The sequence below is a fragment of the Paenibacillus daejeonensis DSM 15491 genome, from assembly GCF_000378385.1.
Lineage (GTDB): Bacteria > Bacillota > Bacilli > Paenibacillales > Paenibacillaceae > Paenibacillus_D > Paenibacillus_D daejeonensis.
Genome location: NZ_KB899661.1, coordinates 162,816 through 278,158, shown reverse-complemented (window position 1 = coordinate 278,158; position 115,343 = coordinate 162,816). Strand labels below are relative to the sequence as shown.

At 55.2% G+C, this 115,343-nt stretch carries 93 protein-coding genes and 1 tRNA gene (1 of these 94 only partly in view); 62 read left to right on the top strand and 32 right to left on the bottom strand.

What is annotated here, in order from left to right; all coding sequences use genetic code 11:
* A protein-coding gene (locus tag F556_RS0112360; RefSeq protein ID WP_020617273.1) for a helix-turn-helix domain-containing protein crosses the window boundary here: on the bottom strand, nucleotides 1–1,217 show its 5' portion. Its footprint begins 415 nt before the window's first position; only the first 1,217 of its 1,632 coding nucleotides appear in the window; it begins with the start codon at nucleotides 1,215–1,217; the stop codon falls past the left edge of the window.
* Nucleotides 1,218–1,418: 201 nt separating this feature from the next.
* Between F556_RS0112360 and F556_RS0112355 the strand changes: the two genes are divergently transcribed.
* The 4 genes from F556_RS0112355 (at nucleotide 1,419) to F556_RS0112340 (ending at nucleotide 3,869) form a co-directional block, all read left to right on the top strand.
* Nucleotides 1,419–1,495: transfer RNA gene (locus tag F556_RS0112355), tRNA-Asp, on the top strand.
* A gap of 96 nt (nucleotides 1,496–1,591) precedes the next feature.
* Nucleotides 1,592–2,560, top strand: a complete 969-nt coding sequence (gene gluQRS, locus F556_RS0112350) for a tRNA glutamyl-Q(34) synthetase GluQRS (protein ID WP_020617272.1) — start codon at nucleotides 1,592–1,594, stop codon at nucleotides 2,558–2,560.
* An 82-nt stretch (nucleotides 2,561–2,642) separates the two neighbouring features.
* Entirely contained in the window at nucleotides 2,643–3,089 is a 447-nt protein-coding gene (locus F556_RS0112345) for an RrF2 family transcriptional regulator (protein ID WP_020617271.1), read from the top strand.
* 132 nt (nucleotides 3,090–3,221) lie between these two features.
* Nucleotides 3,222–3,869 carry a nitroreductase family protein gene (locus F556_RS0112340; protein WP_020617270.1) on the top strand — a complete coding sequence of 216 codons (648 nt, stop codon included), beginning with the start codon at nucleotides 3,222–3,224 and terminating at the stop codon, nucleotides 3,867–3,869.
* 70 nt (nucleotides 3,870–3,939) lie between these two features.
* Here the strand turns inward: F556_RS0112340 and F556_RS0112335 are convergent, their stop codons facing one another.
* Complete coding sequence (locus F556_RS0112335; RefSeq protein WP_020617269.1) at nucleotides 3,940–4,857, bottom strand: sigma-70 family RNA polymerase sigma factor; 918 nt, start codon at nucleotides 4,855–4,857, stop codon at nucleotides 3,940–3,942.
* A gap of 122 nt (nucleotides 4,858–4,979) precedes the next feature.
* Nucleotides 4,980–5,429 carry a carboxymuconolactone decarboxylase family protein gene (locus F556_RS0112330; protein ID WP_020617268.1) on the bottom strand — a complete coding sequence of 150 codons (450 nt, stop codon included), beginning with the start codon at nucleotides 5,427–5,429 and terminating at the stop codon, nucleotides 4,980–4,982.
* Nucleotides 5,430–5,590: 161 nt separating this feature from the next.
* On the opposite strand from F556_RS0112330, the gene F556_RS0112325 reads away from it, so the two are divergent.
* From F556_RS0112325 to F556_RS0112305, 5 genes are all read left to right on the top strand, one after another.
* Nucleotides 5,591–6,046, top strand: a complete 456-nt coding sequence (locus tag F556_RS0112325) for a VOC family protein (RefSeq protein ID WP_020617267.1) — start codon at nucleotides 5,591–5,593, stop codon at nucleotides 6,044–6,046.
* Nucleotides 6,047–6,072: 26 nt separating this feature from the next.
* Nucleotides 6,073–6,771, top strand: coding sequence for an SDR family oxidoreductase (locus F556_RS0112320; RefSeq protein WP_020617266.1), 699 nt, complete (start codon nucleotides 6,073–6,075; stop codon nucleotides 6,769–6,771).
* Nucleotides 6,772–6,925: 154 nt separating this feature from the next.
* A complete protein-coding gene (locus tag F556_RS0112315) occupies nucleotides 6,926–8,449 on the top strand; it encodes an ankyrin repeat domain-containing protein (RefSeq protein WP_020617265.1) in 1,524 nt (507 codons plus the stop codon).
* A 533-nt stretch (nucleotides 8,450–8,982) separates the two neighbouring features.
* Nucleotides 8,983–10,455, top strand: a complete 1,473-nt coding sequence (locus F556_RS0112310) for a protein adenylyltransferase SelO (protein ID WP_020617264.1) — start codon at nucleotides 8,983–8,985, stop codon at nucleotides 10,453–10,455.
* Nucleotides 10,456–10,481: 26 nt separating this feature from the next.
* Nucleotides 10,482–11,480: an EAL domain-containing protein gene (locus F556_RS0112305; RefSeq protein WP_020617263.1), complete on the top strand. Its 999-nt coding sequence runs from the start codon at nucleotides 10,482–10,484 to the stop codon at nucleotides 11,478–11,480.
* Between the two features lie 203 nt (nucleotides 11,481–11,683).
* On the opposite strand, the gene F556_RS36220 is transcribed toward F556_RS0112305, so the two are convergent.
* Complete coding sequence (locus F556_RS36220) at nucleotides 11,684–12,460, bottom strand: copper amine oxidase N-terminal domain-containing protein (RefSeq protein WP_020617262.1); 777 nt, start codon at nucleotides 12,458–12,460, stop codon at nucleotides 11,684–11,686.
* A gap of 161 nt (nucleotides 12,461–12,621) precedes the next feature.
* Between F556_RS36220 and F556_RS0112295 the strand changes: the two genes are divergently transcribed.
* The 5 genes from F556_RS0112295 (at nucleotide 12,622) to F556_RS0112275 (ending at nucleotide 16,865) form a co-directional block, all read left to right on the top strand.
* The gene (locus F556_RS0112295; RefSeq protein WP_020617261.1) at nucleotides 12,622–13,341 is read left to right on the top strand and encodes a polyphosphate polymerase domain-containing protein; all 720 of its coding nucleotides are present in this window, start codon (nucleotides 12,622–12,624) and stop codon (nucleotides 13,339–13,341) included.
* Nucleotides 13,342–13,355: 14 nt separating this feature from the next.
* A complete protein-coding gene (locus tag F556_RS0112290) occupies nucleotides 13,356–14,039 on the top strand; it encodes a DUF4956 domain-containing protein (RefSeq protein WP_020617260.1) in 684 nt (227 codons plus the stop codon).
* Nucleotides 14,040–14,079: 40 nt separating this feature from the next.
* Entirely contained in the window at nucleotides 14,080–16,137 is a 2,058-nt protein-coding gene (locus tag F556_RS0112285) for a carbohydrate-binding domain-containing protein (protein ID WP_020617259.1), read from the top strand.
* 221 nt (nucleotides 16,138–16,358) lie between these two features.
* Nucleotides 16,359–16,607: a hypothetical protein gene (locus F556_RS0112280; RefSeq protein WP_020617258.1), complete on the top strand. Its 249-nt coding sequence runs from the start codon at nucleotides 16,359–16,361 to the stop codon at nucleotides 16,605–16,607.
* A 21-nt stretch (nucleotides 16,608–16,628) separates the two neighbouring features.
* Nucleotides 16,629–16,865 carry a hypothetical protein gene (locus F556_RS0112275; protein ID WP_020617257.1) on the top strand — a complete coding sequence of 79 codons (237 nt, stop codon included), beginning with the start codon at nucleotides 16,629–16,631 and terminating at the stop codon, nucleotides 16,863–16,865.
* Between the two features lie 116 nt (nucleotides 16,866–16,981).
* Here F556_RS0112275 and F556_RS0112270 read toward each other — a convergent pair whose 3' ends face one another.
* The 9 genes from F556_RS0112270 to F556_RS0112225 form a co-directional block, all read right to left on the bottom strand.
* A complete protein-coding gene (locus tag F556_RS0112270; protein WP_020617256.1) occupies nucleotides 16,982–17,899 on the bottom strand; it encodes an aldo/keto reductase in 918 nt (305 codons plus the stop codon).
* Nucleotides 17,900–18,038: 139 nt separating this feature from the next.
* Nucleotides 18,039–20,093 (bottom strand): glucosidase family protein, encoded by a 2,055-nt coding sequence (locus F556_RS0112265; protein WP_157272724.1) that lies wholly within the window; start codon nucleotides 20,091–20,093, stop codon nucleotides 18,039–18,041.
* A gap of 139 nt (nucleotides 20,094–20,232) precedes the next feature.
* Nucleotides 20,233–21,243: an ROK family protein gene (locus F556_RS0112260; protein WP_020617254.1), complete on the bottom strand. Its 1,011-nt coding sequence runs from the start codon at nucleotides 21,241–21,243 to the stop codon at nucleotides 20,233–20,235.
* A gap of 48 nt (nucleotides 21,244–21,291) precedes the next feature.
* Nucleotides 21,292–22,464, bottom strand: coding sequence for an ROK family transcriptional regulator (locus tag F556_RS0112255; RefSeq protein WP_020617253.1), 1,173 nt, complete (start codon nucleotides 22,462–22,464; stop codon nucleotides 21,292–21,294).
* Nucleotides 22,465–22,842: 378 nt separating this feature from the next.
* Complete coding sequence (locus F556_RS0112250; protein WP_157272723.1) at nucleotides 22,843–28,368, bottom strand: PKD domain-containing protein; 5,526 nt, start codon at nucleotides 28,366–28,368, stop codon at nucleotides 22,843–22,845.
* A 1,031-nt stretch (nucleotides 28,369–29,399) separates the two neighbouring features.
* Nucleotides 29,400–30,308 (bottom strand): copper amine oxidase N-terminal domain-containing protein, encoded by a 909-nt coding sequence (locus F556_RS36215; protein WP_020617250.1) that lies wholly within the window; start codon nucleotides 30,306–30,308, stop codon nucleotides 29,400–29,402.
* Between the two features lie 495 nt (nucleotides 30,309–30,803).
* Nucleotides 30,804–30,947, bottom strand: coding sequence for a hypothetical protein (locus tag F556_RS37730; protein ID WP_020617249.1), 144 nt, complete (start codon nucleotides 30,945–30,947; stop codon nucleotides 30,804–30,806).
* A 43-nt stretch (nucleotides 30,948–30,990) separates the two neighbouring features.
* Nucleotides 30,991–31,767: a class I SAM-dependent methyltransferase gene (locus tag F556_RS0112230; protein WP_020617248.1), complete on the bottom strand. Its 777-nt coding sequence runs from the start codon at nucleotides 31,765–31,767 to the stop codon at nucleotides 30,991–30,993.
* A 171-nt stretch (nucleotides 31,768–31,938) separates the two neighbouring features.
* Entirely contained in the window at nucleotides 31,939–32,391 is a 453-nt protein-coding gene (locus tag F556_RS0112225) for a DUF4385 domain-containing protein (protein WP_020617247.1), read from the bottom strand.
* 104 nt (nucleotides 32,392–32,495) lie between these two features.
* Here F556_RS0112225 and F556_RS0112220 point away from each other — a divergent pair, with 104 nt between their 5' ends.
* The 3 genes from F556_RS0112220 to F556_RS0112210 all read left to right on the top strand — a co-directional run bounded on the left by F556_RS0112220 (nucleotide 32,496) and on the right by F556_RS0112210 (nucleotide 35,443).
* A complete protein-coding gene (locus F556_RS0112220; RefSeq protein ID WP_020617246.1) occupies nucleotides 32,496–32,981 on the top strand; it encodes a GyrI-like domain-containing protein in 486 nt (161 codons plus the stop codon).
* Nucleotides 32,982–33,023: 42 nt separating this feature from the next.
* On the top strand, nucleotides 33,024–34,040 hold the full coding sequence (locus tag F556_RS0112215) for an SDR family oxidoreductase (RefSeq protein ID WP_020617245.1): 1,017 nt from the start codon (nucleotides 33,024–33,026) through the stop codon (nucleotides 34,038–34,040).
* A 212-nt stretch (nucleotides 34,041–34,252) separates the two neighbouring features.
* Complete coding sequence (locus F556_RS0112210; protein ID WP_020617244.1) at nucleotides 34,253–35,443, top strand: MFS transporter; 1,191 nt, start codon at nucleotides 34,253–34,255, stop codon at nucleotides 35,441–35,443.
* 243 nt (nucleotides 35,444–35,686) lie between these two features.
* On the opposite strand, the gene F556_RS0112205 is transcribed toward F556_RS0112210, so the two are convergent.
* The 7 genes from F556_RS0112205 to F556_RS0112175 form a co-directional block, all read right to left on the bottom strand.
* Complete coding sequence (locus tag F556_RS0112205; protein ID WP_020617243.1) at nucleotides 35,687–36,109, bottom strand: GNAT family N-acetyltransferase; 423 nt, start codon at nucleotides 36,107–36,109, stop codon at nucleotides 35,687–35,689.
* A 383-nt stretch (nucleotides 36,110–36,492) separates the two neighbouring features.
* A complete protein-coding gene (locus F556_RS33835; RefSeq protein WP_020617242.1) occupies nucleotides 36,493–38,646 on the bottom strand; it encodes a hypothetical protein in 2,154 nt (717 codons plus the stop codon).
* Nucleotides 38,636–39,850 carry an MFS transporter gene (locus F556_RS0112195; RefSeq protein WP_020617241.1) on the bottom strand — a complete coding sequence of 405 codons (1,215 nt, stop codon included), beginning with the start codon at nucleotides 39,848–39,850 and terminating at the stop codon, nucleotides 38,636–38,638. The genes F556_RS33835 and F556_RS0112195 overlap by 11 nt, the downstream gene beginning before the upstream one ends.
* Nucleotides 39,851–39,855: 5 nt before the next feature.
* Complete coding sequence (locus F556_RS0112190; RefSeq protein ID WP_020617240.1) at nucleotides 39,856–40,728, bottom strand: carbohydrate ABC transporter permease; 873 nt, start codon at nucleotides 40,726–40,728, stop codon at nucleotides 39,856–39,858.
* A 28-nt stretch (nucleotides 40,729–40,756) separates the two neighbouring features.
* Nucleotides 40,757–41,659 (bottom strand): ABC transporter permease, encoded by a 903-nt coding sequence (locus tag F556_RS0112185; RefSeq protein WP_020617239.1) that lies wholly within the window; start codon nucleotides 41,657–41,659, stop codon nucleotides 40,757–40,759.
* Between the two features lie 82 nt (nucleotides 41,660–41,741).
* On the bottom strand, nucleotides 41,742–43,364 hold the full coding sequence (locus F556_RS0112180) for an extracellular solute-binding protein (RefSeq protein WP_020617238.1): 1,623 nt from the start codon (nucleotides 43,362–43,364) through the stop codon (nucleotides 41,742–41,744).
* A 262-nt stretch (nucleotides 43,365–43,626) separates the two neighbouring features.
* Complete coding sequence (locus tag F556_RS0112175) at nucleotides 43,627–45,843, bottom strand: helix-turn-helix domain-containing protein (protein ID WP_020617237.1); 2,217 nt, start codon at nucleotides 45,841–45,843, stop codon at nucleotides 43,627–43,629.
* Between the two features lie 316 nt (nucleotides 45,844–46,159).
* On the opposite strand from F556_RS0112175, the gene F556_RS0112170 reads away from it, so the two are divergent.
* The 4 genes from F556_RS0112170 to F556_RS0112155 all read left to right on the top strand — a co-directional run bounded on the left by F556_RS0112170 (nucleotide 46,160) and on the right by F556_RS0112155 (nucleotide 50,710).
* A complete protein-coding gene (locus tag F556_RS0112170; protein ID WP_020617236.1) occupies nucleotides 46,160–46,867 on the top strand; it encodes a response regulator transcription factor in 708 nt (235 codons plus the stop codon).
* Nucleotides 46,864–47,862: a sensor histidine kinase gene (locus tag F556_RS0112165; protein ID WP_020617235.1), complete on the top strand. Its 999-nt coding sequence runs from the start codon at nucleotides 46,864–46,866 to the stop codon at nucleotides 47,860–47,862. The genes F556_RS0112170 and F556_RS0112165 overlap by 4 nt, the downstream gene beginning before the upstream one ends.
* A gap of 186 nt (nucleotides 47,863–48,048) precedes the next feature.
* The gene (locus F556_RS0112160) at nucleotides 48,049–48,819 is read left to right on the top strand and encodes an ABC transporter ATP-binding protein (RefSeq protein ID WP_020617234.1); all 771 of its coding nucleotides are present in this window, start codon (nucleotides 48,049–48,051) and stop codon (nucleotides 48,817–48,819) included.
* Nucleotides 48,794–50,710 carry an FtsX-like permease family protein gene (locus F556_RS0112155; RefSeq protein WP_020617233.1) on the top strand — a complete coding sequence of 639 codons (1,917 nt, stop codon included), beginning with the start codon at nucleotides 48,794–48,796 and terminating at the stop codon, nucleotides 50,708–50,710. Before F556_RS0112160 ends, F556_RS0112155 begins: the two co-directional genes overlap by 26 nt.
* Before the next feature lie 241 nt (nucleotides 50,711–50,951).
* Here F556_RS0112155 and F556_RS0112150 read toward each other — a convergent pair whose 3' ends face one another.
* Nucleotides 50,952–51,923 carry an aldo/keto reductase gene (locus tag F556_RS0112150; RefSeq protein ID WP_020617232.1) on the bottom strand — a complete coding sequence of 324 codons (972 nt, stop codon included), beginning with the start codon at nucleotides 51,921–51,923 and terminating at the stop codon, nucleotides 50,952–50,954.
* 152 nt (nucleotides 51,924–52,075) lie between these two features.
* Nucleotides 52,076–52,966, bottom strand: a complete 891-nt coding sequence (locus F556_RS33830) for a putative RNA methyltransferase (protein ID WP_020617231.1) — start codon at nucleotides 52,964–52,966, stop codon at nucleotides 52,076–52,078.
* Between the two features lie 286 nt (nucleotides 52,967–53,252).
* Here F556_RS33830 and F556_RS0112140 point away from each other — a divergent pair, with 286 nt between their 5' ends.
* The 18 genes from F556_RS0112140 to F556_RS0112055 all read left to right on the top strand — a co-directional run bounded on the left by F556_RS0112140 (nucleotide 53,253) and on the right by F556_RS0112055 (nucleotide 73,192).
* The gene (locus F556_RS0112140) at nucleotides 53,253–54,038 is read left to right on the top strand and encodes a glucose 1-dehydrogenase (RefSeq protein ID WP_020617230.1); all 786 of its coding nucleotides are present in this window, start codon (nucleotides 53,253–53,255) and stop codon (nucleotides 54,036–54,038) included.
* Nucleotides 54,039–54,324: 286 nt separating this feature from the next.
* Nucleotides 54,325–55,554, top strand: a complete 1,230-nt coding sequence (locus tag F556_RS36885; protein WP_020617229.1) for a PrsW family intramembrane metalloprotease — start codon at nucleotides 54,325–54,327, stop codon at nucleotides 55,552–55,554.
* Nucleotides 55,555–55,714: 160 nt separating this feature from the next.
* Nucleotides 55,715–56,803, top strand: coding sequence for a dual-specificity RNA methyltransferase RlmN (gene rlmN / locus F556_RS0112130; RefSeq protein ID WP_020617228.1), 1,089 nt, complete (start codon nucleotides 55,715–55,717; stop codon nucleotides 56,801–56,803).
* 1,011 nt (nucleotides 56,804–57,814) lie between these two features.
* Nucleotides 57,815–58,558, top strand: a complete 744-nt coding sequence (locus F556_RS33820) for a DeoR/GlpR family DNA-binding transcription regulator (RefSeq protein ID WP_020617227.1) — start codon at nucleotides 57,815–57,817, stop codon at nucleotides 58,556–58,558.
* Nucleotides 58,559–58,829: 271 nt separating this feature from the next.
* The gene (locus tag F556_RS0112120) at nucleotides 58,830–59,909 is read left to right on the top strand and encodes an amidohydrolase family protein (protein ID WP_020617226.1); all 1,080 of its coding nucleotides are present in this window, start codon (nucleotides 58,830–58,832) and stop codon (nucleotides 59,907–59,909) included.
* 276 nt (nucleotides 59,910–60,185) lie between these two features.
* On the top strand, nucleotides 60,186–60,542 hold the full coding sequence (locus F556_RS0112115) for a Rieske (2Fe-2S) protein (protein ID WP_020617225.1): 357 nt from the start codon (nucleotides 60,186–60,188) through the stop codon (nucleotides 60,540–60,542).
* Nucleotides 60,517–61,395 (top strand): ABC transporter ATP-binding protein, encoded by an 879-nt coding sequence (locus F556_RS0112110; protein ID WP_157272721.1) that lies wholly within the window; start codon nucleotides 60,517–60,519, stop codon nucleotides 61,393–61,395. The genes F556_RS0112115 and F556_RS0112110 overlap by 26 nt, the downstream gene beginning before the upstream one ends.
* Nucleotides 61,392–62,159: an ABC transporter permease gene (locus tag F556_RS33815; protein ID WP_020617223.1), complete on the top strand. Its 768-nt coding sequence runs from the start codon at nucleotides 61,392–61,394 to the stop codon at nucleotides 62,157–62,159. The genes F556_RS0112110 and F556_RS33815 overlap by 4 nt, the downstream gene beginning before the upstream one ends.
* A 5-nt stretch (nucleotides 62,160–62,164) precedes the next feature.
* Nucleotides 62,165–62,938, top strand: a complete 774-nt coding sequence (locus F556_RS33810; RefSeq protein ID WP_020617222.1) for an ABC transporter permease — start codon at nucleotides 62,165–62,167, stop codon at nucleotides 62,936–62,938.
* Between the two features lie 37 nt (nucleotides 62,939–62,975).
* Complete coding sequence (locus F556_RS0112095; protein ID WP_020617221.1) at nucleotides 62,976–64,019, top strand: ABC transporter substrate-binding protein; 1,044 nt, start codon at nucleotides 62,976–62,978, stop codon at nucleotides 64,017–64,019.
* Nucleotides 64,020–64,049: 30 nt separating this feature from the next.
* Nucleotides 64,050–64,997: an acetamidase/formamidase family protein gene (locus tag F556_RS0112090; RefSeq protein WP_020617220.1), complete on the top strand. Its 948-nt coding sequence runs from the start codon at nucleotides 64,050–64,052 to the stop codon at nucleotides 64,995–64,997.
* Nucleotides 64,998–65,041: 44 nt separating this feature from the next.
* A complete protein-coding gene (locus F556_RS0112085) occupies nucleotides 65,042–66,352 on the top strand; it encodes a Rieske 2Fe-2S domain-containing protein (protein WP_020617219.1) in 1,311 nt (436 codons plus the stop codon).
* 220 nt (nucleotides 66,353–66,572) lie between these two features.
* On the top strand, nucleotides 66,573–68,120 hold the full coding sequence (locus tag F556_RS33805) for an FGGY-family carbohydrate kinase (RefSeq protein WP_020617218.1): 1,548 nt from the start codon (nucleotides 66,573–66,575) through the stop codon (nucleotides 68,118–68,120).
* A complete protein-coding gene (locus tag F556_RS0112075) occupies nucleotides 68,117–68,899 on the top strand; it encodes an SDR family NAD(P)-dependent oxidoreductase (protein WP_020617217.1) in 783 nt (260 codons plus the stop codon). Before F556_RS33805 ends, F556_RS0112075 begins: the two co-directional genes overlap by 4 nt.
* A gap of 43 nt (nucleotides 68,900–68,942) precedes the next feature.
* Complete coding sequence (locus tag F556_RS0112070; protein ID WP_020617216.1) at nucleotides 68,943–70,556, top strand: gamma-glutamyltransferase family protein; 1,614 nt, start codon at nucleotides 68,943–68,945, stop codon at nucleotides 70,554–70,556.
* 107 nt (nucleotides 70,557–70,663) lie between these two features.
* Complete coding sequence (locus tag F556_RS0112065; protein WP_020617215.1) at nucleotides 70,664–71,437, top strand: HAD family hydrolase; 774 nt, start codon at nucleotides 70,664–70,666, stop codon at nucleotides 71,435–71,437.
* 17 nt (nucleotides 71,438–71,454) lie between these two features.
* Nucleotides 71,455–72,291: a BtpA/SgcQ family protein gene (locus F556_RS0112060; RefSeq protein WP_020617214.1), complete on the top strand. Its 837-nt coding sequence runs from the start codon at nucleotides 71,455–71,457 to the stop codon at nucleotides 72,289–72,291.
* Nucleotides 72,292–72,319: 28 nt separating this feature from the next.
* Nucleotides 72,320–73,192, top strand: a complete 873-nt coding sequence (locus F556_RS0112055; RefSeq protein WP_020617213.1) for a VOC family protein — start codon at nucleotides 72,320–72,322, stop codon at nucleotides 73,190–73,192.
* A gap of 338 nt (nucleotides 73,193–73,530) precedes the next feature.
* On the opposite strand, the gene F556_RS0112050 is transcribed toward F556_RS0112055, so the two are convergent.
* Together F556_RS0112050 and F556_RS0112040 are read right to left on the bottom strand one after the other, a co-directional pair.
* Nucleotides 73,531–74,298: an AAA family ATPase gene (locus F556_RS0112050; RefSeq protein WP_020617212.1), complete on the bottom strand. Its 768-nt coding sequence runs from the start codon at nucleotides 74,296–74,298 to the stop codon at nucleotides 73,531–73,533.
* 231 nt (nucleotides 74,299–74,529) lie between these two features.
* Nucleotides 74,530–75,075, bottom strand: a complete 546-nt coding sequence (locus F556_RS0112040; RefSeq protein WP_020617210.1) for a DoxX family membrane protein — start codon at nucleotides 75,073–75,075, stop codon at nucleotides 74,530–74,532.
* 512 nt (nucleotides 75,076–75,587) lie between these two features.
* On the opposite strand from F556_RS0112040, the gene F556_RS0112035 reads away from it, so the two are divergent.
* From F556_RS0112035 to F556_RS0112015, 5 genes are all read left to right on the top strand, one after another.
* Nucleotides 75,588–76,574: an ABC transporter permease gene (locus F556_RS0112035; RefSeq protein ID WP_020617209.1), complete on the top strand. Its 987-nt coding sequence runs from the start codon at nucleotides 75,588–75,590 to the stop codon at nucleotides 76,572–76,574.
* Between the two features lie 26 nt (nucleotides 76,575–76,600).
* A complete protein-coding gene (locus tag F556_RS0112030) occupies nucleotides 76,601–77,479 on the top strand; it encodes a carbohydrate ABC transporter permease (RefSeq protein WP_020617208.1) in 879 nt (292 codons plus the stop codon).
* Between the two features lie 112 nt (nucleotides 77,480–77,591).
* Nucleotides 77,592–79,172 carry an extracellular solute-binding protein gene (locus F556_RS0112025; protein ID WP_020617207.1) on the top strand — a complete coding sequence of 527 codons (1,581 nt, stop codon included), beginning with the start codon at nucleotides 77,592–77,594 and terminating at the stop codon, nucleotides 79,170–79,172.
* Nucleotides 79,173–79,390: 218 nt separating this feature from the next.
* Nucleotides 79,391–81,193, top strand: coding sequence for a cache domain-containing sensor histidine kinase (locus F556_RS0112020; RefSeq protein ID WP_020617206.1), 1,803 nt, complete (start codon nucleotides 79,391–79,393; stop codon nucleotides 81,191–81,193).
* A complete protein-coding gene (locus F556_RS0112015) occupies nucleotides 81,168–81,932 on the top strand; it encodes a response regulator transcription factor (protein ID WP_020617205.1) in 765 nt (254 codons plus the stop codon). The genes F556_RS0112020 and F556_RS0112015 overlap by 26 nt, the downstream gene beginning before the upstream one ends.
* Here F556_RS0112015 and F556_RS0112010 read toward each other — a convergent pair.
* Complete coding sequence (locus F556_RS0112010) at nucleotides 81,925–82,815, bottom strand: aldo/keto reductase (RefSeq protein ID WP_020617204.1); 891 nt, start codon at nucleotides 82,813–82,815, stop codon at nucleotides 81,925–81,927. The two genes, F556_RS0112015 and F556_RS0112010, sit on opposite strands and share 8 nt — an antisense overlap.
* A 149-nt stretch (nucleotides 82,816–82,964) precedes the next feature.
* Between F556_RS0112010 and F556_RS36210 the strand changes: the two genes are divergently transcribed.
* Nucleotides 82,965–84,404, top strand: a complete 1,440-nt coding sequence (locus tag F556_RS36210; protein WP_083937987.1) for an SEC-C metal-binding domain-containing protein — start codon at nucleotides 82,965–82,967, stop codon at nucleotides 84,402–84,404.
* A gap of 641 nt (nucleotides 84,405–85,045) precedes the next feature.
* On the opposite strand, the gene F556_RS0112000 is transcribed toward F556_RS36210, so the two are convergent.
* Both F556_RS0112000 and F556_RS0111995 read right to left on the bottom strand, forming a co-directional pair.
* Nucleotides 85,046–85,870: an ABC transporter permease gene (locus F556_RS0112000; protein ID WP_020617202.1), complete on the bottom strand. Its 825-nt coding sequence runs from the start codon at nucleotides 85,868–85,870 to the stop codon at nucleotides 85,046–85,048.
* Nucleotides 85,851–86,849: a daunorubicin resistance protein DrrA family ABC transporter ATP-binding protein gene (locus F556_RS0111995; protein WP_020617201.1), complete on the bottom strand. Its 999-nt coding sequence runs from the start codon at nucleotides 86,847–86,849 to the stop codon at nucleotides 85,851–85,853. The genes F556_RS0112000 and F556_RS0111995 overlap by 20 nt, the downstream gene beginning before the upstream one ends.
* 215 nt (nucleotides 86,850–87,064) lie before the next feature.
* Here F556_RS0111995 and F556_RS0111990 point away from each other — a divergent pair, with 215 nt between their 5' ends.
* The 5 genes from F556_RS0111990 to F556_RS0111970 all read left to right on the top strand — a co-directional run bounded on the left by F556_RS0111990 (nucleotide 87,065) and on the right by F556_RS0111970 (nucleotide 92,418).
* A complete protein-coding gene (locus F556_RS0111990) occupies nucleotides 87,065–89,113 on the top strand; it encodes a catalase (protein ID WP_020617200.1) in 2,049 nt (682 codons plus the stop codon).
* 336 nt (nucleotides 89,114–89,449) lie between these two features.
* The gene (locus F556_RS0111985) at nucleotides 89,450–89,914 is read left to right on the top strand and encodes a LytTR family DNA-binding domain-containing protein (RefSeq protein WP_020617199.1); all 465 of its coding nucleotides are present in this window, start codon (nucleotides 89,450–89,452) and stop codon (nucleotides 89,912–89,914) included.
* Complete coding sequence (locus F556_RS33795) at nucleotides 89,904–90,311, top strand: DUF3021 domain-containing protein (protein ID WP_211222572.1); 408 nt, start codon at nucleotides 89,904–89,906, stop codon at nucleotides 90,309–90,311. The genes F556_RS0111985 and F556_RS33795 overlap by 11 nt, the downstream gene beginning before the upstream one ends.
* Before the next feature lie 12 nt (nucleotides 90,312–90,323).
* A complete protein-coding gene (locus F556_RS0111975; protein ID WP_020617197.1) occupies nucleotides 90,324–91,247 on the top strand; it encodes an ABC transporter ATP-binding protein in 924 nt (307 codons plus the stop codon).
* Between the two features lie 25 nt (nucleotides 91,248–91,272).
* Nucleotides 91,273–92,418 (top strand): ABC transporter permease, encoded by a 1,146-nt coding sequence (locus tag F556_RS0111970; RefSeq protein ID WP_020617196.1) that lies wholly within the window; start codon nucleotides 91,273–91,275, stop codon nucleotides 92,416–92,418.
* Between the two features lie 1,020 nt (nucleotides 92,419–93,438).
* Here F556_RS0111970 and F556_RS0111965 read toward each other — a convergent pair.
* From F556_RS0111965 to F556_RS0111950, 4 genes are all read right to left on the bottom strand, one after another.
* Nucleotides 93,439–94,479, bottom strand: a complete 1,041-nt coding sequence (locus tag F556_RS0111965; protein WP_020617195.1) for an NADH:flavin oxidoreductase — start codon at nucleotides 94,477–94,479, stop codon at nucleotides 93,439–93,441.
* A gap of 59 nt (nucleotides 94,480–94,538) precedes the next feature.
* Nucleotides 94,539–95,117, bottom strand: coding sequence for a TetR/AcrR family transcriptional regulator (locus F556_RS0111960; RefSeq protein WP_020617194.1), 579 nt, complete (start codon nucleotides 95,115–95,117; stop codon nucleotides 94,539–94,541).
* Between the two features lie 121 nt (nucleotides 95,118–95,238).
* A complete protein-coding gene (locus F556_RS0111955) occupies nucleotides 95,239–95,802 on the bottom strand; it encodes a GNAT family N-acetyltransferase (RefSeq protein ID WP_020617193.1) in 564 nt (187 codons plus the stop codon).
* A 101-nt stretch (nucleotides 95,803–95,903) separates the two neighbouring features.
* Complete coding sequence (locus F556_RS0111950; RefSeq protein WP_020617192.1) at nucleotides 95,904–97,517, bottom strand: Na/Pi cotransporter family protein; 1,614 nt, start codon at nucleotides 97,515–97,517, stop codon at nucleotides 95,904–95,906.
* Nucleotides 97,518–97,736: 219 nt separating this feature from the next.
* Here F556_RS0111950 and F556_RS0111945 point away from each other — a divergent pair, with 219 nt between their 5' ends.
* The gene (locus F556_RS0111945) at nucleotides 97,737–98,096 is read left to right on the top strand and encodes an MGMT family protein (protein ID WP_020617191.1); all 360 of its coding nucleotides are present in this window, start codon (nucleotides 97,737–97,739) and stop codon (nucleotides 98,094–98,096) included.
* A gap of 118 nt (nucleotides 98,097–98,214) precedes the next feature.
* On the opposite strand, the gene F556_RS0111940 is transcribed toward F556_RS0111945, so the two are convergent.
* Nucleotides 98,215–99,090, bottom strand: a complete 876-nt coding sequence (locus F556_RS0111940) for an AraC family transcriptional regulator (protein ID WP_020617190.1) — start codon at nucleotides 99,088–99,090, stop codon at nucleotides 98,215–98,217.
* Between the two features lie 141 nt (nucleotides 99,091–99,231).
* Between F556_RS0111940 and F556_RS0111935 the strand changes: the two genes are divergently transcribed.
* The 11 genes from F556_RS0111935 to F556_RS38555 all read left to right on the top strand — a co-directional run.
* Complete coding sequence (locus F556_RS0111935) at nucleotides 99,232–100,287, top strand: Gfo/Idh/MocA family protein (RefSeq protein ID WP_020617189.1); 1,056 nt, start codon at nucleotides 99,232–99,234, stop codon at nucleotides 100,285–100,287.
* A complete protein-coding gene (locus F556_RS0111930; protein ID WP_020617188.1) occupies nucleotides 100,284–101,141 on the top strand; it encodes a sugar phosphate isomerase/epimerase family protein in 858 nt (285 codons plus the stop codon). The genes F556_RS0111935 and F556_RS0111930 overlap by 4 nt, the downstream gene beginning before the upstream one ends.
* Nucleotides 101,142–101,184: 43 nt before the next feature.
* Entirely contained in the window at nucleotides 101,185–102,078 is an 894-nt protein-coding gene (locus F556_RS0111925) for a sugar phosphate isomerase/epimerase family protein (RefSeq protein WP_020617187.1), read from the top strand.
* Nucleotides 102,079–103,034: 956 nt separating this feature from the next.
* Nucleotides 103,035–103,925 carry a carbohydrate ABC transporter permease gene (locus F556_RS0111915; protein ID WP_020617185.1) on the top strand — a complete coding sequence of 297 codons (891 nt, stop codon included), beginning with the start codon at nucleotides 103,035–103,037 and terminating at the stop codon, nucleotides 103,923–103,925.
* Nucleotides 103,926–103,935: 10 nt separating this feature from the next.
* Nucleotides 103,936–104,823, top strand: coding sequence for a carbohydrate ABC transporter permease (locus F556_RS0111910; RefSeq protein WP_020617184.1), 888 nt, complete (start codon nucleotides 103,936–103,938; stop codon nucleotides 104,821–104,823).
* Between the two features lie 76 nt (nucleotides 104,824–104,899).
* Complete coding sequence (locus tag F556_RS0111905) at nucleotides 104,900–107,236, top strand: FAD-dependent oxidoreductase (protein WP_020617183.1); 2,337 nt, start codon at nucleotides 104,900–104,902, stop codon at nucleotides 107,234–107,236.
* Nucleotides 107,237–107,384: 148 nt separating this feature from the next.
* Nucleotides 107,385–109,151, top strand: coding sequence for a sensor histidine kinase (locus tag F556_RS0111900; protein ID WP_020617182.1), 1,767 nt, complete (start codon nucleotides 107,385–107,387; stop codon nucleotides 109,149–109,151).
* Nucleotides 109,144–109,914, top strand: coding sequence for a response regulator transcription factor (locus F556_RS0111895; RefSeq protein WP_020617181.1), 771 nt, complete (start codon nucleotides 109,144–109,146; stop codon nucleotides 109,912–109,914). The genes F556_RS0111900 and F556_RS0111895 overlap by 8 nt, the downstream gene beginning before the upstream one ends.
* Nucleotides 109,915–110,059: 145 nt before the next feature.
* A complete protein-coding gene (locus tag F556_RS33790; RefSeq protein WP_020617180.1) occupies nucleotides 110,060–113,080 on the top strand; it encodes a polysaccharide lyase 8 family protein in 3,021 nt (1,006 codons plus the stop codon).
* Nucleotides 113,081–113,219: 139 nt separating this feature from the next.
* Nucleotides 113,220–114,563, top strand: a complete 1,344-nt coding sequence (locus tag F556_RS0111885) for an ABC transporter substrate-binding protein (protein ID WP_026297248.1) — start codon at nucleotides 113,220–113,222, stop codon at nucleotides 114,561–114,563.
* A 518-nt stretch (nucleotides 114,564–115,081) separates the two neighbouring features.
* Nucleotides 115,082–115,343 (top strand): hypothetical protein (locus tag F556_RS38555; RefSeq protein ID WP_211222570.1); only part of this gene is annotated, 262 nt, incomplete at its 3' end.

The window sequence follows — 115,343 nt, the reverse complement described above, 5'->3', positions numbered from 1 at the left end:
ATCACCTTGTCTGAACCGATCCGGCGGGCCAGCGATCGGCGAGCTTGGAGTACGAGCCGATCATAGTCGGCCAGCCACGCTACTGCAGCTGCTTCCCGCTCGACCAGACGCGCAATCTGGAGGAAATGACTTCGCCAGTCCCCTGCCATCCAGGGGATAATCTCACAAGGCGCAATCTCGGCCAGTCGTGTACCCGCAGTCCCCTGCATCATGAGGTCATCGCCTAGAATCAGGCTGGGCTGGATTGCGCGAAGCTGTTCGATATCTGCCTCCAGCAGTTCATCCTCCCGGAACATGGTCCGCCGCAGGTGGACGGCTATGGCTGCATGCACTTGAGACCTGTGTGCTTCGCGTGTGGGATCGGCCATCGCAGCAAGCGGGATCATGCCAAGAGTCAGCAGGTGTGAGGTATAGGTATAGGAAAGAGAGGCAATCCGGGCCCATTTATCCTTGTGATACGCGGCTGGGGTAATCCCGACCACCTGCTTGAATTTTTTGCGAAAATAAGCCTCATCGCCATAACCGCTGCGCTCGGCTGCTTCCCGGACGCTGCAGCGGTGCAGGATTAATAGCTCCTTGGCATGGTTAATCCGTACCTGATGCAAGTACTCCATCGGAGCAATACCCTTCCATTTCTTGAAGAGATGCGAGAAGTACCACGGACTAAGTCCAGCCACCTCGGCAATCTGATTGCGCGTCAGCGTTCGATCATAATTCATCCGGATATAATCGGCTGCCCGCTCAAGCGCATGCTGGGAGGTGTCCGCATCAGGTTCAGCCAGCTCCATCAGATGATAGATTAATTGCTGGAACAACAGCTCCGCAAGGTTGCGCCGCCGCTCTGGTCGCTCTTGAACAGCTGCTTCGATGCGGGTCACCAGATCGAGGATGATGGGCATCAGGGAAGTGGGCAGGGGGCCATACCAGGGAAGTGTCCCGCTTCGCTTGTAATAATGGCGTTCTTGATCGGTCTGGGAGATCTCCAGCAGATCATCAAAGCAAATCCAGATGATATCCATTCCTCCGCGGGGTTGCAGCTCGTAATCTTCGCCATGATCAATGAGAATGCCGTCGCCCTCAGAGATGGAGTAGTGATGACCTGCAACTGACATCCGACCGGAGCCTCTGACCGTGACACCGAGCAAATGAGAGGTCGCTTGCTGTCGGTAAGGCTCTGGAGTGTAGCTCTGACGGTAGTAATTCTGCATGATAAACATGATGATATCGGCCCTCCATCCGCTCATTATTAATGTCAAATTGCGTTCCGAGTTGATTTGGAATCAGTATAGCATAAGCCTGTCTGAGAGCGCAGAATTTGAAGGTTGCAAAAAAATGGCGGCGACTGCTTTTTACCTTGTCAAACGCTGTCATTCCGTGGTAAGATACTACTTGTGTTCCTGGAACACCTTGTCTAGTGTGGAGCTGTGGTGTAGAGGCCTAACATGCCTGCCTGTCACGCAGGAGACCGCGGGTTCGAATCCCGTCAGCTCCGCCATTTACCTTTTGAATACATAACCTCACTAAGAAGGGCGGCTAATGCTGCTCTTTTTTAAATTTTTCTCGTCATCCGTTACGTGGAGGGTGGTGCAGGATGTCTATCGTGAGAAGAGGCCGGTTCGCGCCAACACCGTCAGGCCAGTTTCATCTGGGCAACGCGTTTGCAGCGCTTGTCGCCTGGCTGCAGATCCGGCAAGCGGGCGGAACATTCATTATGCGGGTGGAGGACATCGATAAGCCGCGCTCCAGAGTCGCGTATCGAGAGCAGCAGCTGAACGATCTGCGGTGGCTGGGTCTGGATTGGGACGAAGGTCCGGACCAGGGCGGCCCCCATGCGCCTTACCTGCAGAGTCTTCGCGATTCGCTCTATGAGGAGGCAATAACGAGGCTGGAGACGGCCGGTCTGCTGTACCCGTGCTATTGCAGCCGTGCCGAGCTCGCTCAGATTGCCAGCGCACCGCATGGCTTGTCCTCCGAGGGGCCAGCCTATCCCGGCTGGTGCCGACATCTAAGCGAGCAGGAGCGCGCAGAACGGGCAAGGGTCAAGACGCCATCGCTCCGATTTAGAATGCCCGATGCACCAGTCGACTTTAGAGACGGAATTTATGGCGACATGCATTACGAAGGAGAGGCGCTAGGCGACTTTGTTGTGAAGCGCGCGGACGGCATGTACAGCTATCAGCTGGCTGTCACCGTAGATGATGCCGCCATGGGCATCACGGACGTGGTCCGGGGAGCCGATCTTCTGGATTCGACCCCGCGTCAACTGGCACTGTACAAGACGCTAGATCTGCAGACTCCGCGCTTCGCTCACGTGCCGCTGCTAGGGGACGCTGGGGGCGAGCGATTCTCCAAGCGCGACAAATCGCTTGCGCTGCAAGGGCTTCGCGAGCGCAGGGTCAGGGCTGAACGGCTGGTTGGGCTGCTCGCGCATCTGGCTGGCTGGCTGGATCGCCCCGAGCCTGTTACTGCATCCGAGCTCGTGAGGCATGCGGACCTGGCCACACTGCCCCGAACGCTAATACCAGTCCCAGATGCTTACTTGTCTTGGCTGAGTCAATGACGCTCAGAAGAAGGTGCTTGAAGCCTTGCAAGGGCTTTGATATAATGCTTGGCACAACAGATGGAGAGGAAGGAGCGGGCCTATGAAGCGATCTCAGCATAGCTGTTCAGCCAACGGCAAAGCGTTTGGCTTGGCGCTGCAAGCCCTGGCTCTGATGACGGACCATCCCTGCAGGCATCCCAGTAGTCATATTGCAGACCACCTGTGCTCTGAGGCGACTCAGATTCGCCGCATTCTCGCCAAGCTGGCGCAAGAGAACATCCTGGAGGTGCGAGAGGGACGCGACGGCGGATATTGGTTGGCCCGCGACCCGGCTTCCCTGACTTTTGCAGAGGTCTACAAGGCGCTACATGTCAACGAGCCGTTTGGTGACGGGATGTTGGACTCCACAGGGGATCACCCTCTGGGTGTGCGGATGCACGAAGCCTTGTTGGGCATGGCCGAGGAGATCAACCAGTCGATAATGGAATTACTGGGGCAGCGCACGATTGCCGATTTGGTCACCAAAGCGAGTATTGATGCAAATTAGGATTGACAGAAGATTGAAGGGGGAGCTATACTGTGTTTACATTCACACAGTTAAAGCTCTCTTTTTTTGATTTTAACTGTGCAAATTATTACTCAGTTTAAAACACAGAGAAAGAATAGGGAGGAATAACACATGGAGAGTCAAACCAAAGAATTGCAATCTTTTCTACAGGTAATCAAGGAGCGTCGCTCGGTTCGTCACTATGACCCTAGCGTGACGATCTCGGAGCAAGAACTAAAGGAGATTCTGGCAGAAGCGACACTGGCACCGTCCGCAGCCAACCTGCAGCCGTGGAAGTTTCTTGTTATTACAGAGCAAGCATTGAAGGAGCAACTGCTGCCGATCGCCTACAATCAACAGCAGGTTGCCGATGCTTCTGCAGTCATTGCTGTACTGGGGGATCTGCAGGCGCATGTGCAGGTTGATAAAATCTACAGCGCCTCAGTTGAGGCGGGGTACATGACGGAGGAAACCAAGCAGGTGCTTGTGGGTAATATTACGGCGGGATTCGCAACCTTGGATACTACCGCTCGTCAAAATGGCGTCATGACGGACTGCGGCTTGGTCTCCATGCAGCTGATGCTTGCAGCCAAGGCCCGCGGCTACGATACCGTTCCGATGGCAGGCTACAATGCAGGCAAATTCCGTGAGATGTTTGCGATTCCTGAGCGGTATGCTACGGTAATGCTAATTGCCGTGGGTAAAGCGGCACAGTCCGGACATCCGACATTCAGGTTGCCTACAGAGGATGTGACGTTCTGGAACGGCATCGCCGAATAATGTGCTTCTTGGGGCTGCGATACCGCTAGATGCCGAATGGCACGAAGTCGTGAGGGGGTCGGCGACGGATTCACAGCCACTTGGGAAGCGTGCCCGTCGCCCGACCCAGCTTGTGAGGATTGGAGATGAGGTAGATCGCCCCAATCGCCGATCCGTCGGGCACAGGCTCCAGGGCGAAAGCCATGGGAAGCAGTCCCGCGCGCTCCAGCAGTAGTCCAGACTGGCCGCTCAGCCGGATGGGGCGCAGACGGCCTATGAGCGAGCCCTTGCGGGCAATGCCAGTGAAAAATGCGGCAATTCTCTCGCGTCCAAGTATGGGACGAAGTGCGGAGCGAACAATGCCGCCGCCGTCGCTGAGCAGGGTTGCATCCTCTGCGATCAACCGCAGGAAGCCGTCGAAGCTGCCGGAGTTAACGGCTGTGGTGAAGGCCTGCACGAAGCGATCCATGGCGTTGTCGAGCCTGGTGGAGTCTTCCGAGAGCGTCATCACGCCGAGCTTGGCGGCAGCCCGGCTGTAGATTTTGCGGCAGGCGGCTTCTGTCTTTCCCAGCATCTCGGCAATTTCCTTGTAGTCGCAGCCCACGGATTCCCGCAGCACGTAAACGGCACGCTCCGGCGGGGTGCAGGTCTGGAGCAGCACGAGCAGGGCATAGCCCAGCCGTTCCCGCTGCAGCAGCTGAGTCTGGGGACCGTCGTCCTGGACGCTGTCCAATATTGGCTCCGGCAGCCAGAGGCCAGGGTAGTGCTCGCGACTCCGAGGCGCGGCCTTCATCATATTGAGCGCGCGGTTGGTCACCATCTTGATTAGATATGCCCGTGGGTGCTCAATCTCCAGTTCCGTCTGTCGGCTCAATGTAACAAAAACATCCTGCACGGCATCCTCTGCTTCACTGTGCGAGCCCAGCATCCGATAAGCAACCGCAGTGAGCAGCGGCTGATACTCCCGGTACCACCGTTCGATTCGCTCTTCCTCGATTGGGTCAGCCATGGCCGCCCACCTCCCATTTCTTAGCGCTTCTTGGTTCTAGTGTACCTTCCATAAACCGCCTTAGCCACCATGTTGGGTGACTGAGGCGGTTCGTGTAAGAACGTACAACCGGATGCTTCCGGTCAAGCGTCAAAACAGCCAGGATACATTCCCGTTGCGATGGCGATGCGGTTCCAGCAGTTGATGGCGTTGATCGCCATAATCAGCGCCACGACTTCGCTATCGTCATAGTATTCGCGAACTTCGGCATACAAGTCATCGGACACCCCTTTTTCCGCTACCAGAGTGAGTGCCTCCGTTAGTGCCAGCGCCGCTTTTTCCCGGGCCGTGAACAGGGGCGCATCGCGCCATACCGATATCAGGTGGACACGCTGCTCACGCTCTCCCATTTTGCGCAGATCGGTCGTATGCATATCGAGACAGAACGCACAGCCATTGAGTTGTGATGCTCGAATCTTGATGAGTTCAAACAGTACGGGATCCAATCCCATGCCCTTGGCGGCCTCCTCCAGCTTCAAAAGTGCCTGAAAGCCTGCGGGGTTCGCTTGTCGATGATTCATGCGTAATTGCATATCGTATTCCTCCTAGCTAGTAATGTTGTTCACTAAGGTAGACAACGGAGGCTGATGATTTGTGACACCTGGAGGACAAAGTTTAATTGACAGCGATTTCAAAGGTTGAGTAAGATGGGGGTAGCAACTATCATGGTAAGCCAAGGAGGATGTTATCCACTATGTCAGGATTGCTGGGGAACAACGTGATTACGCAAATCGGGATTCTTGTTCATGATATCGATAAGGTAAGCCAGGCCTATGCCGACTTCTTCGGAGTCGCGAAGCCCGAACCCATCCTAACGGACACGCTGGATAAGACACAGGCGGAATACAATGGCGAGCCGTGTCCTGCACGTGCCAAGCTGGCTTTCTTCAATATGGGCTCTCTTCAGCTGGAGCTGATTGAACCGGACGAGCATCCGAGTACGTGGCGTGACTATCTGAATGAGCATGGCGAGGGGCCGCATCATATCGCATTTGTCATTGAGGGCATGAAGGAGAAAATTACATTGCTGGAGAGCAAAGGCTTCCCGTTGCAGCAAAAGGGCGAGTACACAGGTGGGCGTTATGCCTATATCGATACAATTCCGCAGCTGAAGGTGCTGGTGGAGCTGCTGGAGAACGACAAAAAGTAACTATAAGGGGCAAAGGAGGAAGAGAGATGAACCTGCTGATCACCGGAGCCAACCGGGGACTGGGCTGTGAGCTGACGGCGGAAGCGCTGGAACGTGGACACCGCGTCATTGCCGGTGTGCGCTATCCTGAGGCCGGTCACGACCGGCTCACGGCGCTGGCTGCGGAGTATGCCGGACAGCTGGAGGTGCTGCAGCTGGATGTGACGGAGGAAGGCAGTATTGCCCGTCTGGCAGAGCAACTGAGCGAGGCAGGACGCACGCTGGGCGGCATCGTCAACAATGCGGCCGTACTGCTCGCCCGCAATACGCAGATCGAAGAGCTGGACATGGAAGATATGGAGCGTACCATCGATATCAATCTGTACGGACCGATGCGGGTGGTCAAGCATTTCCTGCCGCTATTGACGGAGCCGCAGGCGGTCATCGCCAATATCTCTTCAGAGGCAGGCAGCCTCACGAACGCTTATCCAGGCGATTACCCGTACGGCATCTCCAAGGCCGCGCTGAATATGTTCACCCAGCAGCTGCAGTCCTATTTGAAGGAACGCGATGTGGAGGTGCTCAGCATCCACCCCGGCTGGATGAAGACCGATATGGGCGGCGACAAGGCACCGGGCGACCCGCGCCAGAGCGCCCGCGGCATCCTCGACCTCATCGAGCGGAAGGTTGTGCCGGAAGGGCGCCTGCGTTTCTTCGACCAGACCGGCAAGCCGATGACCATTTAGTTCAATGCATGCTGGTTAATATGATGGGCCGTTCACTCCGCTTTGGCGGAGGGGCGGTCTTTTTTGTTATGCTCAAAAAACGAATGGACAAGTGTGACAGCCCATTATAGTATGGGGTTATACATAATTTGGTTTATCAAGGGGAGTAGAAGGAATGCGCTTCTTCATAGGTGGTTTGCTGCTGATATTAGCATGGGGGACGTTAGTTGGGACGAGCGTTACGGCAAAAGAGGTAGAACCGATAAGAGTTTACGCGAATCAGATAGAGCTAGATCTTGCAGTACCAGCCATCATGCTTAACGGCAGTATTATGCTTCATGCCAAAAGTATTCTGGATGCGCTCAAGATCAAATCGACCATTGATGCTAAACAGCTGATCATTTCACACGAAACTAAATCCTATCGGATCAATGTGGGTCAAACACGTGTACATACAGGTGGCACCGAAGTTAGTTTGGCGCAAGCCCCTGTCAATTTGGAAGGGCGAATCTATGTGCCAGCGCGGCTGATCAGTTTGGTCTTGGATCAGTCTGTAAGTTACGAAGGGAAGACGAAGCAGCTTTTCTTCGGTCTCAGTCCGGCTGCCAAGGAGGCACTGCAGAGAAGCTTGTTTGAGGCGGTACGGGTGGGTGACATGGAGGCCATCCATGAAGCGGTGAGCAAAGGAGCAGATCCCAACGGAAAACTGTTCTATCTGGACCATACCCCTCTTTGGTATGCTATCGATCATAATCACACGGAGGGGGTTCGAACGTTGATTCATCTTGGCGCAATCCTTACCCCCGATGAATATGATCTCGTCGGGAAGGCCATCGCTCATAATAATAATGATATGTTGGAGCTCTTGCTCGAAGCAGGGCTGGATCCTAACCACACCTATGGAGGAAGATCATTTTTGGAGATGGCATCTTCTTCTGTAAATGGGCAATACGGTAGTCCCTTGATTGAACCTTCAGTAGCTACAGTTGACCTGCTGCTTCGTTATGGAGCCGATCCGAGTCGGGATCGTTCCCTAGACCGGGCTATAGAAACGCAACACTATCCCATTCTACGGGCTTTGCTCCGAGCAGGGGCTGATACCCATCAGCCTGATGAGTTTGGAGTAACGCCGTACGAGCGGAGCCAATTGTATAACATTAGCAGCTGGATGGAAGATCAAGAGTTGCCCGGGATGCGAATTCAAACCGCAGAGGGGCAAGAATTGCGCGAAGGCAGACTTCAAATCCGATCCTCTTCTTCACAGGTCCATATTAGTCATGCACAAGGTATTAGCTGGCGATGGAGAGATATCTATATTGGTCAACCTGTTGGCGCATACCACGTCATGAGCATTCGGTCTGGTTTCAGTACATACTTCCTACCTAAGAGCTTTACGCTCACCGTCCAAGGGGATCAAGTGCTGTCCAACCCTCTAATATTGCCTGTGATTAATGTCCGTGGACAACTGACGAGTGACAAGGTATCTATTCAAGACGGCAATTTGTTGGTCTTTGATACTCAGAATCAAGTGATTGAGCACGTATACGTGCAGGGCCAAGACTTCCAGATGTCTGCCCCGGCAGGTAACTACAGAATTATAAGCTATCGCGATGACAAGGACGAAGCTCATTTTCTTAAAGGCACTATTCAAGTAACCGGTGATAAAGAAATCGAGCGACCAATTGTTGTTCTGGAGTAGACATGAGGACGTTTTGAAAAAGTTGATGGCCGCCGAAAGGCGGTCTTTTTTGTCATGCTTATCCAACGAACACGAAATTTCGACCTTATTCCGGAGAAAAACGAGAAATCCGCTCAATAGATATGAAATATCGAGTTTATTCGGCGTTTTTGCTCCATATTCTTTAAATAAGTATGAAAAATCGAGTTCAGCGGTACCTTGGAGGCGCGCTAAGGCTGGGGCAGTCTAAATGGTGCTGGTATGCACGAATGGACTTCCCAACTTCCCAAGCAAGTCAAGCCAGCACGTAGGAAAATCGCTTCACGCGCTCCTCACCTGCTGCTTCAACTTGTGTTACAGCCGACTAATATCGGTTAATGCTAACCATAACGTGCGAAAACAAGTATAATCTCAGTAAATGAGCCGAACGATAGAGTACAGTACCCAGAGGTTACGCTCATGAAGTGAGTGATACAGTGAGTTTTTCTTCGGAAAACTTAAGTCCATGCTTCCGAAGTGAGTTTTCCTTCGGAAACGTTTGAGGAGGAATCGAGATGACACAACATGGTGACATCAGCGGTGCAGGGTGGAACTTCGATAACAGCTATACTCGGCTGCCGGACATGTTCTTCTCCAGACTGGAGCCGACGCCGGTCAGCTCACCGGAAATCGTGGTTGTGAATGAAGCTGTGGCCGCTGAACTGGGCTTGGATGCCGAGAGTCTGCGGACTGCACAAGGCGCTGCGGTGTTGGCTGGGAACACAGTCCCTCCGGGTGCGGACCCGCTGGCGCAGGCCTATGCCGGGCACCAATTCGGGCACTTCACGATGCTGGGAGACGGCCGCGCCATTCTGCTCGGGGAGCAGATCACGCCAGGAGGCGAGCGGCGGGATATTCAGTTGAAAGGCCCAGGCCGAACGCCATATTCCCGTCAGGGAGATGGCCGGGCGGCGATTGGTCCGATGCTGCGCGAATATATCATCAGTGAAGCGATGCATGGCTTGGGCATCCCAACCACCCGTTCATTGGCGGTGACATTGACGGGCGAAGAGGTCTACCGCGAGGAAGTGCTCCAAGGCGCGGTACTTACCCGCATCGCGGCCAGTCATCTGCGTGTGGGTACGTTCCAATATGCAGCGGGACTGGGGAATAAGGAGCATCTGCAAGCGCTGGCTGATTACACGATTAAGCGGCACTATCCTGAACTGGAGGAGTCAGCCGACCGCTATCTGGGGCTGCTGCGGCAGGTGGTCAGCCGGCAAGCATCTCTTATTGCCCACTGGCAGCTGGTGGGCTTCATCCATGGGGTTATGAACACGGACAATATGACTCTCAGCGGCGAGACCATCGACTACGGACCTTGTGCATTTATGGACGCGTTCAATCCAGCGACGGTCTTCAGCTCCATTGACCGGCAGGGCCGCTATGCCTACGGGAATCAGCCAAAGATCGGCGTCTGGAATCTCGCGCGCTTCGCAGAGACACTGCTGCCGCTGCTGGATGAGGAGACGGATGCTGCCGTTAAACTGGCAGAGGATGCGTTAGGTGCCTTCAGTACCGAGTTCGAGAAGCATTGGCTAAGTGGCATGCGGGCCAAGCTGGGATTATTCACCGAAGAGGAGGAAGACGGTCAGCTGCTGCGGGATCTTCTGGATCTGATGCATGCGGAGAAGGCCGACTATACCAACACGTTCCGTGCTCTGACATTGGGGCAGCCGGAACAATCACCGCTCTCCTGTGCAGCGGAAGGCGCCGGATGGCTGGAGCGCTGGGAAGCGCGACGCAGCCGCCAGCCTGAGCTGGAGACGATGTCGCAGGCACTGATGCGTCGCACGAATCCGGCGGTAATTCCTCGTAATCACCGCGTTGAAGAAGCGTTGGCTGCGGCAGAAGAAGGAGACTATAGCCCACTTCACGAGCTGGTGAAGGTGCTGCAGGATCCGTTTGCTTATTCGTCCGAACAAGAAGCGTATGCAGGATTGCCTGACAACGAAGGGTTGCCTTACCGAACCTATTGCGGAACCTAACTAACTTAGACAAAGGACTGAGCGCAATGGACAACTGTAGTGGCTGTTATCCCAGCGAGCCGATTTATGAGCTGCGTGTGGAAGGGGAGCCTAATCTAAAGGTATTAGCGGGCATGGCGGCGATGCTGCGCCCGCTGGAGCGTAACGGAGAAAGCAATTGGCAGGAGCTGCGGCTGCGGGAGAAGGACATGGTTGGTCTTGCTGACTTCTGCTCCGATCATATGGAGCTCGAGGGCATGCATTACCGCCAAGGGTCTGAGTCTCGCTGGCAGCCGTTCAGTCGTCTTGGGGATACCCTGTCGAACCGCTGGGTGGATGAGGTTATCCTGCAGGAGCGGGTCGTTTCCTGGGCCCAGCCGATCTTGGATGCAGAGGGCGGGCTGTATGCACATGAGATGCTCGCCCGTTTTCGGGGGGCGGACGGGAGCCTATTGTCACCGGCTGAGGTGTTTGCTGCCGCAAAGGCACGCAATCGGTTGTATGCCTTGGACAAGCTGTGCCGGATGACGGCGATTCGCAGCAGTGTGCATTTGCCGGCCAAGGTGTTCATCAATTTTATCCCCACCTCGATTTATTCCCCGGAGCACTGTCTCCGGTCGACCATCGCACTCTCGCAGGAGCTCGGATTCGAGCCTTCCAAGTTCGTCTTTGAGGTCGTCGAGACCGAGAAAGTCGAGGATTTAGAGCATCTGAAATCGATCCTTCGCTATTATAAGGCGCGAGGCTTCCGTTATGCATTGGATGATGTAGGAGCGGGCTACAGCACGGTCGAGCTGCTCGAGGATCTGCAGCCGCACTACATGAAGCTGGATCGCTCTTATGTAGACGGAGTTGCTGTGAGCACGGACAAGCAGGCTGTGGCAAAACGCATGCTGCACGCTGCACGCACTACCGGTGCGGTTCCGCTGGCGGAGGGTGTGGAAACAGAAGCGGATTTCGAATGGCTGCGGGATGCGGGCTACGAGCTGTTCCAAGGTTACTATTTTGGCCGGCCGGAGCCGGTGAGCGGTGCAAGCAAATATTAGGTATAGATTGCTAAGGAAACGAGAGAGTCTTATTTTAAGCTGTTTAGCGGAGGATAACGATACACAGTGTCGTTAGCGATAAAGGGGGATTGCAGACGGAACGGTACAGGAACTCATACATACAAGAGTAGGAGCCGTCTCTTGGGAGACGGCTTTTTGCGTTCTTTTTACCGGTTAACGAGCCGAGTCCAGCGTTAATTCAATTACGGATACAACACGGAGAATGAAATATCGTTAACCTTCCAACCATCCTCGGTATGGAGCAAGGTGAGACGTCGTTCGAGAGGTCCAGAGTCAAGAGAAGCATAGCTGAACTGGGTAATGGAGCCTTCCGTCCCCAAGGAATACGTGTGGGGCTGTTCGGTAAACCGGTACTCATTGCCGGGCCCCCCTTGTATCAACAGCTTGTTGATGTACGCATCGGTAAAGTAAGGCCTGAAATGAGTACGTACCTGCTTGTAATCAGACAAACGGGTCGCTTCATTGGCTTTGGCCACCAAGGCATTGATTCTGGCCTCGGTTAACTCTGAGCGGTTGAAGGAATTAGGCGTTATGACGGGAATCCTCGCACCCTGCCAGAGGATGCTGGCAGAGCGAGTCTCGGCGTTGTAGTCGATGGCTGCGTTCAGTCCCTGACTGACGAAGCGGATGGGCACAAATGTGACGCCTTGACGAATCTGGGCAGGGACATCGAGGGTCAGGGACTCGCCCTTCCTGGTGACCTGTGTCGAGCCGATTCGCAAGCGCAGTTCGGTCTCTCCGTGGCGGATCGTGACAAGCTTGCCAGCAGGCTGCCAGGTTACATCTGCGCCCAGGTAGGCGGAGACATGGCGAACAGGCACTAGTATCCGGCCCTCCGAGATGACTCCGTCGATGGGGGAGAGGTTGTTTTCGTTTGCGGTAATAAAGTGGGGCATGGCAGAGAACAGCAGAGAGGCTGCAAGGAGGGATCCAAGCAGTCTTTTTTTGATGGATGACATGAGTCAGCTTCCTCCTTGTGGAAGTTTCTATAGCAATAGACTAATCCGCCTAGCAAAAAGTTGCAGGTTTCCTCTACACCGCTTCGGTATCTTAAAATTGTTAAGCTTTCTTAAAGGTTGCCTCGCTACAATAGGTTCATCAAGAGAGGAGATGACCCGCGATGGCGATCGAGGTGTTCAATAGATATGAGAACAAGTACTTAATGGATACGGCTGCTTTTCACCGGCTCTATGATCGGCTGCTGGAGCATATGGAGCCTGATGAGCACAACCGGGACCGGCAGTTCTATACGATCAGCAATCTGTATTATGATACCGAGCACGACAGTCTGATCCGGACCAGCTTGGCGAAGCCCAAATATCGCGAGAAGCTGCGGATACGGGCGTACGGTGTACCTGAACCAGACGCGAAGGTGTACCTGGAGCTGAAGAAAAAGGTACGGGGGCTCGTCAACAAGCGGCGCACGGCGCTCACGCTCGGGGAGGCGTACGCTTTTGCAGGTACCGGTGTCGCACCTCCCTCGCAGCCTTATATGAATGGGCAGGTGGTCAGCGAAATCGCCTATTTGCTCTCCCGGTATTCGCTGGAGCCCAAGGTGTACCTGGCGTATGAACGAATCGCGATGTTCTGCAAGCAGAGCCGTGATCTGCGGATTACCTTCGATACCGGGATTCGGTCGCGGCGCAGCGACCTGCGGCTGGAGAGTGGGGATCACGGCGAGCTGTTGCTGCCCGAGGGGCAGTGGCTGATGGAGGTCAAGGCGGAGAAGACGGTGCCGATGTGGCTCGCCCGCCTGCTCTCGGAGCAGGGGCTGTTCCGGACGAGCTTCTCTAAATACGGCAATGAATACAAGCGGATGCTGCAAGCCAGCAGTACGTAAGGGAGAGAGACATCATGTTAGAGACCTTGTTTCAATACACGGCTACCGACGCCGCGTTAACCTGGCAGCATGCGCTATGGACGCTGCTCACATCCATTATTCTGGGAACTGTCATTAGCGTGACCTATATGAAAACCCAGCAGGCCTACACGGCGAATTTTGCCCTGACCCTGATTGTGCTGCCCTCGATTGTCGCTATTATCATTCTGCTTATCGGCAGCAATATCGCCCGGGCCTTCAGCTTGGCCGGAGCCTTCTCGATCATTCGCTTCCGCAGTGCGCCGGGAGACCCGAAGGACATCGCCTATGTGTTGTTCAGTATGGCTGCCGGATTGGCTTGCGGAGTAGGAGCGTTTGGCTATGCCGTCTTGTTTACCCTCGTATTGTGCGCGCTTATGGTGGTGCTCCGCTGGATTCGTTTCGGTTCGCGTCAACGACTGCAGCAGCAACTGAAGGTGACGATTCCGGAGAATTTGGCGTATGAGGACGTCTTTCGCGAGATTTTCGAGAGCTTCGGCGTGACCTATGATCTGAAGCGCGTCCGCACCTCGGAGCTGGGCAGTCTGTATGAGCTGGTCTATGCGATTACCTTGGCGCCGCAGGCGGATGTCAAAGCGCTACTCGATGCGATCCGCATCCGTAACGGCAATCTGGATATTTCACTGACCATGACCCCTCCTGTGACGGAGGGCTATTAACCTCTAGGCAAGACTCTGCAAAAGAAAGGGAGCGATTGTGATGAAAAAATGGATCCATCATACCTGGAGCGTTCTGCTCCTGAGCAGTCTGATTGTATCGGGCTGCAGCAACGCAGCTCAAGGCTCGGAGTCAACTCCAGCAGAGAGCGCTGCACAAGCTGTGGAGACAGCGGAAGCAACTCCGACGGGGGAGACGGCAGGCGTGCTTCCGGCGATTGCAGAAGTCGTCACTTATGATGAGGATGACGCCTATACAGACTGGCAGGTGGAGCAGACGACAGCGATTGCCCTGATAGGGAATGGAGCGACGGTGGACGGTGCGGGTGCGGTAGCTGAAGGCAGCACGGTAACGATTGATGCAGCTGGGACTTATGTGGTCAGTGGCGTGCTCGACGACGGGCAAGTGATTGTAGATACGGCCGATGATGGCGTTGTCCGGCTCGTATTGAATGGCGCCAGCCTCCACAGCAGCACCTCCGCGCCAATTAATATCCAATCCGCTGGCAAAACGGTGATCAGCCTAGCGGATGGGACGGAAAATCAGGTGACGGACGCGGAGACCTACGTGTATGCGGATGAGGCGACGGATGAGCCTAACGCAGCAATTTTTAGCAAGGATGATCTCACCATCAACGGCACGGGCAGCTTGCAGGTAGAAGGACGCTATAACAATGGCATCACGAGCAAGGACGATCTGAAAATTATCGATGCGACCCTCGAAATTAATGCAGCGGATGACGGGCTGATGGGGCGTGACCTGCTCGCTGTGCAGTCGGGTGCTGTGACCATCCAGGCAGGTGGCGATGGCATCAAGACCTCCAACGATACGGATACAGACAAAGGCTACATTGCCCTGTCTGGCGGCAGCTTCGCGATTACAGCAGGCAGCGACGGCATGCAGGCGGAGCGGAGTGTGCTGATCGAGGGTGGTTCTTACAGCATTGTGTCCGGTGGAGGCAAGACGATGGCAAGTGACGCTGAGGATGCGCCGAGCACCAAAGGCATCAAGGCGGCAGTGGGCATCCGAATTACAGACGGAGATTTCACTATTAACGCAGCAGATGATGCCATCCATAGCAATGGCACCATTGACATCGGCGGCGGCACGATGGAGCTGGCGACCGGTGATGATGGAATTCATGCCGACGAAGCCATAACGATTGTGGGCGGTACGATTGATGTGACGGACAGTTATGAGGGAATAGAAAGTGATACGATCACGATTAGCGGTGGTAACATCCAGGTGGTAGCGAGCGATGACGGCATCAATGCCGCTTCGGGAAGCGAGGCGACAGGGAACGCTGGTGGCGGGCCAGGGCAAGGTGGCAGCAGCTCGCTTACTATAACTGGAGGCTATATTGTCGTCAATGCGGGCGGCGACGGACTGGATGCCAACGGCTCCATTGAGATGAGCGGGGGAACGGTGCTGGTGCATGGCCCCACGATGAACGGCAATGGGGCGTTGGATTATGACGGTACGTTCACGATGAGCGGCGGGGTGTTGGTTGCAGCAGGCAGCAGCGGCATGGCCCAAGGAACCTCGGAGGCTTCGACGCAGCCTTCGGTCGTAATGACTTATCCGCAGTCGCAAGCGGCAGGCACGTTAGTGCATCTGGAGGACAGTGCGGGAGAGACGATCGTGACCTTTGCTCCGGAAAAAGCCTATCAGTCTGTGGTCATCAGCACTCCTGAGCTGCAGGTGGGAGGCAGCTACTCACTCTACAGCGGCGGCAGCAATAGTGGTAGCGAGGCGGGCGGATTGTACAGCGAGGGTCAGTATATGGATGGCACAACCGTGGTCTCTTTTGACCTCGCGAATACGGTAACCTGGCTGGACGAAAATGGCGTAACCGAGGCTCGCAATGGCGGACCCGGAATGGGTGGCGGCCCAGGTATGGGCGAAGGGAGAGGCGGCAGGATGTCACCTACAGAAGATGGTACGCGGCCGGAAGGCGAAGCGTTGAATGGCAGGATGCCGGGTTCCGGCGAAGACGGGGTCATGCCACAAAGGGATGGCGAGGATAGGCCGCTGATGAACGGTGAGATGCCAAGCGAAGGCGCTGGCACGCCTTCAGCTGAGGGCCAAGCCATACAATAGCTTATTTCAAGACTCCTGGACGGTGCATCTGTTCAGGGGTTTTGTTCTTTTGCCGACCTAACACGTCTTAGATGATGAGATTCTTTTAATAATTGAACCAAATGTTGTATAAACAGGAATGCAATTGTTTAATCAGGGGACTTACGGGGGAAGGGAATATGAGGAAACAGTTTCCAGTGGGGGTTGTTTTCTCGGTATCCTGAAGGAAAGGAGGTCAAACCATGAATAAGTTTAGTCGAATTGCACTGGTGCTTGCCATGGTGCTTGTAGCGTCGTTCTCCTTTGGAGCGATGGCGTCGGCGGACTTCACTTACTGGTTCAATGACGGCTCGGGGACCTGGGCACAATTGTACTTCTCGAACGATCAGGGCATCTGGGCTTTGCCGATTTACCAGAACTCATTTGGCGATGTGATTAACTTGAGTGAAATACGGGAAATTGAAGTCGTTTATCTTCAACAAGTACAATAACGTTGCGAGGCGGTGATTCCGATGAACAAGCTCAAAAAGCGGCTGATGACCCTATTTACGGCTGTCATCATCAGCAGCTTCGCATTGGTGGGCTCCGCTAGCGCCACGTCAGGGGATGGCGGATGGTCCTACTGGTTCTATGACGGGTCCGGCTGCTGCGCGATGCTCTACTTTGCACCGGCCGGCGGCGGGGAGCACATCTTCACAGGCATGTATCAGGATAGTAATGGTGAAGTCTTCTACTATGCTGTGCAATAGGTGAAACATAGGATGTATCTAAAGAGGCTGCCGGATGACCGGCAGCCTTTTGCTGTGTGCTCATGCTTGTCTTGTGCATTGCGTGTGTTGGGATGTGCAAAGTGCAGTTAAATCCCTTAAGGCAGAATATTGCCTGCAGCGCGGTAGATAGCGTACCACTCTTCGCGGCTTAACTGTACATCGGCAGCTCGGCAGCAGTCCAGCAGACGCTCAATGTTCATCGTCCCGGTGACCGGCTGCATGCCAGCCGGGTGACGGAGCAGCCAAGCGATGGCGATCGTTGTGTTGCTTACGCCGTGCGCTTCGGCAACTTCGTCGATTTGTTTGTTCAGCTCAGGGAACTTGTCGCTACCCAGGAATACGCCCTCGAAGAAGCCATATTGGAACGGCGACCACGGCTGAATCGTGATGTCATGCAGACGGCAGAAGTCGAGAATGCTGCCATCGCGGTTCACGGCCGCTTCATTTTCCATATTCACGTTGAAGCCCTGGTCGATCATGGTCGTGTTGGTAATGCTCAATTGCAGCTGATTGGCGACAAGCGGCTGTTTGACGTATTTCTTGAGCAATTGGATTTGGTTCGGGTTCTGGTTAGAGACACCGAAGTGGCGGACCTTGCCGGAGCTCTCCAACTGGTCGAAGGCCGCGGCGACTTCTTCTGGTTCCACCAGTGTGTCTGGACGATGCAGCAGCAGAACATCCAGGTAGTCGGTACGCAGGCGCTGCAGGATGGCATCCACAGAACTCAGAATATGCTCCTTGGAGAAATCGAACATGCCTTTGCGAATGCCGCATTTGGATTGCAGAATCAGCTTTTCACGTACGGCAGGACTCATCTGCACGGCATCTGCGAAGATTTCTTCGCAGGTTCCGCCCCCATAAATGTCCGCATGGTCAAAAAAGTTGGCGCCCGCCTCCAGCGAGGTCTGCACGAAGCGCTCGGCCTCCTGCTTGTCCAAGCCGTTAATGCGCATGCAGCCTACAGCGACCACAGGCACTTGCAGCGAGCTGCTTCCCAATGCAATCGTTCTCATGAATATATAGCCTCCTTATATGTATCAGGTCAATTTTCGTCGTGCTACCGTTCATTATACAGCATTCCCGTTGCAATAGGAAAAAAGCGGCCCGCCCCCACGAAGGAGCAGACCGCCTGTACAGCTTGCCGGGGCAAGCCTATTCTTTTGTAAAGGTCACTTGATCGCCTGTTGCAGCGTAGGTGTAGCTGTCGCCACGGTAGCGGATGCCCCGTACTGTCGTATCGCCCCATAGCGGCGCTTCCGGCGTGAGCTCGCCATTAAGCGGTGGCGTCAGCCCAAGACCGCCGAGGAGCACGGCTGCTGCGGGCATACCGCTCCAGCCCTGGAGATCGGAGCCTTTGCCGTACACGGGATCGAAATACTCCACCGGCGTCAGCCATTGACGCTCCAGGCCGTACGTGAACCAGCGGGTAAGCGGGTACTCCCAATCGTCCCGGCGCAGGCGGAGCTTCGCCATCGCGAGTACGCCGCTCCAGTATGGCCAGTCGCTGCCGTTGTGGTAGCGGAACGGGTAGGAGGATTTTTCGACCAGATGCTGAATGTGCGTGTATTGCGGGAACACCGTCATAACGCCCCAGTCGCCGTGCGGCTGATCCGGGTTGTTGCGAGTTTCCAGACGTGAGGTGATTAGATCCAGCACGCGCTGCTGGTCCGCTTCCTCACCGATGCCAAAAGCAGGGGCAAGCGCCTGCTCAACGGAGATGTTGTCCTCCAAGGCATCCTCGCCGCCGATATTGTCGTAGTTGCGGTAACCTACAGCATCATCCCACAGCCGCTCGCGCAGGCTGCGTGTCAGAGCTGCCGTATCGCCGTCCCAAGCCTGCTTCTCCGAGCTTGCCTGCGCCCAGTTGCCAGCGAATACCTGGAGCTCGCCATAGCACGCGCGGGCACGCAAGTGCAGCATCGCTGCATAAGCGACAGCCCCTTGACGGACGACATTGTCACACCAGTCGCGACGGTTGTCCGGCTTGACCATCAGCTGCAGCTCCTGATCGATCAGATCGTTCATCTTGGTCATGCAGCGCTCGGTCAGCTCGAGAATGGTGCAACCATTCACGACTTCCTGAAGCAGGGAGATATCGTGAGACCAAGCCAGATAATCGTGCAGCATCATGATGAAGAAGGACGGCGAGTCGTAATGATCCGGCCAAAATTGCTCATACTCGTCACGCAGCACATTGTAGATGACAGCACTCGGACAAGAGCCGTCTTCGCCGATTCCCTGTGCCAGCGTGACGATCTCGTTGCGCACCCAATCCGGCTTGAACGGGAGCAGCGGCAATACCGTCCAGTAACCGTCACGGAAGTAGGTCCGGGAAGGGCTTTGGTAGTTGACGCCCGCATAGAAGGCTGCGAATTTGCCGCCGCTTTCCTTGTACATCGAGTGGGAGACGTTGAGACAGGCAGCCATTATCGCATCCAGCTTGTCATGTCCGGGAGCGCTGAAGGCTGTCAGCCATTGCTGGTATTGCTGTGCTGCTTCCCAAGCCGCGTCGGCGCCAGTGCTAAGCTCAGCAAGGGGCAGCGGCTCCAGACCGCCGGAGACTGCAATGGTCATCACGATCTCCTGGCCGGGAGTGATCTCATCGGGATAATCCAGCACCATGCGCGAGCCATCCTGCTCGATGCGCGAAGGGGAGTGGCTGGACGTCAGATGCACACGGTACGAGTCGCCGAAGACAGCTTCCCAGCCGGTGTTGTCATTATGCCAGGTGTCTTGCATTGGCGCTTCGGTATAGGTTCCTTGCTTGGCGACCATGGCCGCCATATAGCTCTTCAGCTCCCACTGCATCCCTTGACGCAGCAAGAGGCGCGCAGGCTGAGTGCCGTGGTTGGCAAAATGGAACCGTAAATAGATGGCATTATTGAGATCATCGCAATATTGTTCGGCCGTGACGGCAACGCCATCCAGCTCTTGCTCGGACTTAAAATCAATCTCCATGGCACGGCCCAGTACGCGAACGTTCTTGCGGTGCTTGGCTGGGAGACGGCGGCCATTCACGGACCAAGCCGTGAACCATTCGCGCTCGGTGAGCAGCTGCCATTCGCCGGCTACGGAATATTTGGAAATGCCGCCATTTCCGTCGAATTGTGCGAGCAGACGGCGGTTGGACACATCGTAATTCAGGATGCTGTACCAATAGGCTTCGGTCTCGATGTGATGCCCGCGTGGGGTTGTGATTGTCGTCATCTTCAGCAGCTCCATTCTAAATTGAATTCGTGAGGCACGTGCGCTTCGCCTCGTTTAAACGGGCATCCATTCGATGAAGGTGCCAGTTGGAGAGGTCGGAGAACAGTAGAGCATTCGTAATTCGTTCAGTTCTGTTTGTCTATTCTGGCCGGGGAAGCACACCGGCCAATGCGCCCATCGCACCTGCCCGGTTGCCGAGGGTCGCACGGGCGATCTTGGTTTCGATGGGCGTCAGTTTCTTCACCCGTTCGCGAATCTGCGTAACGTACCATTCTCCCGAGTCGGCGACACCGCCGCCAATGACGACCATGGCCGGATTAAGCAGTGAAACGGCGTTGGCTACACCGATGGCCATGTAGTCCAGCGGCTGCTGCAGCACCTGCAGGGCTTCGGGATCGTCCTGCCCGGCAGCAGTCAGCACATGACGCGCATCCACCGCGGCGGGGTCGTTCCCGGCCAGCTGAGCTATCCGGGACGTCCGGCCTTGATTCGGGAGCTGGGCAAGATACTCACGGGCAAGTCGGCCAATCCCGCTGCCCGAGGCCATGTCCTCAAACTGGCCGAAGGCGTTGCCGTCGGCTGGCGCTCCAGGCGCGCTGCTTGCTGGGCTGGCTGAATGGGCTGGCTGTGTCACGGGGGCGGCCAGGACGCTGTATCCGAGCTCCCCGGCTGCGGCGCCTGCGCCACGATAGATCCGTCCGTCCAGAAACAGTGCACCGCCGATGCCCGTGCCTACCGTCACCATCAGAAAATCCTGAATGCCACGGGCGGCGCCTTGCCACTGCTCACCGAGCGCTGCAGCATTCACATCGTTATCCAGGTAGATGGCTCCGTCGAATTGCTTGCGCAGGATCTCAGCTACCGCTGCTTCCCGCCAAGGGAAGGCGGGGGCATGCGTTAAGATCCCTTGGGGACCGATGACCCCCGGGAATCCGAAGCCGATCCCTTGAATCGCGTTCGGGTCGTGGCCCAATCGAGAGGCTTCGGCTCTTAGCGAGCCCAGAATCGCCGCAAAGAATGTCTCCGGTTCGGTCTCCACGTCCGATGTGGTCCTCCACTCCGAGAGGATGACGCCGTCCGCACCGGCGAGCATCATTAATGTCTTGGTTCCGCCGATGTCTACGCCGGCGTATAGCGGGGCATGCAGCATGAATGTACCTCCAATCAGTCAGGTTGTTGTGTGGTCAGGTGTGGGCAGTCATAACGACTCTTGAATCTGCGTCATGGTGGCAGCTATCGCAGTCTGTACCGCACCAGTCAGCACGGACTCGCTCCCCAGGGTGGCGCTTACCATCTGCGGAGGTGCGCTGCGCAGATTGAACAGCATGGCACCCAGTGCATGCAGGAGCAGCGGATCCTCGCCGACTCGGCCGCCCAGCACAATGCGCTCTGGAGCGAGGAGAGCGGTCAGATTATGCACCGCTGCGGTTAGCTCTTCCACGTAGCCGTCCAGCGCCTGACAAGCCGTTCCGTCCCCGGCTCTCGCCGCGTCGAACAGCGTAGTTAGCGACAGGCTGTCTGCTTGTCCCAACAGAGAGGGCTCGCTGGAAGATGCCAGAGTTGCTCGTGCACGGTCCAGCAGCGCCTGCTCGGACAGCTTCTCTTCCAGTCGGCTGCCGTCCGCTAATCGCATATCACCGAGTTCCCCGGCCGCGCCGCCCAACCCACGGAGCAAGCGACCGCCAATCATAATTCCCGCGCCGACCCCGCTGTCCAAGAATAGAAAGGCAAAAACCTCCTCTGAGCCTTGGTTGTTAGCTGCGAATTCCGCCAGAGCCGCCAAATTGACATCATTGTCCGTCAGGACCGGGCAAGGGAAACGCGCCGCGAGAGAGGCTTGGCTAAGCCCGGATTCGCACCCCTGGAGGTGAGGAGCGAGCATGGTAACATCGCCGGTCGCACTGACCACGCCAGGAATGGCGAACGCGGCGTACCCGACATGCTCCCAGTCGATTCCCGCCTCTGCCAGGAGGTGTTCCGCTTGGCTGCGGATCGCCTGGAGCAGCTCTTCAGGGTTGTCGGCATTATGCCTCATGCTCAGCTCGCCGGAGACAAGCGGCTGAGCCTGCAGGTCGGTAAGCACAACACGGATGCGGTCAGCTCCTAACTGAATGCCCAGTATGTGGCGATAGGAGGCTGAGAATTGCACCAGCGTTGGCTTGCGGCCCGGTCCGGCCTCGCCCTGGCCAATCTCTTCGACTAAACCGAGCTCCAGCAGATTTTTGACGGCTGCGGACACGGTGGGCTTGCTCAGTCCGGTGAGCCGGCTGATCTCCGCCCGCGAGAGCGAAGTGTGCGTGCTGGTGAGCTCCAGGATGCGCCGTTCGTTAATGCTGCGGATCAGCTGCGGATTGCCGTTGGATTCCTTCATGGGAGGCCTCCTTTCATGAGAATAAAAGTTGAAATAGAAGCCTACAGTCACGGATCGATCTTCCGATCGCTGTTGTCCTGGACAGCATATGCTTCCGAAGCCAGCTTTTCTGCGAAAAGCTTTCAGGCGAACGCTTCGCAGCTTATGCTTCCGAAGTCGCTTTCTTCCAGAAAGTGTTGACCAGATTCGATTCCGTGCCTTTCCGGCACTCTTCAACCGATATTTATTTAATTTAGCAAGATAATAAGTTAGTAAACCTTCCTAACTAATTATAGGGGGATGATTAGTTGTTCGTCAAGAAAAGAGTCCAAGGGAAAAACCCGGCACTAGGGGCCGGGTAGAAGGACTATCTTTTTGAGTTATATTTTTTGCGTGTAATCAGTGTTTGCGATGAACACCAACACTGTCGAGAACACTTCCCAAGATGCGCACCGGCACCTCGGTCGTTTTGACGACACCGTTCGTATACTGCACTGTGAACCGAATACGCTGAAGCCCCTTGGGCAGTCCCTCTGTGAGCGAGCTCCAGCGTTCGTCATGCAGCTCGGCGGTGTAGCGCTGGGTCGTACCGATTCGAGTCAAGTTGGTTGAAGTGAGCAGCCGGCGATTGTTCAAGCCTTGTGTATCCAACACCGCCGTGACGCTCTGCACAGGGGCAGGGGAGGTTACGGCCTGGAGGACGAAGATCTCTCCGGCATAGAAATCTTTGGGCGCTGTCGTCGTTTCATGACCGGCTTCTTTGTGCTTGTCCAGCCAGAGCGATGTGTGATGCACCTCGCCCGTAATTGTGAGCGGCAGGACCGTGATGGTCTTGGTCACCGTTGCCGACTCCGTGCCATCCGACACGGTCAGGGTCGCTGTGTAAGCTCCCGGCGCTACGCTGGCCATTTCTGGAGAGGCAAGGGTCGACGTGAACAGCGTGCCGTTCGGACGCCGGATCTGCCATCGGTGCGTGAGCCGGTCGCCATCGGGATCCGACGATTGATCAATCAACCGCAAGCGGTCGCCTTCATATACCGGCTTGGGCTGCCAGTCAAACTCGGCCACCGGTGGCCGGTTCGTAACAATGCGGAAGAACTTCGGCGCGCTCCATTCTCCCCATACCTGGCCATCGTGGGCGCGGACCTCTACATACATGTTTACCACTTCAGGCAAATCGACGGTCGGCACATAGTGCTTATTGCTGCTGATCACCTCAGCCGAGACATGCTGTGACACGCCGCCATACCTATAGATGCGCAGCTGGTATCTTGTCTGCGGATCGCCATCCACATCGTGATAATTCCAGGTAAAGTTCGGTCGCAACTCCGTCAGCACGGTCGGGTTGTTCTGATTGGTACTCGACGGGTTCGTCACATTCGTCGTTGGCGGAGCATTCACGATGTTGACGGTGTGCTGAATCGTCGCTCTCAGACCGCCTGAATCTTCAACCACTTGCCGGATGTAGAACCGGCCCAGGGAGTTGAAGCTTTTTGTCCAACTGGTTCGAGAGGTACTGGCCAGAGCCTCTGTAGCTCCAGGCTGATCGCTCTGGATATAGTACCAGTGCTTCAGATTCTCGCGCGCTCCATCTTCCGCATCATGGGCAGTAGAGTTGAAGGTAATCTCTACCCCGCGGAAGGTGTTTGTATGGGTCTGCGTAAAGCCTGGAACCGGCGGTGTGTTCGGGGGGTCAGCATCCAGGAAAAGCTCCTGCTCGTACCAGTCCGACCATGCGCCATACTCGTCCCGAACGCTCAGGCGCAGCGTATACAGGCCTGCATAGCTTGGGCGACGGAGCTGCCCATCGAATTTTTCCCCTTTCGGGTCGATATACTCATAGGTGTAGCTTGTAATGCCTCGCGTTTGACAGTAGTTGATACCTGTATCTTCACGGGAGCAGGTCCCATTCAGCAGATAGCGGTCAGGATCATAGCTCGTATCCGTATAAGTCACCAGATAATCCGCCGACTGCCTCACAGTAAACCGAGCGATCGGACGGCGGTGAATGGTGACATATTGCGTGTATTCGTCCGCCCGCTGAATGTAGGATGCAAAGGTTGGATCCGGATGCTTGTACCCTTCCGGCGTTGGATCATCTTTGGCTGAATAAGAGATGGAGTAGACGCCGACCTTATCCAGACTCTCGCGCGGCGTGGCGTAGGTCTTCTCATGATGACTGGACAGACCGGACAACCCATCTCCACTATTCAAAAACTTGTTGGGATCCGTATGCACATACGTCCATTGGTCATCCGCCTCAATCCGGCTATCCTTCTCCACATCCTCGAACGTGACCGTGTAGTTCAGCTTCTCCCCGGCAAGCCCGATATTATCCAGTTCGTTGTTGGCCTCAATCGGGACCCCAATGACCAGGTTTCGGAAGTTGGAGCCATAGGCGTTCATGAAGAAGCCGTATGTGCCTTCCTCGAAGGTGCTATCGGTTACTTCAAATAGTGGGAATCCCTTGTACCGTACCCTGATTCTGTCCCCTCGGGTGGAGACCTTGACGGTCGTGAACTCATCTCGATTAAGCGTAATTGGCGCCACTCCGAGTTGGGTCCGTTGCCCGTTGACAATCTTGGATAGGGCCATCACCCGATCCGAGATTTCCAGGCGGTACATATTGCGATGGTTCTGTGCCCGGAAATTCAACCCCGATGGATTATTTGCTAGCGGATTGACTAGGCTCTGACGAACATCGAATGTATAGTCCGCATTCTGAATCGTCGTATCTTTTTTGAGCACTTGGCCAATTTCATTGGAGCCATACGGCCGCAAAGGCATAGCCTGTTCAATGGTGTACGTATAGACGTTGGTATAGGAGCCGCTTGTACCACCATATGCTTGTGATCTGTTGTACTCTTCCGCCAGTTTTAAGATGAAATGACCGTCAGCCGTAAAACCTAATTGGAATATAGTGAATTTTTCTTGATTGACATTACCATGATCGCAAGTGTAATTATATCTTGGTGTTTTATTAAGTGTCTGGACATCCTTGATTTTGTTTCCATGCTTGTCCAAGACGTGGATTTTGTTAAACGTCTCGACCACATAGATAATTCCGTCTCTTGATACTGCAAAGGTGACGTCCGTGAAATCATTTTGTTGTGCAATGTATCCTCCAGAAACACTACATGATGTGCCAGAACTATATTCGTACTGAGATTTATTGGTGTATATATCGTACCTTGACTCAGTGCCCGTATGTTTATTAACAAAACTCAGATGTTGTTTTATGGATCTGTCATAGTATGGATACGATCCTCGGTTTTCTTGCCTACGATGGGAGGTTACTTTGACGTCCTCATCTTCAAAGAGAGTCTGGGTCACGGTGTTCCAACTCATTTCCATATTTGAGCCGGATGTCGTATCTCTCTCAAAGTAGTAGGGGTGGACACTTGAATTCACAGGTTCTAATGTTTCAATATCAAACCATCTAAGAGAAGTACTCCAATTACTAGCATCCCATCTCTCGCTAAAGCCAATCTTCGTCCCATCACTACTGATCTGTATTTTCCCGCCCGTAATTCCATTGAATCCATCTTTTAAGAGCGCTAATGAGTAGGGGTTCTCATCTCGTTCTGAAGTAGTTGGCCTTGGAGCTGTATAGGTCCAGCTCACATCTCCATATTGATCGGTACGAGTGATTTCACAATCGTACGCATAGTAAGTTGTGTATTCTTCTTGTCTATCTATCCTGTTCAAGCACTTGTAAGCAAAAGAACCTCCTTTAATATCATGCGCAAGATATATTCTTGAAAATGAAGAAACACTATCAGCTGTTACTTCATTCCCAAGGAGTTGGTCCACCCAGTATGCGCCAGTGCTCGGACGTAATTTCCCCGTTCCATAATCAGCAATCGTACCCGACATTCTTTGGTACGGCACGCGTCCATGGATAAATGGGAGGTTTTTCTCGCCTAAAGTGCCGGACCGTATGATGGTTGGATCAGTTACATATTCACTATGATTTTTTCGGATTGCGTGATATCCATCCAACCGTTCACTTTCCGTACGCACCACTGCATTGCTTGGTGGAGAGATGTATGGATTTCTGGCATAGTTCGCCGTAAATGACTGTCTGAACGTATTGAAAGTCAGATTAAGGTCACTAAACAGGTTCAGATTCGGCGTAGATAACGTAGATCCTTCCCAACTGTCCCCGAGTACCATTAGAAGCGTGTTCTCATTTGTCACATCGAATTGAGGCGGTTCTGGGTTTTCGCCTTTCAGAGAGAAGCCCACTTCAGGTGTCTCATTGACGACTTCCAAGTAGAAAGAGTCGTTGTGTTTGAGACCCCAGTCCTCTTCAACTTCAATATCGAATCGATAATTGCCGACTTTTAAGGGTTTGAAAGTCCTTGATTCACCGACGGCTAAGACAAAGGGATGTGCAGGTTCGTCATCAAACCGTCCATCATTGTTGGAATCATACCGGTAACGAATGGTGCTGCGTACGATAATATCGCCATCTGGACTCTCAGAAGTATTGGTGATCTCAAAGCCTTCCCGTAAGGCACGCTCCGGCAACTCGAGACGAGCAATAGGCGGCAAATCCGGCACGACATTGATGTGTTTGATATCCTTCATCTCTGGAATATTTCGCACCCCGAGGTTATCGGTAACCTCAAGTTCAACGGTCTCGACACCAACATTCGGATACACATCTCGTTTGTTGGTCCAATGATAATCACGGATCGTTCGACCTGGTGCTGCGTAACTTTGATCCCCGTTAATGCCATTCTCCGGTATCGGGCGATTCTGAACGACACGTGTAGGCACCGTGATAATCGGCGTCGGTTCGGGGGAAATGACTTGAATCGTCGCTGTCCGGCTTGCGCTCGCTCCTCTGCTATCGACGGCCATGGCCGTTATCGTGTGGGTACCGACCTCGGTTGTCAGAAGGTTCGTAAAACCCATCTGCGTAGCATCCAGTCCATAATCTCCTGGCAGACCCTTGATCCATTCACTTGGGCTCTCGCCAAAGTTCCAGAAGTAGCTGATCTCATCTCCGTCCGGATCGTAGGGCATGCCCCCAAATTCAGGTGGCAGCGGATTAACGATGACCCGAAGATTGACGCGTTCTCCCCGTAACACCATGTGGGCATCCGGTTCCCAACCATGCAGGTTGTTCTGTTTGAACCAACCGATGTTGAAGACAGGAGGGCGGTTCGTTGGATCGCTAATGACTTGGACGGGTTTGCTTACTGTTTCGGTAAGACCACATGAGGTCGTGACGGTAAGATGCGCCATGATGGTGCCTAATCCCATACCATCGTACGGCGGAACGAGAATAGCGTGCTGTGCCATGCCATTCGAACGCTGTGGGAACGAGGTAATGGTCCCCTGAGTAAATGTGAATGTATGGTCGTTGTAGCGACAGCCTGCACCTGTAACCGCGATTCTCGGCGTAAATGTGTTTTGATCACCAAAATACATCGTTGGTTTTTCAATATCAAAGTCCACGGAAAGCCCAGGCGGACCGGTCTGCTCTTTATCGTAGAAGAAGACAACATAACCGGTATCACGGCTTGAAGTAAGAGCTAGGGTAAAGCTATCTCTTCCTGAAACCGCCGATGTGGGGAATCCCGTGTACGAAAATTGGCCCGCTGTAACCCTGCCATGGGTGGACTTCGCACGGACAGCTTGCTCGCCAGGCAGTTTCGCCACATGAATGGTTTCTTCTTCAGCAATTGTCCGTGTGGTGTTAGGCGGTGTTCGAACCAAGTGACGGACAAGAATTTTGCCTTCACCGCTAGTGATAGGTGGTTTGAGATCGTAGTAAAAATGGACTTGATAGTTATAATTCCCGTTAAATGTGAAGCTTGGCGGATTAGCGGGATCACGAATAAGATCATTAAGGTTAGGAGTTGCTCCAGTTGTGGTTTTACTATGTCCGATGTATGTATAATTTGGATGCACTTTATGAGTGAAACTGTATGGACTTCCTTCAATTAATGTTTTAACTGGAGGGTCAGGCATCTCAGGTATGCTTCGACCGTCTCGGGTCATATGTTTTTCTGTTGCAGTAAACCTACCTGTAGGTGGGCCTGTCTCATAGTAATAATTTATAATGTACCTCTCCATATCATTATTAAAAACAAAGCTATGGGCCTGTCCTGGTGTAATCTGCTGCGCTTGTAGTACGTCTTCTTTACCGCTGTCTGTCTTCTTGTGACCTACGTAGTTGTAATTATCATGGGTTGGTGGAGCAGATGGATACCGCGTGCCCCTCACCATCTCATTGACCGAATTCCCAAACACAGAGTTCAAAGACTGGCCGCTGGTGGTAAAATGCCGAATTTCGATTTTTGCGTCTAGTTCGAATTCGAAGAGGATGGGGAAGTAGTAGCGTTGGCCTTGCACAAGTTCTGCGCAGTTTGTACAATGTCCTCCTTGCGTCCTTAAATTGTATGGATACCCAGATGAGTCTGTTCTTAAAGTTCCTGTCATAATAACATCAAATTTAACAGTAGAAGTTCCTCTTCCTACTTCATTTGAGACTATTGGATTGCTTGCATTTGTGCCAAAATGCATTTCAAATGAACTATAATCTTCATTTTTTCTGGATTCAGAAAAATAATACTCGTGAATGGGGACGGCAGAATTAAAAGTTCTTACCGAAACATTCTTAACTGACCTCCCAGGAAAAGAAAAAGTGTATGGATTACTTATCCTTACTCCTGATGCCCCCGGTCTATGGGTTGTCCATGCTCCCGAAGAATTACTCCATATATCGATGTAAGCAAAGCCGACCGCATATCTTTTAACCGATTTTTCATTAGGTAAATAAGTTGTGCCAGAAAGTATCCCTTCGCGCACAGTTTGAACATGAGAATTACTAATTTCTGTAGCATTAACTTCATTCTTCTGCCATATAAAAAAGGTGCTTATTGAGCCTATCAATATAGCGGCTACTAGTATAATTGAAAGCCCCTTTTTCCACTTCATATCTAGGACCTCCATTTATTTTTAAATAATACTGCATTATCTAAGTCTCTTGGTACTGCAAAAAAGTCTACTTTCTTAAGGTCTACTTTTTTCTGTTTCGCATAAGCTAAAGCGCTTATTGATACATAACGAACTCTAACATCATTATCAAAAGTATCTCTTAGAAATGATCCTTCTTGGCGTATTTCAAAGTTCCCTTTTTCTAAAACGAATACCGGCATTCCTATCGTACCTAAGAATGTAGTAGAAAATCTAAGATACTGATCCCCTTTATTATCATAAGCAAGATCCAATCGATAAATATTATAATTTCTAATTTTTATAGGTAGATCGCTATCTTTAATCACATGAGCGTTAGCTATCGTTTCACCACGTTTCGATGCATGATGCTCAAACCCCTTATAGTAGTGTAAGTAAGGCTTAAAGTCTTCCGCAGGCACCGCATCCGCAATATCCGGAATCTCCTTATGCCCAATCCACACAAACTGGTTCACACCATCCCATTCTACTGGAGTGCCCAAACCTTCGCTGACGGCTCTCAGTGGGACCAGCGTTCTACCTCGTTCGACCATAGCAGGCTGATTCAACGTGACTGCTGTTCCATTAAAAGAAGCCGCGCGAGAGTTCATTGTTAGCTTAAGCGTTCGGTTGCCTTTTACAATGGTAATGTCTTTGCCATTGACGGTGAGTTGACCGCCCAGCTTATCCGAGACAAAGCGGATCGGGACGAGCACAGTGCCGTTTACCATTTTGGGCTTCACATCGAAAACGATCTTACGCGCGTTGTAGAGCACTTCCAGTGGCATATCGGCACGTACGATCTTTGTTGAGTTTGCTTGGGTGGTTGGGGCAGGGGCCATCGTCATCATCATTGCTCCTGCAAGTACGGTGACCATCAGTTTTTTCATCATGTGTAATCCCTCCAGGGTTCAAAGTATATGGGCAGATCGTTAGTTCCATAGTCCTAATCTTTTTACTAATATCGGCGCTCCAACCCCCTAACTGAATACTAAACCTGCTAGGTTCATCCAAATTACCGGTTATACTAAGAAATACTTGATAATACTTGGTATCACGACCAAGCTTCTTTCACGTCGGATACGCATAAAAAAACACCCCAAAACAGCAATTGCTGTTGAAGGGTGCTTCCCGTTCACGAATCAATTTATGGTTCGATTATAAGCGATCGGGCAGAGATTCGCAAGAAAAATTATACAATCCTGGAACAACGCTAGAGTGTGGGGATAGGAGTGACATCGAGATTAAGCATACATTAACAATTCAACAAGTATGAAATTTCATATAAAATGAGCGGTTTCGCATGAAAATCACTCAATAAGTATGAAATTTCATATCTATTTAAGACATTTGATCATTAATCAGCCAATAAGATCGAAATTTCGAGTTTATTCGTTTACTTGCTGTGCCCCCGCCCATGAAATCCAGCATCTCCCCGCCAATGCCACCAACCCGTAGCCCATCATTGATCCGCCTTCGAACAAATCCAGCCCCACGCCGTACCTCCTGACCACCAACCAATCCAACCCCACGCCGTACCTCCTGGCCACCTACCAACGAAACCAAACTAGCCGCCTACTCTGCTACCTTCACCGCGCAGATCCGCAGTCGGCGGTAGTCCGCCACCCACTGGCCATCTACGTAGATGGCCGGGCGCAGGTGGTCTTCGACCATCTGGTAGATCGAGGCTTTGTCGGGGGCGCTGACGTCATGGAAGAAGTCGTCGGCCAGCACGTCCAGCCAGTCACGCACGCCGCTCTCTCCCTTGAGTGGGGTGGGGCGGTCCAGTTCCTGGGCCCACATCACCCGGAAACCGCGCGCCTCCAGCAGAGAGGCGTACTCCCCAACCGTGGGAAAATACCACGGGTTCCGCCCGGCCGGGTCATAGCCATGAGCTGCCAGCGCCGCCTCGGTAGCGCCGACCAAGGCCGCCACATTGCCATGCCCACCGAACTCGGCGACGAAGCGGCCGCCGGGACGCAAGGCAAGCGCCACGGTCTCAGCGACGGTACCGGCGTCTCGCATCCAATGCAGCGCAGCATTGGAGAACACCGCATCAAACGGCTCCTGCGTCCGATAGGTATACGCATTCTGAACGCTCAGGTCCAGATGCGGATATTTGCTCCGGCCCCTTTCAATCATCTCCGCCGATAAATCAATCCCCACGGCCACCGCACCAGCTGCTGCAATCTCAGCAGTCAGGTCGCCTGTGCCGCACCCCAGATCAAGAATGCGTTCGCCGGCCTGTGGCTGCAACAGTGAGAGAATGCCATCCCCCAGCCGTGAGACAAAGTCCAGTTTGTGATCATACGTGTCGGCCTGCCATTGGTTCGTAGAAGTCGAATGAGTCATGTCGCTTCCCCTCCTTTGACACTGATTATAGACCTGTCGTTCTTATTTGTATAAGATATATAACTTATATAATTGATAGTTTTTAACTATAAATGGACAGTTCCTGAATTTACTTACTCTTAAAAGGGTAATGTTCCACCAAGCGCCGCTCTCGTGTAATATAGAAGATACTTACTCATACAACTCCCGATGACGTTTCTTAAGCTTAATGTAGGTTTCATCCGTTTTGGCTTGCTCCCACTTGGCTTTAAAGATGGCTGCGGCCTCGGCCTTAACCGGGTCGTTCTGATAAGGCAGGATGGAGCCATCCTTCTTGGAGTATTTGCGGCCGCCCTTGTGGTTGGTATAACGTCTGGCCCGGGTGTAGCCCATTTGGAGGAATTTGCGAGCCATGTCCATCCCGACAAAATCCTCCGCGTCCTTGTACTCCAGAAACATGTCGTAAATGCGCTCGGACGATTCCTTGGCAATCTCGGGCGTCTTGAAGCGCCAGTGGGGCAGAATTTCGCTTTTGTAGGGCTCGACCATTAACACGCCTTGCTCCCCGCGGCCGACGGTGTATAACTCGGGCTGCTTGCGCAGATCCAAGTTGTCATAGTCGAGCTCATAGTCAAACTTTTTCATGTCGGACGACCCCCAATCCAGATTAGTATAGCCTTACCCGTTGAACGCGCGGCACAAACGACTCGGCAAGACCCACCTGATCATCTGATATGGAGGCGATTCCTATGTCATCAAGCAAGAACAACGGCGTCACAGTTGCCACGAAACCGGCATTCCAGGCCATCGGCCTGCATTGGGAAGGTACGTTTACGCAAGCAGGCAAGGGTGAGATTCGTAATCTGCAGGCTGCATTAAAAGAGAGACTGGACGAGATCCCACACCGCACCCATCCAGAGCAGCTGCTAGGACTATCCTATCCCGAAGAAGATAATGGACTGACGCACTACGCGCTAGTCGAGGTAGCCCAAGTGGAGAGTATCCCGGAAGGCATGGTGACGATTGCGCTGCCGGAGCTGAATTACGTGAGGTATCGTCATGTGAGTGGACAAGATATTGGCGAGTCCTATCAACTGGTAGAGGATTATATGAAGACCCAAGGGATGCGCCAGCCGGATGACGAGGTCACGCATCTGGAGATCTATCCGATGGAGCAGAATTCGCACACGGACCAGCCTGAATTTGTTATTATGATGCCTGTCAGCGTGCTCTAACACAGTTTTGAGAATTCATCCAATTCAATGGAGGTGGCTTTCATGAAAGCGCTATTTATAGGAGGAACTGGCACGATCAGTGCCGCAATTACAAGACAACTGGCTGAGCAGGGATGTGAGCTCTACGTACTCAATCGGGGCAACCGCAATACGAAGCTTCCGGAAGGCGTGCGTACCCTAGAAGGAGATATTAAGGACGAGGCGCAGATCGCCAGTCTTATCGAGGATCTGTCCTTTGATGTGGTGGCGGATTTCATCTCCTTCGTACCGGAGCATGTGGAGCGTAACTATCGGCTGTTCAAGGACAAGACCAAGCAGTTCATTTTCATCAGCTCGGCCTCGGCCTACCAGACGCCGCTCTCCGACTACCGGATTACCGAAGGCACGCCATTATCCAATCCTTACTGGGAATATTCGCGTAACAAGATTGCTTGTGAGGACTATTTGATGAAGCAGTATCGCGACCATGGGTTTCCGGTAACCATCGTGCGGCCGAGCCACACGTATGACGAGCGTTCCATTCCGCTTGGCGTCCATGGGTCAAACGGTTCCTGGCAGGTGGCCCGCCGCATGTTGGCCGGCAAACCGGTCATCATCCACGGCGACGGTACATCCCTGTGGACGATGACACATAACCGCGACTTCGCCAAAGGCTTCATCGGACTGATGGGCAACATCCACGCCATCGGGGAATCGGTGCACATTACCTCCGACGAATCGGTTACCTGGAATCAAATCTATCAAATCATCGCAGATGCGCTGGGAGTGGAGCTCCATGCGCTTCATGTCCCGTCAGCCTTCCTCGATGCAAGCAGCGACTATGACTTCAAGGGCGGTCTGCTGGGCGACAAGGCGAATACGGTCGTCTTCGACAACAGCAAGCTGAAGCGGCTTGTGCCGGATTTCGTGGCGACGACGCGCTTGGACCAGGGTATCCGCGAGACCGTGTCCCACATCTTGGCGAATCCAGAGCTGCAGCGGGAGGATCCGGAGTTCGACGAATGGTGTGATCGAGTCGTTCAGGCGATGGAAGCCGCAGTCAAAATGGTTAAAGGGTAGCTCACTGAGATGGTCTGCAGACGGGCCATCGATTTAATTGAGCAGGTAGGTCTGCCATCTGCGGCATAGTCTAGAGAAGAAGCGATAGAGGAGGAACGAGCATGACCTTTGCCAGACCACCTAGCTAAGAAAGCGTCCATCGACGTGCACGTCCGCCTCCCGGGGCATGAGAGAGAATTCACATTCTAATCTCATGATGAGGGAGACGAACCATGTACAATTACGCTTATAATCTCTATTGGCTTTACGCGATGCGCTTTTTCTCCAGTCTGATCCCTGCCTATGTTATTGAGCGTCTGTACTGGGAAGAGCGGGGAATGACAATTCAGATGGTCATCTATACGGAGATCATCTTTGCCGCCACGGTGATCCTCTGTGAGCTGCCCTCCGGTATCGCGGCCGACCGGTGGGGAAGGTGGCGTCTGCTGCTGCTGGCTGGTATACTGGGCTGTGCCGAATTTCTGCTGCTGGTGTTCGCGGAGAACTTCTGGCATTTCGCGGTGGTGGTGCTGCTCGCCGGGATCGGACGCTCAGCCAGCAGTGGTGCCGAACAGGCCATGCTGTATGAGTCGCTGCTTGCCCAAGGGAGAGAGCGGCATTACGAGCGGCATGTCGGCCGTCTGCATGCCTTGGACATCACCGCCACGGTCATTGCCGCGCTCAGCGGAAGTGTGCTGGCGAGCTTATACGGTTTTACGTTCAATTATTGGCTGTCGCTGACAGCTGCCGCTTTGGCTCTGCTCTTCGCTTGCCTGCTCCGGGAGCCGCCAAGGGCAATAGGAGGGGAAGAACCGGAAGAGGCGCCGATGCCCATTCGGGCCTATGTTGTGGCATCGCTGCGCTTTTTTCGACGGCAGCCACAGCTATGTCTCGTCTTGTTATCTGCGATGATTATTGGTGCTGCAGTGAATTTCATTGATGAGTTCTGGCAGCTGTATCTCGACCGGGTGGGTATTCCTGTACTGTACTTCGGGCTGGTCTCTGCCGGAATCTACGCGCTTCGTCTGCCAGGCAGCTTACTCGCCTACCTGTTGAAGGGCAAGGTGACGTACCGGATGCTGCTTGGCGGGGTGCTTGCTCTGATGGTTACCGGGTTTGCCTGGTTGGCGGCAGGGCAGGGCATCAGCGGATTGGCGGCTATTGCGCTGATCTGCCTAGCGTCGGGCTTCCTCGAACCGCTGGTGTCCGGCTACATGCAGCACCGGGCCGACCCCGCGATGCGGGCGACGCTGGGTTCGTTCCATTCGCTTGGAGAGCACGCAGCCGTGATGCTGTCCGGGCTAGGATTCGGCTATTGGGCGGGACGTGCGGATGTGTTTGGTGGATTCGGCTTTGTAGCTGTAATGTGCGCGGTATATCTCGTCATGTACATGGTGGTTGCTCGGAGAGTGTTGAACCAATAGTGGTAAAAAAAGCCCTGCGCCTCACCTCGCCTTAGAGGCGGGGGGTCGCAGGGTAGGGGAGCAGGCGGCCGCGGGGCCGTCTGCTTTTTATGGCCCCCACAAAGGTCCAGGCTAAGCTTCGAAGAAAAGGCTCCACTTTGTAGGATTGTTTGATGATTGTCTCTTCGGAACCCGATGGCCTGTCAACTAGCCTTGAGCTTGAACGGACAAGGTGGCTAGCAAGCCTCCTGCGAGGATGCCGCGCTACAGTGTTTTAACCATGATTAGATGCGGGATGCCATCCTCCATAAACACGTCGGAGGCCGGCTCATAGCCCAGCTTGGCGTAAAAGCCTTTGGCTTGCTCCTGGGCGTGAAGCTTGGCTTTGGTCCAGCCTTTTTCGCTCGCGATGCGCTCTAATTCGGCAATGATTTGGCGGCCATAGCCAGACGCGCGGTAGGCGGGGAGCAGACAGATTCGCTCCAGCTTGGCTACGCCTTCGACCTGCCGCAGACGTGCCGTGCCGACTGGCTCCTCGCCTTCATAGACGAGAATGTGCTCGGCTTCTTCCTCGTACTGGTCCAACTCGTCCTCCTGCGGCACGCCCTGCTCCTCTACAAACACCTCTATACGTATGCGAAACGCCGCCTCCAGCTGCGCCTGATTGGTTACACGTCTAATTTCCATTGCTGTCTCTCCTTTTGCTAGTTCTGTGTGTTGTACCAACATACCAAAATCCAGCGGATTTCTCTACTATGAAAGTTTGTCCAGTTCCCTTTCGCTAAAGACAAAAATACAACTCATTATGGCGAATTGGCTATGTAGCGGGTGGATAAAGACAAAAGCGCAGTTAGTTTGTGAATATATGGAAATAAGTGGGTATTTGAGCGTTTTTAAGTGTATTTTTGACTTTAAGAGGGGGCTGGATGGTGTTTGGGGGAGAAATAATTGTACTTTTGTCGTTAGCGGATGGTGTGTGGTGAAGCCAATCAAAAAAAGGACAGACCAGATACCCATGATCTGGTCTGTCCTTTACGAGTCGAGTGTCTCCATCCACTAGGGGGCTAGACTCAATGCTTCATGAAGCGAAGCTGAAATTGCATCAACTCCCAAGTGTGGTCATGCGTGTGCACAGGGTAGATGATCTCCAGCTTAGAGCCGTGCTGGGCCAATACGGGCTCAGGTGCATTCGCCGTGACGTCGATCGTCAGGCCGGGGAGCTCCCAGCGGCCGGGGGTTACAGTGGCTTCGGAGAGCAAACCCTGCGCCGTCGCGCCTTGCGCCGTCGCGCCCTGCGCGGCCGTGCCCTGCGCCGCCGTGCCTTGCGCCGCCGTGCCCTGCACCGTCGCGCCTTGCACCGTCGCGCCCTGCGCCGTCGCGCCTTGCGCCGCCGTGCCTTGCGCCGTCGCGCCCTGCGCCGTTGCGCCCTGCACCGTCGCGCCCTGCACCGTCGCGCCTTGCGCCGCCGTGCCCTGCGCCGTCGCGCCCTGCGCGGCCGTGCCCCACGCACCCGTCACCTCGGGTGCTGAGACACCGAGCTCGAAGACTAGCTCGATTGGCACGGGGCAGTGCAGCTCAGCCGTGATATCCAGCTGCCGTTCGCTCGTCTCCACCCGAAACGCCATGCCGCGCAGATGCGAATTCCAGGTCTGGCCGACCTCGCGCCGTACCATCCGCAGCGAATACCTGCGGCCATCCGGTCCTTGCCAGTGGGCGGTGGCATTGTGCATCTGCCCGTTCGTGTTGCGGCTGCCGGAGAGGCCGCCAATCATCAGCTCCGGCGAGATCCAGGCTCGCGCGGTACAGACATTGCGGTTGTGCGGCGGCAGGTCCCGCTCGCACAATTCGTTGAACTGGCGGTAAGCGAAGCGCTCGCCCCGGGAGGTGCGGAGCTGTTGACGTACGGCCTCCGGCATATCCACGCCAACCAATGCGATCATCGGATCGTGGCTTGTCTCGCAATTGATACCGGTCAGATGGTTATATTCCGGCCCGAGGGCCAGATACAAGAGCACGCCGATCGAGCTGTGCTCGGTGATTTCATTCTCATAGCTGCGCGCATACGGGCCGCAGAGATTCTCCAGCGACGGCTCATAGAACTCAGCAATATCTTCCCATAGGCCATGCTCCAGGACGCGTCCGGTCTCCCGGAACGAGTCGCTGCGGCCATAGCGCCGCCACATGCCCAGGACGGTCAGGTCTACACCATAGTACGTGCTCGAATTAAACTCAGCAAATGAATGGAATGCGGAATACTCCTCCAGCAGGGCCGCTGAGGCCTGCTCGGCATGGGTAATCCAGTCGGCCCGACTGTAGCGGTGACCATAATAATGTGTAGCAAACAGATGCATCAGCTCAATATTGGTATTGGTCGGGATCGACTGGGAGACGAACCGCTCCAGCGAGGCGGCGACTGTCCGCGTCATGGCCTCATCCATCCGCTCCACAAGCGATGAAGGCAGCTGGGATTCAAAATGCTCAAGGATCATCGCAAACGTACAGGCGATGAATTCCCGCCAGTTCGGGTCGAAGCTGCGCCATACACGCGGATAGACCTCATCTACGGCGCGGCGAAACAGGGCAAACAGCGGGTCCCTGCCAACAGTCCTTGCAAGTTCCGCGACGCCAGTTGCCTGCACGGCGAGTGTCCCAGACCCCGCGCCTTGCGAGGCGGGTCCCCCTGACTCCAAGGGTCCAGCAGATGGTGGGGGAGCTGCCCTTCCGACTGCCTCCGAACCCGGCGAATCGATCCCGGTTTCCCCGGTAGCCCTCGCACCCGCCGCCCCAGATCCCGCGCCTCTATCGACGCCCGCGCCTTCCCCGAGCAGACCGCCATAGGCAACGAAGCGGCGGTACACCTCATCGAGCGCGTCCGAGTTGGCATAGCCGAAGCCTGGCGAGAAGCGCCCCCATGCCGAATGGCCCGAGGGCGGGAGCGGGGCATCGGGGGATTTGCGGAAGGTGCCATCGTACAATTCATTCTGAGCGACTATCTGCATGTCGAGCACGCGCGCGATGACGCGATGCGCGGTCTCCGCATCACCGGGCGCGCCTCGCAGCAGCAGACCCAGTGCATAATGGGCACTCTCTCGCGTACCGTGCCGGGCTCCGCCTTCCCCAATCATTGCGGCCTCGGGATCATAGTGCCCATCCATCCATGTCATTGCTTGCTCAACCAGGTAGCGTTCGGAAGTCGACATGTCTGTCAGCAGGTTAGTGGTCAAGTTGAACCGCCCCTTTCTGTCTGTTCTGACTGCGAATAATCAATACCAGCAGCCCAGCGCCCAGCGCTGCGCTGATTGTACAAGCTAGGTTCATGGCATCCGGTCCGCCTGTCTCCAACAAGTAACCATTAAGCAGGTTGCCCAGCATGCCCGCCAATCCGGAGAAGACGATGGCCAGGATGCTCTGTCCAGTCGTTCGCATCTCCTCGGGGACGATCCGGACCATGTATTCAACGGCGGTGACATAGAGTAGGCCAAAGGAGAGGCCCTGCAGCACTTGCACACCCACCATGACGCTCGGGATCGGATACAGCCACTGCAGTCCCCAACGGAGAATATAGGCGATCGCACCCATCAGCATCGTTCGTTCCACCCCGAAGAATCGGATAATGTAGGTGGACAGGAACATGGAGGGGACGTTGGAGAAGGCGGCAATCATGAGGGCGATGCCGGATAACTGCGGGCTGCCGCCCGCCATCTGAAAGACGACGACAAAGTACGTATTGAATGCCGTCAACGTCTGATTAATCAAGAGACATGAGAGTAAGAACAGCAGTACCGTGCGGTTCATCAGTACGTCCTTGAGCCCGTGGGAGAAGGACTTGCGTTTAATCTTGATGTCATCCTGGCGCGGGAAGCTTAACAGAACAAGAATCCCGATGACAGCAAATAGTAAAAAAGGCAGGCCCAGCAAACGAGGCACGTACATAGCAACAAAGGCACCGGCAATATAGCCGCCGAACGCGTTGCCGATGCTCTGGAAGCAGCGGATCGTTCCGTAGGAGGAACCCGCCTTGGCCGCTGCCGTCACGGCATAAGCATCACTTACCGGGGCAAGCGGCGCCGTAAAGGCAATATAGAGCATATAGACGGCTATCATCAGTGCAGCCGAAGGCACCGCGAATAGCATGGCTGCCGCCGCGGGAACAGCCAGGCTCAGTACAAGAATTAGCCGGGTGGCCCGGTATTTGTCGGCAATCCGTCCCCAGAAGAGCTGAGCCACAATCACGAGCAGCGAGGATAAGGCCATTATGCCGCCGATGCTGTCGCGGCGCAAGCCCTGTTCGATGAAAATCATACTAATATAAGGGTTAAGCATACCGAGTGACAAGCCGGTCAGCAGGTAGAACACACGCAGCTTGAACAACAGCGGGGACAAGCTTTTCACACGTTCCATCGTCGAGGTCAAGGAGAATCCGGTCATCTGCCTTAACCCTTCACCGCGCCAACCATCGTGCCGTTCACAAAATACCGCTGCAGCCACGGATAGACAAGCAGGATCGGAACGGTGGCAAAGATGACGCTGGCGGCCTTGAGGCCTTCGGGCATAATTTCGAACATACCGACACCTTCACTGCGCAGCAGATCGCTAGCTTGGGCATTGCTGACGATCTGGTAGAGCTTGAGCTGCAGCGGATAAAGATTCGGATTGGTAATGTACATCAGCGTATCTTGGAACCCATTCCAGCGGTTGACGGCATAGAACAAACTCAGTGTTGCCATGACCGGGGCAGAGAGGGGCAATACAATACTGAAGAGCGTGCGGAAGTGACTGCTGCCGTCCACGTCGGCGGCTTCCTCCAGCGAATCCGGAATGCCCTTGAAGAAGGTGATCAGAATGATCAGGAAGAAGGGGCTGATGAGATTGGGGAGGACCAGCGACCAGGTCGTATTAATCAATCCGAGGTCCCGGACAAGCAGATATTCGGGAATCATGCCGCCGCTGAAAAACATCGTAATGACGATGAAGAACATGATGAGGCTTTTCCATCGCAGCGAGGATTTGGCCAAGGGATAGGCCGCCAGAATGGTCATAATCATACTCAGAATGGTGGTAATCACCGTCAAGTACATGGTGAAGCCAAGCGACCGCAGCATCGAGGCATCGGTAAAGACGCGCTTGTACGCTTCCCAGGTCACTTCAATCGGGAGCAGCGTGACTTCTCCGGACATGATCGCCCGTGAGGAACTGAGGGAAATAGCGATAATATGGATAAAGGGCGCAATACAGACAATCACGGCCAGTGTAATCAGGACCACGTTGGTCAGGTCAAATAGGCGGTTAGCTTGCTTCTCGGTCATCAGGTAGTCCCTTCCTTTCGTTTGTGTCCTAGATAATGCCCTCGCCGTTGAGTTTTTTCGCGATGGTATTGGCGGCCAGCAGGAAGATCAGTCCGATCACAGCCTGGAAGAGCCCCACGACTGTGGCGATGGTATATTGGCCAGATTCAATGCCGATCCGGTAGACGAACGTACTGAGGACATCTGAAAAATCACGCACCGCGAGATTGCCAATGACATACGGTCGCTCGAAGCCAATGCTGATCATATTGCCTAGCTGAATAATAAGCAGGGTGACGATGGTCATCCGGATGCCGGGAATTGAGACGTGCCAGATGCGGCGGAAGCGGTTCGCGCCATCAATCTCGGCAGCTTCGAACAGCTCGCGGTTAATCCCCGTCAATGCAGCCAGATAGAGGATGGTGCCCCAGCCGGCGCTCTGCCACACACCCGTAGCGAGATAGGTCGCCAGCCAGCTATTCTTGTCCGTCAGGAACGGGATGCTGTCCAGGCCAAGACCATTCAGCACGTTGTTAATCATCCCCGACTGCGTGCCGAACACTTGCATGACAATTCCACCAATAATAACCCAGGAGATGAAGTGCGGAATATACAAAATCGTCTGGGAGATGCGTTTGAACCAGTTAATATTCAGCTCGTACAGCATAATGGCGAGGATGATCGGGGCAGGGAATGAGATGACCAGATCCAGTCCGTTCAGCATGAGCGTGTTGCGCAGCGTTTTGTAGAACTCCTGGTTGTTGAACACCTCGCGGAAGGCCTCGAGACCGATCCATTCACTACCATGAATCCCTTGGAAGAAATTAAAATCCTTGAAGGCAATCTGTACACCGTACATCGGGCCGTATTTGAAGATGACAAAATAAAGCACCGGCAGCACCAGCATGGCATATAGTCGCCAGTATCTTGCGTAGTAAATGCTTGCTCTCATGCGAATGCCTCCTTTGGTGGGCGGGCCTGCCGCCTGAATGGAGCAGCAAGCCCGCATAGCGTCTGGATAAATAACTGCGGCTTTACTTCATCATGTCCTCATACACCTTCGTGCGTTCGTCCAGAATCGCCTGGCCGCCGCCCGCCATGTACTCGTTCATGAGGGAATCGTAGGTTGTATCGAAGGTATCCGGGCTGGACATCGTCAGCTTGACGATAATTTCATTCAGCTTTGCTCTCAGCGCGCTGCCGTACCTGGATTCCGCTTCAATGGGCACAGGCATAATGATCGGCGCGGATTTGTTGGTATCGGAGATTTCCACCGATGTGCGCATCATGTCATGATAGACCTCAGGCACCTGGCGGATATAAGCCTCGGCATTTTTCTCATCGTCGCCCATATACTTGCCGTTCACGATAATCGCCATGTCGCCGTAATTGTACAGGCGATCCTTAATGTCCTGCGAAGCGTCGGCGTTCGCCACCGGGATGCCGTCCACGAGAGTGTAATTTTCGCCTTCCACGCCATTTTGCATGAAGAACAGATGATCCTCGGAGGCCATCCAGTCCAGGTACTTGATAGCTTCTACTGCCCGTTTGCTGGACTTGGGAATCATAATGAACATGGCGTTCGGGGCATAGCCCGGCTTGGCGGAGAGGCCTTCGGCATTTACGTAGGGATCGATCGGCGTCATAACGGCGCCAGGTGAATTGGCCTGAAGGTTTTTGTAGGTGCCGTTGTATTCGAACAGCAGCTCGCCCGCATCCTCAGAGTAGGCGCCGACGAGACCGTTCTGTACGTCCTGCCAGAGCAGCTTCTTATCCTCGTCGAGGGCAAAATCCTTGCTGATCAGCCCTTCATGATACAGCTTGTTGAGGAAGCGCAAGCCTTCCTTGTAGCCGGGCAGCAATACCGGATAGTCCGATGAGCCCAGCTTCTGGGTACGGGTGATGCGCTCCTCATCGCTGATGGGCTCCACGAATGACCAGAGCAGGGAGTCCAACTGGGCGGGGGCAACACTCATGCCGAGCGGGATTACCCGGCCGCCAGTCTCGCCAGGATCTTGTTCTTTGAAGGCTACAAGGGTGTCGTAGAGCTGTTCTGTTGTAGTCGGAACCGGCAATCCGAGCTTGTCCAGCCAATCCTGACGCACATAGGAGGCATACTTGCCCAGCACCAGGCGGCGGCCCGGAATCGCCAGCTGCTCCCCGTCGATCTGTCCATAGGCCAAGGCATCCTCGCCGAGGAAGGCTTTCAGATTCGGACCATACTCATCCAGCAGCTCGCCCACCTCGGTCAGTCCGCCCTGCGAAGCGTAGCGGTAGAACGTGCCTGAGTCATACGTGAAGACGATGTCCGGTACATCGTTGGCGCTCGCCATAAGAATATTCAGTTTCGCTGTCTCTTCGGAACGCGGCACAGGATAGAATTCCATATCGATGTTGTTGGGCGTCCCGAAATTGTCTTGTACATAGTTCGTCAGATAGTTGTTGGAAATGGTCATGCCAGATGGTGCGTTGCCCCGGTCGAATACTTCTAACTTTAACGTCACACGCTCTCCCGAGCCGCCGCTTGCGCCTTCCGGCTGTGAAGCCTCGCTTGGTGATCCTGAGCCCGAACAGGCGCTCAAGAGCAGACTCATACTGAGGGTCATCGGGATCAACAGCTTGCCGTACGATTTGATCTTGGACTTTTGTTTTTCCATGGCATTACACTCCCCTGTATTCGTATCGTCCCCCGTTGGCATGAGCCGCTGGGGATAGTCACAGTATGCTTGCTGACATCGCTTGGAGACAATAAACTTGTTTTCTGCAATAAACCCGAGTATTAGAGAGATTAGGTGACGCAATAAACCGAATTTCATCAATAAACCAAAAGAAAACCGCATGACATAGCGGTTTTCTTGAAATTGTGTTAGAAAAACTGACGTAATGGTTAAGGGTAAAGAGGTAATGTATGATGTGAATTTAGGCCTGGATGGATTGCTTGCGGTATTCACCTGGTGTCATTCCCATCGTCCGCTTGAACATCCGGCCGAAGGTAATCGAATTGGAGTAGCCCACGAGCGTAGCAATTTCCTGCTGTGAAATATCCGATTCGGTGAGTAGTTTTTTCGCCTTGGTGATCCGGAGCTGCTGCACATAATCGCCGAAGTTCTCCCCGAACGATTCCTTGAAGAGCTGGCTGACATTTTTGCCGTTCAGTTGAAACCGGTCACTCAGATGCTTCAGGGATAAATCGGGGTGATCGTAATGTGCTTGAATGTACGCTCGCATCTCCAGCATCACCGTCTGGAAGCTGCCGCTGTCATGGAGCTTCTCATAAGACTGATATGCGGTCTCCAAGGCGAGAAGGACATCCTCTTCCAAGGAAATCAGATCATCATAGTACAGCCGGGCACCCGACTCGCGGATGTCTGAGGCCGCCTGCTCGAGGGTGGCGGCACCATCGAGCGTTTTCTTCTGCACCAGCTTCAGCAGTGCGTCAATCATGCCGAAGATCGTCCGGTCGCTGACCTGCTGATCCTGCAGCCAGGTGAAGAGATGCTCGGTCTTGCCTCGCCAATGCTCACTGCGCATCTGGAACAGCTCTCCGATCTCGGTGACCAGCGGCCAGAACTGCAGCCATGGCTGATCGGAGCTCTGGCTGACGTGCGTGGCAAAGATGATCTGGGCATCCACGCGGGTCAAACGGTGATCCAGCGCGCGAAGCGCGTCCTGGTAGGTACGTGGGATGGCAGACCAATCCCGGAACGGTGTGCCGGCACCGAACAGAAAAGAAACATCGAAATGCTCCTCCACCCACTCCCGGCACTGTTGGGTGCGCAAGCGAATGGCCTCTTCTCCGCAGTCATCCCCGGTCAGCAGAATCATCCCCAGCCGATTGCCGTAAATCCATTCACACCATACCGTTTCGCCGTCTCCGAGTACATCCTGGATGACGTTCTGGAGGGCGAGCCGCATCAGCGATACCTCATCCTTGTCCAGCTCGAGCCGCTCCAGCTCAACGTGAGCTACCAGCAGCAGCTTGTCCTGCTCCTCGCCGGCAGACACCTCTAAGGGAACGTGCGCTTGCCACCCTTCGGGTGAAGCGGGTACCGTGCCTTCAATTAGATCAATGAAAAGCTGGCGCCGGCGTGTCAGCAGGTTATCCTGGCTTTCCCGCTGATACTGTGTCATCTGGTCTGTCAGGTCCTCCAAGGCTTCCTCGATAAACCGGACATCATCCTCCTCGGCCTTGGTCAAGGAGGTTTTGAGCTGGATGGTCTGCAGCTTGTTCAGAATGAGAGCGATCGGGCGGTAGCTGCGCCTGGAGATATAGATGACGTAGATCGTGCTGAGCAGCACCACAGCCACCCCGGCTGCAATCCAGGTGTAGGAGATCAGCTCAAACCATTGGGAGAACTGACCCGATTTGATGCCGCTCCGAATGCTCCAGGCTGTCGCGTCAATAGGCATCTGAGCCAGATAGGCGATTTTGGATCGTTCCTCCGCGGAGGGAATGGATTTCTCAGAGGAGAGCACCACCTCGCCGTCGGCGTCAATGATATCGAGGTACGTTAACTCCCGGTTTTTGCCCAGCATGATGTCGTTGGCGAAGCCATTGACCTTCACATTGATGACCGCCACGCCGTCCTGGCCAAAGGGGAGAGGCAGCTGCTTCACAAGCGAAATGACGGAAACGCTCCGATTGTCCTGCCCCGGCACCGTGCGTACCCCGGACCATCGCCTGCCCATCTCTTCGCTGCTCCCGATAGCCGTCTGCAGGAACTCCCGGTCGTAGAACTGTGAGAGCGTCTGCTTGCCATTAGCCATTAAAACCAAGTTGTCATGGGCGCGGTAGAGATAGATCGACTCCAATAGGGAATAGTCGGCCTCCAAGCCGCGAAGGGAGGACGCGATCTGGTACAATTGAATGCTTTCCGCTTCCGTACCTGTAGGGCTGTCGAGGAAGTCCATCATGCTGGCGTTAAGTGTAAATTCTTTCAAGAAGGCCTGCTCCGTTTCGGATAGGGAACCGACGATGACCTCCGAGATGTAACGGGCAAAAATCTCATTGGCCCGCTCTGTCTCCCGGCGGGAGATGTCCGATACGGCGACCATTCCAATCACAACAATCACTGTAATGGTCAACAGGAAGATGGGGAAGTAAGACAGGAGTTGCTTCTTGTACCAATTGTTCATGGGGCTCACCTCTTCTCCGAGTCGTACAAGACGCTATATGTCAACATCATACTGGAAAGAGGGCCGCCTCTCAACATAAAAATAACAAACAATGTTTGTAAATATGACGCAAACATAAAGAAATTAGATTTAATTTTTAGTGGACAATGACGAATTGTTAGTTTAATTAACATTAATCATGTGGGTCGAGACACGCCTGGAAATATTGTAAAATAATTATAGTTAAACGAGGCGGGAAGCGCCAGAGTAATCAGTTGCAGCATGCACCAGTGAGGGGTACACTGAGGTCACTGAAGACTCAGGTACGGAGGAAGTCATGAGATACAAATTAATGATTGTCGAAGACGATGCCAAGATTGCCCGCCTGTTGCAAAGTCATCTCGAGAAGTATGGGCATGAGGCTGTTGTAGTCGAAGATTTTGAGGATGTGTTGGGCGCGTTCAAGGCTCACCGGCCGCATATGGTGCTGCTGGACATCAATCTGCCGCGCTTCGATGGCTTCTATTGGTGCCGGCAGCTGAGGACGGAGTCCACGTGTCCGATTCTATTCCTGTCAGCGCGCAGTGACGAACCGGATCAAGTACGGGCGATTGAAAATGGCGGCGACGACTATCTAACCAAGCCTTTCAGTTACGAGATTGTGATGGCCAAGATTCGCAGCCAGCTGCGCCGTGTCTATGGGGATTATGCGACGGCCACAGGTGAACGCAGTGTCGAGTGCTCGGGTCTGATACTGTATCCAGAGAGGATGGAGCTGCAATTGGCCGACCGATCGGTAGCGCTAACCCCCAGGGAGACGGCACTCATGGAGGCGCTGATGAAGCGGGCTCCGCGACTCGTCAGTCGAGAGACGATGCTGGAGGCCTTATGGGATGACTATACCTATGTCGATGACAACGCCCTCAGTGTGAACGTGACCCGGGTCCGCCGCAAGCTGGCCGAACTGGGTATTGCGGATAGCCTGGAGACGGTGAGGGGCACGGGTTATCGGCTTAATACTACATGGGGGGCGGATCGCCCGTGAAGCTGTTCTGGCGCGACCAGGTGTCGATCATCCTCGGAACCGTCATTCAACTCATGCTGGTGGTTCTTGTCTTCTATCTCGACGGATACCGCAGTCTGACGATCCCGGCTTACGCACTGTTGTTAGGGCTGCTGGCTTGCAGTGGTTTATTGGTCTACCGGTGGATCTCCCACAGGCGGTTATACCGACTGCTCTCGGACGACCAGCCGAATGAGTACCGAACACTGGAGCCGATGGACATGTCTGCCGTGCCGCAGGCTGTGCAGGTGCTGCTGGAGAAGCAGCATCGGCATTACATGCAGCGCGTCCAGCAACTGGAGAATCAGCAGGCCCAACATCTGTCGTTCATGCAGCTGTGGGTGCATCAGATGAAAACGCCATTGTCCGTCCTCGACTTGATGCTTCAGGATAGTGGGGAAGCCAGGGACGAGAGTATGCGGGAGGAGACGGAGCGGCTGAAATCGGGCCTGGAGATGGTAATGTACATGGCACGGCTCCAGACCTTCGAGCAGGATTTCTATATCGAGCGTGTGACCCTGCGGGAAGTGGTCAATGAGGTCATTCTGGAACACAAGCGTCTGCTGATCCGGAGTGCATTGTATCCGCAGCTGGCGGTGGATGAAGCGCTGCAGGTGGAGACCGACCGCAAATGGCTGCGGTTCGTTCTGCAGCAGCTCATCACCAATGCAGCCAAGTATGGGGCTAGCGGTGGCAAGCTGGCCATTCGCGCGTACACCAGTGGACGCGCGGTGTATTTGGAGGTAGAAGATGGAGGCGTGGGCATTCCAGCTGCGGATCAAGGGCGGATCTTCCGTCCTTTCTTCACCGGAGAGAACGGACGCGCCTTCAAGGAATCAACAGGCATGGGGCTGTATATCGTGAGCTCGGTGCTGGAACGGATGGGGCACCATATCGAGGTCGAGTCGGTGGAGCAGCAAGGTACACGAATGCGGGTGATCTTCCCGCACGGCGCCAAGTCGACATGGAAGCGATAGGATAGAGCCGGAGACCAGCCGGTCAAGCAGCGGACATGGGAGCGTCCGGTGCTTGACCGGCTGGTCTTTTTCGTAGGACATCCCAATCTTACAACGCTGACACCTAACTGTAAGTCTGGGCGATAGGAGACTGTCGGGCCGTCCAGCTACAATAAGTTTATCTTAGTAAGAGAAGGAGCGAGACAGGTGGAACTGGTGCGAGTAAGCAAGCTGAACAAGATCTATCCTGGCAAGGTAGGCTATCGGGCACTGACACAAATCGATCTGGTGATCGAGAAGGGGGAGTTTGTTGGCATCATGGGCCCGTCCGGGAGCGGCAAAACAACACTGCTCAACATGGTGTCCACGATTGACCGGCCGACCTCGGGCGAGTTGCGAATTGGTGGGGAGGACCCGTACGCGCTGAAACGGGAGGAACTGGCGTATTTTCGCCGTCGTCGTCTCGGCTTCGTCTTCCAGGCGTTCAACCTGCTCGAGACGTTGACGGTGCGAGAGAATATTATGCTGCCCATGACGCTGGATGGAACGGATCTGACCCAGATGAAAAAACGCACACAGGAGCTGGCCGAACGGCTGGGCATCGAGGGGATTCTGGACAAGCGAACCTATGAAATCTCGGGCGGGCAGGCCCAACGAACGGCAATTGCCCGGGCACTGGTGCATGGACCGCAGCTGGTGCTGGCGGATGAGCCGACTGGAAATCTGGACTCTAAGGCAGCGCGCGATGTCATGGAGCTGATGAGCCGGATGAACCGGGAGGAAGAGGCGACCATGATGCTCGTCACCCATGACGCGATGGCTGCGAGCTATTGCGACCGCGTGGTTTTTATAAAGGACGGCCGCTTGTACAGCGAGATTCATCAGGGGGATAACCGCCAGGTGTTCTACCAGAAGATCATCAACGTGCTGTCCATGCTGGGAGGGGACGATCATGCGATTCCGCCAGTTCGCGTTTAATAATGTGCTGCGCCGCAAACGCACGTATGCCGCACATTTTATGAGCAGCGCCTTCGCGGTCATGATCTTCTTCATTTATGCGGTGCTACAGTATCATCCATCCCTGCAGGGTCAGTTGGCAGCCAGTAGCCCTACTGTATCGGCGCTAGGGACGATAGGACTGAAGATATCCCAATATTTTGTCTTCGTGTTCTCCTTCCTCTTCCTGCTCTACTCGGCCGGAGCGTTCCTGCAGGTGCGGAAGCGGGAGTTCGGTATTCTGATGATGCTGGGGATGTCCGAATCGCAGCGGACGAGGTTGGTTTTCATTGAGAATATGATCATCGGCTTGCTTTCCATCGTTACCGGCATTGGTGTCGGGCTCCTGTTTACGAAGCTCTATCTTCTGCTTGTTCAGCGGGTGCTCCTATTGGAGCAGGGCTTGGACTTCTATGTATCGCTCCCGGCCATCGGAACGACGGCTGGCGTATTTTTTGTCATGTTTCTCGTCCTCGCTGGATTTGCTTCACGCATTGGTAGACGTCATCTGCCGCTTGAGCTGATCCGGTCAGAGGAAAAGCCTCGTGAAGAACCGAAGGCTTCCCTCTCGTTGTCACTACTGGGTGTTTCGCTGCTGGGAGCGGGATACGGACTGGTGTTTTATTTTGTGCTCGGCGAGGCGTTTTCACTGCCCGTTCTGACCGCGGCCGTCGGGTTTGTTGTCCTGGGCACCTATTTCTTGTTCACCCAACTGAGTGTGTATGGTATTCGGGCGCTGAAGCGGCGGGAGAAGCTATTGTTCCGGCAGATCAACCTACTCACCTTGACGGATCTGGCGTACCGGATGCGCGACAATGCGGTCATGTTCTTCATGGTGGCCAATGTAACCGCTGTGGCGATCTGCGGAATTGCGGTCTGTCTGTCGATTGGTGATCCGCGATTGACGGAAAAAAACGATCCCTACGCATTTACTTATGTCTCAGAAGAAGGGCATCCGCTGGCTGATTCGCATGTGCAGCGGATCGAGGGACGGCTCCAGGAAGATGGAATTCCGTATCGTTTGGCTGTGGTCACGTTTGGCTGGAGGGATCGATACAACCCCTTCATTCGTCTGTCGGACTACAATGCAGCGGCTCTGGCACTGGGCTACGAGGCGAGAGAGTTGGCGGGTGAGGATGAGGCATTTGTACTGACTGGCAATAGCGAGCGGTCTCAGGAGATTGTAAATTTCCCCAATATTCAAACGATTGGTCAGGAGAATGGTGGCCGGACTTTCCGAATTCAAGGTCGTGTACATGATCAGGTGCTGGCCTGGGGTGCAGATGTGTACGTCATTCCTGACGAAGCCTTTGCCTCGTTGATTGCAGAGCTGTCTGACCAGCGTGTGCCATCGGTCTACCACTTGGTTGTGATCGACGGATGGGAGAGGAGTCTGGATGCTGGACTGGAGCTGAAGGCGGAGATGCCAGGCACGGAATGGGAGGATGGCTATGCGCTGAGTTCACTTGCCGTCAACTGGCATCAGGACCGACAGATGAATGGCGTTCTGATCGTCATCAGCGTACTGATGGGCGTGGTGTTCTTCACCTTTGCCGCCAGCTTCATCTATTTCCGACTGTATGCTGATCTGCAGAGGGATGAGAAGCAGTACCAGCTGATCAGCAAGCTCGGACTGAGCCGCCAAGAGCTCGGCAGTCTGGTGAGCCGCCAACTGGCGCTCATGTTCTTCTTGCCTCTCGGCGTAGGGATTGTGCATAGTATCGTGGCGTTCATCAATATGGGACTGCTTCTTCAGTTTTCTATGGCTAAGCAAGCGTTCATGATCTGTTTATGCTTCCTGCTGCTGCAACTGGGCTACTTCCTGCTGATCCGCTGGCGGTATCTGCGCCATATGCATGCCAAGCTCATCTAACGTACAGAACCCCCGAGCCATTAATGGCTGCGGGGGTCTGTCGTTTTGTCCTCTTTAGGAATCTATAATTTTGTTTGCTGTGGTGAAGATATGTCCGCCCGCTGTAGCGCACTCTTGTTCCGTTATTTGCCCGTCAAACTGCTGGTGGTCGGCTCCAACGCACCGGGGTGGGCGTCAGAGCCAGGGATAAGTCCCTTAGAATCACTGGCAGGATCACTTTATCATTCCGGGAGGAAGGAACTTACAGCCGATACACGGCAAAAGGCTTGCCGTAGCGTGTCTCCGCGCTAAGCTCGTCCAGGGCCTGCATCAGTTCGTCGTCCAGCTCGATCTCCAGGCTGGCGGCGTTCTCCAGCAGCTGCTCCGGCCGGGTAGCGCCGACAATGACCGAGCTGACGGCAGGCTGATGCATCAGCCAGGCCAGCGCCAAGGCGCTCGGCGTATAGCTCCGCTCTTCAGCCAGCTCGGCCAGCTGCTGTCCCAGCGTCAAGGCGCCGTCCTGCAGGAAACGGGTGAAGTTCGGGTCCGTGTCCGCCCGGGAGCCGGACGGAATCTGGTCGGCTGAGGTGTACTTGCCGCTCAGAATACCGCCTGCCAGCGGGAAATACGGGATGATGCCTACGCCCTGGTCGAGACACAGCGGCACCAGTTCTTGCTCGGGCGTACGATCAGCCAAGGAATAGCTCGTCTGCATCGAGACATACCGCGGCAGGGCTAGCCGGTCGCTTATACCCAGCGCCTTCATGAGCTCCCACGCCGCATAATTGGAGGCGCCGATATAGCGGACCTTGCCGGAGCTGACCATATCCTCCAGGGTCCGCAGAGTCTCCTCGAGCGGCGTGTCGGGATCGAAGGTGTGAATCTGGTACAGGTCGATGTAATCCGTCTGCAGCCGCTGTAAACTGCCCTCGAGTTCACGCATTAGATGATGCCGCGAGGAGCCGCGATCATACGGTCCGTCACCAGTTGGAAGTCCAGCCTTAGTGGCAAGGATCACATGCTCCCGGCGGCCTAGCAGCGCCTCCCCTAGAATGGTCTCGGAGGCGGTGCGGGCATAGATGTTGGCGGTGTCGAGGAACGTAATGCCCAGCTCGATGGCGGTATCGATGACACGCTTCGAATCCTTGGCATTCGCACGTTTGCCGAAGGCGTTGGTGCCTAGGCCCAGGGCTGACACCTGCAGCCCGCTGCCTCCCAGTCTGCGATAGTGCATACGGATCATCTCCTTATTCATGTTGGCCTTATTATACTCGTCCAGTGCGAGTCAGGACAAATCCCGCCGCTGCAACGACGGTCCTATCTCTTTCCGCCGCAGTTCCCGGCGTGCGAGGGCCGATTGTATGATGGTGGAAAGGCGATGGAATGTTAGTTCGACTGGCCGACTACGAGAACCCAGTCGAGTGTCACCTCCAACTGGCCCAACCGGTGGATGGCCTCAAGTGCTGCAGCAGGTGCGCGCCAGGCCAGGGGAGTCATCCGCAGCATGTCATGGATCAACGGGCCTTCGAGGACCATACGCCCTGTAATACGACGTTGTCGGCATACCGGGAAAGCGTCCCTGAACCGGGCCATGCTGGCTGTGCCTTTCATGGGCACTGTGTGATCGCCATATAGTAGCTGTCGCAGCTCCTGCAGGTAGTGCGGTCCCGGCATCACCTTGATGACCTGGCCCCCAGGTGCCAACAGACGGTGGAAGCTGGGGTAGTTGGAGGGAGACAGGATATTCAGGATCACGTCAAAAGACTGACTGGCACACGGGACTGCCGCCAGATCGCCGACACACCAGAGGGTGCTGGCTGCATCTTGCTTGGCAGCGGTGAGGATGGCGTCCTTGGCCAAGTCGAGACCAACGCCAAGGATCGGCGCTTCCGTCCGGGTAACGAGCCTGCTGATCAGATCTGCGAGCAGCGAGCCTTCCCCGCATCCGGCGTCCAGCAGCCGGTAAAGCTGGCATGCACTCGTCAGCGGCCGCAGCTCCTGCTCGATGGCTTCCTGCAGTGGCTGGAAGAAACCGAACTGATGAACGCGGCGACGGGCGATGAACAGCTCGCGATCATAGCGTTCGCTCCCCGTATAGGGGCGACCAAGCAAGGGGAGATAACCGTCACGAGCCAGATCGAAGCGGTGGTTAGCCGGGCAGACCATGCTGTGGTCATCAGAGAGATGCAGCGTGCCCCGGCAGTGTGGACATAGAAACAGAGCATCATGTAAGGTAAGCAGCTGAGCTGCACGGATTTTACGGTTTAATTCCAGCACAAAAAAAGCACCCCATTCATTCGTTTTAGGTGAATGCAAAAGGGCACAACAAATAAGCGCGGCTATGCTCGTTTTTTTACGAGTGCCCGACGCTTTTCCCGTTGTGCCTTGCTTACCTTAAACGCATATAACGAATGTAATGGGACATGCTTTCTCGCATCCTTTTTCTATGGAAATGACTCCTCTAGCATAACACGACACCCGTCCCCAGAAAAGGCTGATAAATCCAGCGCTCTCTGTCCATACTAGCGAAGGAGTACAGCTATGCATACAAGGAGGAGTAGGAATGGCAGGACGGTTTAATAACAAAGTGGTCGTGATTACAGGGGGCGGATCTGGCTTGGGGCGGGCAGCTGCGCTGCAGCTGGCAGCGGAGGGCGCTCATCTGTCGCTGGTTGATATTAAGATGGAGGGTCTGGAAGCAACCAAGCAGCAAATTACGGATTCGGGCGCTGCCGGAGAAATATTGCTTCTAACTGCTGACGTGTCGGATGAAGCGGCTGTTCAGCGGTACGTCAGCGAGACGATGGAACGTTTTGGACGGGTCGATGGCTTCTTCAACAATGCCGGTATCGAAGGCAAGCAGGCCTTGACCGAGGACTACGACAGCAGTATTTTTGACAAGGTCATTGCAATCAATCTCAAGGGTGTCTTCTATGGACTGAAGCACGTCCTGCCTGTCATGAAGCAGCAGAAGAGCGGCTATATCGTCAACACTTCATCGGTGGGCGGAATCCGCGCTGTCATGAATCAGATTGCCTACGGGGCCAGCAAGCATGCAGTTGCCGGGATGACCAAGGACGCGGCCATCGAATATGCCGAGCATGGTATCAGTGTGAATGCGATTGCACCGGGTGCAATCCTGACGGATATGGTGATTGGCTCGTTCAAGCAGATCAATCCGAATGATTGGGAATCTGCAGCCAAGGAATTTGTGAAGGAGAATCCGGCCAAGCGGCTGGGCAAACCGGAGGAAATTGGTCACTTGGTCGCTTATCTGCTATCGGGCGATTCGCCATTCCTGAACGGAACGATTATTCCGATTGATGGCGCACAGTCGGCCAAATACTAATTGCACCCATGAAATGTAATGAAGCTGCAACTGAATTTTCAGGTTCATTTAAGATAACGAGCCTATACTAATAACTGACCCCCCTTTATGATAGATATACATTGGACCCGCGGCTGCAGGCTGCGGGTCTCTTTCTGTCTGCAGACGGAAACGGCATGGCGGCCCTGTCGATTACATATGATGGTACGGACGTTTCGCCCGGGTGAGGATGGGTTATGGTATGATTGATATTAGTGCTGTAAGATATAGTAAATCTTAACATGGATGAGATGAAGGGAGTGGCGTCATGTTCTGTCCTTCGTGTGGATACAAGGCGGGAGAGGGTGCGCGCTTCTGTCCGGGTTGCGGCAACGAGCTGGCCACGGCGGAAGCGGCGGCCTCGGCGGAGACGGCTGGTGCCGGACAGCGGCAAGAGGCGTCGGCGGGTCCCGCTGAGGGGGAAACGAGGACAACGTCGGGCGGTGGTATCTTTCAGGATTTTGCAGATAAGCTGCACCGGGTGGCTGGTTTTGAAGAAAAGGTCGAGATCAAGATTAAGGATATCTTTACTGACACCTTCAAGAAGCATACAGAGGAAGACGCCGAACGGCTCTTTATTGCGGGGACTTCTTCGACAACGCCTACCATGGATCAATTAATTGATACTTGGCCGAAGCCGTGGTTGTTTATGCGGATTTTTATTGTGGGACTCATCGGCTTCCTTGGGTTTTATTTTGGCTTTTTATTTTTTGAGAATGCCAATTTGCTGCCGGGTCTGATCATTGTGGGGTCGTTTGTAGTGCCGGTTGCCTTGCTGATTTTCTTCTGGGAGATTAACGCACCGCAGAATATTCCGCTGTACCGGTTAATGTATTATGTGTTCATCGGCGGCATCCTGTCGCTCATTATTGCGCTGTTGTTCTTCGAGACCGTTGGAAATCTCGCTGTGGCTCCAATCGTCGTAGGCATTATTGAAGAAGTGGCCAAGGTACTGGCAATCCTGTGGTGTCTGCGCAAGCGTCCCAAGGACCATTACATCCTGAACGGACTGCTCGTGGGTGCGGCGGTCGGCACAGGCTTTGCTGCTTTTGAGTCGGCGGGCTATGCCCTGCGGATGGGGGCTGCGGGATCAAGTGAGATGTTCTCGACTATCTTCTTGCGGGCACTGTTGGCCCCAGGTGGACATATCGTTTGGGCGGCACTCTCGGGAGCTGCAATCTGTATGGTCAAAGGGCGGGGGGCTTGGGACTGGGGGATGCTCAAGGACTCCAGGTTCCTGCGCATCTTTATTATCGTCGTTGTCCTCCATGCCACCTGGAACTCTGGTATCAGCGGCACCTTGTTTCCAGTCAGCCACCTGCTGCTGACGTTGATCTCCTGGATCATTGCCTTTGCGATGATTCATGTGGGGCTCCAGCAGGTGAGTAAGCTGAAGAAACGATACATCAAGGATAAAGAGCGGGAGATCGAGAACAAGGGGGCTGCGGGTGAACCGGCCCCGGGCGATGTGAAGCAAGAGGATTATCGGCCGATATAAGCCATATGTATGGGATGTCTTTGCCATGTTGGCAGGGGCATCCTCTTGTGTTCCCGGCGGAAATTTGGGACAATAGGCTGTGAATGCACAGGTGTGTTGCGTGTGCCGCGGGTAGTCATACCGCGACGTCCGATGCGCTATTTTTGAAAAGAGGGTAACCATGAATAAACCATCCATCTATGGATTAACGCAGGACCAGCTGACCCAGTGGCTGGGCGAGCGAGGACATAAAAAGTTTCGGGCCACCCGAGTCTGGGAAGGCTTGTATCGTCAGCGGGAAACCGACTTTGCGGCTATGGCGGAGGTGCATCCGGACTGCCTGCCGCTGTTGAATGAACACTTCACAATCTCGACGCTGCAGGAGCATACACGGCAGGAATCCGAGGATGGCACTGTGAAGTTCCTGTTCCGGCTGGAGGACGGCAATCTGATTGAGACTGTGCTGATGCGCCACAAGTTTGGTCTGTCCGTCTGCGTCACTACACAGGTCGGCTGTAATATTGGCTGCAGCTTCTGCGCGAGTGGACTGCTGCCCAAGAGTCGGGATCTGACGGCAGGCGAGATTACGGAGCAGGTCGTTAAGGTGCAGCTCTATCTGGATGCGGCGGGCAAGGGCGAACGGGTCACGCATCTCGTAGTGATGGGGATCGGTGAACCGTTCGACAACTACGCCAACCTGAGTGATTTCCTCCGCACGATCAAGGATCACAAAGGGCTGGCGATCGGTGCCCGACATATCACTGTCTCCACCAGCGGGCTGGCAGACAAAATCAGGGAGTTCGCCGACAGCGACCTTCAGGTGAATCTGGCGATCTCGCTGCATGCGCCGAACAATGAGCTACGGACGCGCATTATGAAGATTAATCGTGCGATTCCAATTGAGAAGCTGATGGACGCTATCGACTACTATCTGGAGCGGACCAACCGGCGCCTGACGCTGGAGTACATTCTGCTCAAAGGGATCAACGACGGCGAAGCGCATGCGCTGGAGCTGGCGGAGCTGATCGGCAGCCGCCGGCCGCTCGTCAACGTCAATCTCATTCCGTACAACCCTGTCGATGAGCATGGGCAATACCAGCGCCCGGCGCAGGAGGCAGTGCGAGCGTTCTTCGATACGCTTAAGAAGCAGCAGGTCAGTGTCAGCGTTCGCTTGGAGCATGGCGCCGACATCGATGCCGCCTGCGGCCAGCTGCGGAGCAAGCAGGTCAAGGCTGACCGGGATTCCGAACGACGCGGCGCCACAGTGTGAGTGGATAGCTAGATAGCATGAGCCAGAGCGGCGCCTGCCTTGCGGTGGGCGTCGTTTTTGGCATGCGCGGAGTTGTCTAGTGCGGGGGTGGTCAGGCATGTGGTGCCTGTGGTGGCCGTAGCGAGAATGTACTTGCGGCGTGGCGCGACGAGAAGACCACATGTCGGGATAGCTGTTATTTGGCAGTTGGATTGGGCTGAGGCGGGCAGAAGAACGGGAATAGATGCCGAATGGCAGTTGGATTAGCGCAATAGTCGGGTGACGCCGCGCAAGAGCTTCTCAAAAGTACACCAGCCCAACGTTGCTAATAGTAAAACGCATTAGCCCTGTAACGGCCACCACAGCCGCTATTTCGCCCAAATCGAGTCACTTTGAATCTAACGGCCGCCAGCGCAGTTATTGGAGGGTTTTCGAGACTCCAGCGGTCTGTTTGGCCACAATAGGCGCAAATATGGCCGTTAGAAATGATGAGCTACCTTTTCAGGGCAAATAAGCGCATATATGGCCATTAGCCGGGAGGGCAGCGAGGACGCGCAGGATAGGTGACGCCTAGCAGTAGGTCGGCGGCTGGGCGCAACCACCCTCCTCTGCTCTAACGGCCACCACAGCCGCTATTTCGCCCAAATCGAGTCACTTTGAATTCTAACGGCCACCAGCGCAGTTATTGGAGGGTTTTCGAGGCTCCAACGGTCTGTTTGGCCACAATAGGCGTAAATATGGCCGTTAGAAATGATGAGCTACCTTTTCAGGGCAAATAAGCGCATATATGGCCATTAGCCGGGAGGGCAGCGAGGAAGCGCAGGGTAGGCGACGCCTGGTAGTAGGTCGCCGGCTGGGCAAGCCAGGATGGGGAGCGGTATGAGGTTGTGGCCGAGGCCGGGACGCTGGGGGGAGCCCTAGCATTATGCCAGCGATACGAGTTGAAAGAATGATGTTGATCGAAATTGATTATTTCGCACACAAATGATCATGGGTTATGGTATAGTGAAAAGAAAAAAAGGAAACGATGCTATGACCAACATGCGCGAAGAACGAATCCTTGCTTTTCTGCAAGAGAAGTCGCCGCTGACGGTGGAAGAGCTGGCTGTGCTGCTGCAGGTGTCGGAACCGACTGTGAGGCGCGACCTGGCTGCGATGGAGCAGGATGGGGTAATTCTGCGGCAGCGGGGCGGGGCGTCATTGCCTGGACTGGGCTTTGAACCGCTGTTCAATCAGCGTTCCCGACACAACCAGGATGACAAGAAGCGGATCGCCCAGTATGCAGCCAGTCAGATTGCGGAAGGCGAGGTGATTGCGCTCGACGCTGGGACGACGAATGCGGAGCTGGCCAAAGAGCTGCTGAAAATGTCCAATCTGACCGTGTTTACCTACTCTCTTCAAATTGCCTTTATTCTCTCCCGTAGCCAGCATAACGTCTATGTCATCGGGGGACGCTTCCGCAAGTCGGAGCAGTCGATGGTGGGGACGCTAGCTAAGGAAACGATACGCCAGTTCAACTTTGACCGCTTCTTCATGGGGCTGGCAGGGTTTAATGCCGAGCAAGGTCCGACGGATTTTAATTTGGAAGAGGTTGAGATCAAGCGCCATATGATCGAACGATCAAAGAAGGTGATTGCACTGGCGGATGGCTCCAAATATGGCGGTGCCTCGCTAGTGAAGGTGTGCGACTACAATGAGATTGACGAGTTAGTGACAACGGCGATTCCGACTTCCGGCGAGGAGTTGGGTTTCCACGGCCGTTTGACGATTGTGTAGAAGGATTAGATGAGTCTAGCTTGCTTAGCTGCACGGTGCAGCCGGGCAGGCTTTTTTTGTTATGTTTAAGTTAGATAATATGACGTTATCGCTGTTGTGTCGGCAGTATGTCCGATTAAAATTGATCAAAACTTGATTGATTAAAGATCATTATGTGATTATAGTTGACACATATTCAAAAACGTTCTATAATCGGAACTACCAAAGCTAGTTCGCCTAGCAAATGTGTTAGGTTATATAACATAATATTGGTGGGGAGGCTGAAGCAGGGATGACGATTAGCCAAGTGAGTCCGGAGCAGCGTGAGACCAACCGGACCGAGACCGTCCCGATTATCGACACGGATGTGCACGAAAGGTTCGCTTCGATCCAAGAGCTGCTCCCGTATATGAAGGAGCCGTTCCTGAGCTACATGGAGCATTGGACGGGTTGGGGAGAGCTGAAGTATATTCATCCGATCGGCGGCTCCAAGCTCGATTCGCTGCTCCCGAACGGTAATGTGCCGGGCTCGGATCTGGGCGTGCTGCAGGAGCAGCTCATGGACAAGTACGATATCCACAAGGCAATGCTGACAGGATTGTTCTACCCGGCCACCATGGAGGCCCAGTTCGAGCTAGCGGCAGCGCTAGCCTCAGCCTATAACGATTGGATGGTCGAGCATTGGCTAGATAAGGATGAACGTTTTCTCGGCTCCATTCACGTTGCGCCCCAGATTCCAGAGCTGGCCGTACGGGAGATTGAGCGGATGGCCGATCATCCGCGCATGGTGCAGGTGCTGCTGCCGATCGGCACAGCGGCTTACGGCGATCCTTTCTACCACGGCATCTATGAAGCCGCCGAGCGCAAAGGATTGGTCGTCGCTATGCACCAGGGCAACTCGGTTCGCAGTCCATTCGGGCAGCCGCGCTACTATATCGAGTGGCATACGATTTTGTCGCAAGCGTTCATGGCCTCCGTCGTTAATCTGATCGTGAACGGCGTGTTCGACAAGTATCCGGGGACAAGGATTGCGATGCTGGAGGGTGGCTTCTCCTGGCTGCCGTCGCTGATGTGGCGGATGGATCAGAACTACAAGTCGCTGCGGCTCGAAGTTCCGTGGGTCAAGCGGCTGCCGAGCGAATATGTGAAGGAGCACTTCCGCTTTGCGACGCAGCCCATCGAAGACCCTGATCCGATGCACATGCTCAAGATGGTGGAGCTGATGGACAGCGACGAGCTGTTGATGTTCTCGACGGATTATCCGCATTGGGATTTTGACTCGCCGCTGCGTTCCCTGCCGACTAGCTTCAGCAAGGAGCTGAAGCGCAAGATTTTCTACGAAAATGCCGCCAAGTTCTACGGATTGACTTAAGGATGTCAGTGAATAGCGGGCCAAGCATTTGTGCATTTATTTTATTCTGAATATTCAGAATAGAGTGTCTAAAGATTCAGGCTGTTGAAAAAAGGCCGGAGAGGCACGGAATCGAATCTGGAGAAGCGAAGCGTTCGCCTTTGTCCCCGGATTTCACCCCAAGAAGGGGGGAAAATCAAAGAAATCTGGGGACAACAGCGATCGGAAGATCGATCCGTGACTGTAGGCTTTTCTTTATCACCAGCCTTAGCGTGTTTGAAAAGGAGGAAGCCGCAGGTGAAGAAGCATATCGTGTGCAGGGAAGAGGAGATGAACCCGGGGAGCAAGCGCAGTGTGGAAGTCGGCAAACGAGCTTTTGTGCTGGTGCGGACCCCGGACGGCAGTTACCAGGCTCTGCGGGATGTCTGCCCGCATCAGGGCGCCCGGTTGTCCGACGGGGAGCTGACGGGGACCAATCTTCCCTCTTGCGTGGGGGAGTACGACTACGGGCGCAAAGGCGAGATTCTTCGCTGCCCCTGGCACAGGTGGGAGTTCGATGTAACCAGTGGTGATGCGCTGGTCGCGGACCGACAGAGCCGGGTGAAGCATTACGAGGTGACGGTAGAGGATGGGTATGTGGTTCTTCATTGTTAATCTGACTCAAAAGGAGAGAGATGCCATGTCTGCGATGGCTGCCAAACACCTGCCTTCCATCCCGGAGGCGCGGGAGACCGCACTGGAATTCGTCAATATCGGCAAGGAATATCAGCGGCATACCAAAGAGAAAGTGAAGGTCGTTCGGGAAGTGAATCTGAAGCTGGAGCGGGGTGGTTTTCTCTGCGTGCTGGGTCCAAGCGGCTGCGGCAAAACAACGCTGATGAACATGGTTGCAGGCTTCGAGGAGCCGAGCGAGGGTGAGATCCGGATGAATGGCAAGGCCATCAAGGGGCCAGGCCCGGAGCGGGGAGTTGTGTTCCAGAGTGATACGGCCTTGTTTCCGTGGCTGACGGTGGAAGAGAATATCGCCTATGGCTTGAAGATGAAGCGGCTGCCCAAGGCTGAGATGAAGGAGCGCATTCACTATTGGATGAAGCAGGTCGGCTTGGAGCAGCATGGCGCCAAATTTCCCGGGGAGTTATCCGGCGGCATGAAGCAGCGGGTGCAGATTGCCCGGGTTCTGGCAGGCGATCCAGAGATTCTACTCATGGATGAGCCGTTCGCAGCGCTAGATGCGCAGACGCGCACGTATCTGCAGCAGGAGCTCTCGGCACTCTGCCGCAAGGCCGGCAAGACCGTGCTTTTCATCACGCATGACATTCAGGAAGCGCTCCTGCTGGCGGATCGTGTCATCGTCATGGCCCGGGCGCCGGAGCCCAATATCAAGGCTGATCTTCCCGTGGATCTCCCTTATCCAAGAGAGCGGATGACAGAGCCCTTCGCCAATCTGTACAACCGCCTGTTGGATGAGATCGACAATCCCTTCAAGGCCAGTGTGCATGTCCTATGACCTCGCGGCGGCCCTTAAGCTGGCGATGGCTGATCGGTCTGCTTGGCACCTTGTGTTTTCTCCTCCTGTGGCAGATTGCCGCCTGGCTGTCCGGACCTTCTTTTCTACCAGGTCCGATCCGGGTCCTGCTGTTATTCTTTGAACAGATTCAAACGCGTGAGTATCTCGTGACCGTCGGAGCCAGCTACCAGCGCGTCATGCTGGGCTGGGGGCTGGGCAGTCTCTTCGGGCTCGTCCTGGGCATCGTGATGGGGCGTTATCGGTGGTTTGGCACGATCATCTATTCACCGATGCAGTTCTTCCGGGTGATCCCGGCGGTGGCGCTTGTGCCGATTCTGGTCATCTGGCTGGGTGTAGGCGAAACGATCAAAATTCTTATTATCGGTTACGGGGTGGCGCTCGTCGTCGCCATCAATATCGCCGAGGCGGTGCAGCGCGTAGCGCCTGCCCGGCTGCAGGCCGCCCGCTCCATGGGCGCGGGGCCGCTACGGATATTCTGGGGCGTACTCATCCCATCGGTTATCCCGGAAGCACTCAAGGGCATGCGTGGCTCGCTCGCTTTTGCCTTCATGAGTATTGTCGGCATTGAGACGCTGGCGGCCCAGGAAGGTGTCGGTCAGATGATCTGGAGCGCCCGGGTGCTGCATCAGACGGATGTGGCGCTGCTCGGCGTGCTGACCCTCGGGTTGATGGGCGTACTTGCGGACACGGTGGTACGATTGGCATTTCGAATCTTTGGCTATCGATTTATGTTGCGGGGGTGATGGAGATGAAGCTGCAATCCAAAGGCATGCAAGCCTTGCTGATCCTACTGCCCTTCGCGGTGGCACTGGCTCTCTGGGCGTCCATGTCAGCTATGGAGGTGGTGCCGTCCTTGTTCCTGCCGCCGCCTGCGCAGGTGTGGGACGCCTTCGTACAAATGCTGCAGAACGGTCTGATATTTGAAAGTCTGGGCGTCAGTCTGCTGCGGCTCTGCGCTGGGTGGCTGCTTGGCCTGTTGCTCGCCACGTGCATTGGCTGGGCGCTCGGTATGATCGGATGGCTGCGCAGAGGCATCCAGCCGCTGTTGTTCCCACTCCGGTTCGTCGAGCCGGTCGCTTGGCTCAGCATGATTATTCTCTGGTTCGGCACGGGTGAGATGTCCAAGCTGATTCTGCTGACGTATGCTTCCTTCTTCGGCTCGTTCCTGTACATCATGACCGGGGTGGCGAGCATCGATGAGGTGAAAATCCGCGCAGCCCGTGCCATGGGGGCCAGTGGCTTCCGGTTGTTTCGGACAATTATTGTCCCCTCCACAGTACCAAGCATCCTGGCGGGGGCACGGATCGGCATGAGCTACAGCTTCCTGACGATCGTGACGGCCGAGATGATGGATGCAACGTCGGGGGTCGGCTACATCATCAAGTATGGCAGTGTGTATATGCGGATGGATCAAATCTTCGTCGGTACGATTCTCGTCGGACTGCTGGGCATCGCGATTGACTATACATTCAGGCAGGCGATTAAGCGAATCGGTCGGCGCTATTTTCTGGATCAACTCTAAAGGCATCCTATATAAAAAGAGTGGAGAGATGAGCAGGATGAAAATCAAACTGTACGTTGCAGTTATGGTGATGGCAGTGAGTCTGGTCGTAGCGGCTTGCGGCAACAGCGCGAGCACGGGCACCTCAGGATCGACGCAAGGATCGTCTGAAGGCACAAATGCGGTGAACAATGGCGGGGCAGAGCCTGCTGTGGAGCTGCCGTCGCTGCGAATCTCCCGGGAATCCGGTCCTTCCTCGGGCCTGCTATTCATTGCGGATGATCAGGGCTTTATCTCCGATCAGGGACTGGATTATGAGATTGTCTCGTTCGCCAATGGCGCGGAGGCGGTCGATTCCCTGCAGGCCGGACAGATCCAGGTGGCCTTCGGGGCAGCGGACACGTTCCCAATCCGGGGTGTCGACATCGGCATCACTGGACTGACAGCGGTTAGCCAGCAGCCCGAAGCGGTCAGCATTGTCGTCAGCAGCGACGTCGAGGGGCCTGAGGATCTGAAGGGGCGGAGCATCGGGATCGTACCGGGCTCGGTCAGCCAGTATGTGCTGGAAAATATGTACCTGGCCGATGCCGGCCTGACGCGGGATGACTACAGTGTGACGCAGACCGGACCAGCGGAGATGGTAGCCTTGATGGCGCGCGGCGATATTGATGCTTTTGCACTGTGGGATCCGTTCCCGGCCAACGCGGTGAAGGCGCTTGGTGACAAGGTCAAGCTGATCACCACCTCCGGCGAACTGGGCATTCCCAATACAACGTACCTGCTTGTCTCGAAGGGCTCGCTGTCGGATGAGGCGTACACGGCCGCCTACGGCAGGCTGATCCGCGCATTGCAGCAGGCGCAGACGTTCCTGGAGGAAAACCCGGAGGAGGCCGGCAAGATCATTGGCGCCGCGACCCAGCTGACGGAGGAAGAGATGGCCGAGCGGCTGGCCCAGCTCCGGCTGGAGGTGTTCATGGACGACTCGGCAGTTGATGAAATCGAGAACTACAACGAGATTTTGTCCTCAACCGGCGCAGTGCCGGAGAAGATTGATATTAGTCAGGTACTGGATCAGGAATTCGTCAGCCGAATCGCGGACTAACAGCAGAGCAGACAAGGAGGGACGTCTCAGATGGCCAAACATCACTTGAATCCCTCGCCCGAAACGGTTCATTGGGGATATGTCGGCGGGGCGCAGGAGCCGGCCTTGGAGATTGAACCTGGCGATTCGCTCGTGCTGCGCTCGGTCGCTGGTTCACCGGATGATCCCGTGCCGGCAGCCTGGATTTCGCCGGAGCTGCGCAGCATCCATGAGCACGTGACGGATCGGGGAGCCGGGGTTCATATCCTGACGGGGCCGGTTGCAGTGAAGGGCGCCGAGCCCGGGGACACCCTCGTAGTGCGTATGGACCGAATTCAAATTGATGCGCCTTACGGTTTTAACTATATCGGTCCGATGTCAGGACTGCTGTACCATGCGTTTGATGAACCGGATACTGCCATTCTTACTTATAACGAAGATCGCAGCACGGCCCAGCTGGGCCGGTTGCAGCTGCCGACCCGCCCGTTCTTCGGCATCATGGGCGTAGCCCCGCCGGAGAGCTGGGGCCGGGTATCGAGCATCACGCCGGGTCGCTTCGGCGGCAACCTCGACAACAAGCAGCTGATTGAAGGTACAACGCTGTACTTGCCTGTTATGCGGGAAGGCGCGTTCTTCTATGCCGGCGACGGGCACGGCGCCCAGGGTGATGGCGAGATTGACGTAACGGCAATTGAGACCGCCCTGGAGGGGGAGTTTCACTTTGAGCTCCTGAAGGGCACGGATCAGCGGTGGCCGTATGCAAGACGCGGTCATCTCCTGATCAGCATGGGGCTGGAAGAGAGTCTGACAGGGGCGCTGGTGGCCGCCACCCGGCACATGATCGAGCTGCTGGAGACGCAATATGGCTTGTCATACAAGGAAGCGTACCGCCTGTGCAGTCTGGCCGCCGATTTTCATATTACCCAGGTCGTCAACGGCGTCAAGGGTGTCCACGGGATGCTCGACACGTCGGTGATCGGTCCGGCGCAAGCTGGCTGACCCCGGGCGTACGCAGATGTCCAACACCATGGAGGGATGAACACATGCTGTCACACAAAGATAACGAGCGCATCACCCAGGTCGGGGCAGGCACGCCGCTTGGCGCGCTATTCCGCAGCTACTGGCTCCCGGCACTGCTCTCGGAGGAGCTCAAGCCCGGCGGGGCGCCGGTGCCCGTCAAGCTGCTCGGCGAGCGCCTGGTTGCTTTTCGCAACAGCGGGGGCAAGGTTGGGCTGGTCGGGGAATTTTGTCCGCATCGGGGAACCTCCCTGGCGCTGGGCCGCAACGACGATTGTGGCCTGACCTGTATCTATCACGGTTGGGCATTCGATACGGATGGCTCATGCACGAATATGCCTTCGGAGCCTGACTACAGCAAATTCAAAGATACAATCAAACAGAAAAGCTACCCGATCCATGAGGCGGGCGGTCTGGTCTGGACCTACATGGGACTTGCCGAGGAGCAGCCGCCGTTTCCCAACCTAATCTGGACCTCGCTGCCCGAGTCGCACCGGATGGTGGCCAAGGTGTACCAGGAGTGCAACTATCTGCAGATTTGGGAGAATGAGATCGATTATATGCACGCCGCTTTTGCCCATCTGGCCCTGCAGGAGCAGGACATGAAGGAGGGGGCGCTCAGCACCGAGCTGGGCATCAATCCGTCGCATCCGCTTGTCACCTCCCACAACCCGCTGTTGACGGTGGAACCGACCACCTACGGCTTCCGCAATATGTTCGTCGGGCAGTCGGGGGAGGAGGAGCAGTTCATTCTGGAGGCGCCGATTCTGATGCCGAGCTTCGCCTACACCCCGCGGGTCAAGGAGGAGGATCATCTGTTCCACGCCTATGTGCCGATCGACGATCATACGACATGGTCCTACGACATCCACTTCACCCTGGATCGTCCGCTCAATCATGACACGCAGAAGGAACGGCGCGGGCTCTGGGTGGATGAGAACTACCGCAAGCTCTACAACAAGAGCAACAACTACCAGCAGGACCGGGAGATGATGAAGGCGGGCAATTTCTCTGGTATCGTCGGCATCAGCAATCAGGACCACGCCGTGACCGAGAGCATGGGACCGATCGTTGACCGTTCCCGCGAGCATCTGGGGACCAGCGATGTTGGGGTCATTGCGTTGCGGCGGATGATTCTAAAATCACTCAAACGGATGGAGCAAGGCGAGAAGCCGCTGGGGCTGGACCCGGACATCCCGATGGACAAAATCTACAGCGAAGGCGTTATTGCGCCCAAGGGCATTCCCTGGAAGGAAGCCTGCCCGCTGGACCCGGCGTTTGCTCCGGTCAAGAGCGAGAAGGCCAAGTCAGGGCAGGATAGCACGGTAAAAGCGTGATTGTGGTAGACGCGAGAATGGTTAGTGCCATCATAAGAATGCCTGTAAAAGTACGCCGAAGTGTGCGAGACAACGCGGAGACAATAATCAGACATAGCGCGGCACGGGGATCGTTTAAGCCTATACAAAACAGGCGGACCCGTGTTCTGGAGAGGAACCCCGGACATGGGAGTGGCGGGGAACCATCGCATTAGATCGGCATTCAACAAGAGAAGGCGAGGTGGGCGAGCTGCCATCGTATACATTGGGGATCGACATCGGGACCACCGGGGTCAAAATTATTCTCCTCTCGCGGGATCGCATCGTCTATCAGACGAGTGTGGCGCAGCAACTGCGTTCGCCGCAGATTGGCTGGGCCGAGGAGGATGCCGGTGAGTGGTGGCAAAATACACAGACGGGTCTTCGCCGCATGCATGAGCGCGTCCCTGACGCAGCTGGCGGCATCGTTGCAGTGGGGGTCAGCGGCATGGTGCCGGCGATTGTTCTACTGGACGAAGCGGGTGAGCCGCTGCGGCCGACCATCCAGCAGAATGATGCCCGCGCAGTCGCTGAGATTGCTGAGGTCACGGAGACGCTGGATCAGGACGCGTTGTTCCGGCGCACCGGCGGATATACGAATCAGCAGCATGTGCTGCCGCGGATGCTGTGGGTGAAGCGGCATGAGCCTGAAGTCTGGCGTGGCATCGCTACCGTGATGGGCTCGTATGATTATATCAATTACAAGCTGACGGGCGTTCGGGCACTGGAGATCAATTGGGCGGTTGAGAGTGGCATGTATGATATCCGCAGCCGGCGCTGGCTAGATGACTCGCTTGCGCTGCTGGGTCTGCCGGAGACCGTGCTGCCGCCCGTGTATGAATCGCAGTCGGTGATCGGCGGGATCAGTGAAGCCGCCGCGGCGCTTACGGGTCTTCCGGTAGGCATCCCGGTTATTGCTGGCAGTGCCGACCATGTGGCTTCGACGCTGGCGGCGGGCATCACCGAGCCCGGGGAGCTGCTGATCAAGTTCGGCGGTGCCGGCGATATCCTCTATTGTACGGAGGACATTCGCCCGGATCCCCAGCTGTTCTTTGACTATCACGTCATTCCGGAGGCGTACCTGCTCAATGGCTGTATGGCCTCCAGTGGTTCGCTCGTGAAATGGTATGCGAATGAAATGCTGCAGGATTCGTCGCCGGAGCTATTCGCTACCTTGGATAAGGAAGCGGCGGCGGTCCCTGCGGGTTCGGACGGCTTGATCATCCTGCCGTATTTTCTCGGCGAGAAGACGCCGATTCTGGATCCCGAGGCCCGGGGCGTGTTGTTCGGCCTGACGTTATCCCACGGCAGAGGTCACATCTTCCGGGCCATCCTGGAGGCGGTCATCTACGGCTTCCGTCATCATCTGGATGTCCTCCGCGAGCTGGGCTGTGAGCCGACTCGGGTACTGGCGACTAATGGCGGTGCCAAGAGCAAATTCTGGTGCCAGATTGCAGCCGATGTGCTGGGTGTCCGTATCCGTGCCTATCCGGCACACCCGGGGTCGGCGCTGGGCGTCGCTTTTCTGGCAGGCAAATCAGTGGGGCTCATGGAGGAGTGGCGGGAGATTGACAGCTTCCTGACGGAGTATCGGGACTACGAGCCGCAGGAGGAGCAGCGCCGCATCTACGACCGGGCGTACCAAATCTACCGGGAGCTGTATCCGCAGCTGCAGCCGCAGTTTGCCCGTGTGAATGCATTATACAGCCAAGAGCAGCATGAGCTCATGACAGGAGGACACAGAGGATGAAGACATTGGGCGGACAGGTAGCCGTCGTAACAGGCGCGGGGAGCGGGATCGGCCGCAGTATTGCCATTCATCTGGCAGTGGCAGGCGCGACGGTGATTGCAACCGACGTGAACGGGGATGCTGCGCACGAGACGGTCACGCTGCTGGCTGCTCCGGTAGACAAACCGCATACATCGCGTGTACTGGATGTTACGAGCAAGGAGCATGTGAGCGGGGTGTTCAGCGACATTCATGCCGAGTACAGCCAGTTGGACATTCTGGTCAACAATGCGGGCGTGTCGACCATGAACCGCATCGAGAATTTGACGGAGCGAGAGTGGGATTTTAATTTTGATGTGAATATTAAGGGCATCTTCCTCTGTACGCAAGCGGCTTACCCCTATCTGAAACTGCAGCCGACCTCCCGCATCGTCAATACCGCCTCCATGGCAGGTAAGCGCGGCGTCCCGCTGCTGGCGCACTATGCAGCATCCAAGTGGGCGGTGGTTGGCTTCACCAAGAGTGCGGCGATTGAGCTTGCTCCGGATGGGATTACGGTCAACTGTGTCTGTCCCGGCTATGTGAACACGGGGATGCAGAGCCGCGAGCTGCTCTGGGAGGCTGAGCTGCGCGGTATGACGCCGGAGGCGGTGCGCGAGGAGTACATTCGCATGACGCCGCTCGGTCGTCTGGAGGAGGCGGAGGACGTAGCCAAGGCTGTCGTCTTCCTCGCTTCACCGGGCGCGGATTTCATAACGGGCGAAGCACTGGACGTCACCGGCGGTGCTGATCTGCTATAGCCCCTGTGGATGGCAGATTCAGTGGGCCAGAGAGGAGAAAGAGATGAACACAGACGCTTCGCGGTACCCCCATGCATCTAAACGCACCACGCTCTATGCCCGCTCCGGGATGGTTGCCGCCTCTCAGCATCTGGCGGCCCAGGCCGGGCTGGATATGCTGAAGAAAGGCGGCAACGCCGTCGACGCTGCCGTCGCCACGGCGGCTTGCCTGACGGTCGTGGAGCCATGCTCCAACGGCATCGGCGGCGATGCCTTTGCCCTCGTCTGGATGAAGGACCGGCTGCATGGCCTCAACGCCAGTGGTCCGGCGCCGATGGGCATCTCCGCCGCCAAGCTGCGGGCGCAAGGGCTTACCGAGATGCCGGTCTACGGCTGGACGCCGGTGACGGTGCCCGGTGCGCCTGCTGCCTGGGCGGCGCTCTCCGAGCGGTTCGGGCGGCTGCCCTTCGATGAGCTGCTGGAGCCCGCCATCCGTTATGCGGAGGAGGGCTACGCCGTATCGCCGACCGCAAGCAAGTTCTGGAAGAAGGCGTTCTATGAATATGAACAGGCCATCGAGGGCGAGCAGTATGCTACCTGGTTCAAGACCTTTGCGCCGGGCGGCAGGCCGCCGGAGCCCGGGGAGATTTGGGCTTCGCCGGGTCATGCGGATACGCTGCGGCGGATTGCGCAAAGTCAAGCAAGGGATTTCTATGAGGGCGAGTTGGCTGACCGAATCGATGCATTCTCCCGCGAGCATGGCGGTTATTTGCGCAAATCGGATCTGGCCGCCTTCCAGCCGGAGTGGGTGACGCCGATCAGCAGCCATTACCGCGATTGCGAGGTCTGGGAGCTGCCGCCCAATGGCCAGGGCATCGTAACACTGATGGCGCTTAATATTCTTAAGGCGCTGGGCGAGCCGCCGGACGATCCGGCAGCGGCCTGTCACCAGCGAATTGAGGCGATGAAGCTGGCCTTCGAGGATGGCCTGTGGGCGATCACCGACCCGGCCCAGATGCCGGAGGAGACAGTGAGCCATCTGCTCTCGGAGGCCTGGGCTGCGGAGAAGGCTGCACGCATCGGTGAGCAGGCACTGCTGCCCGAGATGCGATCGGTCCCTCGGGGCGGGACGGTCTATCTGGCGACAGCGGATGGGGAAGGCAATATGGTCTCTTACATCCAGAGCAACTATATGGAATTCGGCTCAGGCCTAGTTGTGCCGGAAACCGGTGTCGGCCTGCATAACCGGGGGCACACGTTCACTCTCAATGAGGGACACCCCAATTGCCTGGCGCCGGGCAAACGGACGTATCATACGATCATTCCCGGCTTCCTCTCGCAGGACGGCCAGCCGATCGGTCCGTTCGGCGTTATGGGGGCTTTCATGCAGCCGCAGGGTCATCTGCAGGTGCTGCTGCACACGCTCGAGGAAGGTTTGAATCCCCAGGCTGCCCTGGATGCGCCGCGCTGGCGCTGGGAGAGGGACCGCCAGGTGCTGATTGAGCCGGATTTTCCGGCGGAGCTGGCTGAGGCGCTGCGCGCCCGGGGCCACGAGCTGGTTGTCTCCGAGCATGCCGGGCTATTCGGCCGGGGCCAGATCATCTGGCGCGATCCGAAGACCGGTGTCCTCTGCGGGGGCACTGATCCCCGCACCGACGGCGTGTTGGCCACGTGGTAAGGCGAGCGGTGAGGCGGTGTTCTGCGGGTGAGACTGTCAGTTGTAGGGATGACACGCAGCAATAGAACTGGTGATGGCGTTCGCGCGTTGCGAAAGGAGAAGGTAGCATGGCTGTACTACGGATGAAGGAACAGACCTTTGAGGTGGATCTGGTCATCTTCGACAAGGATGGACTGCTCTTTGACGCTCGTTATTTCTGGCAGCGCCTGGCCGAGGCACGGATGCGCGTGCTGCAGCCGCTGCTAGGGGAGGCGGGCTTGACCGAATGGTGCGAGCTGATGGGTATCACGCATACGGGCCTGACGGCGCTCGACATCGATCCCGCCGGAATCTTTGCCCTGGCGCCTCCCCAGGAGGAAATTATCGTGACCGCTTCGCTGCTCAAGGTATCGACTGGCGGGGACTGGGGGGTCGCCCGGGAACGGGCGGCGGCGGCCTTCCGGCAATCGGATGAGCAGTTCGATCTGCAGGGGGCGCTGGAGCCGAAGCGGGGGTTTCCCGATATCTTTTGCCGCCTGCAGCAGGCCGCGATCCCGTTTGGTATTGCTACTTCGGATGACTACGATCGCACGATCCGCTCGGTTGGTCGGCATGTGCCGATTGAGTGGCTGACGTGCATCGTGACGCCTGTCGACGTAGAGCGTGGCAAGCCCCACCCCGATATGCTGGAGCTGATCTCGCGGACGACTGGGGTGCCGCTTCCCCGGATTGCCATGATTGGTGACTCCTTCGTCGATGTGGCGATGGCGAGCGCCGCGGGCAGCATAGGCATCGGAATTCCCGATGATCCGGTTATGGCAGAGCGGATGCTGCCCTGCGCCAGTATCATTATTGAGTCGTTGGACGATATCCTCATTGAAACAGCAGCAGTCCACATCTAATAGAAGGAGAGATTCGTATGAATTGGTTACAAGAGTTGGTCGGTGTAGACAAAGGAATCATCGCCATGTGTCATCTGCAGCCGTTGCCGGGTGATCCGCATTACGACGAAGTGAGGGGGATGGATTATGTGGTGGAGGCGGCCCGGGCCGACCTGCTGGCTCTGCAAAATGGCGGCGTCGATGCGGTGATGTTCTCCAACGAGTTCAGCCTGCCGTATCTGACCGATGTCCGGACCGAGACGGTGGCGGCGATGGCCCGGGTCATTGGCGAGCTGATGCGGGATATCCGGATTCCCTATGGCGTCAATGTGCTGTGGGATGCCAAGAAATCGCTGGATCTGGCAGCTGCTACAGGTGCGCAGTTCGTACGGGAGATTTTCACAGGCGTATATGCCAGTGATTTTGGTTTGTGGAACACAAAGGTGGGCGAGACGATCCGGCATCAGAAGGCGCTGGGTGCTTCCAACGTCAAGCTGCTCTTCAATATTGTCCCTGAGGCGGCCCAATACTTGGCGCACCGCGATATTGAGAGCATTGCCCGCTCGACGGTGTTCAATAATCGGCCCGATGCCCTCTGTGTCTCCGGCCTGATTGCCGGTGCCGAGACAGATACGCAGCTTCTCAAGCGGGTGAAGGATACGGTGCCGCAGACGGTTGTGCTCGCCAACACGGGGATGCGGCTGGATAATGTGGAGACCCAGCTGTCGGTTGCAGATGGCGCGGTAGTGGGGACCACGTTCAAGAAGGATGGCGTGTTCGAGAATGCGGTCGACGAAAAGCGGGTCAAGGCGTTCATGGATAAGGTCAAGGGCTTTCGCGGCTCGACCATGACGCTGGCCCCGGCCCTGCCTTAAGATGGGCGCGGCAGGAGGCGGTCCCGCGATGGCGATGAAGCCTCGGACGCATGCAGGAACCGAGGTGGGCTCTGTGCAGCTGCGGGTGAGTGATATGGCGCGGTCTGAGGCGTTCTATACCGAGGTATTGGGGCTGCGCGTGCTCAACCGGTACCACGGCTTGACGCGGCTGACGGTGGATGGCATTCATCCATTGATCGTACTGGAGGAAATAAAGGATGCGGTGCAGGTGCGGCCGCGTTCAACCAGTGGTTTGTATCATTTTGCGCTGCTGGTGCCGACCCGCAGCGATCTGGGGCTCGTGCTTCGGCAGCTGGCAGAGTGCAGGGTTCAGCTAGGCTCCGCAGACCATGATGTGAGCGAGGCGCTCTATCTGTCTGATCCCGACCACAACGGAATTGAGATCTATTGGGACCGCCGGGTGGAGCAATGGACCCAACTCGCGGGCGGACAGATCTACATGAGCGCGGATACGCTGGACGCGCATGGACTGCTCCGCGAGGCTGAGGGGCGGGAATGGAACGGCATGCCGGCGGGGACCCGGATGGGGCATGTACATCTGCATGTGCGGAACCTGGCGGAGGCAGAGCGTTTCTATTGCGGGCTGCTGGGCTTCAGTGTGAAGCTGCGCTATGGCCCCTCGGCGCTCTTCGTGGCCGCGGGCGGCTACCACCACCATCTCGGCCTCAACACATGGGCCGGAGAGGGCGCGCCGCCGACGCCGGAGAAGGCCCCGGGGTTGGCGAGCTACACCATCGTCAATCCCGATGTAGGGCACATCGAAGACATCTTGGTCTGGCTCGAGGAGGCAGGCATTGTGGTGGAGACCAAGGGCGACGGGTGGTACTTCCGCGACCCGAGCGGCATCGGCGTGCGCCTGACCACGTGCCCGGTATTGTAATTGCAGAAGACCCAGGGTGTGCCGATATCCGGTGCGGCCCGGGTCTTTGTTGTGTTGATTTAAGGGGATGGGGGGGCGCCGCTGAACCAAGGGCAAAAAGTTACTTGGATTGCGCTGAAGGAGGGGTTTCCACCCAACCAAGGGTAAAAAGTTACTTGGATTGCACCAACGGAGGGGATTGCACCCAACCAAGGGTAAAAAGTTACTTGGATTGCACCAACGGAGGGGATTGCACCCAACCAAGGGTAAAAAGTTACTTGGATTGCACCAACAGAGGGGATCCCACCCAACCAAGGGCAAAAAGTTACTTGGATTGCACCAACAACTCCCCCAGCCGCTCAAGCATCCTCGTCCCCCAACAGTTCTCCCAGCATGCGCTCGCTGTTGTTCATGAACTGCTTGGTGACGATATAGTGCTCCGTTTCCTGCCAGGCTACACGGCGGATGCCGTCTCCGTCCAACTGATAGATCCAGGCGTCGGGGTAAGCCATCAGGATTGGGGAGTGGGTGGCGATGAGGAACTGGGATTGCTGCCCGACGAGCTGATGCATGCGTGCCAGCATGGCCATCTGTCGGGAGGGGGATAGCGCAGCCTCGGGCTCGTCCAGCACATACAGGCCTCTGCCCCCGAACCGGTGCAGGAAGGTGGCAAAGAACGATTCGCCATGCGATTGCTCGTGCAGCGAGCGTCCACCATAGGATTCGATAATCTTAGGCGCCCGTGCGTCTTGCCGGTCCAGCTCCTCAATATTCGTGGCCAGATTATAATAGCTCTCCGCCCGGAAGAAGAACCCGTCCTTCGGCCGTCTCGCTCCCCGCACGGGCCGCAAATACTCGCTCAGCTGGGAATGGGTACGGGCCGTCTCAAATGTAAAGTTGCTCGTGCCGCCCTCCGGGTTGAAGCCGAGCGCCACCGCGATGGCTTCAATCAGCGTCGATTTGCCCGTGCCGTTCTCACCGACCAGAAACGTCACCTTTGGATGAAGCGCCAGCGTATCCAGCTCGCGTACCGCATCCAGATGGAATGGGTAACTCCCAAACGAAGGTACCTGCTCCCGCAGCAGCTCAATTCGAGAGACATAACCCGCCTGTTCATATAAGGACATTAGTGACTTCCCCCCAAGCATGTCATCATTTCCTCCAGTATAGCGCAAAATAGAAGGTGCTGCCGTTGTGAGAAAGAGACGTGATAGGATAGGGCCACCTAATAGTAGGTGAATGAAAAGGTGGGCGGGTATGAGAGACAACCATTGGGTAGTGGTGCTAAGATAGAGGCTTTGGAGCTGGACGAAAAAGACGACCGCCCCGTAGGGCAGCCGTCTCAAGTGGAGCTGTAGTTAATGTTCTTGCGGGATGACCGGTCCGGCACCTGCGCCAGTGTTGCGGCCTTTGCGGTGGAACAAGCGGTCCATGCCTTTGTGCAGGAGCGGCAGGACGTAGCGGTCAAGTCCGAAGCGTCCGGCGTTGGTGCCGCCCATCAGGACGAGGACACCTAGCAGAACCAGCCAAGGGTTAGTGCTTACCGTTCCGGCGAAGAGGAACATGAAGTTCATCATCAGTCCGAAGAAGGCGGCGGTGACGGTCAGTGTACCAAGGATTAATCCAAGTCCGACTAGCAATTCGCCCCAAGGGATCATAATGTTGATCAGCTTGACGTTCGGCAGTGCGAACGTTTCAATGAAGGCGTTGTAGGTCGGGTAGACGGCCGCGCCAGTCGCTTTGTCGAGGACCGGGTTGGTCACGGCGTTGGTCAGGTAGCCGGTGGCGTCGAAGCCACCAGTAAGTTTGCCCCATCCGGCTGTCAGCCAAGCATATCCGAGTACGATACGGATCACCGTCAGGATACCGGCTGCCCATTTATTGTTTCTCCAAAGTTTCATCATGATACTCACTCCCAATTTGTAGTTTAGTTGTTTTCATTTCTCTTTATGGCTTAAGTGTAGCGGACTTTTCTCTAGAAGTATGTGATTTTAATCACAAAGTCTGGTATAAGAAAAGGACGTTTAAGAGTTTTGTGAAGCAAAACTAGCTTCGTAAGAATAAGGTATCAGCCATTTGATCTTGCACCATCTCTTCATGACCTTCACTCTCCCTCTATGTTATTGACCGAAACAGCGACTTGCGCGATTCCTTCCGGCCCTGGATCTTCAGCTGTGAGGTTTCTCTCTGCTGTTTGTGTTGCCGGTGTGTTGTTTGGCTGTTTCGTTTTCTTTCTGACTTAAGTATATAACGAGATCACGGGGTGGGATGTGATTTATATCACAATGTAGAGCTTTTTTTGAAAATAGTTTTTCGCCGCTTGTCCCTACCTTAAGATAGAGCACACTCCATCCGAAGTATGATCCGTATACACGCATTGTAAGCGATTTTATAATGAGAGGCAGGAGGGGAATCCATGAAGACGAACCCGGCTGTTCAAGAAAACAAACCTATAGGTGCTGCTTCCAAGCCATCGCTGGGGCGGCAATTGCGCAAGCAGCTCACGATCCAGATTTTTGTGTGGCTGGGCATGGCGTTCCTGCTGGTATTCAGCTTTACGCCGATGTTTGGCGTTATTATGGCGTTCAAGGATTACAAAATATCGACTGGCATTGCGGGAATCTTCACGAGTGAGTGGGTGGGGCTCAAGTACTTTCACGAGCTGGTGAACGACTACAGGTTCCCGATGCTGGTGCGTAATACGCTGGCCATTAGCTTGCTGAAGCTGGTCTTTGCTTTTCCGGTGCCGATTCTGCTGGCTATCATGATTACAGAGGTCAAACAGGCGGTAATCAAGCGGCTTGTCCAAACCTTCAGCTACTTGCCTCACTTCATTTCGTGGGTCGTGGTGGTCGGTATCGCGTATGCTTTCTTCTCGACCGAGATTGGCATTATCAACCACGCATTGATCACATTGGGGATTATACATGAACCTCTGACGGTCTTGACCGACCCGGATTCCTTCTGGGGCCTGGCTGTTGGTACGGCTGTGTGGAAGGAAGCGGGCTGGTGGACGATTATCTTCCTGGCTGCCATCGCAGGTATTGACCCTGGACTCTATGAAGCAGCCCAGTTGGACGGGGCCGGGCGTTTGCGCCGCATCTGGCATGTAACCTTGCCGGGTATGCGGGGACCCATTGTAGTCGTCCTGATTTTGTCGATTGGCAGTATGCTAGGCGGTGGGCTTGTAGGCTCTAACTTCGAGCAGTCGATGCTGCTCGGCAATACGATCAACAATGACAAGTCGCAGATTATTCAGACGTATGCCTTTAATGTCGGCCTGGCTCAAGGACGGTTTGCTTTTGCCACCGCCATCGATCTAGTGCAGTCTATCATCGCCGTGTTCCTTATTCTCACGAGCAACTTTATCGCCAAGCGCGTATCGGGCACTGGCCTGTACTGACCACGGCAAGGAAAGGAGATGCCTGTATGGCCCGTAAGACAAGAGAAGATTATACTGTCGATACGATCAATTATATATTGCTCGCGCTGGTAGCGCTTATTACGTTGTATCCATTCTATTATGTCCTGATAGCTTCCTTTAATCTTGGTCAGGATACGGCACGTGGTGGATTGTACCTGCTGCCCCGGGCATTTACGCTCAATAACTATATCTATTTCTTCAATGATAAACATTGGGTCAACGCCTTCTTCATTACAGTGGCACGGACCGTTGTCGGCACGCTGCTGGGCGTCATCTTCACCTGTCTGGTTGCCTATGGCTTGTCCAAGCCGTATCTGTTGTTCCGTCGGTTCTATTTCCTGCTCATCGTCATTGCGATGAACATCTCGGGCGGTCTCATCGCTTTCTACGTGGTGCTGCGCGGCCTGGGTCTGCTCAATACGTTTGCCGTTTATGTCGTGCCGACGATGCTGAGCCTGTTCTTCCTGCTCATTGCTGTCTCCTTCTTCCGGGAAATACCCGAGGAGATCGGCGAGTCGGCTCGGATGGATGGAGCGGGAGAGATGACGATTTTCTTCCGAATGATCTTGCCGATTTCTCTGCCGCTGCTGGCAACGATGGGCTTGTTCCTCGGCTCCAATCAGTGGAATGCTTGGTTGGACTCGGCCTATTTTGTCCAGGGTCAGGGGCTGCGGACGCTGGCGTACCGCATGATTGAGGTCATCAATCAGACGATGATCAACACCGATGCGATTGGTGCAGCGTATGCCGGCAGCATGCAGGTGACTTCATTTTCGGCACAGGCCACGGCCATGGTGATCTCCGTTTTCCCGATTATCTGTGTGTATCCTTTCATTCAGAAGTACTTCGTACAGGGCATGATGCTGGGCTCAGTCAAGGGCTGACAGACTGCTGGTGACAGGTTCCGTTTCTATCGGGTGCCCGGGATCCCGGGGGACGGACTTTCATAGATAAGAATCGCAAGCGTGTTCAATCTAATCGAGGGAGTTGTCCGATATGAGAAAGGTACAAAAGGGGTCGGCTTGGCTGATTACAGCCAGCCTGATGGTGCTGCTGCTCTCCGCATGCGCCGGCAATAACGCTACACCAAATAACGGCGGCAATGCAGGAGAGACGCCTGCTGCGTCAGGCAACAATGGCCAGACGAACGGAGCGCCGGAGCAAGTGACGCTGGATCTGTTCGTGGATCAAACCTGGTGGCCGATGAAGGATTGGTCGGGCGCGGTAGCTGAAGAGATAACAAAACAAACAGGCGTGAATCTGAATGTAACCGTCGCCACGGATGATAAGCAGCTGCAGGTCATGATTGCTTCGGGCGATCTGCCTGATCTGGTCGTCACCAGCGGTCAGGTGAAGCGGATGTCCGATCCGGATCTGTCGCTGGCCTGGAATGACCTGATTGCCGAGTATGCCCCGGACTGGGAGCTGGAGCAGGAGCGCATCGGCGTGAATACGGCGGAGGACGGCAACTTCTATACCATCCGCAACTTCTTCTCGACGGAAGCGGAGTGGGAGGAACACAAGGACACAGCGCTGCTGTACACTGGTGGGATCTCGGTGCGTCAGGACATTATGGAGGCGCTGGGCAACCCAGAGATTGCTTCACTGGAAGACCTGACGGCACTGTTCCAGACGGTCAAGGACACATATCCCGACATGATTCCGCTGGTCTTGAACCCGCCGAACTGGCATCGGGCGTACTTCGAGCAGCAGTTCGGGGCGCTGAGCGGCTTCAATGACGTGAACGGTCAGTTGGTGTACTCCCTCAACATGCCAGAGTACAAAGACATGTATCTATATATGAATGACCTCTACCGCAAAGGCTTCATCCGGGCGGAGAACTACGCGTACAAATCGGAAGATCAAGGCAAGCAGCTGATGTTTAACGGCACTGGCTTTGCCTACTCCTGGACAACGCAAGGCTCAGACCAGCTGACATCGGCAGCGAAGGAGCAGGGCGGTCATACCTTCGTCAACCTGCCTGTACGCCTGACGGATAACCTGAAGATCGTCAACTCGGCAGTTGGCTGGCAAGGCGTATTTATTACCAAAGAGAACAAAAACCCCGAGGCCTCCATCAAGCTGATGCAGTTCCTCCAATCGGACGAAGGCCAGAAGCTGGCGCTGTGGGGTATTGAAGGCGAGCATTGGGATTATGCAGCGGATGGGGATTACCCTGTGTTCAAATACAACACCATGGACGATGCGGAGCGCGTAGCCCGCGGTGCATTCTATTGGGGCTTGCTGATCGGCTCGACCACGACAGAAATGCGTGCGCTGTATGAACCGGACACAGATGCAACACGCACCAACAAGGTCGTTACGGACGAAACCCAGTTCATTCCGGCGATTGGCCTGGTGGCCCCGGATGCGGATTCGGATGAGCAGGTTGTGCTGACGAATATCCAGGAAATGATTAAGAGTGAAGAGAGCAAGGTGCTGCTCGCTACATCAGAGGAGGCAGCCTCCGCGGCATACGATGCGATGGTGGAGCAGGCCAATCGGATCGGTCTGGAGCGGCTGGAAGCGTGGGCCAATGAACGCTACGAGCAAGCCAAGGCCCAGCTCGAATCTTAAAAACCAGGGGAGTGGACCTAGGGGTCCTGCTCCCCTTTGGCACGCCATGGTTTGTCGCAAGTTAGCGGCCCAGAGGCAATGGACAGGCGTGCTATACTAATAGAAAAAGACCGCCGAGGAGGCTTTTTTATTATTATACAATTTATAAGTTTTCGGGGCCCCCCGCAAAGTATCTGGCTAAGCTTCGAAGAAAAGGCTTCACTTTGTGGGGTTATTTTATGACAGCGCTTTATAGGTGGATCGACCAGCTGCGACATTTGCGCATCGTCCCCAAACTAATCATCGGCTATGTCCTGCTGGTCTGTATTCCCTTTACGCTGTTCGGCGTCTATTTCTACCATCAAATGTACAACAATATGAAGTCCCAATACCTTGTCGACCAGGAGAAGTTTACGGAGCAGTCGCTCGCCAACCTGGAGATTGAAATGTCGAAGATCGAGTCCGTGCACTCCCTCTTCCAGAATAACGATACGCTGATCCGCTATCTCGAAGGCGAGTACAAGACGGATTGGGAGATGATCTACACCTACCAGAATGATATCCGCACGACCTTTAATTTTGCCTTGAAAAGCGTACCGGCGATCCAGAACCTGAGTGTCTATATGCGCAACGACCAGGTGCTGAGCCTGGAGCCCGATCTCACAGAGGGTGCTGCTTATGGGGGCCCCTTATCTATGGAACAGATCACTGCGCTGCGTCCGAACCAGGGCCAGTGGACCTATCTCCCCGATGAGGGCAGGCTGCCGACGGTGTACTACATCAAGAACCTCTACAATGACAATTATACGGAAAGTCTGGGGTTCCTCGTCGTGGAGGTTAATCAGCGGTTGTTTGGTCAATTCGCAGGAGCATCGCCGCAGGCTTCCAATAGGTATTGGGCGATTGTCGGTAAGGACGGTGAGCAGGTGTATGAGCAGACGGCTCCCGGCTTTGTGGAGGGCGAACTGGCGGCACTGGCAAGTCATGCACCGGAGCGGGGCATCACGAGCTTTTTTGTCCATGGGGATGATTATCTGACGCACGCCATTCGTTTGACAACGCTGGGGCTCATTATTGTCGAGGTCGGTCATGTGGTTTCCCTGCTGGATGTCCGTATCGACCAATGGTGGTTGATTGGGGCTGGCGTACTCATGTTGATCATTTTGTCGCTCTGTTATTTCGCCGTCGCTTCCTCCGTGACGAACCGGCTCCTAAGGTTCTCCCGGCATTTGAAGCGGGTCGATGACCCCCGGATTGCCGTCTATAGCGGTGCGAGCGGTACGGATGAGATTGGTTTTTTGATCCAATCGTACAATGCCATGATCCGGCGGATGGATGAGCTGTCGCGGGATTACCACCGGTCGGAGATGCTGAAGAAGGAGGCGGAGATCAAGATGCTGCATGCTCAGATCAAGCCTCACTTCTTATACAATACGCTGGAGACGATGCGGATGATGGCGCTCATGCGGGGGGAAAAGGAGCTGGCGGAGGTCGCGTCGTCGCTGGGCAACCTGCTGCGATATAGTCTGGTGCGCAACCGGGATGAAGCGCTGCTGACCGATGAGCTGGCGCATGTGCGGGATTACATCGGCATTCATCAGGTTCGGATGGGGGAGCGGCTGCAGTTCGAGCTGCACATCGATGGTGACATCACGGGTGTGCGTACGCCAAGGTCGATTCTGCAGCCGATTGTCGAGAACAGCATCCTGCATGGCCTGGGCAACCGGCGCGGCAAAGGGGAGATCGAGTTGACGGTTACGGAGGAAGCAGACTACTGGCGTATTGAAATTCGGGACAATGGACCGGGGTTGACTCCAGAACGGCGGCAGCTTATTACTCGCATGCTGGATGGACAGCTGGAGACAGACGAGGAATCGAAGCTGGGAATCGGACTGCGGAATGTGCATGAGCGGGTAAAATCGTACAATGGAGAGAATACGGGAATTCGGCTGAGAGAGGAAGCGGGCGAAGGAGCCGCGTTCCAGATTCTGTTGGTCAAGAGAGGAGCGGAGATGCATGCTGAAGCTGCTGATTGTGGATGATGAGCCGATTATCGTGGGTGGTCTGCGGCATATGATTATGGCGGAGCGGTCCTTGTTCACGCAGGTGGACTGCGCCTACGATGCCTTCGAGGCGCTGGAGCGCATGGATTGTGAATCGTACGATCTGATGATCACCGATATCCAGATGCCGGAGATGGATGGACTGGCCCTCATTCGGGAGGCTCAGCTGCGTCAAATGCAGCGCTTCGTCATTCTCTCTGGCTATGACGTATTCGATTATGCGCGGCAGGCGATGCGGATGGGGGTGGAGGATTATCTCCTGAAGCCAATTCAACATCGCGAGCTGTTTGAGGTTCTGAATCGGCAAGCGATTGAGATCATGGCAGCCAACAAAGATGAACCGGCCTCGCCGCCTGCATTGCAGGCGGCAGAGCTGCCGGTTATCAGCAAATTCAAAGCCTACGTGCAGGAGCATTACATGCACGATCTGGCACTGGAAGAGGTGGCCTCCCATTTGGGGATGCATCCCAACTATTTTTGCAGTGTGCTGAAACGGGAGACGGGCATGACCTTCGTCCATTACTTGAACAGCGTGAAGATCGAGCGGGCCAAAGAACTGCTCGTCCACCCGCAGCAGCCGACAGTCGAGCAGGTGGCGCGCAGCGTTGGTTACGAGAGTATCCGTCATTTCTACAAAGTGTTTAAACAGTTTACCACACACACGCCGGGTACTTATAAAACGGCTGTCATGGGAGAGGCAGAGCGTTCTACTAGATGATATCCAGCGGCACTTTGCGTTTCGGTGCAGGGAATGCCTCCTCCAATTGAGCCAGCGTATCCTCACGCAGGTCAATGCTGGCCGCCGCAGCATTCTCGCGTACGTGGTCGGAGCTGGAAGCTTTGGGAATCGAGAGCACGCCGCTCTTGCGAATGGTCCAAGCCAGAATCAGCTGCGAAGGTGACACTTGGTATTCCTTAGCAATACTTTGCACGACTTTATTCTCCAGCATCCCTTTCCGCATCGATCCACCTTGTGCCAACGGGCTATAAGCCATCATGGGAATGCGTTGCTGTTGCAGCCAAGGCTGGAGCTCATACTCAATTCCGCGCGATGCGATATGATAGAGCACCTGATTCACTGCACATGCTTCTCCACCTGGCACCTTCCAGAGCTCCTGCATATCGGAGGTGTCCAGGTTGGAGACGCCCCAGCGGCGGATTTTGCCCTCAGCTACCAGCTGTTCCATTCCTTGAACCGTTTCCGCCAGGGGGATGCTTCCACGCCAATGGAGCAGATACAGATCCAGGTGATCCGTCCCGAGCCGCTGCAGACTCGCTTCGCAGCTGCGCGCGAGCCGTTCGCCGCCTGCATTGTGCGGATAAACCTTGGAGACGAGGAACACTTCATCGCGTTTCCCCTTGATCGCCTCACCGACTAGCGACTCTGACAACCCCTCACCATACATCTCCGCCGTATCCACGACCGTCATGCCGAGCTCGATACCCAGACGCAGGGCCTGAACTTCTTCCTCCCGTCGTGCGGGATTGTCGCCCATATTCCACGTGCCCTGACCTAGTGCCGGGATCCTGGTACCGTCGGGCAGCGTAACGGTACGCTGGCTCAGCGCCTCCCGAATGGTCTCGTCGGATAATGTCTGCATGCTATCAGCCTCCTTGGGTTTCGTTGGACTTATTGTGTTGGACTTATTGTAGCACACTGGAAATTCGCCTCAAGGCTCTGGTTTATGTGTTTTAAATGGCCGTCTATGTTAATATGGACAAAAAGTTGTCGAATGAAAGGCTGATAGAGATGCAAAAATTAGGACGTAACGACAATTGCCACTGCGGAAGCGGGAAAAAGTATAAGAAATGCTGTCTCGACAAAGACCAGGAAAGCAATATCACACGCATCGGCCCTAAGGCCGAGCCTGAATGGAACCTGGAAGACGCGATGAACAATGTGACCCGTTTCGATTCTGCTGCGCCAGAATTCAATCTGGAAAAAGCGATGAACGAGGAATTGGTATGGGATATTCCCATTCATCTCGAAGTGGCCAAGCTGTTTGTAGAGCACACGTCGGGTCGGTATGACGATGAAGATATTTATGATCTTGTAGTCATTTGGAATCAATTTGCCGCTGAAAACCAGCCAATTATTCGCAAAGTAGCGGTTTTTCCAGCCGTCTTGGAAAATATGCTCGCAATTTTGACGGATACCTTTATTACTCAGGCTGATCTAGCGAGAAAATACGGGGTATCGGCGGCGACAATTTCAAACAAAATGGATCAAGTATTTGATTATTTTGTGGCTCAATGGGAAGCAATGGAGGATTCAGTGGGGGAACCTCCCATGAATCTTCAATCGCGTAATTCGATGGAAGCTCAAATGAAGGCGATTCAGGACATGTTGGCCAATCAGGATTTTGAGACGATGGAAGAGGCACAGGCATTCTTGAAAAACCTGATGCAAAACGATGGCGCCATGCCGGCACCTGCGGTTCAAATTGGTTCAAACAACAAGGCCAAAGGACGAAATGCCGCAGCATTATTGGATCAAGCCATGTCCCAGAACGATCCTGTCAAACGTGAGAGGCTTGCCCGCCAGGTCATCGAGGTCAATCCGGATGAGGCTGATGCTTATTCCATACTTGGGGAGTTAGCTCCTAATCCGCGTGTGGCCGCTTATTATTACCGGGAAGGGATGCTTGCTGGAGAGCGGGCGCTTGGGGAAAAACGATTCAAGGCAGCCAAGGGACATTTCTGGATGGATGTTGAAACCCGGCCGTACATGAGGGCGAAGCTGAATTATGCTCAGACCTGTGCGACGATGTTCAATCAGGAAGAGGCGATTCTTCAGCTCGAAGAAATGCTGGAGCTCAATCCGAACGATAATCAGGGTGCGCGTGATTTACTACTGATGGCGTATCTGGAAGAACATGAGTATAAGAAGGCATCCCAGTTGATAACCGCTTATGAAGAGGACGCCAGCGCGTGGTTTACTTACAGTCGGGTATTAGTGGAGCAGGGATTGGACAAGCCGGAATCAACCATCAGGCACATGCTGCGCCTGGCTATAGAGGCTAATCCCTATGTACCCGCCTATCTGATTGGCAAAAAAAAGCTGCCCAAAAAATCGCCAGAATATGTCGGCTTCGGGGATGACCGGGAAGCAATATATTACGTGCAAGGGAACTTCCACTTGTGGCAGCTGCAGCCCAAGCTGACGAAGCTGTTGGAGGGGATGATCTGATCCACTTTTGATGAGAGTGGGAAGATGCATCAGGTGGGTACGGTAGATGAGTGCGGCGAACCAGGGGCAAAAAGTTACTTGAATTGTGCCGCTGTCCGTGATTACGCTCAACCAGGGGTAAAAAGTTACTTGGATTTCAGTGGCTGGGGGGTTCTCGCTGAATGAGGTGCACAATGTTACTTGAATTGCTCGGAAGCGGGCAGGTGAGCTAAATAAGGTGCACAATGTTACTTGAATTGCTCGAAATCGGGAGAGTATGCTGAATGAGGTGCACAATGTTACTTGAATCGCTCGGAAGTGTGCAGGTGAGCTGAATGAGGTGCACAATGTTACTTGAATTGCTCGGAAGCGGGCAGGTGAGCTAAATGAGGTGCACAATGTTACTTGAATTGCTCGGAAGCGGGCAGGTGAGCTAAATGAGGTGCACAATGTTACTCGAATTGCACTGCCGTAGCGCTGCCAGGCTCACTCCCCCCCATCTCTAGCACTCTACGTACCCTGCGCAACCTACTCAACCCACTCAACCCACTCAACCACCTATCTCATCTACCTTGGGCATTAGCCCCTCACCACACGCCAAAAAAGCCTGCCCGGAACTAACGCAATAACCGGACAGGCTTTTTGTCATGCACTTATACTTCTTACTTCTTGTTGTTATAGAAGTACATCGTCAGCGGCGCGAACACGGCGACGAGTGCGGCGGAGATGATGAGCACCAGCGTCACGTCACCAGCTGCGCTCGGTCCATGCGCCAGGCCGCGGACCGCATTGACGACGAGCGTCACCGGATTGATGTCGACGACCGCTTGCAGCCAACGCGGCATCGTGGACGTGTCGACGAAGACGCTGCTGAGGAAGGTCAGCGGGAACAGCACCATCATGCTGATCGCCATGAGCGCCTTCTCCGTGCGGACGATCAGGCCCAGCAGGGTCCAGATCCAGGAGAGGCTGAAGGCGAAGACGAGCAGCAATCCCACGCCGAGCAACAGCCCGCCCAATCCGTTGTCCGGGCGGAAGCCTAGCGCATAGCCGAGACCGATCATGATCGATGAAGCCAGCAGATAGCGGACCGTATCGACCATCAGCGCGCCAACGAGTACGGCAGGCCGCCAGAACGGCAGCGTACGGAATCGGTCGAAGATTCCTTTTTGGATATCCTTGTTCAGGTCCGTGCCCGTGTACATGGTGATCATCGACACCGTCATGACCAGAATGCCTGGGAGGACGAAGTTCAAATACTCGCCCGTCGATCCCGAGATGGCTCCGCCGAACAAGTAGGTGAACATCAACAGGAAGATGACCGGGAACGCCGTCACATCAAAGAGCTGCTCTGGGACGTATTTGATCTTCAGCAGCGCCCGCCAGGCCAGCGTCAGACAGGCGGTGAGCGGACTCGGCCGCCGGGGCCGTTGCTTGAGCGACAGCACCTGTTCCAGATCAGGGGCACTATCCGGCCTGATTAACATGGTTATCGCCTCCTTCTTCCGTTGATGCGGGTTTGCCCGTCAGGGTGAGGAATACCTCATCCAAGCTAGGCTGGCCCATGGAGAAATCGGTAATCGGGATGCCTTCTGTAACCAGTCGGCTGAGTGCCGCTGCCGCTTCGCTGTGATTACCAATCTGCGCGATCAAGCGGTGGGCGCGCTCGTCGATTTCAACAGTCTCGCCTGTGATTTCCGCCAATACCCGATGGGCAACCGGCAGATCATCACTGGATTGCAGATGTACGGTCAGTCGCCCGGCGCCAACCATAGCTTTCAGTTCGCTGCTCGTCCCTTCGGCAATCAGCCGCCCGTGGTCGATGACACCGATTCGGTCCGCAAGCTGGTCGGCTTCCTCCAGATACTGCGTGGTCAGGAAGACGGTTGTCCCACTGTTCACCAGTGCCCGGATAATATCCCAGACCTGGTTGCGACTACGCGGATCCAGCCCGGTTGTCGGCTCGTCCAGGAAGAGCAGATCCGGCGCAGTGACAATGCTGGCCGCGATGTCGATACGACGTCGCATGCCGCCCGAGTATTTTTTGACCTGGCGGTCTGCCGCGTCCTCTAGGTTAAATGCACGCAGCAGATCCATGGCCCGCTGCTTGGCCCCTTGCCGAGTGAATCCGACCAGTCTGGCAATCAGGATCAGGTTTTCCCGGCCGGACATCTCCTCATCTACCGACGCGAATTGGCCAGTCAGACTGATGCATTGCCGCACGCCATCCGGATCCTTCCGCAAATCATGGCCCATGACCGTGGCGTTTCCGCCATCTGGCTGCAGCAGCGTAGCCAGCATTTTGATCGTCGTTGTCTTACCTGCCCCATTCGGACCAAGAAATCCATAGATTGAGCCCTTTTTAACTTTGAGCGAGATGCCATCGACGACCTGCAGGTCCCCGAAGCGCTTGACCAGATCTGTTGCTTCGACTGCCCACTCTTCTTGCGGCTGATGTGTACGCATAATGACCTCCCATTCCTTTTCCTATCTCCCTTGATTATACGCAATCGCCAAACCTTCATGTCTTCTGGATTGCTTAGTTCTCCTTAGCAGTATACCCGTGTATTGTTGACAACAGTTTGTCAGGGAACGGAGGGTGATTGAATTTTCGTTCACTAGGGTAATGCCGTGTAGTTTGTCCTATGTCTGTTACCCACCAGAAACAAGGAAGGAAGTGCATGATGAGCGATCACAAAGTACCCGTTAACCGTAAACAGGAGCAACTTGAGGAATACAAGGTCACCGATCAAGGTCAGGCCCTAACAACCAACCAGGGGCTCAAAGTTGCGGAGGATGAGTTTTCCCTAAAGGCGGGCGAGCGGGGACCGACCCTGTTGGAGGACTTCCACTTTCGCGAAAAAATGACGCACTTCGATCATGAGCGGATTCCCGAGCGCATCGTGCATGCCCGAGGATTTGCTGCTCATGGCGAGTTTGAACTCTACCAATCCATGAAAGAATATACAAAAGCCGGTTTTCTCCAGGACCCAGCCGAGAAAACGCCGGTCTTCGTCCGGTTCTCTACAGTTGCCGGCTCCAAGGGCTCTGCTGAGACGGTACGAGATGCGCGAGGCTTCGCCACCAAATTCTATACGCAAGAAGGAAACTATGATCTGGTTGGCAACAACATTCCTGTCTTCTTCATTCAGGATGCCATCAAATTCCCGGATCTGATCCATGCCGTCAAGCCCGAGCCGCACAACGAAATGCCGCAGGCCGCCTCCGCCCACGATACGTTCTGGGATTTCGTAGCTAATAATCAGGAGACGGCACATATGGTCATGTGGGCGATGTCCGACCGAGCGCTTCCCCGCAGCCTGCGAATGATGGAAGGGTTTGGCGTGCATACCTTCCGTTTCATCAATGATCAGGGCCAGGCGCACTTTGTAAAATTCCACTGGAAGCCTGTACTTGGCGTTCATTCCATCGTCTGGGACGAGGCTCAAAAAATTTCGGGTAAAGACCCGGACTTTCATCGCCGCGACCTGTGGGATGCGATCGAGAATGGGGATTATCCAGAATATGAGCTAGGCGTCCAATTGCTGAAGGAAGAAGACGAGTTCAAGTTTGATTTTGATATCCTAGACCCGACCAAGATCTGGCCGGAGGAGGAGGTGCCGGTCAAGCTGATTGGCAAAATGACGTTGAATCGCAACGTGGATAATGTCTTCGCGGAGGCGGAGCAGGTAGCCTTTCATCCCGGACATGTCGTGCCAGGCATTGATTTCTCCAACGATCCGCTGCTGCAAGGCCGGTTGTTCTCCTATACGGATACCCAGCTGATCCGGCTGGGCGGACCGAACTTCCACGAGCTGCCGATCAACCGGCCCGTCTGCCCGTTCTTCAACAACCAGCGTGACGGGCACGGACGTCAGACCATCAACCGGGGAGCGGTCAGCTACCACAAGAACTCGTTGGCCGGCAATACACCAGCCCCTGTTCCGGAATCCGAAGGCGGATATGCCCATTATCAGGAGAGGGTAGAGGGGCACAAGGTCCGCGCACGCAGCGAGAGCTTCAAGGACCATTTCTCCCAGGCTCGTCTGTTCTGGAACAGTATGTCGGAGCCGGAGCAGCTGCATATCATCCAAGCCTTCTCCTTTGAGCTGGGCAAGGTGAAGAGCAAGGATGTACGGCAGCAGGCCGTGGATATGTTTGGCCATGTGAGTAGCGAGTTGATGACCCAGGTGGCTGACAATATTGGTGCGAACCCGCCACAGGCCGAAGAAAGTAAGGTGACCAAAGCCTCGCCTGCGCTCAGCCAGTTGAACACGACGATGGCAGCGGCTACCCGCAAGGTGGGCGTCATCCTGGACAGCGACGCGCCTGTGGAGCAAGTAGGTGAGGTTCTGTCTGCATTGAAGCTGGCTGGCATTCAGGCTGAATTAATCAGCAGTAAGCTGACACCTATCAAGGGAGCGGACGGTCAGGAGCTGGAGCTGGATCATACATTCCAGACCGCGGATTCCGTCATCTTCGACGCCATCTATGTGGTGGGCAGCAAGCGCGGTGACAAGAAATTCGAGGAGGAGACGCGCTATTTCCTCCGTGAGGCTTTTGCACACGCTAAGCCGATTGGTGCATCCTATGCCGGTGAAGAGCTGCTGGAGAAGGAGTCCCTTAAGGGTAAGCCGGGTGTCCTCACAGCTTCATCTGCCGAAGATTTTGCCCAGGAGTTCATCGGCGCCATCACACAGCACCGGTTCTGGGAGCGAGAGTTGGCCTAATACACCTTCATACACAGGAAAGAAACCGTCAGCATGGTTCGAGGCAGCGCCTCGGCACATGCTTGGCGGTTTTTTTATTAATGCATCACAGGGAGCTTAAGTTGCACTTTGCGGGGAACCACCAAGCCCAAATTTCGTAGTAGCAGATTGAATACATAATGACGATAACGAATAAGTGGCCGCGTTTCCTTCAAATACGAGTTAAACAACCTTATGCAGTACAGGTTGCATTTTATACGACTTGTGCAGCAGGAGCTGCAACTCATCCCGATTCGGTAGCGGGGGGCCTGGGGAGCAGGCATACTATAGATGAGCAGAGGGAGTGGATCCCGCGATATGAAAATCAAGATTGAAATTAGTGAGGAGCATGACGAGCCAACGATCATCATTCAGGCAAAAGAATGGACGGATGAGCTGGCAGCGCTTATGAAGCGGCTGCAGTCCCAACCCACCCGGCGGCTGGTGGGGGTGGATGACGAACGGTCTATTTTGCTAAATCCGACTGAAATTGATTATGTCTACGCAGAGAATCGCAAAGTGTTCGCGGTCCGGGAGAGTCAGCCAACCGAGCTGAAAATGAAGCTGTATGAAGTCGAAGAGCAGCTGCAGGAGCATCGTTTTCAACGGTTCTCCAAATCCGTGATTGGCAATCTCGATCAAATTGACCGCTTTGAGTTGGTCTTTAACGGCAATCTGTGCGTACATTTCAAGTCAGGCAGCAAAGAGTATGTTTCCCGTGGCTATGTTGCAGAGTTGAAGAAACGCCTCATTCTGGGAGGAGGTGGCGATGGTGATCACTAATGTCCTATACCGCGTGCTGGGGGGATTGGGATGCTCGGCCATTTTCACCTTCATTGCGCTAACTGCACTGGTCATTGGAGACACGGAGGCCGCTGTTCGGGACATCTGGCAGCATATGGCGGGCAGTATGATTCTCGGTGTAACCTACGGGGTGAGCTCCTATATCTTCGATTACGAGCGCTGGAGTCTGCTCAGACAGCTGGCGGTTCATTATCTGCTGACGTTAACGGTCTTCGCGTTGGTTAATCTCTGGGTGGGCTGGGTGCCGTTAACTCCGCTGTCCCTATTGCTTGGATTCGTTATCTATAGTGTGAATTACACGCTTTTCTGGTTTGGATTCAACTGGTACTTCAAGATGCAGGAGCGGGAGCTTAATCAATCCTTGAATAAAAAATAGGGAGGGCATGTCATGAGCTACGTGCTTGAAGTGGAGCGGGTTGTCAAAACCTATGGCCAGACACAGGCGCTGAAAGAGGCCAGTCTGAAGGTCAGAGAAGGCACCTGCTTTGGGCTGCTGGGCCCCAATGGCGCCGGTAAGTCGACGATGATGAAAATGATTACTGGCATTCTGCAGCCGGACCGGGGCACGATCCGCGTCTTTGGCCAGGAGAACCGCAAACCTATGGATGCCATTCGCAGCCAAATAGGCTACGTCCCGCAGGAGATCACGCTGCATGACGAGCTGAGCGCCAACCAGAATCTGAAGTTTCTCGGCCAGACACAGGGCGTACGTGGAGCGGAGCTGCAGCAGCGGCTTAGCGAGGGACTGGCGCAAGTCGGACTCTCTGACCGTGCGAAGGATACAGTCGGCAGTTACTCCGGCGGCATGAAGCGGCGGGTCAACCTGCTGGGGGCGCTGCTCCATCAGCCCAAGCTGGTGATCCTCGATGAGCCGACGGTCGGAATCGACCCGCAGTCACGCAATCTGATTTTTGAAATGATCAAAGAATTGCGCGGCCGCGGGACAACGATTATCTATTCGACGCACTACATGGAGGAGGTGGAGGCGCTCTGCGACGATGTCGCCATTATCGATCATGGTCAGGTGATTGCCCAGGACAGTCTGCATGGCCTATTGGATCAGCATGCGACGCAAGCGGTCTATGTCGAAGCGGAAGGGCTGGAGCAAGCGCCCGAGCTGGCAAGTGTCAGTGAAGTAACGGCCAAGGGCAGAGGCTGGGTCCTGCAGAGCGCGGAGCCGCTTTCGGTGATGCAGCAGCTTACCACCCTTTTGGTTGGTAAAGGTTCGCGCGTCCGGGCGCTGGAGCTGATGCATCCATCGCTGGAGAGCGTGTTCCTGAAGCTGACGGGTACGCAGCTGCGGGATGGATAAAACGAATCAGGAGAGGAGGGATCGCATGGTACGGACAATCGCGAGTAAAGAGATTGCGCTTCAACTCAAGGATAAATCGGTTATTTTCTGGCTATTCGTATTACCTATCGTATTCATTGTTATCTTCGCATCCATCTTTAATGCATCGGGTACGACAAGCTATACGGTGCCTTATTATGATGCAGACGGGTCAGGGCAGTCGCAGCAGTTGGTTGGTATTCTGGAAGGGATTGATGGCTTCGAGCTGGAGACGGATGCCGAGCGTCCGCTGCAAGAGCAACTGTCTCAGATTAGTGAAGGCCGCCAGACGATGCTGCTGGTTATTCCGGAAGGGTTTGGCGAACGGATGATGAGCGGCGAACAGGCCGAAGTCCAGTTGCATCGGGATGCTACCCAGGATGCGGCTGTTGGACCCGTGCTGGGGGTTCTGGAAGGCGTGGCTGGCAGGTACCAGGAGGAAAAGCTGCGGGCAGTCATGACCGAGTATGTGCCCGGTGAAGCCGTAGAGGGTCTACTGGCCGCACCGGTGACCGTGAACGACATCCGCGAGCAGGCGACGGAGAACGATCCGATTGCACAGATCGTGCCGGGCTACACCGTCATGTTTGTTTTCTTCGCCATGATCTCGATGATCACCCGATTCTTGAAGGACCGCAGCTCCGGGATGCTCTCCCGGCTGCAGGGAACGACGATGAAGCCCCGTCAATACCTGATGGGCATGTGGATTCCCCACATACTAATCGTCTTCATTCAGTCGGCGGCCCTGCTGACATTTGGCCGCGTCGTCTATGGGCTGCAGTTGGGTAATCTACTGGCGCTCTCGGTCATTGTACTGGCTCTGGCGATCTGCGTCACGGGACTGGGGCTGATGCTGTCGATGGTGGTGGGCAGTGAGAACATGGGACTTGGACTGGTGCAAATCATTGCGCTCGGCGGTGCCATCCTCGGCGGACTCTGGTTCCCGTTCGAGATGCTGCCGGCATTCGTCCAGACCATGGGCCAATTCACACCACAGTACTGGGCACAGCAGGGCCTGCAGGATGTGCTGCTCCGCGGAGCAGGCGTGGGAGACATCTGGCCCAACCTGCTTATCTTGCTCGGCTGTGGCACCGTTGGACTGGCACTGGCCGTCACGGCCTTCCCTCGCTTTGCCCGCAAGGCGGCGGCGTAGGGGCCGTAGTCCATTGTTGGCCGTGAATGTCACAATGCATAAGCAAAAGAGCTGGCAACGAAACCGAATGGTTTCGAGCCAGCTCTTCTTGTCATTCATGTGAGGCATATATCAGGTGCACAATGTTACTTGAAATGCGCCGCTCGGCGGGATTCCGCTGAATGAGGTGCACAATGTTACTTGAATTGCGCTTTTCGGCGGGATTCCGCCGAATGAGGTGCACAATGTTACTTGAATTGCGCTTTTCGGCGGGATTCCGCCGAATGAGGTGCACAATGTTACTTGAATTGCGCCGCTCGGTGGGATTCCGCCGAATGAGGTGCACAATGTTACTTGAATTGCGCCACTCGGCGTGCTTCCGCCGAAATAGGTGCACAATGTCACTTGAATTGCGCCGCTCGGCGGGATTCCGCCGAGTGGGGTGCACAATGTTACTTGAATTGCGCCGCTGGGCGGATTTTCGCCGAATGAGGTGAACAATGTTACTTGAATTGGGCCGCTGGGCGGGAATCCACTGAATGAGGTGCACAATGTTACTTGAATTGCGCTGTTCGGCGTGCTTCCGCCGAATCAGGTGCACAATGTTACTTAAATTACCCCACTCAGCGGGAAGCCGCCGAGTGGGGTAAGCAATACAGGCTGTTGTAATGGCCGAAGAGGCACGGAATCGAATCTGGTCCACGCTTTCTGAAAGAAAGCGACTTCGGGAGCATACGCTGCGGAGCGTTCGCCTGAAAGCTTTTCGTAGGAAAGCTAGCTTCGAAAGCATAGGCTGTCCCCGGATTGTGGGCCGCTAGAGCGGTTAGAAAATCAAGAAATCTGGGGACAACAGCGATTGGAAGATCGATCCGTGACCGTAGGTTCCAATAACAACAGTCCTATATTTCGCTGCTCGGCGCAATCCCGCCCCAAAGCCGATCTGCTGCCTCAGCCCAGGCGCCGCTTGCGACGGATGCGCTTGGCCGCGCTGCGAAGAGAGAGCAGCGGGTAATAGCCTTCCCAGAGCAGATCGTGAGCTGTTCAATGCAGCGTCTGCAATGCCTCCGCTCCAAACGGCTGCAGCTCATCTGTGCGGCCTTCTCGTACCTTGGCAGCCCAAGCTGGGTCCTGCAGCAAAGCGCGACCTACAGCAACAAGGTCAAACTCTCCCTGCTCCAGACGTTCCAGGAGACGATCGATTCCCTCACGTTCAGCGCCTTGCCCTTCGGCGAACAGACGTGTGAACTCGCTATCCAGGCCAACCGAGCCTACAGTAATCGTTGGCTTGCCGGTCAGCTTTTTCACCCAACCAGCGAAGTTGAGGGAAGAGCCTTCAAACTCCGGCTCCCAGAAACGGCGGGTCGAGCAATGGAACAAGTCCACGCCAGCCTCAGTGAGGGGAGCGAGGAACTCGCCCAGCAGCTCGGGGGTTGGTGCCAGTTTGGCCGTGTAGTCGCTGGATTTCCACTGCGAGAGCCGCAGGATAATGGGGAAATCTGGACCTACAGCCTCGCGGCAAGCCGCAACAACCTCAGCAGCGAACCGGGTACGGGCCAGCATACTGCCACCATAAGCATCCGTCCGGGCATTTGTTTGCTCCCACAGGAACTGGTCAATCAGGTACCCGTGCGCGCCGTGCAATTCAATCCCATCGAATCCGATCCGTTGGGCAGCAGCCGCCGCCTCGGCGAAGCGTTGGATCAGCCCATTGATGTCCTCTTGGGTGAAGTGATTGACATCGCCATGGGTCCCCATGTGCCAGATTTGCGGAACAATTTTGCCGCCTGCTGCATGGACGTCCTCTACAACACGAGCCCAGCCTGCGAGTGCCGCTTCTCCGTGAAAGTGCGGTACACTTGGTTGATTCGACGCTTCGGGGTGATCGATGACCGTACCTTCAGTGACGATGAGACCTACACTATTCTCCGCACGGCGGCGGTAATAAGCAGCTACATCGGGGCCGGGTACGCCCTCTGGCGAGAAGCCGCGTGTCATCGGGGCCATCACAATGCGATTCTTCAAGTGCAGCGGACCTGCGGTAAATGGAGCAAATAACGGTTGAACGGATGAAGATGTAGACATAAATAGCCTCCTGAAATGGTTGATTTTTGACTAACTGGTCAAGAAAAGGGCAAAAAAAATTAAGGCGCCAGTAAAGAAAACGCAGTCTTCAAAACGGCGCCGGACTGGTCGGCGGAAACGCCTGATTTGGCCAGAACCTGCGAGCCTCGAATGACATTGGTCAGATGAGCGGCAAGTTCAGGGGCCGTATGACGACGTGTGATCTGCTGCTGATCTTGGCCACGCACGATGATGGTGGAGAGGATTCGTTCCGTCTCGGCATACATCGTTTCGACTTCACGCAGAACCTCCTCATCGCTGCTGCCGAACTCAAGCGCGGTATTAATAATAAGACAGCCTTTGCAGTTCTCATTAGTATAGCCCAAAACGAGATTGCCTACCGCCTGCAGTTGCTCCATTGGCGGCGCTTCGTCAGAGGCCAGCTCTTCCAGTTGGGAGATACTCTGCTCACGATAAAGCGAGAGAGCCTTCAGGAACAAGGCACGCTTGTTCTCAAAGGCGCCATACAGACTCTGTTTCTTGACTCCAGTTGTCTCTGTCAGGTCGTCAAGACAGGTTGTTTGAAAGCCCTTCTCCCAGAATACTTCCATACATTGATGGAGCGTACGCTCCACATCGAATTCTCTTGTTCTGCCCATGCAGCTACCTTATCACTTTCTTGACCGCATGGTCAAGAACAAAAAATAAAGAAGTGCATCTTCCAGTATGAAGATGCACTTCAGGGAAGTGACGGCAAGAAAACACAGTCCTTCATCAAGACTACCGTTTCCAGACGTCGGCGTACTCGGCATGGCGTTTGAACTGGGTCAGCACATACGAGCAAGTCGGCACAATCAGCTTATTCTCCATGCGAGCAGCAGTTACAACACGCTGTAGCAATCGCTGGGCAATATCCCGGCCGCGATATTGGGGGATCACATAGGTATGGTCAGCTGCCCAAGTATGATCATCTAGCGGGGTATAGGTGATTTCGCCGACCAGACCGTCCCGTCCGTAGATGACATATCCATTGCCTTCCTTGACCATCTCGAACCGCTCAGCTTTGGCATCGGATTCTATGGGGTCGTCGGTTTTGAAGGTTTGACGCAGCTCTTTCAGGTCTCCCTGGGTGGCCTGCTTCAGCTCCTGGAAATTCGTTTTTGCCTCATCCATCGAAGCGCTCAGATCTTCGCGGGTTTCCTTCAGCTCCCCCAGCGTCCCCTTCACATATTCTGCTGATTGTTTGGCTTGCTCAATGGTACTTTGAATATCCGTTTTCATCGCATCCGTTGCTTGCTTGATGTCATTTATATTTTCCTGTAATTGCTGAATAGGTTTTTTCATAATGGACCCTCCTTAAAAGGATGTATCCATCATTACCCGGTTTGCTGAAAATATACACATGGGCGCCAAACGCAATATGAACAATTCTGCGTAAGCTCGGTTTAGTCCATTTTCAGGACATACTCGGCAATGTTCTTACTGTGGTCACCCACACGCTCCAGATTGCTGATGATATCAAGGAAGATCGCACCGGAGTTGCCGGAGCAAAGATTCTGGTTCAGGCGGTTGATATGCGCGGCCCGATAATCTTTTTCCATGCGGTCCAGTTCAGCCTCACAGTCCATTACTTCCTTGGCGACTTCACGGTCATGGTGCTCCAAAGCGTAGATGGCTTTGCCTACCGTCTGGTCCGCCAGCTCCAGCATCTGCTTGAGCTCTTGCTCAGCATCCTCGGAAATGTCCACTTTGTTCTCAGTGCAAAATTGCGTGAGCTCGACGATATTCTCGGCGTGGTCACTGATTCGTTCAATATCATTAACGGTGTGCATCAAGCCGGTTGCGCGCTCAGACTCTGATTCCGGCAATCCGTTTTGATGAATCTGCACCATGTAATCGGTAATTTTTCGTTCCAGCTCATTCACCAGTTGTTCTTTTTGCAGTGCCTTGTTCGCCAGCTTCACATCCTTGCGGAAGAAGTAGTTGGCTGCATCCTCCAATGCTTCCCGGGCGAATTTGCCCATCCGGAGAATCTCATGCTGCGCTTGTCCCATTGCCATAGATGGCGTAGCCAGCAGGCGGTTATCCAGAAACTTGGGTGCAAACTCCAGGTCCTCGGACTTGCCTGATACCAGCTTAGTTACAATCCAAGCCAGGAACGGAATCAGCGGGAAGAATATAATGGTATTGGCAATATTGAAAAAGCCATGAGCATAAGCGATTTGGAGGCGTACATTCACATCCGCACCGATCCACATAATAAAATTATAGACAAGTGGTAAGGCAAACATAAAAATAATTACGCCTAACACATTGAATACGACGTGCACGAGAGCGGCTCGTCTTGCAGCAACACTGGCACCAATCGAAGCTAGAACTGCTGTAATCGTTGTTCCCAGATTATCCCCGAACAGGACGGGCAGCGAGTGTCGGAAGCTGATCATGCCTTCATCCGCCAGGGTTTGCAGAATACCAATTGCTGCAGTAGAGCTCTGAATGATGACCGTAAATATTGTCCCGGCAATGAGCCCGAGAATCGGATATTGAGACATGTCAACGATGAAGTCTGAGAATTCGGGCAGTTTACTGAGTGGTTTGAGCCCACTGCCCATCGTGGACAAGCCCAAGAAGAGCATACCGAAGCCGAAGACGACTTGGCCAGCATATTTTACCTTTTGACGTCCAATAAAGAAGAGCAGTATCGCACCTAAGCCGATAATTGGCAGGGCATAGGATTCGATCTTGATGCCGACAATGAACGCAGTCATCGTCGTTCCGATATTGGCGCCCATGATGACGCCGATGGCTTGTCTGAGTGTCATGAGTCCGGCATTAATCAAGCCGATGGCCATAACCGTCGTGCCTGTTGATGATTGAATAAGGATCGTTACTACAATGCCGAATAGCACACCCAAGAAAGGGTTGGACGTATACTTCTCCAATAACCCTCGCATTTTGTCTCCTGCGGATTTCTGGAGTCCGTCCGACATGTATTTGATGCCGAACAAGAAGATGCCCAAACCGCCGATAAATTTAAAAGCCACATCCTGCCAATCCACTTACTCTCCCCCTGTAACGAAAAAGATTGTTGTAGTGCATACCACCCTATTATAGAGAAATTTACGAAAGGTTAACATTCTTTTTCATAAAGAATGCTGTCGAAAGATGAAAATCTCCTCATTTTTGTGCCGAATGCACCCGTTAATGCGGATAAGGCATGCTATAGTAAAGCAAAAAACGCCTCCAGTTGGAGACGTTAACGAACGGAGAGAGACCAGATGCAGCCATTCACCGCACAAGTCATCCATATTATTCAATCCATCCCTGCCGGCAAAGTGATGACCTATGGTCAAGTTGCCGCGTGTGCAGGTCAGCCAAGAGGCGCCAGACAGGTCGTGCGAATTCTGCATAGCATGAGCGAAGCCCATCGCCTGCCATGGCACCGCGTCGTTAACCGGCTGGGCGAGATCGCACTGGCCGATCCTGACGGCCGCATGAGCCAGGAGCTGGCGCTGGAGGCGGAGGGCGTCGAGATCACCCGCGGCCGAGTCGACCTCGAGGTGTACAGGTATACACCTGGAGAGGGGGAGACAGAAGGGAATGAGGCGGGAGGGAGCGACCCGGAGCCAGTGAAATAGAGCGGGTCGCTGCCGAGTGGCACACCTTTCTTCCTCTAGTTGCTCGCACGCCGGCCACGTGCCAGCTGCAACGCACCATTCTTCCTCTACAGCCGCCGCCTGGCCACCGTGGCGCGTTTTACGACCGCAGGCGCTTGCGGATCTCCGAGGGTGAGGTCTGGCGGACCTTCTTGAAGGTGCGGCTGAAATAGTAGATGTCTCGGAATCCGACATCGAGGGCAATTTCCGAAATCGTCATACCAGTGTTGTGCAACAGGTACTCGGCCTGGCGGAGCCGGATTTCGTTGACATATTCCGTCACCGTGCGGTCGGTCAGCTCCTTGAATACCCGGCTGAAATGAAAGCGACTCAGGCCCGCCTGATCCGCCAACTGAGCAACGGTAAGCTCCTCATCATAGTGCGTCTCGATGTAGTCCAGCACGGGCTGAAACCGCTCCAAGTGGTGACGCCGCTGCTTGTAATCGCTCTGCGGCAGACGGGTGGACACATGCCGGCGCAAGAGGAGCGTCATCATGCGGAAGAGATGAGATTTGACGGACAACTCGTAGCCAAGCTCCCGCTCCCGCAGCTCTTGAATAATGGAATAGATGCAGGCGCAGATGTCTCCATCCGCAGGCAATTTATTATGAAAAACAATATGATTGCGTGTAATAGGTGTAATAAATTTGGTCTCCGCCGCATCAAGTGAGGCACTATGCAACAGAGATGGGTCGAGAATCATCACATAATAAGACAAATCCTCCGACAGGCTGAAACCGTTGTGCAAATCATGGCTGTTCACGATAACCAGCTCGCCTTCGCTCGCCGTCAGCCGCTCTGAATTGCACTCGACTGCGAGTGTGCCGGACTGAATGAACAGGATTTCCAGATGCTTGTGCCAATGCGTGGGGAACATGACCCGGCCATACCCGTGCGCTTTGCAGAGATTCACCTTGATGGGGAAATCGGGATCGGGCATGTCCATGGGTTCCAGCAGCGCCAGCGGCTTTTTCATCATACAGCCTCCCTTGAATGATAAGCTCGACTCTCACAGCACAATTGTGCAAATGTAGAGCAGTCTACGTCATGGAGACGCTTCTCACCTCATTATATGATAAAGGCATAGTCTATAGCGAGCAGGAGGAGATTATTGGTTATGAGTCAATTCAAAATTGGAGTCATTGGTGCCGGTTCCATCTCAGAAATGCATTTGGGTTCGTACAAGAACAATCCGGATGCTGAAATTTTCGCCATCTGCGATCTGAATGAAGAACGGGCCCGGCAAAAAGCAGAAAAATATGGGGCTTCCCATGTCTATACCGATTATAACGAACTGCTCGCCAATCCGGAGATTGACGCAGTCAGTATCTGTACCTGGAACGATACGCATGCCCAGATCAGCATTGCAGCTGTTCAAGCAGGCAAGCATGTACTGGTCGAAAAACCACTCTGCCGCTCGGTCGAGGATGCACTTGAGGTGCAAAAGCAGGTTCGTGAAACGGGCAAGCTTCTGCAAGTCGGCTTTGTCCGTCGTTACGATCCAAACGTTACCATGCTGCGCGAGTTCCAGGACAACGGGGAGTTCGGTGAGATCTATTATGCCAAGGCATCGCTCATTCGTCGTCTGGGCAATCCTGGCGGCTGGTTCTCCGATGTGGAGCGCTCTGGCGGCGGACCGCTGATTGATATCGGTGTCCATGCTATTGACCTGTGCTGGTACATGATGGGCCGTCCGGCGGTCAAGTCGGTCAGCGGCAATACGTATCACAAGCTCGGCAACCGCGCCAACGTCCGCAACTTGTCCTTCTACAAGGCGGCAGACTGGAATGCGGATCACAATACAGTGGAAGATATGGCTAACGCGATCATCCGCTTCGAGAACGGCGCTTCGCTGATGGTGGACGTGAGCTTCACCTTGCACGGCAAGAACGAACAATCCATTCGTCTGTATGGTGAAAAAGGCGGCATCGAGATCGAGCCGGAAGTATCCATCGTTACCGAAAAATACGACACCATCCTCAACATTCAACCGCAAACCGATCATAGCGGCTTCCAATTTGAAGCGGCGTTCCAAGCGGAGATCGATCATTTTGTACAATGCCTGAAGAACGGCACGGAGCCAATCAGTCCGGTCGAGGACGGCGTACAGTTGATGCGCATTCTTCGTGCAATCTACGAATCTGCGGAGACTGGCAAGGAGGTGCAGCTGTGAAACTCGGAATCAGTACCTATAGCCTCTTCGGAGCTACCAAGACGGGTGAGATGACGCTTCTGGACGTCATTGATTATATCGCCAATATCGGCGGTGAGCATGTGGAGATCGTTCCGCTCGGCATTACGCTGACCGAACATCCGGAGCTCGTCCAGCAAATCGTAGAGCGGGCTGCTGAACGTAACATCGAGATCTCCAACTATGCAGTAGGTGGCAATTTCAGCGGCAAGTCTGCCGCAGAGATAACGGAGGAAGTCGAGCGTCTAAAAGCCGAAGTCGACGTTGCCGCGGCACTCGGTGTTTCCCTGATGCGTCATGATGTTGCTTCATCGCAGGACATCTCGATCGCGCATTTCCTCGAAGAGCTACCGACCATTGCAAATGCATGCGCCGAAGTAGCGGACTACGCAGCAACCAAGGGCATCACGACCAGTGTAGAGAACCATGGATATTATGTGCAGGCGAGCGATCGCGTACAGGCACTGGTGAACACGGTCAATCGTCCCAATTACAAAACCACACTGGATATCGGCAACTTCATGTGCGCTGATGAAAACCCGGTGGTTGCCGTGGCCAAGAACATCGGTATGGCTTCGATGGTTCACCTCAAGGACTTCTACCTGCGTCCGGCTGCAGACAACAAGGGCGAAGGCTGGTTCCGTACGAGCCATGGCAACTATCTGCGCGGCGCGATTGTTGGCGACGGAGATATCCCGATGCGCGAGGTATTGCGGATCGTCAAAGAATCCGGCTACGACGGCTACCTCTCGATCGAGTTCGAAGGCATGGAAGAATGCAAACGCGCAACCAAGATTGCGCTGGATAACGCTCGTGCGATCTGGGACAGCATTTAATATATAGGCAGCCATATACTACACCCCGAAGGGAGCATTTGCTATGAGTACAATCTATAAGCATAAGATTGGTGTGATCGTCGATAGTTTCCGCCTTGGCGTGAAGGAAGGCCTGATCAAGTCCAAGGAGGTCGGCGCGGACGGCGTACAGATCTACGCGGTACAGGGAGAGATGGACCCGGCCAACCTGAACACAGCGGCGCGTAAAGAGATGAAAGATTATATCGCCTCGCTGGGACTGGAGATCTCCGCGCTGGTTGGCGACCTGGGCGGCCATGGCTTCCAGGACCGCTCGGTCAACAAGGAGAAGATCGAGAAGTCCAAGCGCATCCTCGATCTGGCCGTTGAGCTAGGCACCAACGTGGTGACTACGCATATCGGAATCGTGCCCGATGACGAGAATAGCGAAATCTACGCATCCATGCACCAGGCTTGCGATGAGCTGAGCAACTATGCGACCTCGATGGGCGCATACTTTGCGATCGAGACGGGTCCGGAGCGCTCCGCGCATCTGAAGCATTTCCTCGATCAGCTGAGCTCCAACGGTCTGTCCGTCAACTTCGACCCGGCCAATATGGTCATGGTTACTGGCGACGATCCGGTTGAAGGGGTCTACAACCTGCGTGACTACATCGTTCATACCCATGCCAAGGACGGCATCCAGCTGCGTCCAATCGACCCGCGCGATGTCTATGGCATGCTGGGCTATGACAAAAACACCGGCATGAACCACGAGACCATGGCTACCATGGTCGAGGAAGGCGAAGCTTTCCGTGAGGTACCGCTGGGTGAAGGCGGCGTGAACTGGCAGGCTTACCTGGAAGCCCTGACTGATATCGGCTACAAAGGCTACCTGACCATTGAGCGCGAGGTCGGTACCAGCCCCGAGGCTGACATCTCCAAGGCCGTTCAATTCCTGAAGAAGCTGCAAGGTTAGTTGGAAACGAGGCTCAAGGTCATGGATCGTTCTTCCGATCACTGTTGTCCCCAGATTTCTTTCTCATTAACCCCTTTAGGGGGTGAAATCCGGGGACAGCGTATGCTTTCGAAGCTAGCTTTTCTTCGAAAAGCTCTGAGGCGAACGCTTCGCAGCTTATGCTCCCGAAGTCGCTTTCTTGCAGAAAGCGTTGACCAGAATCGATCCTGCCCTTTTCGGTACGTTTCAACGAAAATAAATAAAAAAGCAACGCCCCGAGGTCGGGAAGACCTCGGGGCGTTGTTTGCGTTTTGGGCTGAGTCATGGTTGACTAACAACTCGTATGGTGCTCGTCTGCTTGATAGTGACTAATGCTAGGGGTGGGAGTCGTGAGTTATACCCTCTAACGCTTGTACGGAGAGTGTCGATTCATGCGGTAGGTTATCGCTTATCACTCAGCTTATATTTTTGCTGTAACGGTCACCACAGCCGCTATTTCGCCCAAATCGAGTCACTTTGAAGTCTAACGGCCACCAGCGCAGTTATTGGAGGGTTTTCGAGGCTACAGCGGTCTGTTTGGCCACAATAGGCGCATATATGGCCGTTAGAAATGGTGAGCTCCCTTTTTAGGGCAAATAAGCGTATATACGGCCGTTAACCGGGAGGGCAGCAGCGAGGACGCTCAGGGTAGGCGATGCCTAGCAATAGGTTGGTGGATGGACATCCTAAATTCTGGTTTCTGACATTCGCCTATCATCCTACCAGATCCTGTAGGAACCGACAAGGCTCAGGTAGATTTCTGCGCCACAACGCTATCAACCCAATACAGTGCCATTACTGCACAATAGCGTTCCTTATACCCCGCCGATGCCGTTGCTACAATGGGATTACATTAGAAGAGAAGGGCATCGCCGGAGCCATGTTAACTAGCCTATTCCACTTCGGCGAGAGCACCCGGCAGGACGAGGAGGATACCTGTGAAACGATTACGAACCGGGATACATGATCATCATCCGATCGGCTATTTGTTTGTACTGCCGAGCATGCTGGGCATCACGATGTTCTATTTGGTGCCGGCACTGATGTCGTTTGTGATGATGTTTACCGACTATTCCTTTATGAACCGCGGTCAGTTGAATTTTACCGGACTTGAGAATCTGGAGCGGCTCATGAATGACCCTTCATTCCACAATGCCGTGGGCAAGACGCTTGTTTTTCTGTTGACCGTTCCGGCTTCGATCATTCTGGCGTTCCCGATTGCCTACATGCTTAACCAGAGCGTGTACCTGAAAAAGCTGCTGCGCACGTTGTATTTTCTCCCCTATATTATGAATGGGGTGGCTATCGCCTTCGTCTGGATGCTGCTGTTCCATCCGAGTATGGGACCGATCAACGGCGTCCTCCGACTCATCGGCATCGACAACCCGCCGGGATGGATGGCTGAGACAAGCACGGCAATCTATGCGATCGCGATTATCCAGGTGTGGATTATGATCGGCTACAACATGATTATTTATCTCGCGGGGTTGCAGGATGTACCCAAGGAGCTGCTCGAAGCTTCCAAGATCGACGGCGCCAAGCTGTGGCACACGATCCGGTATGTGACAATTCCGCTGGTATCGCCAACGACTTTCCTGCTCTTGATTACGGGATTTATCTCCGCCATCAAGACGTTTGGCATCATTCAGGCCACCACTGGCGGCGGCCCCGGAGAGTCGACGAGTGTTCTATCGATCTACATTTACAAAACGGCGTTTCGTTATTACGAGATGGGCTATGCCTCCGCGATATCCTGGATGCTGTTTGCCATCGTCATGCTGATCATGCTGCTGAACTGGATCGGCCAGCGACGCTGGGTTCACTACTGAGGAGGTCCCCATGAAACCAACCACTGTAACCGCCCGCGGGGCAAGCTCTATCCGAAAAGGCCATTCCGTACGTGAAGGACTCCAGCTCTGGAAGGTACTGCTGACTGCCGTTATGCTGGGGATGGGTGTCCTCCTGCTGCTTCCTTTTGTGTGGATGATCTCGACTTCGTTCAAGACACCACTGGAGGTATTCGACTTCCCTGTTCAATGGATTCCGGAGCAGTTCATCTGGCGTCATCATCAGAATGTCTGGACCGGCCCGATGAACTTTGTCTCGTTTTATGTCAATTCACTGCAAGTCTCCATTATATCGACGGTTGGTGCAGTCGCTTTCGCTGCACTGGCTGCCTACGGCTTCTCCCGAGTGAAGTTCCGGGGGCGCGAGCCCATGTTCCTCATCTATCTGTCGATGATGATGGTCCCGCCGCAGATTCTGTTCGTGCCGAAGTTTGTGCTCTTCGAATGGTTGGGCATCTACAACACGCACTGGGCGCTGATTCTGCCGGGCATGTTTACGATCTTCGGGGTGTTCCTGCTGCGTCAGTTCTTCATCACCGTACCCCAGGAGATTAGTGAGGCTGCTTTCATTGATGGAGCGGGTCATCTGAAAATTTTCTGGCATGTGATCCTACCGCTCGCCAAGGCGCCGCTGGCAACCCTGACCATCCTGGACTTCTCCTGGCATTGGAACGATTACGAGAACGCCTTGATTTTCCTGGTCGACAAAAGTCTGTACACGGTGCCGCTGGGCTTGCAGAACTTCGTATTAGAAAACTCGGTGGACTATAACGGCATGATGGCGGCTGCGACGGCGGCGATGATTCCGATGATTGTGGTCTTCCTGCTGGGCCAGCGCTTCATTATTGAAGGGATAGCCAGCGGCGCGGTCAAGGGCTGACCGGATTCCGTACCTCTTCGGCACTTTTTCACCAAGCTGGTATTACACATTACTATTTACAAAGGAGTTCCCAACCATGGCAAAACAGCTACACCAAACGTATGATGTGGTCGTTGCAGGCGGCGGGCTCGCCGGCTTCTCGGCGGCTATCGCAGCGGCCAGACAAGGGGCGCGAACCTGTCTGGTTCAGGACCGTCCGGTGTTCGGCGGCAACTCATCCTCCGAGATCCGGGTGTCGCCGCATGGCGCAGCGTGCTTCCACGCGTATGCTCGGGAGACAGGCATCATCTCGGAGCTGCTCATTGAGGAGCGGGCCCATAATCATGAGCTGATCACCGAGAATGGCTGGACCAACAGTGTCTGGGATATGACCATGTATGATATGGCGATGCAGACGGAGGGACTGACTTTTCATCTCAATACCTCTGTCCTGGGTGTGACTATGGGCGATGAGGGCAAGCTGCGTTCGATCCGGTGTTATACACACAATGCGGAAGTCGAGCTGATCCTTACGGCCGAGCAGTTCATCGACTGTACGGGCGACGGGGTACTGGCCGATCTGGCAGGCTGCGAATGGCGAATGGGCAGCGAGGGCCGCGATGAATACAACGAGCCGCATGCACCTGAGCAGGCAAACGCCGATGTCATGGGCAACTCCATTCATTTCAAGGCCAAGGATATGGGGCGTCCCGTACCGTTCACGCTGCCGGATTGGGCCATCCATTATGAGGATGCGAGCTTCTTCTACGAGCAAGGGCGTCCGCCTTATGATATCCGCAGCGGTTACTGGTGGCTGGAAATCGGCATTCCTTGGCATACCATTGATGATGCAGAGCAGATCCGCCATGAGCTGACGCGCCACACACTGGGGGTATGGGACTGGATCAAGAACCGGGACCCCAACACCCGTGAGCTGGCAGCCAACTATGCGCTGGACTGGATCGGGCAGGTGCCGGGCAAGCGGGAGAGCCGCCGCATAATGGGCAAGTATCTGATGACCGAGCATGATCCGATGGGCCGGACGGTGTTCGAGGATGAGATTGCCTTCGGCGGCTGGTTCCTGGACCTCCACACACCAGGCGGTCTGCTGGCACCGACGAGCGAGCCGACCAGTGCAGAGCATTACGACCAGACGACCGACTATGCGGTCAAAAGCTATTGCGGCCCCTACGGCATCCCGCTGCGCGTCTGCATGTCCAAGGACGTAGACAACCTGATGATGGCCGGCCGCAATGTCAGCGTGACGCATGCTGCGCTGGGGACGGTGCGGGTCATGGGCACGACGGCGCTGATGGGGCAAGCAGTTGGTGTCGCGGCTGCTACGAAGGTGCGTGAGGGTCTAAGCGGAGAGGAGCTGTTGGCGCAGAAAATGGAATTCATCCAACAGACGCTGCTGCGTGATGGTTGTTTCCTGCCTAATGTCAGCAATCAGGATGAGCAGGACCTGGCCCGCACCGCGCGCATTACTGCAAGCAGTGAAGCCCTCTCGCACGGCGTTGGGCCACACTCCTCCGGCACAGCCGAGCTGCTCGTGGATTGGAAGGAGACCAAGCCCAAGGCGCCTGAGGCGCCACAGCATCCCTATGATCGGGATCGCCTGGTGCGCCGTGTTGGCCAGTGGGTGGCGGTTGGCGATCAGCAGGTGGAGCGACTGGAGGTCTGTCTGAGTAATCTGTCAGGCGAGCCGCAGCAGGTACAGGTCGTCATTCATGCCGTAGAGGGCATCTGGGATTACCGCACGGACCCTGGCCAGCCGCTAGCGGAAGTCGTGCTTGCTGTTCCCATCGGAGATGAGGTGTGGATGCCGCTGAAGCTGGACTTGCAGCCTGGTCGGGACTATCCGGCGCACAGTTACCTGCGGATCGATCTGCTGGCACAGGAGCAGGTGGCCTGGATCAAGGCCGGGACGGTGATTCCGGGTCATACAGCGGCCTACGAGATTGGCAATGGCAAAATGCGCAGCATCAAGGAAAACCGCAGCTTCCGGATCTTCCCGCCGCAGAACTGCTACACGCCTGCACAAGTCCAGAGCGGGGTAGCCCGTCCTCACGGCTCCACCAATCTGTGGCGCTCCGATCCACAGCAGCCGCTGGAGCAGTGGCTGGAGCTGCAGTGGCAAGAGGCGCAGCGTATCCGCAGCGTGGAGCTGACGTTTCCGGGTCATCTGTATCATGAGTATCATCATTATCCGCCGTTCTATCGCGATCCGCAGTGTGCCAAGTCATATAGCATCCAGGCCTGGCAGGATGACGCATGGGTCGAGGCGGCAGTGCAAAGGGACAATTATCAGCGTCGCAATGTGCTGCGTCTGGGTGGCGAGGGCGGCGTCGTAACGGATCGGCTGCGTGTCCTAATTCACGAGACCAATGGCGACCCTTCGGCTGCGATCTACGAGATTCGCTGCTACAGCTGACAGCCAGCAGGCTGCCCGATACGGGTGGCCTGATTTGCCATATCCGGGACCCGAAGGGTCTGCTATACTGGGCAGTATCAATGATGTACGGAAGGACAGAGTGCCGGTGAACTGGAGACGATGGTGGCCCGAGAGTTTGAAATACCGTATGTTTACGGCTTATATTCTATTGGTTGTCGTGCCATTCTCGGCGCTGTGTCTGGTTGGTTTCCACAAGATCGAGCAGGTGCTGAAGCAGAATCAGATTGGCCAAAATTCACGGGAGGTCGAGAGCTTTCGCAGCGATTTCCTTGATCTGACCGGGTTGATGACCAGGTCGCTCATTCTGATCTCCCAGAACCCGGCCTTTGAACAGTACCTTGGCCCGGAAGGCCAGGCCGCCCCACATGAGGCCAGACGGGAGATCAACCGCAATCTGGACTCGCTGGCCAATTCCTTTTTCCTCTCGACGCCCTCCGTCTATATGACCGTGGTGGATGGGGCAGGGCAGGCTTACTTTAACTACACGCCCCGGCAGGCCATCGACGGTGCGGCACTGTATGAGGAGATCACCGCCGAGCTGTCTATGAACGGGGGACGGGCCAGCTACTATTGGCAGGAGGCCCCTACTTATGTAGCCAAAGATATCGTGCAAGCGGAGACGATGCTGACGATTGATGCGCTGCTGCTGGACGATCAACGCCAGCCGTTCGGTGCTTTGCGAATCAGCATCGATCACCAGCGCTGGCTCACCCAATGGTCGCGCTCTGCGGATGCGCAGGCGGACTACCTTGTCATTCATGCCGGCAACCAGCCGGTCTTCCGCAGTCGGGATGAGGCCGGAATGCCTGCGGAGCTGTCTGCCCGGCTGGCGGCAGAGCTGCAGTCGTATCCGGATAAGACCGTCTATGAGACGAGCGATCAGGAGGCGGCGATGTACCTGGCCAGCTATATGCCGGCCCTGGACTGGATGCTGGTGAAGAAGATTTCTCTGGAGGAGATGTTCGCCGAGACGAATGCCATCAAGCGCAATGTCCTGCTGGCTGTGCTGGCATTCACTGCCCTATTCATTGCAGCGACGCTGCTGCTGTCCTCGGCCGTCACCAAGCCCCTTCAGAAGCTGCGCTACCAGATGGGCAAGGCGGCAGACAATGAGCTGCGGGTGACGCTGCCGACGGAGCCGTACAGCGGCGAGATTCTCCATCTCCTGACGAGCTTCAACCGCATGATTGCGGATATCCAGAGCCTGATCTACCGGCTCAAGGTCGAAGAGCGGCAAAAGGAGTCGGTGCGGTTTCAGATTCTAGTTTCCCAGATGGATCCACATTTTCTGCTCAATACGCTGAACCTCATCAAGAGTCAGGCGATGAAGCATCAGGACCGCGTCACCTTCGATATCTGCGTGTCGCTGGGACTGCTGCTGGAGACCAGTCTGAATACGGAAGTCGATCTGGTCCCGCTCGAGCAGGAGATTAGCTTCACGGAAGCCTATATGCATATTCAGAATACGCGGTTCAACGGGCGGTACCAGTTGGAGATCAGCCATGATCCCTCCCTTTCCTACGCGCTGGTGCCCAAGTTCACGCTGCAGCCGCTTGTGGAGAATGCAATTCTGCACGGCTTCGCCGATGCGCCGGAGGGTGGCAGAATTGCCATCGATATCGCCAGCAGTGAAGGACGGGAGCTCCGGCTGCTCGTGAGCGACGATGGACGCGGCGTAGAGGCTGCCAGGGAGGCAACTGCCCAGTCGAGAATCAAGCGCAAGCGCAAAGGGATTGGAATAAGCAATATTCGGGAACGTCTGGAGCTGCTTTACAGAGGGGGAGCATCGCTTCATCTGCATTCAGGCGAGGACGGACGGGGAACGACGGTGGAAATCCGTATTCCGCTGCTGGTATCAGAGCCTTACCGGAGGGAGGGAACAGAGCATGTATAGCGTGTATCTGGTGGAAGACGAATCGTATGCACTGGAGATGCTGAAGCATCTGATCGTCTGGGAAAAGCATGGATTTGCCATCAAGGGGGAATTCAGCAACGGGGCTGACGCCTATGCGGCAATGCAGCAGGACATGCCGGATGTTGTTATTACAGATATCGTCATGCCCGCCATGGACGGAGTGGAGCTGCTGCGCCGAAGCCGGGAGTCCGGCTGGGATCCGGCATTTATCATGCTGACCTGTATGTCTGAGTTCGAGTATGCCCAGCAGTCACTGGAGCATGGGGCGATCGGCTATGTGCTGAAGCTCTCGCTGCGTCCGGAGCGGCTGGTTGAGCTGCTGGGCAAGGCGAAGGCGAAGCTGGAGCAGCGGGACAAGTGGAAGAAGCTGCATGCCATCAGCCATGCTGTGCAGCTGGAGACCGGCGAAGCGGCGGAACGCCTGACGGATCATCCCCAGGTGGATCGGATCGTCGCCTACATCTCGGAGCATTACAACCGCGAGATTACCCTGGGGGAGCTGGCCAAGCTGGTCAATATGGAGCAGACCTATGTCAGCAATGTGTTCCGCAAAAAGACAGGCCATACGATAACCAACTTCACGCAAAAGGTGCGTGTCGAAGCAGCAGTGCATGAGCTGCTCAGTACGACGCTGCCGGTATCAGCCATCTCGCAGCGCTGCGGCTTCGCCAATGATAACTACTTTATCAAGGTGTTCAAGCGCTGGACGGGCAAAACGCCCAGTGATTTTCGCCGCTCCTAGAGCTGCTAGTTCCTGGGCATGACCAATCTCCCAAAATCGTAGCACCAGAACCCAAATGCGTGCCTATCCGCGAGAAAGGCAGGCATGGTACACTCACTATTGCAAACGCTTCCAAAAATAAATTTAATAAGGAGGTAATGAAGGTATGACAAACGTAAGGCGTGATTCCAGGCGGGGCTGGACCCTGCGGACAGGCATGGTGGTATTGCTGGTGTGCCTGGTGTGGGGCGGCTTGCCAGGGCTGTGGTCGGCCCCTTCTGCAGCAGCGGCGGATCGGTTCGATGTGCTGCGTGACAAGTGGAAGGTGATGCTGACAGGCGGGGCGGCAGCCGCAGGCAGCGATCCAGATATCATTGCTAAGCGGACGGCAGTCAACCAACTTGCTGAGACGTACTGGGATGCCATGGACACCTCTGCCACCAGGACGTGTCTGTGGACAGACCTCTGCAGTCCCACCAATTCCAGCCACATCACGAGCAGCTATGCCCGTCTAAAAGACATGGCGATCGCTTATGCTACCCCAGGTGCTGCGTTAGCTGGCGATCCGAATCTTCTGGCGGACCTGTTGTCAGCACTGGATTGGCTGCATGCCAATCGGTATAACGCCAGTTCGACCGTCTACAATAACTGGTGGGACTGGGAAATCGGCACACCGCTGCGGCTCAATGATGTGATGGTTCTGCTCTATGATGAGCTGGGAGCTACCCGTATTGCGAATTATGCAGCGGCCATCGAGACCCATTCCCCCGTCGTTGAGATGACCGGGGCCAACCGCGTATGGAAAATAACAGTGGTGGGGCTCAGAGGCGTCATTGTGAAGGACGCGGCCAAGCTGGCTGCAGCCAGCGGCGGACTGAGCAGCGTATTCACTTATGTGACAAGCGGCGACGGTTTCTACGCGGATGGTTCGTTTATTCAGCATTATCAATATGCGTATACCGGTGGTTACGGCTTGTCTTTAATTAGCGATATTGCTAATGTGCTGTATTTGCTGGACGGTTCCGACTGGGAGGTCAATGACCCCAAGCTCGGCCATGTCTACCGTTGGGTCTACGAGGCGTTTGAGCCTATCCTGTACAAGGGATCGCTCATGGATATGACTCGTGGACGTGAGATTTCACGGGCCCTCTATCAGGATCATTATGCGGGCAACCGGGCACTTCAAGCGATCCTGCGGCTCTCCCAGACGGCGCCTGCAGCTGATGCTGCTGCATTTCGAAGCCTGGTCAAAGCTATGATAGCCGAGGATACGTTCTATCCTTTTTTCACCTACAGCAGTATGTACAATATGGTTCTGGGCAAGCAGTTGATGAGCGATACCTCTGTGGTCCCGCGGCCAGAGCCTCGGATGAATCATGTGTTTGCGGGCATGGACCGGACGGTTCATTTGCGGGAGGAATACGGATTTGGAATTAGCATGTCGTCTGAGCGTGTCTACAACTTCGAGTCCATCAATGGGGAGAACCGCAAGGGCTGGTTCACCGGAGACGGCATGACCTATTTGTATAACGGTGATCTGTCCCACTATAGTGATGACTATTGGGCAACCGTCGATCCGTATCGGCTGCCGGGTACGACGGTCGATACCAATCCCCGGCTGGACGGCTCGGGTTATGAGTATCTGAGCTCGGCCAGCTGGGTGGGTGGTGTAAGCCTGGAGGGGGCCTACGGTGCCACAGGGATGGAGCTGGACGCTTGGGGCAACACCTTGACCGCCCGCAAGTCTTGGTTCATGTTCGATGATGCGATTGTCGCACTGGGTGCGGGAATTAGCAGTACGGACAATCGGCCGATCGTGACCAATGTCGATAACCGCAAGTTAATCGGCGCCGGCACTGAGTTGTTAACCGTGGACGGCGTGCCACAGCCCACAACGCCAGGCTCTGCACAATCGTTGGTTGGTACGCAGTGGGCTCACTTGGCGGGAGGCGTACCGGGCTCAGACATGGGCTACTACTTCCCGGACGGGGCAACGATCGAGAGTCAGCGTACCGCCCGTCAGGGCAGCTGGCAGCAGATTAATACGACGGGCCCTAGCACGATGATTACCTGGACCTTCCAGTCCCTCCGGATCAACCATGGCCTCAATCCGACAGGTGCTTCCTATAGTTATGTTCTGCTGCCGGGGATGTCGAGTGCACAGGTAGAGGCTTATGCGGATGACCCTGGTGTGACTGTTCTAGCCAATACGTCGGCTGTTCAGGCGGTCCGGAATGAAGGACTGCAGGCAACGGGTGCGAACTTCTGGACGACAACGGGTGGCAGTGCTGGCGGCATCACGAGCAGCGGCCAGGCCTCGGTCATGACGCGGACCTCGGCGAACGAGCTGCACGTGGCCGTCTCCGATCCGACACAGAAGGCAGCGGACTACCTGATCATCGAGTTGGATCAACCGGTGACCAGTATTGTATCGGCGAGCCCGGGCGTCTATGTCACCCGGTTTGCTCCTACGACCAAGTTGTACGTGGATGTGCAAGGCGCCAAGGGGGAGAGCTTTGAAGCGACACTCAGCCTAACTGTACCGCCTTTGGGTCCAGGTACGGATGTAGCCGAAGTCCCGGATAAGAGCGATTGGTTGTTCCATGATAGCTTCACATATGGGACAGCTACACGCTGGGAGCCCATCAACGTGGCAGCAGCGGGCACGACACCTGCATGTGGTTCAGGACATTGGAACGTGGCCCGCATGGGCGCTGCTGACTTTGCCTACGTGACCAGTCAGCCTGCCGGAGAGTGCCGCAGTCTGATTCGGAACGTGAGCGCCTCCAACTACAGCATCGAGCTGACTGGCGGGGCGACGCAGTTCTCCGCGGGAGGCAGCGCGCTGACCATGATTGGCCGGTATGTCGATGCGCAGAACTATTATCGCTTCGGCTTCACCGCGACTGATGCGGCAGGCAACGGCAACTGGCGCATTCTCAAGCGGCAGAGTGGCGTATGGACCGTGCTCGCGACAGGGCCGGCCGTGAACGTATCGACGGCGGCTGACTACAAGGTCAAGGCTGAACTGCAAGGTTCGCAGCTACGTCTGTACGTAGACAGCGGCAGCGGCTATACGCTGCAGGCCTCGGTGACCGACACCAGCTTCGCGACGGGACGGACGGGACTGCTCACGTTCAAGGCGGGCAGCCGGGTCCAGGAGATGCTGCTGCGCTCGCTGCCTTAATTGGAGCTTTCCCCAAAAATGTCGCATTACAACCCAATTGCGTTCCTATTGCGAGGGCAGGCCGGGTGATAAGATAGAGCTAGCAACAGACAGCCGGGTTTGCTCATAGGGGCTGACAGACTAAGGGAGGTTATGCAAGGTGAGGGGAAAACAAAAATTACTACTGACATCCATGCTGGCGTTATCGGTATTTGCAAGCGGTTGCGGGGGCAACAATGGTGGCGGTAATGGTACGGGCGGCAATACGGAGCCAGTAACGCCGGGCACCAACTCAGGTTCAGGTACAGAGAATGCACAGACCATCACGCTTAAATTCTGGGGTGGTGTTCCGGAGGAAGCGGGACCGCTGGATATGGTTCAAGCCTGGAACGAAGCCAATCCGAATGTTCAAGTCGAATATGTACGCTACGTCAATGACGACAGCGGCAATCTGAAGCTGGACACCGCCCTGGTGGCTGGCGAGAGCATCGACCTGTATACCAACTACGCCAAGTTCATGCTGGAGAAACGGGTGCAAGCGGGTAGCGCCCTTAATCTGAGCGAGCTGGAAGGCTATGATATTGAAGGCAAGATGGGTGAGCAAGTGAAGGATTGGCAGTTCGATGGCAGCTATTACGGTCTGCCGACGGTATCCGCCAAGACATTTATCTGGGTGAACAAGGATGCCCTGGATGCAGCCGGGCTGCCGTTGCCTCCGCTGGATTGGACGCAGAGCGATCTGGCGGAATACGCGAAGAAGCTGAGCGAGAATCACCTCTATGGGTATGTGCAGCCGACCAGCATGTACGCCTTCAACATCGACGGCGAGCTCCAGAACGAATTCGTCAAGGACGGGAAGTCCAACATGGATACGCCAGTCGTTCGCGGCTCACTGGAGACATGGCACCGCATGATGCACGAGGACAAGAGCATACCCACTTACGGTGAGCAAGTGGCGACCAAGCTGCCGGTGGATGCTTCCTTCCTGAAAGGGGAAGCGGCTATGTTCGGCGCGGGCAACTGGATTTTCCGCAATGCCAACAACCTGACGGATTATCCGCGTGACTTCAAGATTGCCTTCGCTACGGTGCCACGGCCAGACGGTGGGCGCGACGACTTCCGGATCGAAGGCGGACTGAGCGACGTGGTCGCGATCAACCCGAATTCGGCCTACAAGGAAGAGGCGTGGGCGTTCCTGCAGTGGTACGCAGATGAAGGTGTGACGTATCTGAGTAAGGGTGGTCGCATCCCGGCCTCCGGCCAGATCGACGACAGCGTCACCCAGGCCAAGCTGGTCGAGGGCAATGAAGAGCTGTACGATCTGGAGTCGCTGGGCAACGTCCTGTTCGGCGAGCAGGAGAGCTACATCAACACCGTCCCTGTCCAACTGAACGACCTGCGCTTCGAAGAGATAGAGAACTATTTCCTGAATAGCCGCGATCTGGACCAAACGATGGAGAACATCGTCAAGCGCCACAACGCGCTGATCGAGCGTGGCGGCTAAGGTAAGGGGCTAGTTTTCGCGGAGTGCAGCGTTCTTTAGGAGAGCGGAAGGAAGCTTGCGTGTGGCGCAAGCTACTCTAGCTAGAACGCAGTATTATCAGCTTGCAGGAACGTGTATAGCGCTCCGCAGTGTGACCCCCGGTACCCCATCCTCTGGATGGAAGCCGGGGGTCTTTTTGTTGCGCAAAGGCTTGGATCGGCGGTAGGTGGCTCGTGCAAGGCAAGAAACTTTCGTTGGAGAGGTGGTACGGAGGTGGGTGGCGCGTGCAAGGCAAGAAACTTTCGTTGGAGAGACGGTACGTAGGTGGATGGCGCGTGCAAGGCAAGAAACTTTCGTTGGAGGGGCGGTACGGAGGTGGGTGGCGCGTGCAAGGCAAGAAACTTTCGTTGGAGGGACGGGACGGAGGTGGGTGGTGCGTGCAAGGCAAGAAACTTTCGTTGGAGGGGCGGCACGGAGGTGGATGGTGCGTGCAAGGCAAGAAACTTTCGTTGGAGAGGCGGTACGGAGGTGGGTGTCGCGTGCAAGGCAAGAAACTTTCGTTGGAGAAGCGGTACGGAGGTGGATGGCGCGTGCAAGGCAAGAAACTTTCGTTGGAGGGGCGGTACGGAGGTGGGTGGCGCGTGCAAGGCAAGAAACTTTCGTTGGAGGGACGGGACGGAGGTGGGTGGTGCGTGCAAGGCAAGAAACTTTCGTTGGAGGGGCGGCACGGAGGTGGATGGTGCGTGCAAGGCAAGAAACTTTCGTTGGAGAGGCGGTACGGAGGTGGGTGTCGCGTGCAAG

What these genes read in the sequence shown, in the direction of transcription:
- F556_RS0112020 (WP_020617206.1), top strand. Translation starts at nt 79,391, where the DNA reads ATGACAGCGCTTTATAGGTGGATCGACCAGCTGCGACATTTGCGCATC.
- F556_RS33810 (WP_020617222.1), top strand. Translation starts at nt 62,165, where the DNA reads ATGAAGCTGCAATCCAAAGGCATGCAAGCCTTGCTGATCCTACTGCCC.
- F556_RS0112320 (WP_020617266.1), top strand. Translation starts at nt 6,073, where the DNA reads ATGAACCTGCTGATCACCGGAGCCAACCGGGGACTGGGCTGTGAGCTG.
- F556_RS0112155 (WP_020617233.1), top strand. Translation starts at nt 48,794, where the DNA reads ATGCGATTCCGCCAGTTCGCGTTTAATAATGTGCTGCGCCGCAAACGC.
- F556_RS36210 (WP_083937987.1), top strand. Translation starts at nt 82,965, where the DNA reads ATGCAAAAATTAGGACGTAACGACAATTGCCACTGCGGAAGCGGGAAA.
- F556_RS0112050 (WP_020617212.1), bottom strand. Translation starts at nt 74,298, where the DNA reads ATGTCCTTATATGAACAGGCGGGTTATGTCTCTCGAATTGAGCTGCTG.
- F556_RS0112075 (WP_020617217.1), top strand. Translation starts at nt 68,117, where the DNA reads ATGAAGACATTGGGCGGACAGGTAGCCGTCGTAACAGGCGCGGGGAGC.
- F556_RS0112015 (WP_020617205.1), top strand. Translation starts at nt 81,168, where the DNA reads ATGCTGAAGCTGCTGATTGTGGATGATGAGCCGATTATCGTGGGTGGT.
- F556_RS33815 (WP_020617223.1), top strand. Translation starts at nt 61,392, where the DNA reads ATGACCTCGCGGCGGCCCTTAAGCTGGCGATGGCTGATCGGTCTGCTT.
- F556_RS0112195 (WP_020617241.1), bottom strand. Translation starts at nt 39,850, where the DNA reads ATGACCGGATTCTCCTTGACCTCGACGATGGAACGTGTGAAAAGCTTG.
- F556_RS0111910 (WP_020617184.1), top strand. Translation starts at nt 103,936, where the DNA reads ATGAAACCAACCACTGTAACCGCCCGCGGGGCAAGCTCTATCCGAAAA.
- F556_RS0112150 (WP_020617232.1), bottom strand. Translation starts at nt 51,923, where the DNA reads ATGCACTATCGCAGACTGGGAGGCAGCGGGCTGCAGGTGTCAGCCCTG.
- F556_RS0112010 (WP_020617204.1), bottom strand. Translation starts at nt 82,815, where the DNA reads ATGCAGACATTATCCGACGAGACCATTCGGGAGGCGCTGAGCCAGCGT.
- F556_RS0111970 (WP_020617196.1), top strand. Translation starts at nt 91,273, where the DNA reads ATGGTACGGACAATCGCGAGTAAAGAGATTGCGCTTCAACTCAAGGAT.
- F556_RS0112260 (WP_020617254.1), bottom strand. Translation starts at nt 21,243, where the DNA reads ATGCTGCATGCCCCGCTATACGCCGGCGTAGACATCGGCGGAACCAAG.
- F556_RS0112000 (WP_020617202.1), bottom strand. Translation starts at nt 85,870, where the DNA reads ATGTTAATCAGGCCGGATAGTGCCCCTGATCTGGAACAGGTGCTGTCG.
- F556_RS0111960 (WP_020617194.1), bottom strand. Translation starts at nt 95,117, where the DNA reads ATGGGCAGAACAAGAGAATTCGATGTGGAGCGTACGCTCCATCAATGT.
- F556_RS0112060 (WP_020617214.1), top strand. Translation starts at nt 71,455, where the DNA reads ATGAATTGGTTACAAGAGTTGGTCGGTGTAGACAAAGGAATCATCGCC.
- F556_RS0112325 (WP_020617267.1), top strand. Translation starts at nt 5,591, where the DNA reads ATGTCAGGATTGCTGGGGAACAACGTGATTACGCAAATCGGGATTCTT.
- F556_RS0112330 (WP_020617268.1), bottom strand. Translation starts at nt 5,429, where the DNA reads ATGCAATTACGCATGAATCATCGACAAGCGAACCCCGCAGGCTTTCAG.
- F556_RS0112205 (WP_020617243.1), bottom strand. Translation starts at nt 36,109, where the DNA reads ATGGAAATTAGACGTGTAACCAATCAGGCGCAGCTGGAGGCGGCGTTT.
- F556_RS0112310 (WP_020617264.1), top strand. Translation starts at nt 8,983, where the DNA reads ATGACACAACATGGTGACATCAGCGGTGCAGGGTGGAACTTCGATAAC.
- F556_RS0111900 (WP_020617182.1), top strand. Translation starts at nt 107,385, where the DNA reads ATGTTTACGGCTTATATTCTATTGGTTGTCGTGCCATTCTCGGCGCTG.
- F556_RS0111935 (WP_020617189.1), top strand. Translation starts at nt 99,232, where the DNA reads ATGAGTCAATTCAAAATTGGAGTCATTGGTGCCGGTTCCATCTCAGAA.
- F556_RS0111905 (WP_020617183.1), top strand. Translation starts at nt 104,900, where the DNA reads ATGGCAAAACAGCTACACCAAACGTATGATGTGGTCGTTGCAGGCGGC.
- F556_RS0112290 (WP_020617260.1), top strand. Translation starts at nt 13,356, where the DNA reads ATGTTAGAGACCTTGTTTCAATACACGGCTACCGACGCCGCGTTAACC.
- F556_RS0112210 (WP_020617244.1), top strand. Translation starts at nt 34,253, where the DNA reads ATGTACAATTACGCTTATAATCTCTATTGGCTTTACGCGATGCGCTTT.
- F556_RS0112295 (WP_020617261.1), top strand. Translation starts at nt 12,622, where the DNA reads ATGGCGATCGAGGTGTTCAATAGATATGAGAACAAGTACTTAATGGAT.
- F556_RS0112025 (WP_020617207.1), top strand. Translation starts at nt 77,592, where the DNA reads ATGAGAAAGGTACAAAAGGGGTCGGCTTGGCTGATTACAGCCAGCCTG.
- F556_RS0112285 (WP_020617259.1), top strand. Translation starts at nt 14,080, where the DNA reads ATGAAAAAATGGATCCATCATACCTGGAGCGTTCTGCTCCTGAGCAGT.
- F556_RS0111925 (WP_020617187.1), top strand. Translation starts at nt 101,185, where the DNA reads ATGAGTACAATCTATAAGCATAAGATTGGTGTGATCGTCGATAGTTTC.
- F556_RS0111990 (WP_020617200.1), top strand. Translation starts at nt 87,065, where the DNA reads ATGATGAGCGATCACAAAGTACCCGTTAACCGTAAACAGGAGCAACTT.
- F556_RS36885 (WP_020617229.1), top strand. Translation starts at nt 54,325, where the DNA reads ATGTTCTGTCCTTCGTGTGGATACAAGGCGGGAGAGGGTGCGCGCTTC.
- F556_RS0112070 (WP_020617216.1), top strand. Translation starts at nt 68,943, where the DNA reads ATGAACACAGACGCTTCGCGGTACCCCCATGCATCTAAACGCACCACG.
- F556_RS0111940 (WP_020617190.1), bottom strand. Translation starts at nt 99,090, where the DNA reads ATGAAAAAGCCGCTGGCGCTGCTGGAACCCATGGACATGCCCGATCCC.
- F556_RS0112335 (WP_020617269.1), bottom strand. Translation starts at nt 4,857, where the DNA reads ATGGCTGACCCAATCGAGGAAGAGCGAATCGAACGGTGGTACCGGGAG.
- F556_RS0112170 (WP_020617236.1), top strand. Translation starts at nt 46,160, where the DNA reads ATGAGATACAAATTAATGATTGTCGAAGACGATGCCAAGATTGCCCGC.
- F556_RS36220 (WP_020617262.1), bottom strand. Translation starts at nt 12,460, where the DNA reads ATGTCATCCATCAAAAAAAGACTGCTTGGATCCCTCCTTGCAGCCTCT.
- F556_RS0112090 (WP_020617220.1), top strand. Translation starts at nt 64,050, where the DNA reads ATGGCCAAACATCACTTGAATCCCTCGCCCGAAACGGTTCATTGGGGA.
- F556_RS0112095 (WP_020617221.1), top strand. Translation starts at nt 62,976, where the DNA reads ATGAAAATCAAACTGTACGTTGCAGTTATGGTGATGGCAGTGAGTCTG.
- F556_RS33820 (WP_020617227.1), top strand. Translation starts at nt 57,815, where the DNA reads ATGACCAACATGCGCGAAGAACGAATCCTTGCTTTTCTGCAAGAGAAG.
- F556_RS0112085 (WP_020617219.1), top strand. Translation starts at nt 65,042, where the DNA reads ATGCTGTCACACAAAGATAACGAGCGCATCACCCAGGTCGGGGCAGGC.
- F556_RS0112120 (WP_020617226.1), top strand. Translation starts at nt 58,830, where the DNA reads ATGACGATTAGCCAAGTGAGTCCGGAGCAGCGTGAGACCAACCGGACC.
- gluQRS (WP_020617272.1), top strand. Translation starts at nt 1,592, where the DNA reads ATGTCTATCGTGAGAAGAGGCCGGTTCGCGCCAACACCGTCAGGCCAG.
- F556_RS0111945 (WP_020617191.1), top strand. Translation starts at nt 97,737, where the DNA reads ATGCAGCCATTCACCGCACAAGTCATCCATATTATTCAATCCATCCCT.
- F556_RS0111955 (WP_020617193.1), bottom strand. Translation starts at nt 95,802, where the DNA reads ATGAAAAAACCTATTCAGCAATTACAGGAAAATATAAATGACATCAAG.
- F556_RS0112225 (WP_020617247.1), bottom strand. Translation starts at nt 32,391, where the DNA reads ATGAAAAAGTTTGACTATGAGCTCGACTATGACAACTTGGATCTGCGC.
- F556_RS0112315 (WP_020617265.1), top strand. Translation starts at nt 6,926, where the DNA reads ATGCGCTTCTTCATAGGTGGTTTGCTGCTGATATTAGCATGGGGGACG.
- F556_RS36215 (WP_020617250.1), bottom strand. Translation starts at nt 30,308, where the DNA reads ATGATGAAAAAACTGATGGTCACCGTACTTGCAGGAGCAATGATGATG.
- F556_RS0111965 (WP_020617195.1), bottom strand. Translation starts at nt 94,479, where the DNA reads ATGTCTACATCTTCATCCGTTCAACCGTTATTTGCTCCATTTACCGCA.
- F556_RS0112040 (WP_020617210.1), bottom strand. Translation starts at nt 75,075, where the DNA reads ATGATGAAACTTTGGAGAAACAATAAATGGGCAGCCGGTATCCTGACG.
- F556_RS0112345 (WP_020617271.1), top strand. Translation starts at nt 2,643, where the DNA reads ATGAAGCGATCTCAGCATAGCTGTTCAGCCAACGGCAAAGCGTTTGGC.
- rlmN (WP_020617228.1), top strand. Translation starts at nt 55,715, where the DNA reads ATGAATAAACCATCCATCTATGGATTAACGCAGGACCAGCTGACCCAG.
- F556_RS0111975 (WP_020617197.1), top strand. Translation starts at nt 90,324, where the DNA reads ATGAGCTACGTGCTTGAAGTGGAGCGGGTTGTCAAAACCTATGGCCAG.
- F556_RS0112305 (WP_020617263.1), top strand. Translation starts at nt 10,482, where the DNA reads ATGGACAACTGTAGTGGCTGTTATCCCAGCGAGCCGATTTATGAGCTG.
- F556_RS0112270 (WP_020617256.1), bottom strand. Translation starts at nt 17,899, where the DNA reads ATGAGAACGATTGCATTGGGAAGCAGCTCGCTGCAAGTGCCTGTGGTC.
- F556_RS0112180 (WP_020617238.1), bottom strand. Translation starts at nt 43,364, where the DNA reads ATGGAAAAACAAAAGTCCAAGATCAAATCGTACGGCAAGCTGTTGATC.
- F556_RS0112280 (WP_020617258.1), top strand. Translation starts at nt 16,359, where the DNA reads ATGAATAAGTTTAGTCGAATTGCACTGGTGCTTGCCATGGTGCTTGTA.
- F556_RS0112175 (WP_020617237.1), bottom strand. Translation starts at nt 45,843, where the DNA reads ATGAACAATTGGTACAAGAAGCAACTCCTGTCTTACTTCCCCATCTTC.
- F556_RS0112110 (WP_157272721.1), top strand. Translation starts at nt 60,517, where the DNA reads ATGGGTATGTGGTTCTTCATTGTTAATCTGACTCAAAAGGAGAGAGAT.
- F556_RS0112255 (WP_020617253.1), bottom strand. Translation starts at nt 22,464, where the DNA reads ATGAAGGAATCCAACGGCAATCCGCAGCTGATCCGCAGCATTAACGAA.
- F556_RS0112220 (WP_020617246.1), top strand. Translation starts at nt 32,496, where the DNA reads ATGTCATCAAGCAAGAACAACGGCGTCACAGTTGCCACGAAACCGGCA.
- F556_RS0111985 (WP_020617199.1), top strand. Translation starts at nt 89,450, where the DNA reads ATGAAAATCAAGATTGAAATTAGTGAGGAGCATGACGAGCCAACGATC.
- F556_RS0112265 (WP_157272724.1), bottom strand. Translation starts at nt 20,093, where the DNA reads ATGACGACAATCACAACCCCACGCGGGCATCACATCGAGACCGAAGCC.
- F556_RS0112185 (WP_020617239.1), bottom strand. Translation starts at nt 41,659, where the DNA reads ATGAGAGCAAGCATTTACTACGCAAGATACTGGCGACTATATGCCATG.
- F556_RS0112065 (WP_020617215.1), top strand. Translation starts at nt 70,664, where the DNA reads ATGGCTGTACTACGGATGAAGGAACAGACCTTTGAGGTGGATCTGGTC.
- F556_RS0112275 (WP_020617257.1), top strand. Translation starts at nt 16,629, where the DNA reads ATGAACAAGCTCAAAAAGCGGCTGATGACCCTATTTACGGCTGTCATC.
- F556_RS33790 (WP_020617180.1), top strand. Translation starts at nt 110,060, where the DNA reads ATGACAAACGTAAGGCGTGATTCCAGGCGGGGCTGGACCCTGCGGACA.
- F556_RS0112215 (WP_020617245.1), top strand. Translation starts at nt 33,024, where the DNA reads ATGAAAGCGCTATTTATAGGAGGAACTGGCACGATCAGTGCCGCAATT.
- F556_RS0112035 (WP_020617209.1), top strand. Translation starts at nt 75,588, where the DNA reads ATGAAGACGAACCCGGCTGTTCAAGAAAACAAACCTATAGGTGCTGCT.
- F556_RS0112190 (WP_020617240.1), bottom strand. Translation starts at nt 40,728, where the DNA reads ATGACCGAGAAGCAAGCTAACCGCCTATTTGACCTGACCAACGTGGTC.
- F556_RS0111995 (WP_020617201.1), bottom strand. Translation starts at nt 86,849, where the DNA reads ATGCGTACACATCAGCCGCAAGAAGAGTGGGCAGTCGAAGCAACAGAT.
- F556_RS0112230 (WP_020617248.1), bottom strand. Translation starts at nt 31,767, where the DNA reads ATGACTCATTCGACTTCTACGAACCAATGGCAGGCCGACACGTATGAT.
- F556_RS0112140 (WP_020617230.1), top strand. Translation starts at nt 53,253, where the DNA reads ATGGCAGGACGGTTTAATAACAAAGTGGTCGTGATTACAGGGGGCGGA.
- F556_RS0112055 (WP_020617213.1), top strand. Translation starts at nt 72,320, where the DNA reads ATGGCGATGAAGCCTCGGACGCATGCAGGAACCGAGGTGGGCTCTGTG.
- F556_RS0112030 (WP_020617208.1), top strand. Translation starts at nt 76,601, where the DNA reads ATGGCCCGTAAGACAAGAGAAGATTATACTGTCGATACGATCAATTAT.
- F556_RS0112340 (WP_020617270.1), top strand. Translation starts at nt 3,222, where the DNA reads ATGGAGAGTCAAACCAAAGAATTGCAATCTTTTCTACAGGTAATCAAG.
- F556_RS0111895 (WP_020617181.1), top strand. Translation starts at nt 109,144, where the DNA reads ATGTATAGCGTGTATCTGGTGGAAGACGAATCGTATGCACTGGAGATG.